The 87,071-nt window shown below is 34.2% G+C and carries 75 protein-coding genes, 2 pseudogenes and 4 other annotated features (1 of these 81 running past the window's edge); of the genes and pseudogenes, 14 read left to right on the forward strand and 63 right to left on the reverse strand.

What is annotated here, in order from left to right:
• A protein-coding gene (gene asnB / locus F8162_RS23700) for an asparagine synthase (glutamine-hydrolyzing) (protein ID WP_151630568.1) crosses the window boundary here: on the reverse strand, positions 1-896 show its beginning. 1,006 nt of this gene lie to the left of the window's left edge; 896 of the gene's 1,902 nt are visible here — the first part of the coding sequence; its start codon is at positions 894-896; its stop codon lies off the left edge, out of view.
• A gap of 217 nt (positions 897-1,113) precedes the next feature.
• Here asnB and F8162_RS23705 point away from each other — a divergent pair, with 217 nt between their 5' ends.
• On the forward strand, positions 1,114-1,578 hold the full coding sequence (locus F8162_RS23705) for an Hsp20/alpha crystallin family protein (protein WP_001288089.1): 465 nt from the start codon (positions 1,114-1,116) through the stop codon (positions 1,576-1,578).
• Positions 1,579-1,612: 34 nt separating this feature from the next.
• Here the strand turns inward: F8162_RS23705 and F8162_RS23710 are convergent, their stop codons facing one another.
• Positions 1,613-2,200 (reverse strand): SCO family protein, encoded by a 588-nt coding sequence (locus F8162_RS23710; RefSeq protein WP_151630569.1) that lies wholly within the window; start codon positions 2,198-2,200, stop codon positions 1,613-1,615.
• Between the two features lie 335 nt (positions 2,201-2,535).
• Here F8162_RS23710 and F8162_RS23715 point away from each other — a divergent pair, with 335 nt between their 5' ends.
• On the forward strand, positions 2,536-3,510 hold the full coding sequence (locus F8162_RS23715) for an MBL fold metallo-hydrolase (protein ID WP_151630570.1): 975 nt from the start codon (positions 2,536-2,538) through the stop codon (positions 3,508-3,510).
• 199 nt (positions 3,511-3,709) lie between these two features.
• On the opposite strand, the gene F8162_RS23720 is transcribed toward F8162_RS23715, so the two are convergent.
• The 4 genes from F8162_RS23720 to F8162_RS23735 all read right to left on the reverse strand — a co-directional run bounded on the left by F8162_RS23720 (position 3,710) and on the right by F8162_RS23735 (position 6,271).
• A complete protein-coding gene (locus F8162_RS23720; protein WP_151630571.1) occupies positions 3,710-4,552 on the reverse strand; it encodes a DegV family protein in 843 nt (280 codons plus the stop codon).
• A 152-nt stretch (positions 4,553-4,704) separates the two neighbouring features.
• A complete protein-coding gene (locus tag F8162_RS23725; protein WP_000629012.1) occupies positions 4,705-4,956 on the reverse strand; it encodes a DUF2535 family protein in 252 nt (83 codons plus the stop codon).
• Between the two features lie 343 nt (positions 4,957-5,299).
• Positions 5,300-6,043 (reverse strand): twin-arginine translocase subunit TatC, encoded by a 744-nt coding sequence (tatC, locus tag F8162_RS23730; protein WP_151630572.1) that lies wholly within the window; start codon positions 6,041-6,043, stop codon positions 5,300-5,302.
• A 42-nt stretch (positions 6,044-6,085) separates the two neighbouring features.
• Entirely contained in the window at positions 6,086-6,271 is a 186-nt protein-coding gene (locus F8162_RS23735) for a twin-arginine translocase TatA/TatE family subunit (protein WP_000492443.1), read from the reverse strand.
• A 213-nt stretch (positions 6,272-6,484) separates the two neighbouring features.
• On the opposite strand from F8162_RS23735, the gene trhA reads away from it, so the two are divergent.
• Positions 6,485-7,141, forward strand: a complete 657-nt coding sequence (gene trhA, locus F8162_RS23740) for a PAQR family membrane homeostasis protein TrhA (RefSeq protein WP_000136877.1) — start codon at positions 6,485-6,487, stop codon at positions 7,139-7,141.
• Between the two features lie 35 nt (positions 7,142-7,176).
• Here trhA and F8162_RS23745 read toward each other — a convergent pair whose 3' ends face one another.
• The 6 genes from F8162_RS23745 to F8162_RS23770 form a co-directional block, all read right to left on the reverse strand.
• Complete coding sequence (locus tag F8162_RS23745) at positions 7,177-7,899, reverse strand: lysophospholipid acyltransferase family protein (protein ID WP_151630573.1); 723 nt, start codon at positions 7,897-7,899, stop codon at positions 7,177-7,179.
• A gap of 111 nt (positions 7,900-8,010) precedes the next feature.
• Positions 8,011-8,646: an FMN-dependent NADH-azoreductase gene (locus F8162_RS23750; RefSeq protein ID WP_151630574.1), complete on the reverse strand. Its 636-nt coding sequence runs from the start codon at positions 8,644-8,646 to the stop codon at positions 8,011-8,013.
• A 219-nt stretch (positions 8,647-8,865) separates the two neighbouring features.
• On the reverse strand, positions 8,866-10,851 hold the full coding sequence (gene pbpC / locus F8162_RS23755) for a penicillin-binding protein 3 (RefSeq protein ID WP_151630575.1): 1,986 nt from the start codon (positions 10,849-10,851) through the stop codon (positions 8,866-8,868).
• A 155-nt stretch (positions 10,852-11,006) separates the two neighbouring features.
• Entirely contained in the window at positions 11,007-11,495 is a 489-nt protein-coding gene (locus F8162_RS23760) for a dihydrofolate reductase (RefSeq protein WP_151630576.1), read from the reverse strand.
• A gap of 19 nt (positions 11,496-11,514) precedes the next feature.
• On the reverse strand, positions 11,515-12,471 hold the full coding sequence (locus tag F8162_RS23765) for a thymidylate synthase (protein WP_002085878.1): 957 nt from the start codon (positions 12,469-12,471) through the stop codon (positions 11,515-11,517).
• Between the two features lie 106 nt (positions 12,472-12,577).
• Positions 12,578-15,160 carry an alpha-L-rhamnosidase gene (locus tag F8162_RS23770; protein WP_151630577.1) on the reverse strand — a complete coding sequence of 861 codons (2,583 nt, stop codon included), beginning with the start codon at positions 15,158-15,160 and terminating at the stop codon, positions 12,578-12,580.
• A 184-nt stretch (positions 15,161-15,344) separates the two neighbouring features.
• Between F8162_RS23770 and F8162_RS23775 the strand changes: the two genes are divergently transcribed.
• Entirely contained in the window at positions 15,345-16,802 is a 1,458-nt protein-coding gene (locus tag F8162_RS23775; protein WP_151630578.1) for a serine hydrolase, read from the forward strand.
• A gap of 127 nt (positions 16,803-16,929) precedes the next feature.
• On the forward strand, positions 16,930-18,213 hold the full coding sequence (locus tag F8162_RS23780) for a S41 family peptidase (RefSeq protein ID WP_151630579.1): 1,284 nt from the start codon (positions 16,930-16,932) through the stop codon (positions 18,211-18,213).
• Between the two features lie 36 nt (positions 18,214-18,249).
• On the opposite strand, the gene F8162_RS23785 is transcribed toward F8162_RS23780, so the two are convergent.
• The 6 genes from F8162_RS23785 to F8162_RS23810 form a co-directional block, all read right to left on the reverse strand.
• The gene (locus tag F8162_RS23785) at positions 18,250-19,182 is read right to left on the reverse strand and encodes an aminoglycoside phosphotransferase family protein (protein WP_151630580.1); all 933 of its coding nucleotides are present in this window, start codon (positions 19,180-19,182) and stop codon (positions 18,250-18,252) included.
• Between the two features lie 11 nt (positions 19,183-19,193).
• The gene (locus F8162_RS23790) at positions 19,194-19,580 is read right to left on the reverse strand and encodes a VOC family protein (RefSeq protein ID WP_151630581.1); all 387 of its coding nucleotides are present in this window, start codon (positions 19,578-19,580) and stop codon (positions 19,194-19,196) included.
• A gap of 1 nt (position 19,581) precedes the next feature.
• On the reverse strand, positions 19,582-20,217 hold the full coding sequence (locus F8162_RS23795) for an HAD family hydrolase (RefSeq protein WP_151630582.1): 636 nt from the start codon (positions 20,215-20,217) through the stop codon (positions 19,582-19,584).
• A 106-nt stretch (positions 20,218-20,323) separates the two neighbouring features.
• Positions 20,324-20,911, reverse strand: coding sequence for a YpjP family protein (locus F8162_RS23800; protein ID WP_001134411.1), 588 nt, complete (start codon positions 20,909-20,911; stop codon positions 20,324-20,326).
• A 282-nt stretch (positions 20,912-21,193) separates the two neighbouring features.
• Positions 21,194-22,393 (reverse strand): ABC transporter permease, encoded by a 1,200-nt coding sequence (locus F8162_RS23805; protein ID WP_151630583.1) that lies wholly within the window; start codon positions 22,391-22,393, stop codon positions 21,194-21,196.
• Entirely contained in the window at positions 22,386-23,096 is a 711-nt protein-coding gene (locus F8162_RS23810; protein ID WP_151630584.1) for an ABC transporter ATP-binding protein, read from the reverse strand. The genes F8162_RS23805 and F8162_RS23810 overlap by 8 nt, the downstream gene beginning before the upstream one ends.
• Positions 23,097-23,257: 161 nt before the next feature.
• On the opposite strand from F8162_RS23810, the gene F8162_RS23815 reads away from it, so the two are divergent.
• On the forward strand, positions 23,258-23,785 hold the full coding sequence (locus F8162_RS23815; RefSeq protein ID WP_151630585.1) for an HAD-IIIA family hydrolase: 528 nt from the start codon (positions 23,258-23,260) through the stop codon (positions 23,783-23,785).
• Positions 23,786-23,841: 56 nt separating this feature from the next.
• Here F8162_RS23815 and F8162_RS23820 read toward each other — a convergent pair whose 3' ends face one another.
• From F8162_RS23820 to F8162_RS23845, 6 genes are all read right to left on the reverse strand, one after another.
• Positions 23,842-24,282, reverse strand: a complete 441-nt coding sequence (locus F8162_RS23820; protein WP_151630586.1) for a GNAT family N-acetyltransferase — start codon at positions 24,280-24,282, stop codon at positions 23,842-23,844.
• On the reverse strand, positions 24,279-24,758 hold the full coding sequence (gene tsaA / locus F8162_RS23825; RefSeq protein WP_192797661.1) for a tRNA (N6-threonylcarbamoyladenosine(37)-N6)-methyltransferase TrmO: 480 nt from the start codon (positions 24,756-24,758) through the stop codon (positions 24,279-24,281). Before tsaA ends, F8162_RS23820 begins: the two co-directional genes overlap by 4 nt.
• A gap of 81 nt (positions 24,759-24,839) precedes the next feature.
• Positions 24,840-25,538, reverse strand: coding sequence for an aspartate/glutamate racemase family protein (locus F8162_RS23830; RefSeq protein ID WP_151630588.1), 699 nt, complete (start codon positions 25,536-25,538; stop codon positions 24,840-24,842).
• Between the two features lie 145 nt (positions 25,539-25,683).
• The gene (eutG, locus tag F8162_RS23835) at positions 25,684-26,886 is read right to left on the reverse strand and encodes an alcohol dehydrogenase EutG (RefSeq protein WP_151631738.1); all 1,203 of its coding nucleotides are present in this window, start codon (positions 26,884-26,886) and stop codon (positions 25,684-25,686) included.
• A 52-nt stretch (positions 26,887-26,938) separates the two neighbouring features.
• Positions 26,939-28,384: a GntP family permease gene (locus tag F8162_RS23840; RefSeq protein ID WP_151630589.1), complete on the reverse strand. Its 1,446-nt coding sequence runs from the start codon at positions 28,382-28,384 to the stop codon at positions 26,939-26,941.
• Between the two features lie 205 nt (positions 28,385-28,589).
• The gene (locus F8162_RS23845) at positions 28,590-29,255 is read right to left on the reverse strand and encodes an HAD family hydrolase (RefSeq protein WP_151630590.1); all 666 of its coding nucleotides are present in this window, start codon (positions 29,253-29,255) and stop codon (positions 28,590-28,592) included.
• A gap of 193 nt (positions 29,256-29,448) precedes the next feature.
• On the opposite strand from F8162_RS23845, the gene F8162_RS23850 reads away from it, so the two are divergent.
• Both F8162_RS23850 and F8162_RS23855 read left to right on the forward strand, forming a co-directional pair.
• Positions 29,449-30,246 (forward strand): lipid II flippase Amj family protein, encoded by a 798-nt coding sequence (locus tag F8162_RS23850; RefSeq protein WP_151630591.1) that lies wholly within the window; start codon positions 29,449-29,451, stop codon positions 30,244-30,246.
• A gap of 30 nt (positions 30,247-30,276) precedes the next feature.
• Positions 30,277-30,852, forward strand: coding sequence for a nucleotidyltransferase family protein (locus tag F8162_RS23855; protein ID WP_151630592.1), 576 nt, complete (start codon positions 30,277-30,279; stop codon positions 30,850-30,852).
• Between the two features lie 38 nt (positions 30,853-30,890).
• On the opposite strand, the gene F8162_RS23860 is transcribed toward F8162_RS23855, so the two are convergent.
• The 19 genes from F8162_RS23860 to F8162_RS23950 form a co-directional block, all read right to left on the reverse strand.
• Positions 30,891-31,805 (reverse strand): alpha/beta fold hydrolase, encoded by a 915-nt coding sequence (locus F8162_RS23860; RefSeq protein ID WP_151630593.1) that lies wholly within the window; start codon positions 31,803-31,805, stop codon positions 30,891-30,893.
• A gap of 36 nt (positions 31,806-31,841) precedes the next feature.
• Positions 31,842-33,182, reverse strand: a complete 1,341-nt coding sequence (locus tag F8162_RS23865) for a sodium-dependent transporter (RefSeq protein ID WP_151630594.1) — start codon at positions 33,180-33,182, stop codon at positions 31,842-31,844.
• A gap of 115 nt (positions 33,183-33,297) precedes the next feature.
• Positions 33,298-33,546, reverse strand: a binding site (T-box leader).
• Positions 33,547-33,676: 130 nt separating this feature from the next.
• Positions 33,677-34,057: a PepSY domain-containing protein gene (locus F8162_RS23870; RefSeq protein WP_151630595.1), complete on the reverse strand. Its 381-nt coding sequence runs from the start codon at positions 34,055-34,057 to the stop codon at positions 33,677-33,679.
• Between the two features lie 108 nt (positions 34,058-34,165).
• On the reverse strand, positions 34,166-35,125 hold the full coding sequence (locus F8162_RS23875) for a PepSY domain-containing protein (RefSeq protein WP_151630596.1): 960 nt from the start codon (positions 35,123-35,125) through the stop codon (positions 34,166-34,168).
• A gap of 19 nt (positions 35,126-35,144) precedes the next feature.
• Positions 35,145-36,503: an ATP-binding protein gene (locus tag F8162_RS23880; RefSeq protein WP_151630597.1), complete on the reverse strand. Its 1,359-nt coding sequence runs from the start codon at positions 36,501-36,503 to the stop codon at positions 35,145-35,147.
• A gap of 3 nt (positions 36,504-36,506) precedes the next feature.
• On the reverse strand, positions 36,507-37,190 hold the full coding sequence (locus F8162_RS23885) for a response regulator transcription factor (protein ID WP_151630598.1): 684 nt from the start codon (positions 37,188-37,190) through the stop codon (positions 36,507-36,509).
• Between the two features lie 128 nt (positions 37,191-37,318).
• Positions 37,319-38,749 carry an SLC13 family permease gene (locus F8162_RS23890; protein WP_151630599.1) on the reverse strand — a complete coding sequence of 477 codons (1,431 nt, stop codon included), beginning with the start codon at positions 38,747-38,749 and terminating at the stop codon, positions 37,319-37,321.
• Positions 38,746-39,930 carry a glycerate kinase gene (locus F8162_RS23895; protein WP_151630600.1) on the reverse strand — a complete coding sequence of 395 codons (1,185 nt, stop codon included), beginning with the start codon at positions 39,928-39,930 and terminating at the stop codon, positions 38,746-38,748. The genes F8162_RS23890 and F8162_RS23895 overlap by 4 nt, the downstream gene beginning before the upstream one ends.
• A gap of 713 nt (positions 39,931-40,643) precedes the next feature.
• Positions 40,644-40,988 (reverse strand): SMI1/KNR4 family protein, encoded by a 345-nt coding sequence (locus F8162_RS23900; RefSeq protein ID WP_151630601.1) that lies wholly within the window; start codon positions 40,986-40,988, stop codon positions 40,644-40,646.
• Between the two features lie 69 nt (positions 40,989-41,057).
• On the reverse strand, positions 41,058-41,813 hold the full coding sequence (locus F8162_RS23905) for a DUF975 family protein (RefSeq protein ID WP_151630602.1): 756 nt from the start codon (positions 41,811-41,813) through the stop codon (positions 41,058-41,060).
• A gap of 164 nt (positions 41,814-41,977) precedes the next feature.
• Positions 41,978-44,743 (reverse strand): hypothetical protein, encoded by a 2,766-nt coding sequence (locus F8162_RS23910; RefSeq protein WP_151630603.1) that lies wholly within the window; start codon positions 44,741-44,743, stop codon positions 41,978-41,980.
• Positions 44,744-44,766: 23 nt separating this feature from the next.
• Positions 44,767-47,442 (reverse strand): tetratricopeptide repeat protein, encoded by a 2,676-nt coding sequence (locus F8162_RS23915; RefSeq protein ID WP_151630604.1) that lies wholly within the window; start codon positions 47,440-47,442, stop codon positions 44,767-44,769.
• 83 nt (positions 47,443-47,525) lie between these two features.
• The gene (locus F8162_RS23920; protein WP_000136048.1) at positions 47,526-47,798 is read right to left on the reverse strand and encodes a WXG100 family type VII secretion target; all 273 of its coding nucleotides are present in this window, start codon (positions 47,796-47,798) and stop codon (positions 47,526-47,528) included.
• Positions 47,799-47,925: 127 nt separating this feature from the next.
• Positions 47,926-51,933: a type VII secretion protein EssC gene (gene essC / locus F8162_RS23925; RefSeq protein WP_151630605.1), complete on the reverse strand. Its 4,008-nt coding sequence runs from the start codon at positions 51,931-51,933 to the stop codon at positions 47,926-47,928.
• Positions 51,934-51,964: 31 nt separating this feature from the next.
• On the reverse strand, positions 51,965-52,327 hold the full coding sequence (locus F8162_RS23930; protein ID WP_064473937.1) for a hypothetical protein: 363 nt from the start codon (positions 52,325-52,327) through the stop codon (positions 51,965-51,967).
• 29 nt (positions 52,328-52,356) lie between these two features.
• A complete protein-coding gene (locus F8162_RS23935) occupies positions 52,357-53,130 on the reverse strand; it encodes a hypothetical protein (RefSeq protein WP_151630606.1) in 774 nt (257 codons plus the stop codon).
• 9 nt (positions 53,131-53,139) lie between these two features.
• Positions 53,140-53,904, reverse strand: a complete 765-nt coding sequence (locus F8162_RS23940; protein ID WP_151630607.1) for a vWA domain-containing protein — start codon at positions 53,902-53,904, stop codon at positions 53,140-53,142.
• Between the two features lie 196 nt (positions 53,905-54,100).
• Positions 54,101-55,399 carry an aspartate--tRNA(Asn) ligase gene (gene aspS / locus F8162_RS23945; RefSeq protein WP_151630608.1) on the reverse strand — a complete coding sequence of 433 codons (1,299 nt, stop codon included), beginning with the start codon at positions 55,397-55,399 and terminating at the stop codon, positions 54,101-54,103.
• A gap of 105 nt (positions 55,400-55,504) precedes the next feature.
• Positions 55,505-55,716 (reverse strand) — a binding site (T-box leader).
• 66 nt (positions 55,717-55,782) lie between these two features.
• Complete coding sequence (locus tag F8162_RS23950) at positions 55,783-57,165, reverse strand: UDP-N-acetylmuramoyl-tripeptide--D-alanyl-D-alanine ligase (protein ID WP_151630609.1); 1,383 nt, start codon at positions 57,163-57,165, stop codon at positions 55,783-55,785.
• Between the two features lie 64 nt (positions 57,166-57,229).
• On the opposite strand from F8162_RS23950, the gene F8162_RS23955 reads away from it, so the two are divergent.
• Positions 57,230-57,712 carry a hypothetical protein gene (locus F8162_RS23955; RefSeq protein ID WP_151630610.1) on the forward strand — a complete coding sequence of 161 codons (483 nt, stop codon included), beginning with the start codon at positions 57,230-57,232 and terminating at the stop codon, positions 57,710-57,712.
• A gap of 103 nt (positions 57,713-57,815) precedes the next feature.
• Here the strand turns inward: F8162_RS23955 and F8162_RS23960 are convergent, their stop codons facing one another.
• The 9 genes from F8162_RS23960 to F8162_RS24000 form a co-directional block, all read right to left on the reverse strand.
• Complete coding sequence (locus tag F8162_RS23960; RefSeq protein WP_151630611.1) at positions 57,816-59,327, reverse strand: M36 family metallopeptidase; 1,512 nt, start codon at positions 59,325-59,327, stop codon at positions 57,816-57,818.
• A 331-nt stretch (positions 59,328-59,658) separates the two neighbouring features.
• Complete coding sequence (ileS, locus tag F8162_RS23965; protein ID WP_151630612.1) at positions 59,659-62,760, reverse strand: isoleucine--tRNA ligase; 3,102 nt, start codon at positions 62,758-62,760, stop codon at positions 59,659-59,661.
• A gap of 54 nt (positions 62,761-62,814) precedes the next feature.
• Positions 62,815-63,054 (reverse strand) — a binding site (T-box leader).
• Between the two features lie 99 nt (positions 63,055-63,153).
• Positions 63,154-67,356, reverse strand: coding sequence for a bacteriocin-processing peptidase family protein (locus F8162_RS23970; protein ID WP_151630613.1), 4,203 nt, complete (start codon positions 67,354-67,356; stop codon positions 63,154-63,156).
• Between the two features lie 318 nt (positions 67,357-67,674).
• Positions 67,675-68,595, reverse strand: a complete 921-nt coding sequence (locus F8162_RS23975; RefSeq protein ID WP_192797662.1) for a class I SAM-dependent methyltransferase — start codon at positions 68,593-68,595, stop codon at positions 67,675-67,677.
• A gap of 133 nt (positions 68,596-68,728) precedes the next feature.
• A complete protein-coding gene (gene argS / locus F8162_RS23980) occupies positions 68,729-70,417 on the reverse strand; it encodes an arginine--tRNA ligase (protein ID WP_151630615.1) in 1,689 nt (562 codons plus the stop codon).
• A gap of 45 nt (positions 70,418-70,462) precedes the next feature.
• Positions 70,463-70,677: a binding site (T-box leader), on the reverse strand.
• Between the two features lie 40 nt (positions 70,678-70,717).
• Positions 70,718-71,494: a class I SAM-dependent methyltransferase gene (locus F8162_RS23985; protein ID WP_151630616.1), complete on the reverse strand. Its 777-nt coding sequence runs from the start codon at positions 71,492-71,494 to the stop codon at positions 70,718-70,720.
• 49 nt (positions 71,495-71,543) lie between these two features.
• On the reverse strand, positions 71,544-71,978 hold the full coding sequence (locus F8162_RS23990; RefSeq protein ID WP_000063705.1) for a BrxA/BrxB family bacilliredoxin: 435 nt from the start codon (positions 71,976-71,978) through the stop codon (positions 71,544-71,546).
• Between the two features lie 83 nt (positions 71,979-72,061).
• Positions 72,062-72,445, reverse strand: coding sequence for a thiol-disulfide oxidoreductase DCC family protein (locus F8162_RS23995; protein WP_000634876.1), 384 nt, complete (start codon positions 72,443-72,445; stop codon positions 72,062-72,064).
• Positions 72,446-72,448: 3 nt separating this feature from the next.
• The gene (locus F8162_RS24000; RefSeq protein WP_151630617.1) at positions 72,449-73,576 is read right to left on the reverse strand and encodes a conserved virulence factor C family protein; all 1,128 of its coding nucleotides are present in this window, start codon (positions 73,574-73,576) and stop codon (positions 72,449-72,451) included.
• A gap of 258 nt (positions 73,577-73,834) precedes the next feature.
• Between F8162_RS24000 and F8162_RS24005 the strand changes: the two genes are divergently transcribed.
• A complete protein-coding gene (locus F8162_RS24005; RefSeq protein ID WP_151630618.1) occupies positions 73,835-74,968 on the forward strand; it encodes an FAD-dependent monooxygenase in 1,134 nt (377 codons plus the stop codon).
• Positions 74,969-75,107: 139 nt separating this feature from the next.
• Positions 75,108-75,698, forward strand: a complete 591-nt coding sequence (locus F8162_RS24010) for a TetR/AcrR family transcriptional regulator (RefSeq protein WP_151630619.1) — start codon at positions 75,108-75,110, stop codon at positions 75,696-75,698.
• Between the two features lie 25 nt (positions 75,699-75,723).
• Here the strand turns inward: F8162_RS24010 and F8162_RS24015 are convergent, their stop codons facing one another.
• The 5 genes from F8162_RS24015 to F8162_RS24035 form a co-directional block, all read right to left on the reverse strand.
• Positions 75,724-76,062, reverse strand: coding sequence for a single-stranded DNA-binding protein (locus F8162_RS24015; RefSeq protein WP_048540931.1), 339 nt, complete (start codon positions 76,060-76,062; stop codon positions 75,724-75,726).
• A 310-nt stretch (positions 76,063-76,372) separates the two neighbouring features.
• Positions 76,373-76,627 carry a DUF4318 domain-containing protein gene (locus tag F8162_RS24020; protein WP_151630620.1) on the reverse strand — a complete coding sequence of 85 codons (255 nt, stop codon included), beginning with the start codon at positions 76,625-76,627 and terminating at the stop codon, positions 76,373-76,375.
• 154 nt (positions 76,628-76,781) lie between these two features.
• Positions 76,782-77,513 (reverse strand): Bax inhibitor-1/YccA family membrane protein, encoded by a 732-nt coding sequence (locus F8162_RS24025; RefSeq protein ID WP_001260642.1) that lies wholly within the window; start codon positions 77,511-77,513, stop codon positions 76,782-76,784.
• A gap of 75 nt (positions 77,514-77,588) precedes the next feature.
• A complete protein-coding gene (locus F8162_RS24030; RefSeq protein WP_061679547.1) occupies positions 77,589-79,484 on the reverse strand; it encodes an ABC-F family ATP-binding cassette domain-containing protein in 1,896 nt (631 codons plus the stop codon).
• On the reverse strand, positions 79,481-80,128 hold the full coding sequence (locus F8162_RS24035; protein WP_151630621.1) for an HD domain-containing protein: 648 nt from the start codon (positions 80,126-80,128) through the stop codon (positions 79,481-79,483). Before F8162_RS24035 ends, F8162_RS24030 begins: the two co-directional genes overlap by 4 nt.
• Positions 80,129-80,237: 109 nt before the next feature.
• On the opposite strand from F8162_RS24035, the gene F8162_RS24040 reads away from it, so the two are divergent.
• Entirely contained in the window at positions 80,238-81,044 is an 807-nt protein-coding gene (locus F8162_RS24040; protein ID WP_151630622.1) for a hypothetical protein, read from the forward strand.
• A 118-nt stretch (positions 81,045-81,162) separates the two neighbouring features.
• Here F8162_RS24040 and spoVS read toward each other — a convergent pair whose 3' ends face one another.
• Positions 81,163-81,435 (reverse strand): stage V sporulation protein SpoVS, encoded by a 273-nt coding sequence (gene spoVS, locus F8162_RS24045; protein ID WP_088096245.1) that lies wholly within the window; start codon positions 81,433-81,435, stop codon positions 81,163-81,165.
• A 429-nt stretch (positions 81,436-81,864) separates the two neighbouring features.
• Here spoVS and F8162_RS24050 point away from each other — a divergent pair, with 429 nt between their 5' ends.
• Positions 81,865-82,413: a preprotein translocase gene (locus F8162_RS24050; protein WP_151630623.1), complete on the forward strand. Its 549-nt coding sequence runs from the start codon at positions 81,865-81,867 to the stop codon at positions 82,411-82,413.
• Between the two features lie 154 nt (positions 82,414-82,567).
• On the opposite strand, the gene F8162_RS24055 is transcribed toward F8162_RS24050, so the two are convergent.
• From F8162_RS24055 to exsG, 3 genes are all read right to left on the reverse strand, one after another.
• The gene (locus tag F8162_RS24055; protein ID WP_413226536.1) at positions 82,568-84,151 is read right to left on the reverse strand and encodes an esterase/lipase family protein; all 1,584 of its coding nucleotides are present in this window, start codon (positions 84,149-84,151) and stop codon (positions 82,568-82,570) included.
• Between the two features lie 248 nt (positions 84,152-84,399).
• On the reverse strand, positions 84,400-84,609 hold the full coding sequence (locus tag F8162_RS24060) for a hypothetical protein (protein ID WP_151630625.1): 210 nt from the start codon (positions 84,607-84,609) through the stop codon (positions 84,400-84,402).
• Between the two features lie 162 nt (positions 84,610-84,771).
• A complete protein-coding gene (gene exsG / locus F8162_RS24065) occupies positions 84,772-84,924 on the reverse strand; it encodes an exosporium protein ExsG (RefSeq protein ID WP_000395678.1) in 153 nt (50 codons plus the stop codon).
• Positions 84,925-85,132: 208 nt separating this feature from the next.
• On the opposite strand from exsG, the gene F8162_RS24070 reads away from it, so the two are divergent.
• Positions 85,133-86,050, forward strand: coding sequence for an excalibur calcium-binding domain-containing protein (locus F8162_RS24070; RefSeq protein ID WP_151630626.1), 918 nt, complete (start codon positions 85,133-85,135; stop codon positions 86,048-86,050).
• A 127-nt stretch (positions 86,051-86,177) separates the two neighbouring features.
• On the opposite strand, the pseudogene F8162_RS24075 reads toward F8162_RS24070, so the two are convergent.
• A pseudogene (locus tag F8162_RS24075) lies at positions 86,178-86,525 on the reverse strand (group-specific protein); the annotation flags it as partial.
• Positions 86,526-86,769: 244 nt separating this feature from the next.
• Positions 86,770-87,071: pseudogene (locus F8162_RS29165) on the reverse strand (RNA-guided endonuclease TnpB family protein); the annotation flags it as partial.

The raw sequence follows: 87,071 nt of genomic DNA on the forward strand, positions 1-87,071 counted from the left end.
TCAACTTCACTGAAACCACGTTGTTCAAAACCAATAGAGAATGTTAAAAGATTTGGATTCATTTCTCTTGCGATAGAAGCGATAATAGATGAATCGATACCACCAGATAAGAATGAACCTACTGGTACATCACTGCGCATATGCACTTTTACTGAATCATATAACACATCACGAATTGCTTGGATATGCTCCTCTTTCGTTGCGCTTGAAGCATTGAAATAAGGTTTCCAGTAGCGATGGATTTCCATCTCTTTACCGACTTCTTTTACGAAATAATGACCAGGCTCGATTTTATTAACATCAATTGTTAATGTTTCTGGCTCTGGACCATATTGGTACGTAAAGTAATGTTGTAGTGACGTTGGATTAACGCCTTTATCTTCCATCACATGCATAATACTTTTCTTCTCAGATGCGAAGAATGTAGTATCACCTTGTTGTGCGATGTATAAAGGTTTAATACCGAAGTGGTCACGTGCACCGAAAAGTTTCTTCTCTTCACGATCCCAAATCATAAATGCAAACATACCACGAAGATAGTCTACACATTTTTCTTTCATATGTGCATACAATGCAATGATAACTTCTGTATCAGATTGTGTTGCAAACGTTGCACCTTTTTCAAGTAACATTTCACGTAATTCTACATAGTTGTAAATTTCACCATTAAAAATAATTACATATCGATCATTTTCATAAGTTAGCGGCTGATGTCCTGCCTCTAAGTCAATGATGCTTAAACGGCGGAAGCCAAATTGTACATGTTCATCACGAAAATATCCTTCGTCATCTGGACCGCGGTGGAAAATCATCGTGTTCATATTTTCAAATTGATGTTTTTCTGTTTCTGAAAACTCTCTAGGGTTTTCACATAAACATCCTACAAAACCACACATACTTCTTACCCTCTTTCAGTTTTCATTCTGTCTATATACTACTATATCAACCCTATTTATACTAGCATAATCAATTGAATATGGCGACCAAAAACTATAAAAAAATCACTCCATTTCACATTTTTAACAATTTTTTATGAAAACATGAAAACTAGGCAATCACCTTTCTCCGCTTTTGTCATATGATATTGCAAATTGATTTCTAGGAGGGAATTCCATGAGTGAAGAAAAAAAAGACTCTTCTCGCCCACCGGTTCGCAATTATTTAAAACAAATTGATGATTTCTTTGAGCAAACACCACTTCGCAATGTAATCGCTGATTTAAATCATTTTTTCCAAAAAGGAAACCGTTTATTAACATTCCCTGTAGATTTATATGAAGTTGGTGAAGAGCTTGTAGTTACAGCTGAACTGCCGGGTATCCAAAAAGAACAAATTCAAATTGAAATACAAACTGAATACTTAAAGGTCTCTGTAAAAGAAGAGATACTAGAAGAAGCAGATGAAGAAACATCTCATAACTATTATCGCCGAGAACGTTCCATTTCAGAAGCATCAAGATTGATTAAATTACCGTACTCAATTAATAAAAAAGCAGCGAAAGCTTCGTATCAAAACGGCGTGTTAGAAATTCGGGCACCAAAACTTCCGCAACAACATGACATTTTATCCATCGACTAATGTAAAAAAAGAAGGGTGCTGTGCACCCTTCTTTTTAATCCGCTAATCGCTTCATATCACGTATAATGTCTTCGTACGGTGTATTACTAATACCATTATACTTTTTCATTACTTTTCCGTTTTGATCAATTAAATAAAATGATGTACCATGCATAACTTGACCATTTTCCGGTTTATCTACAAGTGATTGGAAATTATCTTTTGAAAACTTTGTAATATCTTCTAACGAATAACCCGTTAATAAATTCCAGTTACTAGTATCCTCTGTAAACTTTTGAATGAAAGCCTTCAGATTCTCAGGCTTATCAAGGTCTGGATCTACACTAAACGAAACAAACTGAACGTCTAATTTCTCTTCTTTTGCCATCTTTTGCAGTTTTGCCATATTAGCAGTCATTGGCGGACAAACTGTTTGGCAATTTGTGAACATAAAATCTGCAACCCAAACTTTCCCTTTTAAATCTTTTGTACCAAATGGCTTTCCATCTTGATTTGTAAATTGGAACGTTTCTAAATCCCAATTTAATGGTTTACGAAGCTTTGAACCTGATCCACTACATCCAGCAAGTACAAAGAGACAAAATACAACCATAAGACCAATTATTTTTTGATAACGCTTCATTTATAAACCTCTTTTCTCTATCCTAAATTTAAATAGGTTATGTTTATCATAACAAAAGTTAACACTACGAGAAAATTGTTTACTACATTTGTTCACGAAATCGTACGAATTTATGTATGTTACTTCTTAATTTCAAGCGAATTACTAGACAAAATATATTTTTTTACTATTATTTCTCTAAATAAAAGGTGCAAAACTAATTTTATTGTTACTTTTGTAAACGCATCCCCCTATTTTTTAACAATTCCTTAAACATTCATCCATGTTATACACTGTATTCCTTAACAACATTTCGGTACAATACAATTACAACGATTTTAAATGAGGTGATGTTCATGACAAAACGTTATGAAAACATGGATAATGTGAGCACAAAAAAATCAATTCGTTCCTTTATACGTTGGCGAAAAGAACGAAAACAAAATAAAAAGGATTTTTCTTTTTTAGTAGAACAATCACCTGTTAAACAAAGTAAATTCCTACAAAACAACTTTGAAAAGACGACTGTAACTTGGATTGGTCATTCCTCATTCCTTATTCAAACGAATGGGCTAAATATATTAACAGATCCAGTATGGGCTACTAAATTAAAATTAGTTCCAAGACTTACTGAACCTGGTCTTTCAATACAAGAACTACCTAAAATTGATATTGTCCTCATTTCGCACGGTCATTATGATCATTTAGATTTTTCAACGCTTCGCCAGCTAGATGATGATGTTTTATACCTTGTACCTATTGGACTGAAAAAATTATTTACTCGCAAAAAATTTACTCATGTAGAAGAATATAATTGGTGGGAAAATACAATCATTAATGATGTTTCCTTTCACTTCGTACCTGCTCAGCACTGGACGAGAAGATCATTATTTGATATGAATACATCTCACTGGGGTGGATGGATTATTAATAATGAAACAACGAAAGAAACCATTTATTTTTGTGGTGACAGTGGTTACTTCCAAGGTTTCAAAGAAATTGGCAAACGCTTTTCAATTGATATTGCCCTTATGCCAATTGGCGCTTATGAACCAGAATGGTTTATGAAAGTATCTCATGTTTCACCTGAAGAGGCAGTGCAAGCTTATTTAGATTTAAACGCTACACACTTTATACCGATGCATTACGGAGCTTTTGCCCTCGCTGATGAAACACCCCGCGAGGCAGTAACAAGGCTTCGAAATAATTGGAATTTACGTATGTTACCGTGGGAACAACTGCATGTACTCTTTTTAGGCCAAACTTTTACTTATAATAGTGCAACAAACGGTAAGCAAGTAAATGAAAAAATTGAAACATTACACGTATAACGTAACTACTTATTTTCTATATCTAACATATACTATAGAAAATCATAAAGTGAAACTTTAATCAGTGGGTGTTTTCTATGAATGAATATTTACAGACTCGCTATATCATTAGCGGGAGTGCCTGTATAACGCTTCTTATTTCTTACTTTCTATTCACATAAAAAAGCTACTTGAAAATATATTTCAAGTAGCTTTTTTATTACTCTGCTAAATACATAAATCCGATTGCACCCGGGCCTGTATGAGTACTAATAATAGGCGTTGTAAAGAAAATTTCTGATTGAGCAAATCCACTTACTTTTTCAACAGCCGCTTTTACATTTTCAGCTAAAGGAATTGCTTTTGCATGTGGAATTGCTACAGCTTTTACAACTTTTCCAGCTGTATCTTCCTCAAATAACTTAGCTAATGTTTTTACAATTTGACCTTGGCTACGCACTTTCGTTACAGGGTTATAAACACCATCTTCAAGGCTAGCAATTGGTTTTATATTAAGTAGCGAACCGATAAACGCTTTTCCTTTACCGATACGCCCACCCTTCACTAAGTTTTCTAATGTATCTACTACTACATATAAACGAGTATTCTTTCTCACTTCATCTACACGTTTTAAAATTTCTTCTAGTGAGCGTCCTTCATTTGCCATTTTCGCAGCTTCTATTACTTGATATGCTAAAGCATGTGTAATAAATTGAGAATCAACAACTGTTACTTTTGTATCGGTCATTGATGCAGCACTATTGGCAGTTGCCACAGTACCACTCATTCCACTTGTCATATGAATGGAAAGTACTTCACTTCCATCTTCACCTAACTTGTCATACATTTCTACAAATGTACCCATTGCCGGTTGTGATGTTTTTGGTAATTCCTCTGATTTGATCATTTCTTCAATAAATTCATCAGGTTGTAAATCAACACGATCTAAATATGTTTGTCCATTTACAGAGATTGATAATGGTAGCACATGAATGCCATACTTATCAATTACCTCTTGTGATAAATCTGCAGTTGAATCTGTTACAATTTTAATTTTTTGCATATTATATTCTTCCCTTTCCAATACGCTCTCCTTGTTATTATACTAGCATTCCCTGTGCTTTCAACAATTTCGAACAAATTTCACCAAATTAATTATATTTTTATACCTAAAATGAAAAAGACAGAGTTTACTAACCCTGTCCATACTCCGTATCATGCATTTTTTTCAAGGGTATTTGTTTTATATACATTTAAATAATCATTCCACTTCAAACAATTTTGCAAATATTCACGGAAAGAATACGAAAATCTTGGGTGCTTTTGTTTTTGAATTTTTGCAATAAATAATTGAAGACGAGACTGAATTAGAAACGATAATGGATGCTGTGCCTGTAGGACAGGGATTTCGAATATTTTAATACAATCCCCTGTTGAATGAGTGAAATAAAAACTTTTCGTAATCACAATATCAATCCTCTTTTTCATTGGATTTTTGAACTTCCTCAACTTTACGCTGTAACACGTTGTTTAAAGTGGAGACTTCTATGAATACAAAAGTACTCTTAGTCAATCCCTGTAGTCCTTTTGGTTAGAAGATTTATACTCTATTCATCTCCACCTAATCCATCCTCCGTCCTACATATCCGATAAGACAGGAATCTCGTTATCCGTATATCGCTTACTGATTTTAGTATAAACTTAGTAAAGCGCAAAGTTTGTCTAAATTTTGGAGATTCTATAATTTTTTTCTTCTTTATATTGTATACGTTTATAGCTATAGTATAACAACTAAATAAAAAAAGTGCCTTTATAACGAGGCACTTTTCGACTGTATTTCTTCATCTCTTTTCTTTTTTCGCTTACTAACAATCTTTGATAAAACGATACTAATTTCATAAATACAAATAAGCGGTACCGCTACTAAACTATGTGATAAAAAATCAGGCGGTGATATACATGATGCAATGATAATCAATGCTACGTAAGCGTACCTTCTTATTTTCATTAGAAATTCCGCCGTCAATAGTCCAATACTCGTTAAAAACATGACAACTACAGGCAATTCAAAAATTACAGCAAATGGAACTGTTAAATTAAGAACAAAATGAAAATACTTTTCTGTCGTAAACATTGTATTAAACATTTCATTACCTATCGTAGTTAAAAAATGAAATAAAAACGGCATTACAACGAAATATCCAAAACATAAACCTGCAATAAATAATATAGACAATACCGGTATATACATGACTGTCATTTTTTGTTCATTTGGATGTAAACCCGGTTTTACAAATAACCAAATTTGTATAGCAGCAAAAGGAATTGTACAAACGATAGCAAATACTGTAGCAATCGAGAAAAAAATCCACAATACATCACTTGGACCGAGAACAGTTAATTTCATTGGTAAGTCTTTTACAAGCCAAAAATAAATATCCTTCGTAAATGTAAATCCGATAATTAAAAATAGTACAAAGGATAGCACTGTATATATTACTCGTTTGCGAAGCTCAACAATATGTTCTACTACGCTCATTTCCCGATCTTCCATCTCGTTCACCACACTTTATTTATCCATTTCGAAGAAAATTCATTACATTTTTTCTTTCTTTTCCTTCTCTTGAAATGCATCATCAGTCAATTCTTTCGTTGATTTTTTGAATTCTTTTAACGTTTCCCCTAAAGCCTTTCCTATTTCCGGCAATTTTTTCGGCCCAAACAATATGAGTACAGCTACTAAAATTAAAATTAATCCTGGAAAGCCAATATTTGAAAACATTTCTCCATCCCCTTTATTAGTAGATTCCTTGTCCTACTATTGCATAATTTTATTTTGTCAAAAAAGTTTGAAAACGTCAACAAATCCATTGCCTTTTGTCAAAAAAATTCAAAAATATAATCAATTATACAAATTTCATTTTCTATTGCCCTTGTGTATGATATGGTAAGGGAAACGACATATTATTTTATGATAGTAGAAAGGATTTGCATTATGACTGAAAAAATGACACGAATGACACATTTTGTGAAAGAAGAAATTGCAAATGCAATTACACATGGTATCGGTGCCATTTTAAGCATCCCTGCCTTAATCATATTGATTATTCATGCCTCTAAGCATGGTACCGCATCTGCTGTAGTTGCATTTACGGTTTATGGTGTAAGCATGTTCTTACTGTACTTGTTTTCGACATTGTTACATAGCATTCACCATCCAAAAGTAGAAAAATTATTTACTATACTAGATCACTCAGCCATTTATTTATTAATCGCTGGCACATATACTCCTTTTTTACTGATTACGCTTCGTGGACCATTAGGCTGGACGTTACTCGCTATTATATGGACACTAGCAATCGGGGGTATCATCTTCAAAATTTTCTTTGTACGTCGCTTTATTAAAGCATCAACGTTATGTTATATCATTATGGGATGGCTTATAATCGTTGCTATTAAACCACTTTATGAAAATCTAACTGGACATGGTTTTTCACTACTTTTAGCGGGCGGAATTTTATATTCTGTAGGGGCTATATTCTTTCTTTGGGAAAAGTTGCCTTTCAATCATGCCATTTGGCATCTTTTCGTTTTAGGTGGTAGTGCAATGATGTTTTTCTGCGTACTCTTTTATGTCTTACCTACAGCATAAAAAAAGGTTTCAGCTTATATAAGCTGAAACCTTTTTTATTGCTTATGTAATTGTGATGCGATAACATCCTGTGTATGCTTCGTTAACTCTTTAATATCCATATTCGCATACTCTTCAGGTGTAATCGGCTTAGAAATTGTTACAGTTGCATGAGCTCGTTTCATGCGGTTTCCATTTGCTTCAAACATTTTATACGTCCCATCTAATGTTACAGGTAAGATTGCTACACCAGATTTTACTGCAAGGTGAAAACTCCCAGCCTTAAACTCTCCAATTTCGCCACCCTTACTTCTCGTCCCTTCTGGGAAGATTACGATAGAATGTCCATTCTTTAACAGCTCAATACCATCTTTAATCGCTTGAAGTGATTGACGACGATCATTACGATTCATAAATACACAATTCATAAGTTCCATCCAGGTTGGTACAACTGGAAACTTCTTAATCTCTGCTTTTGAAACGAATCCAATTGGTTTATTTAAGTAACCTAGTAAAACAGGAATATCCATATTACTCTGATGATTACTTACAACTAGTACCGGCTTATCTTTTGGAACATTTTCCAGTCCCTTTACTTCAACTGCCCCACCAGCTACACGTACCATTTTCTTACCAAACCAATTTGTCGTTTTATACACAACATTATCTTTTTCTTGTGGCGACATCTTAGTTACTTGTCTTTTCAGACGCCACATTCTCGGTGTAATCGCAATTACGATTAAAATTAAATAAAAGATTTTAAAAAACGTTTGAATCATACAGAACCCCCACCTATTATCATTCCGACCTTCATTATACTAGACAAACGAAGGAAAAAGAAGAAAAAATGTCCAAACAACAAGTGCTTGGACATTTTTAAGTATTCTATATTAGAAACGTTTTGCTAATTCACGAGCATTAGCAATTGCTGCTTCTTTAATTTCTGGTGCTTTTTCAGGGTTGGCATTCATACCTTCAACTGCAATATATTCAGTATCATTTACACCGATGAATCCTAATACTGTTTTTAAGTGATTGCGGCCGAAGTCTACAGCTGCGTATGCTCCTTCAGAATAAACGCCACCTGTCGCTTGAATGTGAAGTGCTTTTTTGCCTTCTAATAAGCCAACTGGACCATTTTCAGTATACTTGAATGTTTTACCTGCGATTGCTAAGTTATCTAAGTATGCTTTTACTACTGGTGGATAGCTAAAGTTCCACATTGGAGTTACGAATACATAACGATCTGCATGCATAAATGTTTCTAAGTTTGTGTTCATTGCTGCTACTTTTTGTTGTTGAACTTCAGTTAAAGTTTCAAATCCTTCACCTGCTGCAAATTTACCCCAAGCAGCAAATACATCTGCATCAATTGCTGGTACTGTAGTGTTGAATAAATCAATTGTTACCACTTCATCTTGTGGATGTTCATTTTTGTAAGCTTCGATGAAAGCTTCCCCTACTGCCATTCCGAAAGAACCTTCTGCTGAATTTGGATTTGCTGTAATAAATAGTACTTTTGTCATTGTATTCTCTCCCTTTTATACATTTTATCTTTAATTTGAGATTTATAATTCGGAAGTAAATAACTTACCTTATGTAAGTATAATACAAAAAGTCATAATTAATGTCAATAAAAAATAGCTACTTTTTTTTCGTAAGTTAATAAATTAATATCTTCAATACATTTTTCGTAAAACAAAAAAACTACCTCCACATTTCATGGAGATAGTTTTCCTCAATTTCTATTTTTGAAAAACATGTTTCACTTTTTCAGCAGGAATGTTACTTCCGCCTCTACCTTTTACATCTTCAATCATCATCGTAATGACCATATCTGGTGAATTTAAATCAAATGCAGCGAACCAGCCTAGTTCTTTTCCTTCGGCCTCTTTTGATACTTTTAATTCGGCTGTACCTGTTTTTCCAGCAAGAGTCATTCCATCAATCTTAGCAATTTTCCCAGTACCATCTGGATCATTAATTACTTTCGTCATAGCAGTTTTTAATATATCCTGATTGCCTTTTGAAATTACATTCTCTTTCCAAACTTTTGGTTGCTTATCTGTTTTAATAATATATGGAGAAGGTATATTTCCATCATTAACAATTGGTGCGTACGTTAATGCTAGATGGATTGGAGTCATTAATACTTGCCCTTGTCCATAACCTGTGTCTGCCATTTGAATATCATTTTTAATACCATCATTTGCGATTTTAGAAGCTGGGAATCCATATTCAATTGGTAATTTCTCATCGAATCCGAACTTTTTCGCTTCACTCATAAATTTATCTTTCCCGATTTTCAAAGCTTCTTGTGCGAAATAAATATTATCCGAGTATTTCATCGCCTTATCAAAATCAATCGGATTTGCATCTTTTACACGCGTTACATAATAATTACCCCAAGAAGAATCTTTTGTCCATTTTAATCCTTCAATTTTCAACTCTTCTTTTGGATCAATTGTTTTCGTTTCAAGACCGATTGCAGCTGTAATCGGCTTAAATACAGATCCTGGAACTGATAATTGTGTAAATCGATTCGTCATCGGTTTTTTCGGATCATTATTCCACGCTTCACGTTGTGCTTTTGATGTACCTCTTGCAATTATGTTGGGATCATATGCTGGGCTACTTACAAGTGCAAGTGTTTCTCCACTTTTCGGATTAATTGCCGCACTTGAACCCGCCTCGCCTTTCATTTCATTATAAGTTTTTTCTTGAACAGCACTATCAATCGTTAAAGTTACATTTTCTCCATCAACAGCATCTGTTTTTGCTAAATTTTTAATTTCTTTTCCTTGTGCATCTTCTACGAAGACACGACCACCTTTTTTACCGCGTAGCTTTTCTTCCAGTACTTGCTCTAAACCAGCTTTACCTACTGGATCATCTGCTTGATAGCCTTTCTTTTGTAGCGTTTTTAAATCTTCAGCATTCACTTTTCCAATATAACCAGTAAGATGTGCTGCAGCTTCCCCTAACGGATATGTACGAACATTTACTGGTTTTGTTGCAATACCCGGTAAATCTATGTACATATTTTGTGTTGCTCCTTCAGGCAATATTCCCATTGGTACAAGGTAATTTGGTTTTACCCATTTAGCTGCTAGTTTTTGATCAATTTCTTCTACAGACATATTTAGCAACTTCGCTACCGTTTCTTTCGTTTGCGGAGCAGCATCCCCTAACTGTTCAGGAATCATTCCGATTTCAGAGGCTTTACCATTTACCGCAAGATATTTACCGTTACGGTCATATATTTCTCCGCGCTTCGGTTGTGTCGTTTGCATACGCACTTTACTATCTTTCGTCATACCTGGGAATATAAAATCAGGAGTCCAATCTACTTTCCAAGATTCTTTATCTCCATCTTTTTCTTTCACCATTTTTGCTTCATGGCCAAAAGTGATTTTTCCACCCACTGTATCCATGCTTACTTTAAAAGGAACAGGACCTTCATCTTTTTTATCTTCTTTTACTTCCCCTGTTTCTACTTTTAAATCTTTCACTTCAATGCCAGCATAAATTTTTTCATATTTCTCAGTGAATTCTTTCTTTGAAATATCTTTTTTTGCCTTTTCTGATAATTGATCATACATTTCTGCAAATTTTTGTTTATTCCATGATTTTGCATATGTATCAAACGCTTCTTGTGGTTTTTCTTCTTTACCACATCCAACTAACATGAATGTTAAGCAAAGAAAAAGAATCCCCCATATCTTTCTCAATCGATTCTCCTCCTCTTTCTACACAAATACTTTAGAAAATTTTAGCATTTTTACATGCTACCATTCATTATAGCACTATCGAATCTCATCTATAAACCTATATTGATGGATACAAATAAAAAGATTGATGCGAATATTCACATCAACCTCTATTATTATTGTCGCTTTTCATATACATGATAATAGTACATATACGGATTTTTTTCATCCGTTAAACCTTTTTCAACAAAAATTTCTTTCCAATTTGTCATATCCATTTCTGGGAAGAATGTATCTCCTTCAAATGCATGATGGATTTTTGTAATATATAACTTGTCTACGTAAGGTAAAAAGAGATCATAAATTTGCGCTCCGCCAAAAATAAAAATTTCCTCTTCATTTTTGCATAGTTCAAACACTTCTTCTACAGAATGTGCTACTTCACAGCCTTCAACATGATACCCTTCATTACGAGTTACAATGATATTACGTCTTCCAGGCAGTGGTCTACCAATCGCTTCATAGTTTTTTCTTCCCATAATAAGCGAATGACCCATTGTTGTTTTCTTTACATATTGTAATTCACTCGGTAAACGCCAAGGTAAATTATTATCTTTACCAATTACTCTATTCTCGTCCATTGCAACCATAAATGAAACAATCATCTTTTCATCTCCTCTACAATTATACTGCAACCGGTGCTTTAATTGCTGGGTGTGGATCATATCCTTCAATCGTTAAATCTTCCATTTCAAAATCAAACACAGATTTCACATCTGGATTTAATGTAAGTTTCGGGAACGGACGCGGTTCACGTGCCAATTGCTTTTCTACTTGCTCAAAATGATTCGTATAAATGTGTGCATCTCCAATTGTATGAACAAATTCTCCAACTTCAAGTCCGCATTCATGTGCAATTAAATGTGTTAGTAGGGAGTAACTTGCAATGTTAAATGGTATTCCAAGGAATATATCCCCACTTCTTTGATATAGCTGACAAGATAGTTTACCGTCTGCTACATAAAACTGGAATAGCGTATGACAAGGTGGTAATGCCATACTTGGTACATCTTCAGGATTCCAAGCAGATACAATGAGGCGACGTGAGTCTGGTGTTTTTTTAATCATTTCAATTACATCTTTTAATTGATCAAGCGTCTCACCAGCTGTCGTTTTCCAAGCACGCCACTGCTTACCGTATACGTCTCCTAAATAACCATATTTATTTGAGAAATCATCATCTTCTAAAACGTTCTTTTTAAACAATTCCATTTGCTCATCGTACTGTACTTTAAATTCCTCATCTTGTTGTGAGCGAAGACCGAAATCAGTCATATCAGGACCAGTATACTCATCGCTTTCTACCCAGCTCTTAAATGCCCATTCATTCCAAATGTTATTATTATGCTGCAATAAATAGCGAATATTTGTATCACCTTTCATAAACCAAAGCAGCTCACTTGCTACAAGGCGAAACGGCACTCTCTTTGTCGTTAATAAAGGAAAACCTTTACTTAGATCAAAACGCATTTGATATCCAAATACAGATACAGTGCCTGTCCCTGTACGATCTTCTTTCTTCGTACCATGCTCCATTACATGGCGGCATAAATTTAAGTATTCATATTCAGCATGTTTCATATGTAGTAAACCCTTCTTTCAATCTTATATGGAATTTATCATAACATGAAAAACAGTGAATTTAATAATCCAAATCAATAAAAAATATTTCTATATAAACAGAATTCTACTTCAATATATTTTTAAAAAATGTAAATGTATAATCCCCTGATCCTAAAGCCCTTTCAATGTTATGTTCCGATTTCCAACTTGTTTCGTCCATCCTTAATGTAGCACTCGTATTAGGTGGTATAGAAATATGTAAAAAGGCTTGTTCCTTTTCTAAACGCCACTCAATCTTAATTTCTCCATAAACTGTTTCACGTTTTACTTTAACCCATTCTAAATTCGAATCAAAATGTGGTTGTACATAAAAATGTTTATATGCAGGTTTAGCTTCATCCACTTCTAATCCAACAATATATCGGTATATCCATTCAACGATAGAGCCATATGCGTAATGATTGTACGAATTCATACTATCATTCCAAAGTGTTCCATCCTCTTTCATGCCATCCCAATGTTCCCAAATCGTTGTGGCACCTTGTTTCACTTGATATAACCATGATGGATAATCTTCATGAAATAGAAGCTTACAAGCAAGGTCATGACGGTTAAACTTGCTTAATATTAAATTTAAATACGGTGTTCCTATAAAACCAGTTGTTAAATGATTTTTACTTTCTTTTAAAAGCTCAATTAAGCGATTAAATACTTTCTCCTTCACATTATCTTTCACTAGTTCAAAAAGAAGTACTAGTATGTGGGCTGTTTGTGTATTCGAAATTAACCTACCATTTGGTGTAACGAATTCATTTTGAAACGCTTGAACAATATTTCCATGTAATTCTTTATAAAACGTAGCATCTGTTTTTTCACCTAAAATCTCAGCAATTTTTTGTACAAGCGATGTTGAATATGCATAAAAAGCCGTCGCAATAAAATACTTATCTGTTCCGCCTTCATATACATCGGGTTTCGTATCTAATGCAAGCCAATCCCCTAAATGATAGCCTGTATGCCATAAATACTCGTTCTCACCTTGTGAACGTATGTAATCTATATACTTCTTCATACTGTCATATTGTTCTTTTAAAATTGATACATCTCCGTAATGCAAATAATGAACCCATGGACATATAATTGCTGCATCGCCCCAACCACCAGAAGTATGTAAATCAAAATCCTCTCTTTTCCCAAAAGCATCTGGAATAACTAAAGGCACAGCTCCGTTTTTATTTTGGTCTAATGATAAATCTTGGAGCCACTTTTTAAAGAACAATTGTACATTCATAATTTGCGCAGCTGTTCCAATGAACATTTGTGCATCTCCTGTCCATCCAAGTCGATCATCTCGCTGCGGACAATCGGTTGGCACATCAAAAAAGTTCCCTCTTTGAGACCATTCCACATTTTGATGAAGTTGATTGATTAATGGATTAGACGTTTCAAATCCAGTCGCTTTTTCCATATCTGTATGCAATACAATCCCTTCGAAATCTGCTATTTGAGGCGGCTGGGTTAATCCACTTACCTTCACATACCTAAAGCCTTGATATGTAAAATGAGGTTCAAACGTTTCCTCCTCTTCTCCTTTTGCTATATACACTATTTTTTGTTTTGCCTTGCGGAGATTTCCAGCGTAAAAACTACCGTCTTTATCCAATATTTCAGCGTGATTCAATTCTATCTTTTGGCCACTATAAACATGACGGACTATAAATTGAACCCAACCCACCATATTTTGCCCCATATCAATAAGCCATTCATGATTTGGTAGTTTTGAAATAGAGATAGGTTTTATAATTAACATTTTACGAATTGATTCATTTTTTTGCGAAACAATTATTTGTTTGGAATGCTCAATTATTTCAACATCTTCTAGCACTTGTTCACTTTCTTCTAGCCTAGCATCATAAACTTCTCCTTCATAAATTTCTGAGTACAAAATTGGGCTTGAAGTTACCTTCCATGTTTCATCCGTTACAATTTTTTCTTTCGTTCCATCTTCATAGGTTATATGTAATTGAGCAATTATTGCTCGTCTTTTCCCATAATAATTACGTACATGATGCACGGTAATCGGCCCCTTATACCAGCCATTACCTACCAGTACAGAAATATCATTTTGCCCAATTTTTAATACATGCGTTATATCATATGTTTGATACAATACCCTTTTATCATAACTTGTCCATCCGGGAGTAAAATAGCAATCTCCAATACGTTCTCCATTTATAGAAGCCTTGTATAATCCTAAACTAGTAATATATAAACGTGCTTTTTTAACTAATTTTTTAATAGAAAATCTTTTTTTAAAGGACATAACTTGCGTGCACTCTTTTTTCGCAGCAATCCAATTTCCGCTCCAGTTATCTTGCCCTTGTAATCCAGTCTCCCAAAATGCAACTTTAGACCAAGATGATTCTTCTCCGTAATTATCCCATACCTTTACCCGGTAAAAATAACGCGTCTCTGCTTTATATGAAAATGAATTGACTGGTACATGTATACTTTGATCTGTTTCTACTTTTTGCGAATCAAACATTATAATCTCAAAATCTCTATCCTTCGCAACCTGCAATTGATAAGCAATTTGTTTTACATTTCGGTTCCTCGACTCAAGCTGCCAACTCGTTTTCACAACTTTTGAATCCATACCTATCGGATTTTTTTTATTATCGCAAAGCACTCTCTTTATTGTTAGCACACTTCTTCACCATCTCTTCTAAATCTTAATTTAAATTAATTATAATAAAAATAAAATTCTAAATAAATAATAATTTCATTCATTCTTACAAAATTATTAACTTTCCATATTTAAAAAGGTTTTTATTTTCTATTACCGAAAGTATAGTGCGGTAGAACAAAATTTATATTTGGAGGTTAGAAGTATGTCTAAAATTGAAACTCCTGTTATGACTTCTTTACAAACAACGGTTGAAAAAATGATGAAGGATTTACATGTTCCTGGTGCTGCTGTAGCTATTATAAAAGACGGTGAAGTTATTATTTCAGAAGGTTTCGGCTATCGTAATATAGAGACAAAAGAGGCTGTTACACCGAATACTCGGTTCGCAATTGGTTCCTCAACGAAAGCTTTTGGCACTCTTTCATTAAGTTTATTAGCACAGCAACAAAAATTTAATTGGGATAGTCCTGTCCAGACTTATATACCTAACTTCTCTTTATCTGAACTACTTGCTAGCTCACAAGTTACAGGACGAGACTTAGCTTCTCATCGCACTGGGGTAAGTCGTCATGATGCTCTTTGGTACAGCTCTTCTTTAACTCGAAAAGATTTAGTAGAAAAAATTAAACATTTATCACTTGATGCTCCGTTCCGTACAGCATTCCTTTATAACAACTTAATGTATGCAACAATGAGTTATATTGTAGAAAACATTACGAATCAAACGTGGGAACAATACGTTACAGAGCATATTTTAGATCCTTTAAATATGGATCAAACAAACTTCTCTGTTACAGATTCACAAACTACAGATGATTACGCTTTACCTTACGTTGAAAAGGAAGGTGAAATTAAAGAAGTTCCATTCCGTAACATCGATACAGTTGGCGCTGCTGGGTGTATTAATTCTACAATTAAAGATATGGCAAATTGGGTACTTCTTCACTTAAACAAAGGGAAATTTGGAGATCACGAGCTAATCTCTCCTGAATTATTACAACAATTGTTTACACCACATAATTCCATTCCAGATCAACCAGTTTTATCACTTCCTGAATCTCCATTAAATAGTTACGGTCTTGGTTGGTTTATAAGCGCTTATCGTGGTAAAAAGGTGATTCATCATGGCGGTAATATTGATGGATTTTCAGCGCTTGTTTCATTCATGCCAAATGAAAATGTGGGTCTTGTTATATTAACGAATGCTGGAGGTACATTACTTCCTACTTATCTCGCTAATCAAATTTATGACGAACTACTTGAATTAGAATCCATTGATTGGCATAAACGTGCCGTAGAAGATACTGAAAAAATGAAGGAAATGATGAAAGAAGCGACTGAATCACTTCCTGAACAAATTCAAGGAACTACACCTTCTCACAAGGTAGAAGATTATACTGGTACTTTTGAACATCCTGCTTATGGGACATTACAAGTATACAAACGAGATGATTCGTTATATGTACAATTTATGGAGATGGATATTCAATTAGCGCATCATCATTACGACATCTTCTCTGCTAAAGTTGACTTATTCCAAATGAAAATGAATTTATTATTCGCTTATGAAATGAATGTGAATGGTGAATTCCCATCTCTTCAGTTACATGTGCCAACTATGTTAAGTACGCAGCCACTTGCATTTAAGAAAATTAAATAAATTTTTAATAGAGGGATGATAACACATCCCTCTATTTCCCTTTAAATTATCCATCTCAAAAAAGGATAATACGTAAAAGATACAGAATTCTATTATTCAGCTAATTAAATTATCAGGAGGAAAAGCTGTGTACACAGAAATTTTTAAAGAAATTGTTTCGATTACTCATCACGATTATTCAGGCTGTTTAGATAAGGAAGGATGGGACGATCCTGTTACTTATTTACAGACAGTTGAGAAACTAGAGAAACTTGGAGAACTAACACCCGTACAATTTACTGAAATTGTATGGGATTACTTACTAGACTTTAAAGATAATCATATGTTTTTCAAAATGTACTCTAACAATCAACCTCTTAACAGTGTTGGATTCCAAGTGAAAAGATACGAAGACCGCCTATATATTACATCCACTTCACATGAAGTAAGAGTGAAAAAAGGACAGTCTATTCTTGCAATAGATCATATGAAAATTCCTGAGCTATTAATAAAATATAAAAAGTATTTAAACGAAACTTCATATGAACGCGAAAAATGGGATTATGTTTTATTAAAATCATCCAATTGTACACTTATAGATGAAGATGGATTGACGCAAACAATTACTTTACAAAAGTATAAACAAAATGAATACACGCCTATTTATTCATTTAAACAGCATAATAAAGATACACTTTTAATTACTTTGACGGACTTCACAAATGCTGAAGCTATTAATAAATTATTAGACTCACATAAAGATGAGCTTAATACTTTTCCAAACTTAATAATAGATGTGCGTTTGAATCGTGGCGGGAGCGATGATGCATTTTTTAAATTACTTCCTTACATATTCGAAGACAAAGAGATTTCCCTTTTCGATTCTTCAGATACAATGCAATTAAATCATACAGAACGAAACTTTCAATTACGTATGAAAGACATCGAAATGGAAGATTATGATTCTTTAGACGAACTTTCCAAAATATATACAGATATATTTATTCAAGATTTAAAAAAGAATTATAAAAAAGGTTTCGTTACATTTAATCCTTCTGAATTACCAAAAGAACTCCAATCATTAACAATACACGGAAGAAAATCACCTACTAGAGTAGTGATATTAACAGATGTTACATGCGGAAGTTCTGGTGATTCTTTTGTAGAAGTTGTAAAAAAATCATTGAAAGTAAAAGTAATAGGTCGTCCTACTGCTGGCTTAAATGATTATTCTAATTTAGCGGTAATGGAATGGGCAGATACATTCGCTCTTTACTACCCTACTTCACGGCTTTCTATTATAGATAAAGGCGAAGGAATGTCCGGAATTGGCATACAACCGCATATACATATCCCGTGGACTCCGGAACATATACAAGAAGATGTAGATTTAAAGTTAGCATTACAACTACTTCAAAACGAAGAATGGTAAATAAAAAAGGTAGATGTGAATCACACCTACCTTTTTTTATTTCATGTCAATCTTTTCTGGTTGAAACCAGATTGGCTTCGATAGCTCAAAGTCCTTATGATCCTCTAAAACGATAGTAAGGCGTTCTAACGTATCATCTAACATGTGCGGTGCTGCTCGTAATGACCAGACAACTGATGAGAAAACTGTCATGCCAACGTATACCGCGTATAATCTCCAAAACTCCTCTGGTATTCTCCCATTAAAGTATCCTTCTATTTGTCCGATTGAATACGGAATACTAATATCCCTTGCAAATAGTGCAATTTTTACGAAATCATGAAGTGGGTCGCCCCAGTCGTAGCCATTGAAATCAACTACACCTACATATTTCGCATCACGTACAATTATATTCTCTAAATGAAAATCATCGTGTTGAAATCGATTTGGGCGGTTCTTTACATATATTTCATTTTCATCTATAAACTTAATGATTTTATCATCATTTTTTATTTTTATTCCACATGTTTTATATGCCTCTACATATTTTTGATGTTTTTTCATTGCTCTTTCATACCAAGGAAGTATATCCTTAGGAGCTTCATATGTATGCATTTTCGCTAAATCTTTTCCTGCCTCTATACCAATTGCATATTGTTCTTTTGGTGAATACGTAGGCAATAGCTTCTTCGCATCTTCTCCTTCTATATATGAAAAAATACCATAGCATAAATCTTCTTCTTCCAATAAACCCATCTCAATTGGTTTTTGAGCTTGCACACTACGGTTTTGCATTTCATTTAAAATTTGAAACTCTATTTTCTTTCTTTCGTACTCTTTTATATCGCCCGTCCGCAATAAATATTTTTCATTATTTGCATTCGTAATGATATATTTCTTATCAGGTGAGAAACCTTTAGAAATTTCTTCAATATTTGCTGCATCTTTGATTATTTGTATATTGTTTTGCCATGTTGTAATTGTTTTCATGTATATTCCCCTTACATTTCTACATTTGGTGTATACGCTACTTCTATAATAAATCCATTCGGATCGTAAAAATCAATTGTATAATAACCTTCCGAATAATGATTCATTTCAATTGGACCACGTATTATCTTTATTTTCGTACTAGAAAGAAACTCTGCTACCTCATCAACTACTTCTCTTTTAATAGCTTGGTAACAAATATGTCTAGGACCTAACGTCCTTACGATTTCCTCGTCTACCTCCTTAAAATATATTTCACTTTCTCCCGTACTATATGATACTTCATTTAACTTTTTCCATCCAATTATGGAAAACAACATATCGTAAAAAGAAATGGATTCCTCTATATTCGCTACCCAAAATTCAATATGATGAATACCTGCTCGAAGTGTATTCATATTAAGAATATGCCCCTTGTACTACTTGCACAATTTCCATCGGTGTATGAACCATATAATTTGGTGCATCTTTTTTCACTGTTTCAATGACATCATACCCCCAAGATACCCAAATCACATTCACCCCAGCCTTTTTACACGCTGCTACGTCTCTCTGTTCGTCACCAACGTATAACATTTCTTTCTCTGTTATCTTTTTGGATTTTAAAAACCTCTTTATCATTTTATCTTTCCCAAACAAATTTTTTGAACAATACACTTCTTGAATATTTTCTATATCATTATTGTGTAAAAATGCTCGAATATGCTCTTCTGAGTTAGAAGATATAACGGCAATTCCGTAGCCTTTTTTATGTAGTTCATCTAATACATCCTTCATCCCATGGAACAAAACGAGATCTTTTATAGCAGGTTGATACAATTTATAAAATTCTAGTGCTAATATTGGTAGTTTATACAGTGGTACATCGAGTTGTTTACATCGCTCTGACATCGTTAATTTACGTAAATACTCAATTTCTTCTTCTCTTACCGTTTTATACCCGTGCTTTTCAGCAAGCTGATTATAAATTGGTACAAATATATTTTGTGAATCTACTAATGTGCTATCAAAGTCAAAAACAATATACTTTTTCATTCCCATACTCCCTTTGCTTCTTTTTTCTAAACCTATTTTATTCAACAATATAGTTGTCTTCCCCTTCTATAAGCATAAAAAAGAACAAGATTTTCTCTTGTTCTTTTTAAGAAAGCCACTTTGGCGGTACATTCGTATTCCAATAAATATTTCCTAACTCATGATGCCCTGAGTACCCATCATCAAAACGGTGATAGTGGAAATTAAAATAGTAACCATCTTGCGGTGGATGATCTCTTCTTACATGAAATCGTAATAAATCATTTCCTGATTTCGTGTCATAAACGTGAAAAATCTTTTCGTTATTTCCACCAGCTGGTCTTTGAGAAATCGCTAATGATTGCAGCGAATCTTCTGGTACATCATTGGCAAGCTCAGCAATTGCCTCTTCAATTTTCGGTAATATTACATCTTTAAACTCATCTTCAATTACTGGACCAATTTTAGTGCCAAACTTTTGCATCGACTGCTTCTCTGCTTCTAGCATTGCATAAGTAATAAAAGTATCGGTGGTTAACCTGTCATTCGTTTCTTCATATGTATAGGACGTACTCTCCAAATTTTGTTGCCCAGCTGTACTCGTAGGCTTGTCCGCAGCTTTGGCATTATCAAGCAATATGGAAGGAGGCGTCACTAAACCAAATGTAAATACGGTAATTAATGCAACTAAGGTTTTTCTAAACCAATTTGGCATTTATGTTCCCTCCCTTTCACTCATTATATTTTATATAACGGTTGTTTCTTCTATTATACAAAATGATTGTAATTTTTGCACTTTACAATTTTGTTAACGTTCACATATTTTTCACTTGAATATGAAATTGTAAGATTTCATACAATATAAGTACAACAACAATGAGGAGGCAATCAGATGACTTTAGATGTCATGTATTCCGCCGCAAGCATACTCGTTTTAGTATATTTTCTTTATCAATGTGTAGCAGATTAAAAAAAGAGCCATTTTTCGGCTCTTTTTCTATGGTAAAAATACAATCCAACTAATCCAAACTATAAAAAGAATCCCGGCAATTACAGCTGGTAATAAATAAAAATGAGAAAGTATAACTATTCCATACAAAAGTAGTACTGGAAGTAATAAATAGCGATCTGCCTTCCATCTTAACAGTAGTAATTTTCCTTCATCACAATATAAATGAAGAAACATTTTTTCCGAAAATTCATTCCAATAATCGCGCGCATAACGAGAAATTGCAACTAAAGCAAATACAAGAATAATAGCTGCAATCCATCTCGGACTCATGATAATACTGACTGTACTTATACATACAATTTGAATATAAAATATTCGTGCACTACTTGTACGGAAAAATTCTTTTAAAAAGGATTCAACAATACGAGAATCCTTTTTCTTTCCTAAAAACTTTTTAGAACGCGGAAACATCCACGGCTTTTTATTCGAACTACTTGGTTTAGCCGCATGGCCACCAACTTGCATAATTCCACTCGTCCAGCGCATACTTTCTTCTTTCTCTTTCTCAACTTCTTTAAAAAAGCAATTTTTATAATTTAGTTTTTCTTTTATCAATGCGATGATTAATAAAACTGCTAGACCGATACATAGTATAGAATAAAAGGGATTTTTATAAATAAGAAACAGACTCAATCCAAAAAAAGATAGACTTATAGAAAATATCACATTTCTTACAATCCATAGTAGCCATCGTTTTCCCACACGTATATGAATAAATCTCGTTAACAACGACAACATAAATCGAAATGCAGTAAAGAATAGCCAAAATAATACGATTTGTACCTTCGTCACTCCAATACTTTTCATCAACACTGGTAACATAGCAACTACTACCACTACATTCGTTATCGCTATTCGAATTAACGTATATGTCATGCCATACTGGATTAACTTTTGCATGTGAGCGGGATAAGAAATTAAAAATAAACTATCCGCTTGTTCAAAAAATGAGCGAACTCCTCTAGAATATGTAATCACATAAAATGCGAGTAGACCTAATCCGAAATAAACTGTCTCTCCCATCGATAATTCTTCCATCCATAGTGAACGATAATAAATCCCTATAAATATAAGTGCAGGAATAATAATATATAGTGCAACCGTCCAATCAGTTATAGAACGTATGGACTTCCATTTACGCCCCAGTTCATGACGCAATCTTTTATAAAATTGTTGTTTAATCATGCTGTTCACGCCTTACGATTATATCAAAACAATCTAATAATGAACTCCCTGGCATTTCTGCTAACGTTTGGATAGATTCTAAATGTCCATCTGCGACTAATGTACCTTGTGAAATGAGTAAAAATCTCTCACAAATTCTTTCAGCTGTATCTAATACGTGCGTACAAAGTAAAATACCTGCGCCACGTTCTTTTTCTTTATATAAATAACTTAAAAACTCTTTCGTAGCTACTGGATCTAAACCGATAAAAGGTTCATCAATGATATAAAAATCTGGTTCAGTTAAAAATGCCAAAATGAGCATCGATTTTTGTTTCATACCTTTTGAAAACTTTGATAAATACTCATGTTTATGTTTATCCATTCGAAACATATGTAATAACTCTTCTGCTTTTCTTTCCCAGCTTCCTACTTCGTTCTCGCGAGCAGTCATTAATAGTTCGATATGTTCCCAAAGCGTCAAATAATCATAATATGTCGGGTGTTCCGGCACGTATGCATAAGGATTTTTCTTTTCACCAAATGATATTTCACCATTCATATTTACAAGTAAACCTAGCATCGTTTTAATCGTCGTACTCTTCCCAGCACCATTTGCCCCAATAAGTGCAACTAATTCACCTTTTTCAATTGAAAAGGCAATATCATAAATTGTCTTTTCCCCTATATCATATCCGGCAGAGCGGATATTCACGTCTAACATACATTCCCCTTCTTTCCATTTTCAATACAATCAAGGAAAAGAATAACATATAACTATCTATATATCATTATAAAGTATTTATTTTCGTAGCAGGAATAAATATTTTATAACAGAATATTTAATGTTTGAAGTTATTAATTTAAATTGAAAGGACTATAACTATGACAAACATCGAAGCTATTTTTATTGATCGTGACGGTACAATTGGTGGTGACACTACAATACATTATCCAGGCTCTTTTACATTATTTCCTTTCACAAAAGCAGCTCTGCAAAAACTAAAAGCTCAAAATATAAAAATTTTCTCTTTCACAAATCAACCAGGTATCGCAGATGGGATAGCGACTGTAGCTGATTTTGTACAAGAATTAGAAAGTTTCGGTTTTGATGATATTTACGTATGTCCTCATAAACACGGTGATGGTTGTGAATGCCGTAAACCAAGTACAGGTATGCTGCTGCAAGCAGCCGAAAAACACGGGCTTGATTTAAAGAAATGCGCTGTAATTGGTGATCGCTGGACCGATATCGTTGCAGGAGCAACAGTATATGCGACAACGATATTAGTGCGAACAGGAGCTGGATATGATGCTTTACATACATACCGAGACAAATGGGCACATATTGAACCAAACTACATTGCAGAAAACTTTGAAGATGCTACAAATTGGATTTTAAATCAACTATAATACAAATGAAAAGAGACATTTTCACAATGGAAACGTCTCTTTTCATCTTATATTTTTTAAAATGTTAATTCATAATGGAAATAACGATTATCTCTCAAATAACCATTTTCAGCGTATAATCGCTGCGCTGATAAATTATCAATCTCTGTTTGTAATTTTACACCTTTTGCACCATTTTCTAAGGCGAATTCTTTAGCCGCTTCTAATAATTTTTTTCCTGTTCCTGCCCCGCGCTTAGTAGCTTGTACAAATAGATCATTTAAAATCCATAATTCTTTCATCGAAATAGAAGAAAATGATGGATATAATTGCGTGAATCCAATATATTCACCGTCTTCAATTGCTACGAAAATAACGGATTCCTTTCTCTCAATTCGATTTCGCAAAAATACTTTTGCTCCGTCTATATCGGAATCTTGTCTATAAAACATACGATAATTATTAAAAACTGATGCTAGTCCATCTAAATCTGCAATTGTTGCCTCATATATTCTCATTTTACTCCATTCCCCTTCCAATACTGTTTCATTATATCCGTTGCCCATTTAGGCTGTACAATTTCTTCTGTCGGCATAAACTCTTTCATTATCGGCTTTATATCCAATATAGGGGTGCCATCAATAGCATCTAACCCCTCAACAATAATTGATTTACCTTCTCTTTTGATCATCTTTACAATTGTTGCTCCTATGCGATTCGGACGATTTTTCCCGCGCTGTGCAAAAATGCCTACTTTAGGATAATCATTATTATTTCTAGGATGTCTAGCAAAATATTGAATTTGTTCATCTGTTAACTTATGAAAATAAAAAACAACTTCAATATGAGAAAAATCTTCAATCCCTTGTATACTTTCTTCTGTATACATTTCAGTTAAAGTAATATAGGATCTTACTTCTCCCCATTCATCATCTTTTATTTCCTTTCTTTCATTATGTACAAATGCGATTGGTTGAATTGAAAACATACGCATTCCCCCTTAAATGTAACCACTTACATTATAAAATATTTTCTGAATGTTTTCCACACACACGAACTAGGTTACATAATATAATTATAATCTATTTTGTAAAGCGAAATTAACTGCTTCAACTGCATGTATATGAGTTGTGTCAAATATTGGAACTAGTACGTCTTCCTGCTTTATTAATAATCCTATTTCGGTACAACCTAATATGATCCCTTGGGCTCCTTCTTGTACTAGATCTTCTATTACTCTTTTATAATAATCCCTAGATTGAGTTGTTATCTTTCCTAAACACAATTCTGTATATATTACTTCGTTTATCTTTTCTCTATCCTTTTTTGATGGAACCATTACTTTTATATCATTTTCTTCTATGCGTAATTTATAAAAGTCTTGCTCCATTGTATATTTAGTTCCAAATAAACCAACCTTTTGAATATCTTTCCTTTTAATTTCTTTTGCAGTCGCATCAGCGATATGTAAGACTGGAATATGAATATTCTCCTTTATTTTCTCAACTACTTTATGCATTGTATTTGTGCAAATAATTATAAAATCGGCTCCTCCCTTTTGTAATGAATATGCTGCATTCCCTAATACTTCTCCTGCTCCATTCCAATCTCCGTTAGACTGGAATCGTTCAATCTCTTCAAAGTCCACACTATTAATCATACATTTTGCTGAATGTAACCCTCCTAATCTCTCTTTTATTTCTTCATTTATGATTCGATAATATTCAGAAGTTGATTCCCAACTCATACCACCAATTAAACCTATTGTTTTCATTACAACAACCACCTTATACTGTTTTTTAAAACTAATCACAACATTTTATTATGTATATTATACATAATAAAACAAGAATTTACGTTTTTAATATAAAGTCTTGTTTTAACTATTTCCAAGGAAATTTTATAAGAATATTCTGAAATTAATTATCTAATGTTATTATAGAATCTTCATATTGATAATGAAAACACTCTCGATACAACTGTTTAATTTCATCATATGATGGCACACGCGGATTATTTGCTGGACTTCCACTTTCAATTGCATCTGATGCCATTTTAGAAATAGCTTTTTCAAATTCAACCTCACCAATTCCGTATTCTTTTAAATTTGGAATACGAAGATCAAAACAAAGTTTTTTTATTTCCCTCAGCGTGTAGTCGGCTACTTCTTCATCACAATAGGAATACATATCTTTATTTAAACAACGTCCTATTTCCGCTAGTCTTTTTACTGCACTAACCTTTGTATATTCTAAAACTGTAGGTAATAGTATTGCATTGGATATACCATGTGGTACGTGAAATAATGCCCCTACCGGCCTGGACATTCCATGAACTAGCGTAACAGATGCATTTGAAAATGCGATTCCAGCTTGTAAGGACGCAATCATCATCGCTTCTCTTGCCTCCATATTCTCTCCATCTTCATATGCAATACGTAAATATTTCATAATACTTTCAATTGCGGAAAGTGCAAGTACATCGGTAAGTGATTGTGAAACTTTAGAAATATATGCTTCGACTGCATGACATAATGCATCTATCCCTGTTGCTGCTGTAATATGAGGTGGCACCGAACGTGTTAAAATTGGGTCAATAATCGCTACTTGTGGGGTAAAACTCGGATGTTTCATCATCATTTTTACATCTGTTCTTTTATTCGTAATTACTGCTACACTTGTTACTTCAGATCCAGTACCAGAAGTTGTTGGGATTGCAATTAGTGGTAGCGGATCATTGTCTATTTCTATATCCTTTTGGACATAATCTTCCACTTCTCCACCATTTGTATATAACACCGCAACTGCTTTCGCTGCATCAATACAACTTCCACCGCCAATACCAATAATAAAATCACACTTTCCTTCTTTACAAAGTGTTAACGCTTCTAACACGTGTATATTTGTAGGCTCAGCATTTACTTTATTATATGTAATAACAGTAATACCTTTCGTATTTAATTGTTGTATACACGTCTCAACATATCCTAAATTCTCCATAATTGTATCAGTAACTATAAACGCTTTTTTCCCCAACTTCTTAGATTGTTCCCCCAGCTTTTCAAGCGAATTTCTTCCATATAATACGGACTTCGGCATACGAAACTCAGCAACTTCTTGCAAGTATTCCACCCCTTCTTACCCTAATTAATGTTTTAGTTTATAAAATATCGACTTAATAAATTCCTGTTACAGTATAGAATGCAATAACTAAAAACACAGCAACCGTTTTCAAAATTGTAATAGCAAATATATCTTTGTATGACTGTTTATGTGTTAAACCTGTTACTGTAAGAATAGTAATAATCGCTCCGTTATGTGGTAATGTATCCATTCCTCCTGATGCCATTGATACGATGCGGTGCATTACTTCTAGTGGAATATCAAATTGATTGGCCGCTGCAATAAACTTGTCTCCCATTGCACTTAAAACGATCCCCATTCCTCCTGATGCAGAGCCTGTAATACCGGCTAAAATATTTGTCGTTACTGCTCCATTCACTAGAGGATTTGTAAATGTGGCAGAAATACCATCTCTCATAATCGCGAATCCTGGAAGTGCTGCGATGACACCACCGAATCCAAACTCAGCTCCTGTATTCATCGTTGCAAGTAACGCTCCACCAATACTTGTATTCAATCCAGCTTGAAACCCTGTTACTACTCGTTTCCAATATAATAATAACGTTGTTACAATACCTATAATAAGTGCCAATTCTACTGACCAAATTCCAACTACTGCACTTAATTCTACTTTTCCAAATGCTTTCATACCAATTGCAGAAAAATCAAAACCATTCGGATACCACTTCGGTATCATAATAGTGAAAACTTTATTCATTACACCTACTAAAATAAGTGGTATAAAAGCAATCACTTGCTGAACTCTTGTAATTTCAATGCTTTTCAGTAATGGCATATCTTTTTGATCCACTTGCACTTGCAAAGAAGCTGCCATTTCAGTATCCCCATCGTTAAAACCAAAATACCCTTCTCCTGCTGCCTTCGCCTTCTTACGTCTACTCTCTAAATATAGTAAACCTAACGTCAGTACAAAAATTGCCCCTACAATACCAAGTATCGGCGCAGCATAAATATCTGTTTTAAAAAACGTTGTAGGTATTACGTTTTGAATTTGTGGTGATCCAGGTAGCGCATCCATAGTAAACGTGACCGCTCCAAGTACAATCGTTCCAGGGATTAAACGCTTCGGAATATTCGCTTGTCGAAACAGCTTAGCTGCAAACGGATATACAGCAAACACTACTACATACACACTAACACCACTATACGTTAAGATAGCACCCATTAATACAATCGCTAAAATCGTACGCTTTTCACCAACTAGCTCTATAATTGTCTTTGCAATCGAGTCTGCGATTCCTGACATTTCTACTACTTTCCCAAATATTGCTCCAAGTAAAAATACAGGAAAATATAGTTTAATAAAACCTACCATTTTCTCCATAAAGATATTTGAAAAGAAAGGTAATACAAAACTAGGCTCTGTCAAAAATACCGCAAATAATGCAAATATCGGTGCAAATAAAATAACAGAAAACCCTCTATATGCTACAAACATTAGTAAACTAAGTGCTAATAATATAATAATTAGCTCCAATTATACCCCTCCATTAAACTGAAAATTCAAACTTTTATAGATAAACTTCTACTAATCTTTTGATTCTGACATCCCTCCTCTTATTCATACAAATTTTTTATGCTAAAAATGTCTAATTATAAGTATTCGATTACATATGAAAAATCCCTTTAAACATAAACGATTTCATCTTCATACGTTATAAAGGGATTTTCAGTCTCTATATTTACTTCTCTATCAAACTACTGTCTACACAAAAATGATGTAGTTCTTTTACATCATTTACTATATGAGTCGCACCAACTTCAGTCAATTCTCTTTCACTACCATAGCCATATAATATACCGATTGAAGCAATTCCATTATAATTTGCTCCTATTATATCGTGTTTTCTATCTCCAATCATAACAATTTCTTCTTTATTAAGGGCTTCATTTGTTTGTAAAATGTGAGCAATGATTTCTTCCTTTTTTATTCTCGTACCATCTAAATTACTTCCAACGATACCTTCGAAATAATTTGTTAATTGAAAATGCTCTATAACTTGTTCAGCAAATACAGTAGGCTTTGAAGTTGCTATAAATAAACGATTTCCAGTATCTTTTAATTGTTTCAAAAGATTTGGGATACCATCGTAAACATTATTTTCTAACAATCCACGTTGCTTTAAATACTCTCTGAAATAAAAAACAGCTCGTTCAACTTCTCCTTCATTCATATTATACCTCTCTACGAATGATTGCTGAATGGGCGGACCAATAAATGAGTCAAATTCACTTACATGTAATTCTTCAATTCCAACCTTTTGTAATGCATACAATACTGAATTTATAATTCCTTCTTTCGGATCCGTCAATGTTCCATCTAAATCAAATAGAAATGTTGTATACATGTTTTCTTCCCCCCATTCATTTTACTGTATAAGTATCCTATAACATCTTTTCCCACTTTTCCTTCTATTATACTATCATTATCTTTTTTTCTTAAAAATTACTTTCCCTATGTCACATACTTTCAGTTACAAAAAACGATACATATGATAAAGTAAAAAAGTTACAATTATTTTAATAGAAACGGTGAATCTAATGTCAATTACCTTAATTGTTATAATGGCTTTCACAATTGTTATTCACGCGGTTGAAACGAGCTCTTATAGCATTCGATTAGCTGGTGTACGTTTAAAGAAAATCGCTGTTGCATTATCCGTTGTAGGAATTGTATTACTCATTTCTAGAACGTCAAATTTACTACAAGCCTTTTTACTCGGCGGCATTGTTGACGAAGCTAAACGAGATGCTTCTATTCATTTAGAGCATATAATACGTCTTGTACTATTATCAGCTTCTTTTGGTACATTACTTGCGATTATACTGTATCCAACTTTGACCAAACTATTTGGATATGTCATTCAAAACTTTGAAACAGATGGTTCTTTCATTCGAATGTTGAAAACAAATAACATTCAAAAATTAAAGTACACAAAAAAATATGTACGCTTTCCAAAATTAGAAATGATTCATAGGCTACGCATAGGTGGTATTCCAAAACGTATTATGCTTATTAACATGTTTGCTACTGCTATTTATACAGCTGGTGTTCTTTCAGCCCTATACGCTTCTTTTTTACTTCCAACTTACGCGACAAAGGCTAGTACAGCCTCTGGTCTTATTAATGGTTTTGCTACTATTTTATTAACAGTGCTACTTGATCCACGTATCGCTTTGTTAACAGAGCGAGCACTTCAATCAGAAGAAGGTGCAGAAGCAATGAGTAAAATGTATGGTTGGCTAATGATTTCTAGACTTTTCGGTACGTTATTAGCACAACTATTATTCATACCAGGTGCTTACTGGATCACTTGGATTATTAAATTGATGAATTAGTCATCTATAAAAAAGTAGGTGGGATAACAAATGACTATACAAACAGAGCAAGATATAATTCGCTTAATAGAAAATGACGAATGGATGATGAACGTATTACAAATGGCAGAATCGCTAGAGCTACCTGATTGGTGGATTTGCGCCGGGTTTGTTCGCTCTAAAATTTGGGATACCTTACATGACTACGAAATACGAACGGCTACACCAGATATTGATGTCATTTATTTTGATCAATTACATACAGATGAGGCATATGAGCAATCACTAGAGAAAGCACTGATAAATATGGATGCTTCTATACCTTGGTCGGTAAAAAATCAAGCTCGTATGCATGTAGTGAATAATATGCCACCGTATTCTTCTTCTGTTGATGCTATTTCTAAATTCCCTGAAACAGCAACGGCTATAGGAGTTACACTTGATGAGCTAAACAACGTCATATTAACGGCTCCATGTGGTATTGAAGATGTGATTGCCTTACAAGTGAGACCGACAGCCCATTTTCTTGAAACAAAAGAACGATCACATATGTACAATGCTAGAGTTACTAAAAAGAACTGGCAAAACAAATGGCCTAACATAAAAATTACTTATCCAAAAATATAAAAAGGGAGCTTCGCATTATACGAAGCTCCCTTTCTACATTATTTCAAAAACTGAATGACTAATTCTGCATATCGATCTGCTTCCTCATAATACGGTGTATGACTACTCTCTTCGAATACAATATACTTCCCATTTTGAGCATCTTTATTAAACGTTTCAATTTGTTTTTCACACGTTACGACATCATATTTCCCTACAATTAATAACATTGGATTTTGTAAATCTTTTATTTTAGGTAATAATGAAGTACGAACTGCTCCCTCAAATTTTAATCTATCAAAATGAATTTTAGAGCGATTTGAAAATACTTCCCATTCTTCATCACTATATAAACTCTCGTCTGTCACATCTTCCTTATTATTGTAAATCTCCATTCTTTTTTCTTCTAGTTCATCACTTAGTCTTATATAAGCTTCTAACAGCTCTTCTGAACTAGCATTGCTAGATGAATAAGCAAGAGACTCTTCCGCTACTTCTTCTTTTCCATACTTTTTTAATAAATGCCCTGTCTTTTGTAACAAAGCTCTACTTGTTAATGCAAAATCGAAAGTCGGCCCTTCAAATATTATTTTCTCTATTGAACTTGGATATACCGATGCATACAACAATGCTACATATCCACCGAAAGAATGTCCAATTACAGACCACTTCTCAATTTGCAATACTTTTCTTAGTTCCTCACAATCTTCAATCAAATCATTTAATCCAAAAGCTTCGTCCTCAGTAATTTCCTCTGAGCGACAAACTCCTCTTTGATCTATCATAATTACAAATAAAGAATCTTGTAAACGTTCTGCTTGATGAAATGAAAAATCATAGCAACTTTCTCCTGGTCCACCATGCAAGTATAATACTGGTTTATTTTTAGGATTTCCATGCGTTTCAACGTATAGCTTTTTCCCTCTAATATTCATGTATTTCCCTGCTTCTATCAAATTCGCCTTTATGATCATCACCTTCCTTTTCACTGAATATTATAACATTTAATGTTAAATAATCCCTATTACATTTAAAAAGACGATGATGATTGCAAGTGGCGCTATAAATCGAAGTAAAAACGCCCAGCAAGTAAATACTTTCTTACCATAATTCCCACCTACAAAAAACTCTGCTTCTAGTACCTTCTTTTCCATTTTGAATGAAACGAAAATACTAATAAATAGTGCTCCAAGCGGCATTAGTATATTACTAGATAGGAAGTCTACTGCATCAAAAATATTCTTTCCGAAAATCGTAATATCACTCCATACTCCAAATGATAACGCTGATGGTATACCTACTAAGAAAATGCCGAAACCAATCATCCATGATAATTTCGTTCTTCTTTCTTGTTCACCATTCGCTAATGCTGATACAACTGTCTCTAGTAGAGAAAATGCAGAAGTTAATGTCGCAAATGTAAATAGTGCAAGAAATACAGTTAAGAAAAAACCACCAAATGGAATTTGACTAAATACTGATGGCAATACGATAAATAATAATCCAGGCCCTTCTGTTGGCTCCATTCCTAATGAAAATACGGCCGGAAAAATAGCAAGACCTGCAAATAATGAAACAAATAAATTCAATCCAACAATTGTTATTGCTGATTTTGGTAAACTTTCTTTTTTATTTAAATAGGAACTATACGTGACCATAATCGAAATTCCGATACTAATCGCAAAGAATGATTGACCCATTGCGAACAAAATACTTTCTGAAGTAATCTTTGAAAAATCTGGTTGTAAGAAAAACTTTACACCTTTCATTGCGTTATCAAGTGTTAGTGAGCGAACAATAAGAGCGACAAATAAAACGAATAATGCTGGCAACATATATTTACTTGCTTTTTCAATTCCATTTTGTACACCTTTTGATACAACCCAAATTGTAATGAACATAAAAGCGCAATGGCCCATAATCGCCCAAGCGGGATTTCCAATTGTTTCAGTAAATAACGCTCCGTAATTTTGTCCTGGAGTAATAAGTTGTCCAGTTACTCCTCTAAATAAATAAATGAGTACCCAACCACCTACAACACTATAAAACGAAAGTAGTATAAAACACGTTCCAACGCCAAGGCGTCCAATCCAGTGCCATCCAGTATTTGGTGCAATACTTTTAAATGCTCCAACTGCTTGTTTCTGCGTACTGCGTCCAATCATAAATTCAGCTATAAGTAACGGTAGCCCTATTAATACAGTAAATAATATAAAGATTAAAAAGAATGCTCCTCCCCCGCTCTTACCAGCGATATAAGGAAACTTCCATATTGCACCAAGTCCAATTGCCGATCCTGCTGCAGCCATTATAAATCCTAATTTCGAAGTCCATTGCTCCGTCTGTTTCATTTTGTTTTCCTCCTACTTAAATCTTTTTATATAGATAAATAAATTTTATAGACCAATCCGAATAAACCCTCCATTTCTTTTTCTATAAAATAAAAAATGGCTTAGCGTCTCTATATAAAGAGACGCTAAGCCATTTACTTAACGCGGTACCACCCTTATTGATTCCATTATGAATCCACCTTAGTAGTAATCGTCTGATTACAAACCTAATATCGAAGGTTAACCGTTAAGATTTACTAAGAATGTGATTCCGTTCTACCTTACTGCTCCTAGGCGAGTTCAGGATGTCATTTGACTATGTCACACCAACCCATAGCTCTCTGTACAAATATACGACCTTACTACTCCTATTCAACACATTTAAATATTTAGAATATATTTTCTTTTGAAATTAATATGAAGTATATCGGTTATATTTGTAACTGTCAAGGGATATATTATTTTTTTGTCGAAAAGAATGTTTCATTGTAACTTTGTACAATAGGACAATGTTATTAATAATCTAGATCATCATGATCCATATCGTCTTCATCTTGGTCTTCATCATCTTCATTTTTTATAAATTCAAATTCCTTTTCCGCTATAATATTCTCGTTTTTCTTATTAATATATATTTCTTCCTCACCTACATTTGTTTCTACCTCTATTTCATATACACCATTATCGTCCATACGTTCTACATCAATTTCCTCTACAACTCCATTTACCTTTTCAACTGCAATTTGTTTAGCTGTTTCAGGACTAAGCTTTTTACTTTCGTACGTTTTTCCTTTAGACTCTTCATATCCCGTTTCTTCATGTTCCATTGCATTTACACCATATGCTGTCCCTCCAGCAATTAAAAGCACCATGACGATCCCAATCCATAATTTCATTTCATGTTCCTCCTCTTCATTTCTTTCTTACTTACATACTAAAATGTTAAAATGAAAGAAAACTGTGAGAAACATTAAAATTTGATGAGAATCCGTTTATTGTTGTGGTTATCCTTCGTCATCATCATCTTGATCATCCTTGCCCTCTTCTTGATCATCGTCATCTTGTGGCTGTGATGACTCCTTTTGCTGAATAGCGTTATTTACCGATGTAGTGGATATAATTTCTCCTGTTATTGTATGTACTCTTACATCAACCGTTTCTGTTTGTTTTTTTATTATAATTTGGTAGGTAGCCATACCATTTATATCAACTACATTTACCTTCTCGATAAATCCACCTGGTACTTTTTGTAGCGCCACTTCTTTTGCCTGCTCTTCTGTTATAACTTTTTGTATTTGTGAAGTACCAATAAAAGCGCCTGTATTTTCTTCAATTTCTACTATTACATTCTCATTTGCACTTTTCTCTATTTCTATTACATATATATTTTTTTCGTTTTTTTGCTCAAGCTTAATTCCCTTTATATTCCCTGGCACTTGCTGCACTGCAATTGCTTTTGCCTGCTCTTCTGTAACTTTTATCATCGGTTTCTCTAACAATTGAATTTTACCAGTTGTTTTTTCAATCTCAACTGCCTTACTTTGCTTATCATTTGTTTCTACCGTAATTACGAACACTTCTATCTCATTTCTTTTTTCTAATATAGTATGTTTAATTACACCTTGTACTTTCTGTAGCGCCATTTCTTCTGCTTTCTCTTTCGTTATTGTATTACTTTTTAATGATATTTCTTTTGCACGTTTTATCTCTCCATTTTTGGCATCTACTATTATTTCATATAAGCCTTGTTCATTTGAAAGGTTTACCTTATAAAAATCTTGTTCCCCTTTATTTACTAATTTCATACTTTTAATTTTTCCAGGATACTGTTCAGATACAATACTTTGAATTTGCTTCTCAGATAATATTGTTTCTCCTTGCTTTGAAACAATACGTTGTGATACAAACGCTACACTTACAACCGCAAAGCAAACTAACAATGCAATTTTCCATTTCTTTTTCATTTTTAAAGCTCCTATCCCTTTATGAAAAATGAGGTAAATTTACTGTAACTTTCGTCCATTTTCCTTCTTCACTTTCAAGTTGTATATCTCCTTCATGAGCATCAATAATTTGTTTGGCAATCGATAAACCTAAACCGGTACCCCCTGTTTCCCTACTCCTCGCTTTATCAACTCGAAAGAAACGATCAAACACTTTCTGTATATCTTCCTTAGGAATTCCCATACCGTAATCTTGAATGGAAAAAAAGACTTTTTCTTTTTGTATTCCTACTATAATATCTATAGAATCTCTACTGTATTTCATTGCATTATCTAATAAAACTACTAATACTTGTTTTATTTTTTGTTCGTCAATATTTACAACAATCTTTTCTTCCTCTGTTATAACACGAAAAGTCCGAGCATATGTTTTTTCTAACTGCTCAGCAGTCACCTGACATAATCGGACCAAATCTGATTCGTTAGTCTCCAAATTCCACTCAGCACTACTGTTTGCAAGAAGTAGCATTTGATTCGTCATACCTTTCATTCTTACTGCCTCAGAATAAATCGCTTCTACAGATTCTTCCAAAACATCTTGTTTTTTCATTCCCCATCTTTTTAATAATTTCGCATAACTTTCAATAACAGTTAACGGTGTTCTCAATTCATGTGAAGCATCTGAAACGAACTGTTGCTGCTTTTCAAAGTTCTGATGTAATAAATCAATCATTTTATTAAATGTCGTTCCCATTTTGTACAATTCATCTTTTGATTTTTTCTCAAGCGGTATTTTTTTGAATATCCCTCTATCTTGTATATGCTCCATTGTTTGTATTAAAGAATTTACAGGTTTTAAAATGAGTTTACTTAACATTCTTCCCGCAAAAAAAGACGGAATTAAAACGAAAAGTGATGCAATAACTAATACATTTTTTAACATATTTAAATTCTCTTGCAAACTATCTAAACGTTCTGTCATTTCTAACGAAACGATTTTCCCATCATTCCAAATGATTGGAATTTTTATATAAGCGAATTTCCCACCATTTTTCTCATAAATTCCAGCTGATTCTTTTCTTTCAAATTTCGTATTTACTGCTGGAATTGGTTTTGTACTATCCACTTCTTGCCTAATCATTACCTTTGAATTTTCATTAATAATTCTAATCATACCGTTTGAAGGCAAGTATGGTTGCAATAGATTTATTGCATCTACTTTCTTTGCTGAATCTGCGTTCATTCCATCAATGATATGTATTGCCTCACGTTTCAATCGTTCTAACTCTCCGTTCGTAGTCACTTTATAAAACAAAAAATATATTGAACTATTAATAATTAATAAAATAAGTAGTAACCATACTGTAGAGAATAAATATATTTTATTTTTAATTTTCATATATTACACCTTTAAGACATACCCAACACCTCTAACAGTGTGAATAAGTGGTACGTCCACATTACAATCTACTTTTTTACGCAAGTATCGAATATATACGTCAACAACATTTGTATCGCCATAATAATCAAATCCCCAAACATTCGTTACAATTTGCTCACGGTTTAACACTTGATTTTCATGCTTCATTAAAAAGAGTAATAAATCAAATTCACGTGGTGTTAAGTCGACTAGATTATTACCTCTTTTCACTTCTCTCGTTTTCTCATCTAAATATAAATCTGCAATTTGATAACTACTATTTTCCTCTTCTTTTACTACATTTGAAATTCTTAAACAAGCACGAATTCTCGCTAAAAGTTCTTCTATTTGAAAAGGCTTTGTGATATAGTCACTTGCTCCTTGATCTAAACCACTAACCTTGTCAACAACTGAGTCACGAGCAGTTAATAAAATAATAGGTATTACTGCATTTTTCAAACGTATTCTTCGAAGAACTTCTAACCCACTTATATTTGGAAGCATTACATCAAGTAATATTAAATCCCAGTTACCATTGCCGAACTTTTCCATTGCCTCTGTACCTGTTTTTGCAATTTCACTTTCATATCCTTCAAACTCTAATTCCAACTGCACGACACGAGCAATTTTTTCTTCATCCTCGACGATTAAAATCCTTTCTCCCATAAAAGCCTCCTATAATATATATTTGCACCATTTTAGTATAACAAGTAATACTTTCCTTCAAAAGAAAAAATACCCAATATGTTTTATCCTTATTGAAAAAAATCAGGAATGAAATATATTCCTGATTTTTAAAGTGACAATCCAACCCATTGCCAATATGCATAGTAAAATATAACCATTACAAATATATAAATAACATTTAAATAACTACTTAACTTTAACAAATCTTGCGGCTGAAACGTTTCTCTATCACTTTCTTGAAATAATAGTAATGCTTTAGAACTGACCGGAAAGGTTAAACAATAATTCATTCCAACAATACCTAAAAATAAGACAGCTACTTCATTTAATTGCAGACTACTTGCAAAGTATAGTAATGGCGGAATAAAAATTACTGCTCTCGTTGTGTGAGATGTAATATATAAATGTGATGTGACTGAAAGAATAACAATTACGAGTAACACGATAAAAATGGACTGCTTATTAATTAATTCAGTTACTAAAAATAACTTCTGCATAATCCATTGCGCTGCACCACTCTCCATTAATGATTTCCCTAATGCAATTGCTGCTCCAACAAATAAAATTAAATTCCAAGAGACACCTTTTAAACTTTCTTTCCACTGCATCACACCGAGTTTTGGTAAAGTTAATAAAAATACTCCTATTATAGTTACGGTTGCAATTTCCAAACCGTGTAACCATTCCGTTAGCCAAAATGCTACCATCGCTATTAAAATACTGATTGTATACTTTTCATTTCGCGATAATTCAAACTTAACTTTTTTCTGTTGCAGTTTCGTTTTTACTTCCTCTTTGTCTAAAAATAATACTAATATTACGCGACAACTTATAAAGCTCATTATGATTCCAAATGGTAATCCCCATATTAACCACTCTACAAATGTGATGTTTTTATTATTAAATTCCTTTAACATATCTAGGGCGATTAAATGTGAGCCTGCCCCAATAATTGTAGAACTTGTTGAAACTAAAATAACTGTAGGCATTAAAATTGCTAATGCTTTCGTAATTCTTCTACTCCCAATTTCTTTTGATATAGCTTGAAAAACAGGTAATACAACCGCTGCGCGTCCAGATGTTGATGGAATAAAAAAGGCAAGTATTTGAATCATCATTGTTAAAATCCCGCACAAGCCTGAAATATTTCGAGCACGATTCACAACAAAGTACGTCATTTTCTCAGCTAAACCGGTAACTTGAAGTGCCCTTCCTAAAATAAAAGAACCTATCATAAGCCAAATCACATCTGAAGCTAACGAATCAAATAAAAGATCTTGCTTTGCTGTTCCTGAAACAATTAGAAATAAGACAGAACCGAGTGCAATATAGGCCGAATTTATCGTTGTTGTTGTCCATAATATAATGGCACAGCAAAATCCAAACAAACTCCATTTTGCTTCCATCGTTAATGATGATGGAAGCAAAAGAACTATTTCTACAATTAATATAAGTGCTACGGGCAGAACCCAGGATGACTTAACTTTCGGAGTATCATTATTATTCACATGTAATTCCACTACATTTTTTTCAATCATGATACGTACCCACTTTTATTTAAACGAGAAGCGATTTGATATCCAACTAAAACTGTACGCATCGTACTTTCTGTACAATCACGAAGCCATTTCTCCGCATTAAAAAATGCATTTTCTAACGAAGATGGCATTGGTAATATGCTTGTATATGCATCAATTCCGTAATCGTAATTAATACGTGCACCTTTACCAACTGTCCCTACTAACGCTATTACTGGTAATCCATATTTTTTTGCACATTTAGCCACTTCAGCTGGAATTTTCCCACGTGGTGTTTGAAAATCAATACTTCCTTCCGCGGTAAATACAAGATCACACTTTAACAATAGTTTATTTAAATCCATATACTTCATAATAATGTCGTATCTCGGATGAAGCGTTGCCCCAATTAAAGCTTGCAGTCCAGCACCAAGACCGCCAGATGCACCACTTCCTGGTGTATGATGTACATCTATACCTATATCTTTTTTTATAATAGTAGCATAGCGCTCCAATGCTTTTTCTAGTTCTATTACTTGTGCTTCGTTAGCACCTTTTTGCGGACCGAACACTCTAGCTACTCCCTGTTCGCCGCATAATTGATTAAACCAATTACAAGCAACGTCGATTTGAACATGCCTTAATCTAGGATCTACTTGTGACGTATCTATTTTTGAAACTTGTAATAAAGAGGTACCACCTTGAATTTGTATTTCCTTTTCATCTTCATTTAAAAACTTTACACCTAACGCTTCAGCCATACCAGCACCTCCATCAGACGTACCTGAATCACCACATCCTATTAATATACGATCTACTCCTTTACTTAAAGCTAATTCTATTAACTGTCCAACACCATGAGTAGTCGTTTTTCTTGGATCACGTAAATCTCTCGGTACAAGGCGTAGCCCAGCCGCCGCAGCCATTTCAATAACAGCTGTACGCTCACCATTTCTCGTTTCAAAAACACCAAAATAAGATTGTATCTCATCTCCAATAGGTCCCGTTACTTGTACTTTATACATTTTTCCACCAGTAATATTTATAATTGCCTCTGTAAACCCTTCCCCACCATCAACCATTGGTAAAGTCTCTACAGTAGCAAGTGGCATAACTTTTAAAATCCCTTCTTTCATTACATCAGCAGCTTCCTTCGCCCCTAAACTTTCTTTAAATCCTGATGGTACAACTAAAATACGCATGTAATATTTCTCCCTTCACCTTATATATCTTTCGTATCTACGGCTTATATTAAAGGTGAAAAAAGAGAGCACAATTAAGCTTACATTAAAATTTGGTGAGAAAGTGCTGAGTTTTATGATCTAAAAAATCCGTTGTACTATGAAATAGCACAACGGATATATTCCTTTACTCTTTATTCAATTTTATTTCTCTATTACGGGACAATACTTGTACGATTTCGCGTTTCCTGTACTCAACAAGCAATTGCTTTTAGGTTATCTTTTGTAAGTTTTGTAGTAACAGTATGACACCTTTTGTACATCATGACCAATACTATGTTAAAACTTACGAGTTTGTACAAGTTTGTTAGTTTCACATACAGTACATGTGTTTATATTTATCACCCGGTAAAATGTCATTTCGCCTAAGCTCGTACTTCGTTTTCTATTCTATCATTGCACACAGTACTCCATGATGGTACAACCCTCATGGGGTACTTACTTTCAAATAACATATATTTTTTCTATCCACATCAAAAACAAATTCGTTTTCCTTCTCTTTTCTTGTCTATCCATATATAAAACTTTAACTATTCTTATATATAAAGTGGGGAATGTACTAATAAAACTTATAACTTCTATTCCTCATAAACAATTAATCTTTTTATGATAAAAATGACCTTATTCAGCTTTAAGCTCAACAAGGTCATTTATCTATATTAAAACTCTTCTTCCTATGCTTCTTTTGCATCCAATAACCTTTGTGATAAAAACTCATAAAAATTCTTTGCTGTATTGTAGTCATCAAGTCCACCTTGTCTATCCCATGTTTTTACTGTGCACTCATTGTTTTCCATATTACTATTGTCTAAAAAATAAGCATATTCCCCAATATCTTCAATAACTACTAAATTCTCATTCATTCCTAAATCCCCATAACTCTCTGTTTCAATAACAACAGAAGCAACAACGTATAAATTTGATTTCTGTAATATCTCATAAAAACGAACTCTTTTTTCTTCATTCTGTAAAGCTACCACTAACGTCTCACCTAATGGACAAATTTCTAGTAAACTCATTGAACTACACTCTTTATTTAAAATAACTTCGCCACCTTACTTAAAGTAAGATGGCGAATGTTAAATCCGTTATTTTTGAATATTGATAACTGGTACTTCATTTGTATTATTAGTTCTATTTACTAGATTTAGGTAGAAATGCGATACTGTAGTAGTATAATATGGCGAAATCCAAAGATATGGGAGATTTAGTGTGAATATTCCCACCAATGAACCTAAAATAAACCAACCAATGAAACTTAACCAAGTGATAAATAAATCTAACTTATGTCCTTTCATCATCATTTTACTTTTTTTAATTGCTTCACTTGCTGTACATTCTGGATCCTCTAACATAATGTAGTAAGCCATAGAATAAGAGAAAAATTTAATAATACCTGGAACAATGAACAAAAGACTCCATAAGCTAATAAATATTGTTTGTAAGATACCTAATTTCATAGCTCTAAATATATTATTTGAATTGAAACCAGCAAATAGATCACCTATTGTGGTAGATTCATTTTTCGCTAAACGTAATGTGATTGTATAATAGCCGTAACTCATAACACTTTGTACAACAATATAAAGAATAAAAATAATAGCCCATACAATAATTTGAGATAAAATCAATCCAAAATTAATTTGAGGTTCACCATATGAATAATATACAAAGTTCTCAGGTCCTATAATATCTATAAACAAACCAAAAATTAGAAATACTACTATACCAATGATATACATACTTGCTACGGGGATGAGATAATTAAGAAACGTTGAACCTACCCCTAATCCCCATCGGCCTTTCAATGAGGCTAATGCTTCCCTTTTTAAATTGCTAATCATCTTTTTTCCACCTTTCAAATTCTGTATTATGCATAGTGTGGCTTTAATGAATAATTAATGAGTTTAGTAAAATTCAAATTTCTACTAAACTCATTAATATTTACTCCTTATGCGAAATAATTTCGCCATCTTACGTAAAGTAAGATGGCGAATGTTAAATCTAATTATTTTTTAACGTTCATAGATTTAATTTTTTCTACATTCTCTTTTGCTTGTTTCGTTATTTCTCCATTAATAGCATTTGCATATTTATCACGAGTTAAAAATTCAAAACATTTATACGCATTATTCGTATCAGTTGCAGACATATATCCTGCACCTTTATTAAACATTTTTAGAGCTACCGTATTCATCCATTCTTTTGCATCTGCTTCTGGATATCCTAGTTCCATAGAGTGGTAAGTTAATTCAATTGCTGAAGCTAAATCTTCAATCGTATCTTTATTCCCGCTTACCTTTGCAGCTTCAAATGTACTCAAATACTCAATTGCCGCTTTTACCCCATCTTTAATTCCTAATTCTTCAATACCTGGTGTTTTATATAAAATTTGATAGTTGTTTAACGCTGATTTATATTGCGTTTTTTCTAACTGTTTTGCTTCTTTAATTACAAGACCAGCTACATTAGAAAATCCTGTTTTGTCAACCACACCGCGTGAAGCTGCTTGACCATAATAATGTAAAGCATTATAAAGGCTCGTTTGTCCTTCTTTATTTGCTTCATCACCTGCTAATTGCACAAGTTGAATTCCCTCCATTTTTTTTGATGCATTATCAATCATATTCATACCACTAATTTGGCCAATCGTTTTATCAATATCTTTTAACTGTGCAAGTAATGTGTATGATGGTAATAATGTTTTACCTACTTCACTTTGCCATCCTGTCGTTCCATTCATTTTATTCCATTCATTTTCTGTATCTGTCCATAATTTATTCGCATAATTAACCATTTCTTCTCTTGAACGTTCCAATGGGTGCTTTGTACGAATTGCATTTGCAATATTTAATACTGCTGTATAATATTCTCCATTATTTGCAGCATCGTTTGCTTTTCTTTCAAACATTAGCGGCATTAATAACTTATGAGATTCATCTTGAACGGATTTTTCTACTTTTGTCGTATTTGCTAATAAATTCGCTTTATTTATAGCATCTTCGACTTTGAAATTAGAATCTTTAATTTGTCCACGAAGTCCTTCTACAGCCACACTAAATTGCTGTTCTAATTTTTCTTTTTGTTCTCCTGTTGCACCGTCAATATACTGATTTGCTAATAGTAAAGCATTTTCATATTGTGGATTCGCTGGATTTAAATATGTTTCTATTTGATCGATTTCTTGACTAAATGGTTCAGATTTTACTTGTGCTTTTTGAGTACTTGAATCGATATTATTTGTTTTCTCGTTATTTTTGGTACCTTCAGTCTTAGCACCTTTTTGGTTTTTCTCAGTTGTTGTACTTGTTGCCTCATTTTCTCCTGTAACTGCTTTTCCTTCATTACTGCTAGTATTTTCTTTTACAGGGCTTGCTTTTTCTTTTGTCTCAGTTGCAGACTGCACTACTGTTGTTTGGATATTAAGGTTCTGTAATTCTTCTTGTAATAGCTTGTTGAAAATATCTTCTACACCTTGATTCGCTTTTTCTACTAATGTAGGATCTACGCTTTCCAATACTGATGTAACTAAATAAAATTTACTTAATGCTTGTTCTAAAGATGCTACATCCCCTGTATCTGACCACTCTCTTTTTTCTTCTATTGCTGTTTGATAAACTTTTTCTGCTACAGATTTAATATAATCTTTCTTATTTTCACTCAAGTATCTTTGTAATTCTTCTTGTGTAGTAACCGATTCATTTAGTACATTCATTTGATTACGTAAATAGAATAGTGCTCTCTCATTTGAATATTCACCACTTGTAAGAATTTGTTCTACATTATCTAATGCTAACTTATGTTCAGCTATCGATTTTGATTTTGATGGTGTATTCAATTGGCTAACGAGCGTCCAGTCTTCTTTTTTGCTATAGTAGTTTGTTAAATTATTTAATGCATTTTCATCCAGTTCTTTTTGACTCGTATAAAAATCATTAAAGAAAACAGATGAATAGTATTTTCCATTTCCAGCGTACCACTCAACTAAAATGTCACCCGTTTTTGGCGATACTGTAATTGTTGGGTGTGTTGGTTCTGGATCTGGCTTTGGTTTGGGATTTGGTTCTGGATTTGGACCCGGATTTGGATTTGGCTCTGGATTTGGACCCGGGTTCGGACCCGGATTTGGCTCTGGATTTGGACCCGGGTTCGGGTTCGGATTCGGATTCGGTTCTGGGTTTGGACCCGGATTTGGGTTTGGGTTTGGGTTTGGGTTTGGGTTTGGGTTTGGGTTTGGGTTTGGGTTTGGGTTTGGCTCTGGATTTGTATCTGGTTTTTTCCCATCTCCTTCTAGCCCATTAAGTTGTTGTTTATTATCATTCACTTTTCCCGGTTCAGGTAAATTCCCCGTCGGTTCTGCAACAGGTCCAACCATATTAGTTGGTAAATCTAATTTTTGTGGAGTTGGTGCATCTGATAATTTGATTTGTGGATCTTTCTTTTCCACCGATACTTCATCAGGTTTATACGTTACTGGCGTAATTGGTGATTTATTATTTCCAATTAAGTCTGCTAAATTAATAGTTGGTTTTTCGCCGGGTTTTTCATCTTTTTTTGCAGGATCAGCGACTAAATTGGGGAACATAGACTGTAAATCGCCCCCTGTAATACGATCATCTTTTTTCTCTTCTGTATTACTTGCTAGTTTTACTTGTTCTTTTCCTGCTGTCTTAAAGCCTTTGTCATACACAAGATATCCTGACGTCCCAAATAAAGCTACTGACATTACTGATATAGCGACTTTTTTCCCTAAGTTATTATTGTTTTCCTCCATGTCCTTTTCCCCTTTTCCTATCTTTATTGAATCCAACCGTTTGTTTTCATTTCTGTTAGTTTTTCTTGCGCAGCTTTCACTTCGGATTCATTTTCATTTGCTTGCACTGTTTTTCTTAAGAAACGACTTGCTTCCTCGTATTTTTTCTGTTTAATTTTAAACATCCCGAATGCAAAATTCACATGTGGATTTTCATCGTTTTGTGAGTATGCTTCTGTGAAAAGCTTCTCTGCTTCATTCCCTTGTCCCACTTTATCGTATAAAATCCCTATATTTACAAGCGTATTTATGTCGCGTGTCCCACTGCTGACAACTCTATTGTAAGCTTCTAACGCTTGCTGATATGCAGCAGTACTCTTTGCACCATCTCGCGTTTCATAAAATTGACCCGCTTCGTAATACACAATTCCTAGTTGATTTAACAACTCAATATTTTTCATATCTTTTTGAATCGCTACTTGTAAAATGTGAGATGCTTGTTGATAATTTATTTCTTTCTTTGCACTATCAATTAGATTTGTTTTATTCCAAAGCACATATAAATTTGAAAGTTCAATTGTATATATGGCATTCTTTGAATCTTGCATAATAGCTTCTTTAAAGAAAGATTCTGCTTTGTCTAACTGTACCGTTGCGGTTGATAATTGACCTTTTAAATAAGAAACAATTGCCTTATCCTCATTTGTCTTCGTGCTCATTTTGACAATAACATCTTCCGCTTTTTCAAATTCTTTCATTTTCATATGACTTACAGCTAAATCTCGCATCGCATCTTTTTTGTATGGTTCAATTCCTTTTGCATTATTCGCTAACGCTTGTTCAAAATTTTGCACTGCTTCTTGATATTTTCCAATTCGGAAATTCGCTGAAGCCAATAGATAAGCAGCTTCATTATTTTCTTTATCAATTTCTCTATCTTTTATTAGTTTTGTAATATAATCGATTGCAATTTTATTTTTTCCTTCAGCAACGTAAATCGTTGCTAATTGGAGATAAGCCTCGTCCTTACCCTTTACAGCAATTGCCTGTCCAACAGCTTCTTCAGCTTTTGTATATTTTTTATCATCATAAGCTTGTCGTGCTTGTTCCATAAACTTTTGATATTTAGCGTTTGTTGTGTAGAAATAAAACAACGTCGAACCACCTATTACAACCACTACAGTTGAACCAATAATCAAAATCCGTTTTTTATTCTTTTTCCACCATGTAGAAAAAGGTGATGGTTCACTTTGTTCATGCGCTACTGTAAGTGGTTGATTCGATGCTTTTGCATTTAAAATTTCATCATCTATATCATATTCCACTTGTTTTTTCGTTTGTTTTCGGCTCTGTAGAATGCTATTTGGCACTGTAATTGTAGCTGCTACTTCTTGCTGCGACTGTGTTCCTTGCTCTTCTTTTATCTCTTCAATAATGCTTTCAATTTCCTGTTTTAACGCCTGGTCAATGTTTGGAAATTGTACGATTCGTGAATAGACGAAACAAGCAAATGCTGCATTGTTTTCTCGTTCCAATTCAGTAGCTAATTCCAAATAATGTTGTAGGACCATTTTATTATTTATTTCAGGCTCTTGACTCTCCATAGTTTGAATGATATATGTGAGTTCTTTTTGTAGAGCTTTTGATGGATTGAGTGAATTGAAAATTATTTTATACTCATATAATGCCGCTTGTTTAAATCCTCTCTCTTCTAATAATCTTGCAATTTCCAAACATTTTGATACAAAAAGAGAGTGTTCTTCTGCTGACTGCCTTTCCGCATCAATTTTTATTCTTTCTCTCGCACTATTAAATACATTGTACCACTGTGCAAAGCTTGGGCATTCTGCGAAAGATTTACTGCTCCATGCCTGCTTAAATAATTTTGCAATTTCCCCGTTCCATTCATCATGTAATACTTGCTGAAGTAACGTATACCTTTCACATTCTGTCTGCATTTCTTCCGTTTTAAAGTAACTTGCATCCGTCCATTTTTTATTTCGAACTTCTTCACTACACCAACTCAATATTTCTCCCAATAAAATAGCACCAGCAAATCGATCGGCTTCTTTTTGCCATACTCCACTTTTTAAATACATCGGTGCGTAACCCGCTGAACCTGCTGGCAATAACGAAGGTCTTTTCGTTTTTGGGCCATACATTTGCTCAACATCAACAAGTTCGATATAGTGTTGACCTTTAATTGGATTTTCACTTAAGAAAGGTACGAGTATGTTGCTAGACGATAAATCATTATGAGCAACTTCATTTTCTTCCATCATTTTAAGTGTTGTAAGAAATGCTTCTGCAATAAAGAAACATTGTTCTTTTGATAACATTCGTTGCTCTTGTAAAATATCAGCCCAAGTTGGACCTTCAATCCAAGGCATTACAATACTGTTAGCAAGATCTTCTGATTTTTCGATAGCAGATATATGTTCTTCTTTAGTAACAATATAGCGTGAACATACTTTAAGACCCGCTAAGGAAGAAAGTGGTTTCAAAAATGCTAGTTGATGTTTTTCCTCGCGATAGCGTTCCTTAAAGACTTTTAATGCAATTCGTTCCATACCATTTTCATGTTGTAGTTGATAGACTGTTCCTTGTCTACCTTCTTGCCCATATGGCATTTCAATCCCAACTACTGCTGGATGTTTCTCAAACCGATAAACATCTTTATTAAGACTAATCTCTTCTCCTACTTCCGGTCGGAATCCCATTTTATCCCCTTACTCTCATATGACAATTTTTCATACAAAAGACCAGGAACAATAGCTCCTGGTCTTTTGCAATTGTTCTATTCTTAGTATGTGTTATCTGTACTACGGAATTTCTCAGCAATACGTTTTAGGTCTCTCGAAATTCCTTCTAAAATAGGAATGTATTGTTGCATTTTTTGTTTAGAATTTTCAAATTCCCCTCTGAATTTTGCTTGTGTTGACCCAGCCCATTGTCCATCTAAGCTTTTAATATCGCCTTCAAGTCTATTAACTTGACTTTGTGCTTCCGCAGCTGCGTTATTAAAGTTATTAGAAATTCTTTCAAGGTCTTCTGGTCTAATTTTAATTTCTGTCATTTTATTAATTTCCCCTTTCAAACCATAAATGATACAACAATTAGATTATAAACTATATTCATACAATTTTAAAAGAGTTAAATTACAAAAAAATTCTATTTTATAGTAATTTAACCCTATTTTAATATTATTTCACTTTTAATTCAGACCATTTCACACTAATTTTGTCTGTCATCGTGCGAAGTAAATGTAATGGTGTATATGCACATTTTATTTTTATTGGCTTTCTACGTATGCAATATCCATCCCCACTTAATAATTCTTGATCGATTTCAGCATGTGGAAGTTTCATATTAAAGAAATATACATCGTTATTGTGGGTCGTTCCTAATAAATAACCTATACTTCTCTTTCTAATTTCTCCAAACCATTTTTCATGTGAAAAGCTATTTACACTAGATGTTGTAGCCGCCGTTAAAAAATGAACCCCTTTATTTTTACAATTTTGAACTATTAGTTCCATTTTATTTTTCGCCTCATAATCAGTTGATAATACCGTTAACATTTGATCAATATCATCAATTGCAATGATTATTTTCTTATATGGAAACTCCACTGTTATGTTTGGATCTATAGAAGGTACTACTGCTTCTCTATTATTTATTAGCTCTAACAATTCATCTAACATTTCTTTTAATTGCATATCATCTGTAACTCTCTTCTTCACATGAGGTAAATCTCCAAGAGCTAATATGCCAGTAGGTCTTTCACCAAGGTCTACTAAGTATAGCTCAATCTTTTCTGGAGAGTACTGGTATGTAGTAGTGAAAAGAAGTGTTTGTAATAATGATGTTTTCCCGCCTTCTATTCTTCCACCAATAAATATATGATTCATTTCGTCCAATGAAAAATTTTGCAAACGGATATCGTCTGTTTCAACTCCTGCAGAAATTTGAGTTGGTTCTAATTGCTCAACTATATCTTCTACAAATATTTCTTTAGGAACCATTGGAATCTCTTTTGCTTTTTCACCATTCCATTCACTGCCCATTTTTTGAATAATCGTTTTTAATTGCTGTGAGTATTCTAATTCACTTTCACCTATAAACGGCAGTGCTGCTTGGAACAATTCAGGTGGTTGTCCTTTCATTAACCCACGGCCAGTAGGAACTTCAATTAACGGGAAATTCGGTCTACCAACTAAACTAGGATATTCAGCTCTATCTTGCAATTCAAATGTAATTGCCATCGGTATATTATTACGAACACGATCAAACATATCAATTGTTTGATTAAGTGAGAAATAGAAGTACACGCCATATGTGCTTGATTCGCGTAATAACATTTCTAATACTTCATTCTCTTTTTCGAATTCATTTTTAAATCTTATATAACCATCTACCATTACAACGATAGCAGGAATTTTCTTTGCAACCATTCGATTATACATAGAGAATGACTTTGCACCGATATTAGAAAAACTCTCTTTTCTATACGTGATTTCCTTCTTTAAAAATCCGAATAGACGTTTCATTTTTTCATTTTCGTCCTCTTGTACAACCCCGCCTACATGAGGTAAATCTCTAAAATCTAAGAACATACGACCAAAATCAATAATATAAAAATTCACTTCTTCTGGTGTATGAGATACTGCTAGAGACATAATAATTGTTTGTAACATCGTTGTTTTTCCTGTTCCTGGCATACCATAAATATTTAAGTGTCCTTCTTGTAAATCTAACTTCAGCGGAAATTGCGCTTGATTTGCAACATCATCAATTAATCCTACTGTTACTTGTAAATATTCTTTTGATTTATTCCACTCAGCAATTGTCCAATCTTCCATAGCATAAAATTCTTTTAACAATAATTTTTCTGGTAATGGATCCAGCCAAGGTCCTGGTAATGCTTTAATATTTTCTTTTTCTGATACGCTCTGTACATATTGAATAAAAGCTTGTAGTTGTTTCGGACTATTTGTCATTGGTTTTGGACGCTTTTTCACTTTTATTCTTTCACCCGAGAGCTTAACTTCTGTAAAATCAACAATATCAAGAACTTTCTCTTCATCTGGATTATAAGGTGCTCCACTCCATGCAGACTGGAATAATTCCAATACTTCATTGCTACCAACTTGGAGATACCCTCGTCCTGGTACATTAATTTTAGATGCATCTGGAATCTTTAACATTTCACGACTATCCGCATCATCTTGTACACGTAAACAAATTCGAAAACGCGAGTTACTCCAAATCTTGTCATTTACAACCCCTGAAGGTTTTTGAGTTGCTAATAATAAATGAACTCCTAACGTTCTTCCTATTGCAGCGACACTAATTAGCTCGTCCATAAAGTCTGGTTGTTCCTTTTTCATTTGAGCAAACTCATCAATAACAATAAATAAATGTGGTAAAGGTTCTTTTTCACGCCAGCTTGTTTCATAATATTCATCTAGATGCTGAACATTTCCAGCCTGAATGAATAATTTTTGTCTCCGCTCTAATTCTGCCTTTAATGAAATTCTGGCACGCTCAATTAAGTTTGGATCTTCTAAGTTCGTAATAGATGCAATAATATGCGGTAATCCCGCAAATGTGTTTGACATTCCACCACCTTTATAGTCGATAAGCATAAATGCCATCTCATGAGGATGATAGGTTGCCGCTAACGCGGCTATTATAGACTGAATCACTTCACTTTTTCCTGATCCAGTTGTACCAGCCATTAGACCGTGCGGGCCATGCCCTTTTTTCTCTATTTTATCGTGAATATTTAGAAAAACAGGTTTACTTCCTTCTCTTACACCAATTGGAACCGGTAATGAAGTCGGATACCGATTTTCTTTCCATCTCTCTAGCACTTGTAACTCTTCCATGTTTTTAGCTTGAAACAAATCTAAAAATGTTAATACTTTCGGAATGTTGGCTGCTGTAGAACTTTTCATTCGAATTGGAGCAATGTTTCGCGCTCCTAGCTCACATCGTTCGAATGAAAGTCGATCTACTTTAAAACTCGCACGCGTTGTTCCATTGTTTTCAGCTGAACTTGAAAACGTTTCTACTAACTCTCCATTTTCTCCATTTAAGCTTATTACAAGATCACATTCCATCGGTAACCTTTCCCTTTGTTCTGCAAAAATAAATGTAGAAGCTCCTACACTTTCACCTTCTCTAAGTAACATTGGAGTTAAAGGATCATCCTCTAAAAATTCTCTCGCTGATAAGAAAAAGACATACATCGGAATTAAAGGAACTTTTGCATCCGCTTGCGCAGAAGAATTATATATTCTGCGCATATTAAGTGGAGTAAATAATACTTCTGCTAGTTTCTGTGCATCTTGTTGATTTTCAGATAAAAAGCGCATACTTCTCTGTTCATCCCATACGTGAGGAAGCCACCTCATCCAATCCCATTGTTTTTTTTCCTTTTCATGATAAAATGCTGCTATTTTCACTTCATTTGGTGCATGATGCGTCATAATTTGTGTCGTTACAATTCGAATAAAGTTTAGTCTATCTTCTTTATTTCCAACTACACCAATTACATCGTTTTTTTTCAAAGAAATTGAAATGTGTCCATTTGGTATCGTATTGAAATCCCTTTTCACATTTTGCGCTTCTGTAACTAATGGATTTTCTTCATAACCTTTCTGCTCAGGCACCTTCAATTCTACAAGGAATGGTCTTTCTCCTGTACCAATACGAATATCTAAAAAGTCTGGACTTTCAGGTGTACGCTCCCATAAATTACTTTCCCGATTTTCAATTCTTTGTACACTTTTTAATGGGCTTGGGTTTTGTGTAATTAAATATTTTGCTTGTTCAACCTTTAACGTATCTAATTCCACTCGATGCTTTTGAATTTGCTCTAAGTACCTTGTTTGTAATTGTTCAACCATTTGACGATGTTCTTTCTTTTTACGGAAATGCCCCATCGTTGTAATTATATATGATCCCAACATCGGAATACTTGAAACCATCATTAATGGCATATAACTTGCATTCATCTTCATAAATTTCATCATTACAAAATATAATACCAATGTTAAAACCGTCATCATTGCAGGCAGTAACATTGTTTCAATTGAAAATTTCGGCTCCTCTGGTATATTTGGTGGATCATGAATAATAACATCCCCTGTCGGTATATCTACTTTCACACGCGGAGAGCGTTGAAAATACGGTGATTTTTGCACAAAACATTTCTCCTTCCCCATCCAAAAACTATTACTCAATGATTTTCCATACATAATCTTCTTCACTAGAAGACATACCTTGTTTAACAGGTTCATTATAAACTTCTTCTGCCGGCATCATTTCAAAAGAAGGGATAATTGTCCCTTTTTTATGTAGTATTACATATTGTCCATCCCACACATCATTATCGCGCAACGTTTCATCATTTCGAATAGAATGCCATTCTTCTTTATCTTTTGCCACTCTAATTTCATAAATCCCGCTTAATGCTTCATCTATTTTTTCATGATGTAAAATTGCTTCAATAATTTGTACCGCTTTCACGTCATTTGGAATTGCAATATCAATTTCTTCATTTGACTGTTTTATGTATGTCACAATAATCTCTTCCACGTTTATTCACCTTTTTTCCATCATGTTTGTTACCAAGAAACATCTAAAAATGAAATATCATCGCTTGTCGGAGAGTTCTGTGCCCTCTCAATTTCTTTTAACACTTCCTCAAAGTTATACTGCTTAAGCGGTACAAGTCCGTCTGAGTGAATAACTATCCGATTAGCTTCTTGTCTTGATAATGTCTTTGAAAAAACCGCCAATTCCCCACCAATAATGCCTCGCTGTGTAGACCATCTTTTCTCTATATTTCTCTTAAACTTCATTACATTCGAACAATTCTCCTTATCTTGAAACAATTGTACAAATGAATCGCCATGTGTAACTATCGTTATATTTGCTTTATCTTGATTTGGAATGCGTTCTATTTTCCCTCCAATAAACATCGTTTCACTACCTTGTTTTCGCTTTTCTTCCAAAACATCGCGTAGTAACCACGGTGTTTCTTCTGGCAATCGAAATGCACTCACTTCCTCTGAAGCTTCTTCTATCCAATTTTTTAACTGTTCATTTAATAATGTAGCAATATCCAGTCCACTTTCTTGACATGTTTCAAACAAGTTTACTAACTTCATACCAAGAAATTTTGCAGCAATTTCACCATGAAAAGACAGCCCTACACCATCACATAACGCAAATATGAAACTAGTTCCATTATCTAGAAATACTAGAAAGTCTTGTCCACTCTCGCTTAAATCCTGCGTTTCTTTTGCTCTTACATAGCTATATCGATAAGTAAAATGTTTAGTTTCCTCTTCTTGCAATACCGTTTCTTTCTCTTGAGATAGAATATATTTCATCATACTTCTCTCCTATCGAACCGGCGTTGCAGCAGACATTTGAAATCCAAGTGATACTAAGTCCGCATTCGTCCCAGGAAACATCATCACAGCACCATCTGCAATATGAAACCCATGTTCCATCATCATCTCACGATAGCTTTGAGGGATAGGCGATGAAAGTCTTTGCAACTTTGCACCATATTCATCTGTAATCTCTGTATTTGGCATAATTCCTTCCCACTTCTTTATATTAGAAATTTGGTCTTGCATAATTTCATCTGAAATAAAAATGTTTTCAATTAGTACGTTTCCATCAGGTACAGACATATTCATAATTCTTCGTACAATTAATTCTGGATCTTCACCAGTTGATGCCCCATCTGTCATATGACAGACAATAGGAGCTGGCCCGTCTTGTAAATTTGGTAGTTCCTTTTGCAATAACTTCTCCACTACAGAGAAAGCTTTTGCTGTATCAGTTAAACGATGCGTTTGGATTTTTTCTAGTGGGCGAAGTCTTGCTACCTCGTCTATTGTTTTCACACCGCCCAATAAATCAAAAACATGATCGCTATAGGCTAAAATAGATAACTTATATCTCGGAAGCAAGCGACTACCTTTTGTTGAACGAAATACCATTTGGCGAATCGCTAAAGAAAGAGCATCCGTTACAATATCAATTCTTCTTTTTTCTTCTCCGCCTGCATCCATCATTTGGTTCATTGATGCGCTTACATCAAGAAGATAAATTATATAAGCTGGTGTTTGCTGTGTTGCTTGAGTTTGATATAACATGTTTCATACCCTTCCATACATTATTATATGAACTTTTTTTATATTCATATTTCATTATAACTTATGAATTTTCTTTTTCTCAATTCATTATAAAATGTTCTTAATATAATTTACATATTTTCACACAAAAAATTTATTCCTTTTAACATATGTTGAAAATAATACACCCCTTCTATACTATAGAAGGGGTGTATTATTACGGTATAAGACGTGTACAATCTCTCGGAAAAGCACTCGCCTCTCGTACATTTTTTAATTCTAATAGTTTGTATACAACTCTCTCTAATCCAATTCCAAAACCACCATGCGGGGGACAACCGTATCGGAATGTATTTAAATAAGATTGAAATTCATCTGGATGTAACCCTTTTTCTTTAAAAGAAGCAAGTAATATATCATAATTATGAATTCGTTGTGCCCCTGATGTTATTTCTAATCCCTTATATAATAAGTCGAATGAATCAGTAATAGATGAATTCTCTTTATTCGGCATCGTATACATCGGCCTAGCTTCTTTCGGATAATGCGTAATGAAAACTAACTCACTCTTATATGTTTCCTTCACGTATTTTCCTAGTAACTTTTCACCTTCTGTATCTAAATCCCCAATTGGCGATTCTTTCCGGTACTTATTTTTCAAAATTTCTTGCGCCTCTAACAATGTGATTTTAGGTATTTCTGTAATAACAGGTACTTCTATTTGTAAAAGTTGTAGTTCTTTTTCACAGTTTTTTGCTACTTGTTGAAACATATATCGTAAAACATCCGTTTCTAATTGCATCACTTCATAAAAATCATGAATAAATCCAAGTTCTACGTCTAACGATATATATTCATTCAAATGACGGGAAGAATTATGATGCTCCGCTCTGTAAACAGGAGCAACTTCAAAAACACGTTCTAACCCTCCAGCTACCATCATTTGTTTATAAAACTGTGGTGATTGTGCTAAATAAGCTTCTTTTTGAAAGTATGGAAGTTTAAAAACATTCGCTCCTCCTTCTGCCCCTTGCGAAACAATTTTCGGAGTAAATATACGTGTGAAATCTTTCTCTATAAGAAATTCACTAAAGCTCTGAACGAGTGTAGATTTCACTTTAAATATCACCGCGGTTCGCTCATGTCTTAATGATAATACCCGCTCATTCAGTAGTTGATCTAAACCAACTTGTAACTTCTTTTTATTTATTTCAAACGGAAGTGGTTCTGCGCCATTTAATATTTTCACTTCGTGAGCAAGCACTTCAACCCCTAATTCTGTTTTCGAAGTCTCTACTATTTGACCTACTACTTGAACAACACTTTCCACATCTACCTTATATCCAGCTAACTCATTTTCTAATACACATTGCATAACTCCCGATCGATCTCTTATTAATAAAAAACTAACATTACCTAGATGACGAATCTTTTTTACCCATCCTTGCAGTAATACAACCTTTCCGCTTTGCCCTGTACATTCTTTTGTGAGTGAACGCTTCATTATTGAAACCATTATATTTCCCTCCAGTAATTTTATATTTATTTACGTTATTGTTGTCATCGTCATCATCCACGGTCACTCACCTCCTTTCAAAGAATACAAAAATCCGCCCCTATAAATAGGGACGGATTTTTCCGCGGTACCACCCAAATTGTCATAATGACCATCTTAGCCCTGATAACGGTAGGTACCGTTTGCTTTTACTAATTATCACGTTCAAAGCAACACTCACAGGTGTCCTTCCATCATGCGGTATCGCAATCTTCTCAGCAACCGATTGCTCTCTGTAGACCTTTGCATCATGTACTTTTCCTGATCATCACTTTTTATATTTACAGAGTATTCTATCTCTTTGTTTTATAAAACGCAAGCCTTTTTACATATATTTTGATTTTTCACATCCACTTTTGTACAATCTCCTCTAAAGCCATTCCACGCGAGCCTTTTAGTAATACAACATCCTTTTTCGTTATAACTTTTAATACTTCCTCTGCTATTTTTGCTTTATTATTAAATGACTGTACTTTTCCTGTATCATATTTCTTTCTCGCTTCTTCCGCTACAATTTCAGCTAACTCTCCAAACGTGAATACATATTGAATGCTCTCTTTATTTAGCATTTTACCAATTTCTCTATGATATGTTTCAGCATTCTTACCTAACTCCAACATATCCCCAATTACTATCATTTTTTTCTCATAGGCATTTAATTCCTGTAACGTTTCAATTGCAGCCTTCATTGAAGAAGGACTGGCATTCCATGCATCGTTAATAATCGTAAAACCTGTTTTAGCAGTTATAAATTGAAAGCGCATATGAGTAATATCAACTTGCCGCAATGCCTCCTGTATTTTTAATGTAGGAACATTGTAAAATTGACCTACAGCGATTCCAACGATCGTATTTAATATATTATGCTTTCCGTGTAAGGGGACATCGTACTGTATATTTGAATCATTTACTTTAAAATGAACACCATATTCATCTAATTGCACGTTTGTTGGAAACAAATCATTTGTATACGTTTCACCAAATGTCTTACAATTTATACTCAATAGATTCTTATTTTTCAAAAGCAATGGTTCATCACCATTATATAAAAACAAACTATTTCCTATTAAACCGTCAATAATTTCTAATTTAGCCTTCGCAATTTCTTCTTTTGATCCAAGCTTTTCTAAGTGAGATTGGCCGATCATTGTAATGATTGCTACATCTGGCTGTGCTATTTTTGATAAGTTTCGAATTTGTCCTTTTTCACTCATCCCCATTTCAAGTATTAAAAACTCTGTATCTCTTTCCATTTCTAAAATTGTTAACGGCAAACCGATTTGACTATTAAAATTGCCCTTTGTTTTATGCACACGATAAGTTGTATTTAAAATTGTGTTTATTATATCTTTTACTGTTGTCTTACCATTACTACCAGTAATTCCGATTACTTTTACATTTAGCTCTTTTCGATAAAATTGTGCCAATTGTTGCAAAGCAAACAAAGTGTCATCTACAAATATAATTGCTACCCCTTTTGGCGGAGTGCCGTAAGACTTTTTCCATAAAGAAGCGACAGCTCCATTATCCATTGCCTCTTTCACATAATCATGTCCATCTTTCACTCTAATAATTGGGACAAACAAATTCCCTTTCTTAATTTTCTTGGAGTCAATACAGATACCTTGTATCTCCATATTGTGAAACGATTCTCGTAATCCTTCTCCATCTACTACCTCTTCAAGTTTTTTTAAATTCATTTGAATCAAATCATCACCTTTTTCCATTTTATTACATAAAAATTGTGTTTTTTACGCATATTAATTAACAAATTTAAAGCGAGGTGTGTATATGAAAAAAACAATAAGTTTCTTTCTCCTTTTGTTATGCCTAATCGTAGTAAATGAAACGTACGCCTATTCACCAAAATCTTTACCAATCTCCCAAAACTCTGATCAATGGCAAGTGAATATTGATGAACCAAAAAAAATAAGCAAAAAGATGCTTCAAACTAAAAAAGATGAAGTTCAAACATATCAATTTTCAGTAAAAAATGTCGGAAACAGTGAAGTATATAACGTACAAGTCGAAGTATTCCGCAACGAGCCAAAAACGAAAACAAAATATGAACTTTTCTCACGAAAGGAAAGTCGCTTAGCAAGTGGAAAAACTGGATTTGAGCATACTAATTTTCCAGTTTCTACAAAAGCAGATGAAGTTGATGTAATCATTACTTGGCAAGAACACCCTTTCCGCTCTATGAGAAACGGCCAAAAAGTTGAGTCTAGAAAATTTAAAGAGCATTTTGTTTTTAAAGATGAAAAAAATAACTAGAATGCAGATAAATTCACACTACCATTCCTATAGCTTACTTTACTAGTACCAGTTCATAAGCAAATTAAAAAGTCGTGGCTTATAAATGCCACGACTTTTTACATTAATTCGTACTAATTCCTCTCGCTGCCCAAATACGATCGATATCAGCAGCATGTTGTCCTCCATATAAAAGAGCATCCGCTTGCTTAATTGCTTTTGCTCCATCACTGAATTTAGAGTTTGGTGTTAATGACCAGTGCGATTGTAAAATAATTTTTGTTGCAACATCACGGCCAAAAGTTTGTGCCATCTCATATTGTCCTTGCGACCAAATTTCACCATCAGCATGTACTTGATTTTTTAAATCTTTCGGATACACTTTATTCGTATCTAATCGGCGCAGGCATGTTGGATCTGAACTAGAGTAAGCCGCCGCATCCCACTCTCCAACACATGCTTTTCCATATCCTGTAGTCGATACAGCATCTTCATACGTAGCACCTAAGAAGTCGCCAAACCCTTCTCCCATCGCTCCGCCTTCTGCTGAACTACCAAAACCAGGAACTTGATTATCTTGAATCGAATGCCCGTATTCATGTGCGATAATACCAGCATCTTCTGCATCATCTACTCCGCCAGTACCGAAAGTTAAAGCTTTCGTTGTCGGAGAATAAAATGAGTTATCAGCCGTCGTTCCATTCACATTCACTTTAATAGAGCGATTATTAATATTTTTAAAACCTAACCCTTGAATGTAACGCTGTAATGTATCAATATGATAATACGACATAACATCTTCAAAGCTATCATTTGCGCGTGTATAGTTGAATTGTAAATTTGCAGATTTCGTTTTTGCTTTGGAAGAAATCGTTACATACTCTCCAATTAAAAATCCTGTTCCATCTAAACCTTTTAACGTAACAGTCTTCAATTGGTTCGTTAGCGCAGTTGAATCTGCATCGTTATTATCTTTTAATCCTGCTAAACTCCCGCTTGATACGATAGGGTTAGGTAAAAATACTTTTCCTGTTCCTTCTACTTTTCGGTTTATATCAACCTTTTTAATTAACTTTCCATTTTCTGCATCAATAAATGTTTCCCATGCACCAAACGGGTTATTAGAATGGACTATAACTTTATATACTGGACGAGCAATTCCTTCTTCCACAATATATCCGAATTCTTTCTCTGTAGGAGCCCATAAGTTTTGCTCACTTGCTTCCCCAACATACGCCATTGATTTTTGAATTGCATCTTTTTCACTAATTTTTGTCGTTACTTCCTTCATACCTTTAACGGATTGATAATCAGAAACAGCAAGTACTCCTTTTCCCTCTCCGTTAAGAGTAACTGTAATTTGTTTTGAAAATACAGGTGCACCATTAACAACTTGTTGGAACCTAACATATGAAGCTACTGACGTTTCTGTTGTAGAAATATATTGTAAGTCTGAAAGGTCTGTTTTTAATCCATACTGCGCAGCATTTTCTTTTAAATATTCAGTTGCTTTTTTCTGCGGCGAATAAGCTTCTAGCTTTACTTGCTGCTGTTTTTCCAATGCCGAAGCCGTAGAAATCGTCCCCATTACTAACGGTACAGTCATTGCCATTGCCACCATTTTTTTATTAAACATAGAACCACTCCCCCTAATAAAGTAGCTCAACCTTATCCCATTACCACTAGGCAATCATTCCCCACAAAATGGGGGGATAAAAATTGAATCTAGGAGTAATTCTCTATAAATAATTCTATTACCTTTCCATTTAGGGTGAGTGAAATTTTCTCAATATTTATGTGTAAAATGAAAACAATACTTTAGAAATAAATTTTCACAGCATTTTAATTAGTGTGTTATAGAGAAATAAATTTTCTAGAGGTCCTATCGAATGGATTACGCGGAAAATAGCCGGATAAATGTTCATCATACAAAAAGGAAGTTGGAATCATTCCAACTTCCTTTTTCTTTATTGAGCCGCGCTTAATTTAATACGGACTTTCGTCTCACCTAATGATAGTTCATCGTCTTCATTCGTTAAGTGATCGTATGTAAATCTCTTAACGAGTAAATTTTCTTCCAATAAATCTTTATGGTTCGTTAATGTTCGCTTTAGTTCTTCCTCTGTATCAAGAATAACATCAACTCGTAAATTAACCGGTAAATTTAGTTGCTTACGATATTCTTGAACCGCTCGAATAAATTCACGCGCTACTCCTTCTTGTAATAATTCTTCCGTGACATTCGTATCTAACATAACTGTATATTGTCCGTTAGTCGTATTAGAGAATCCTGATTTTGCAACTTTCTCTACTACTACATCTTCAGCTGTTACCGCTACTTCTTCTCCTGGTGCAGCTTCGTAAACTGCCCTTCCTGTAGATACAAAGTTTTGTACTTCTTCTTGTGGCAGTTGTTTTAACCAACCATTTACTGCATTCACACTTTTACCAAACTTCGGCCCAGCCGTTTTGAAATTCAGCTTTAATTGATAGGATGTGTATTTCGTTTCATCGAGTTCAACATGGAACTCCTTCACATTTAACTCATCCATGACGATATCACGATAAGATTCCCAATCCATATCATTCTCATTATGTGCTAGTAATACAAGTTCTGCTAACGGCTGTTTTACTTTTAAGGAATGCTGATTACGATTACTTCTTCCAAGTTCAACAACTTGTAAAACTGCATCCATTTCCGCTTCTAGTTTCGGCTGAAGTAGTGATTCATTTACAACTGGGTAATCCTCTAAATGAACACTATTTCCAGTTAAATTTAAATGAATATCTTCAGCGACAAACGGTGTAAATGGTGCAATTAATTTACTAATTGTCACAAGTACTTCATGAAGTGTCTCATACGCAGCTGCTTTTTCAGCATTCATACCAGATTCCCAGAAACGATTACGTGAACGTCTTACGTACCAGTTACTTACTTCATCTACAAGCGACGCGATTTCACGAGCTGCATTCGTAAATTGATAATCATCAAGTACTGTTCTCACTTTTTTCGTTGTTCTATGCAATCTTGATAATACCCATTCATCCAATTTCGTCCGCTTTGCATCATATGTTTCTTTCGGATTGTACTCATCTAAATTTGCATATAAAACGTAGAAGCTATACACATTCACTAATGTATCTACAAATTTAGATTTTGCCTCCAGTACTGTTCTTTCAGAAAAACGCTTCGCATTCCACGGAGCACTATCAACGAGTAGCGCCCATCTTAAAGCATCTGCACCAAACTGATTTACTAAATCAACTGGATCTAGTGCATTCCCTTTACTTTTAGACATTTTCTGTCCTTCTTCATCTAATACATGCCCTAGTGATAACACTCGTTTATAAGGCACTTTTCCTGTATATAGTGCTGCTACTGCTAATAAACTATAAAACCATCCGCGTGTTTGATCAATGCCTTCTGCAATTACATCTGCTGGAAACTGTTCTTCAAACAACTCTTTATTTTCAAATGGATAATGATATTGCGCAAATGGCATGGAACCACTATCAAACCAAACATCAATTACTTCTGGTGTACGATTCATTGTACTTCCGCATTTTTCGCAGCAAACTTGCACTTCATCTACATATGGCTTATGCAATTCTAAATCTTCAGGTGTTTCTTTCGTACTATGCTTTCTTAAATCAGCAATGCTTTTCGGTGCGAATTGATGATCGCAACTTTCACATTCCCATACGTTTAATGGTGTTCCCCAATATCTATTTCGGCTAATATTCCAGTCCACCATATTTTCTAAAAACTTACCAAAGCGTCCATGTTTCATATGGTCTGGATACCAAGTAACAGAATCGTTATTTTGCAAAAATGTATCTTTAATTGCAGTTGTTCGGATTAACCAACTCTCTCCTGCATAATAAAGAAGTGGTGAATCACAACGCCAGCAATGTGGGTAGCTATGTTCATACTTTTCTTTATGATATAGTAAGCCTTCCTTCGCTAAATAACGAACAATATCCACGTCACAATCTTTTACAAATTTCCCTTTCAAAAATGGTACTGCTTCTGTATACTCACCTTTCTCATCTACAACATGCAAGAATGACAATCCTTCACTTTGAACGACTCTATAATCGTCCTCCCCATATGCTGGAGCGATATGAACGAGTCCTGTACCACTATCTGCCGTGACAAAATCTGCTGCGATAACGTGATAGCCATTTGTAACTTCTTTCATTGAAAATGGCGGTATATAAGATGTGTTTACTAATTCTTCACCTTTATGAACAGATAATACTTCATAGTCTTCTTTTAATACATCTTGTACACGTTCTTTCGCAACAATGTATACATGACTTTCCTGTTTCGCTTTCACGTATTCCATATTTGGATGTACAGCGAGCGCAACATTTGCTGGAAGTGTCCAAGGTGTCGTTGTCCAACCTAGGAAGTATTCATTTTCACTATCTTTCACTTGAAACTTAACTGTTGCACTTAAGTCTTTTACTGTTTTATACCCTTGTGCAACCTCATGTGAACTTAGTGAAGTTTGACAGCTTGGGCAGTATGGTGAGACTCTATGCCCTTTGTACAATAATCCTTTTTCATGAATCGTTCCTAAAATATGCCATACACTTTCGATATATGGATTCTTTAGCGTAACGTATGGATCATCCATATCTACCCAATAACCGATGCTTTCAGTAAATTCACGCCACTGCTTCTCATATGTGAATACACTCTCTTTACACTTCTGAATAAATGGCTCAATTCCATACTCTTCAATTTCATGTTTACCAGAAATACCGAGTTGCTTCTCAACACCTAATTCTACAGGTAAACCGTGTGTATCCCATCCCGCTTTTCGTAGCACTTTATAACCAGCCATCGTTTTATATCTCGCTACTACATCTTTAATTGTCCGTCCAAGTGCATGTCCGACGTGTGGTAAACCGTTCGCCGTTGGTGGTCCTTCATAAAATACGAAAGACTGTGCGCCTTCTCGATTCTGAATTGATTGCTCGAAAATACTTTGCTCGTTCCACTGCTTACGAATACGTGTTTCTCTCCCTACAGCTGACTCTTTTACATCTACTTTCTTCATCTACAATCACTCCTTTTGAATATTTTAAAGCACACAAAAAACCCGTCCCTATGAAGTAGGGACGGGTTTAACCGCGTTACCACCCTAATTCTATTAGCTCTTCGCTAATAGCACTTAGCAACGTACTATCATACGTGTTCTTTGTAACGGTAGACATCCGTCCGGGCTTACTTATTTTCAGCCTCGGCTCCTCGGAGATGATTTTCAAATAACGTCTGCACACCGGCTTTCAGCTATACACCGGCTCTCTGGGGAACAATTCATTATTTTACTCGTTCTCGTCTTCAGATTTGTATACTTTATTAAAAGCTATTTTATGCCATTGGGCAATAAATTGTCAACTAATTCGAAATATATATTTAATTATACCCTTTTTTCACAATTCCTATACAATTATTTCTTAAATTCTTGTATTCCAGCTAAATCTTCATCTCCTTCAATAAGCTCAGCAAAGAATCCTGATTCATCCTCACGAAGAACAATTTCAAGCTCTTGCTTCGCCTCTTCAATTCTATTTAACTGTGCTAAATAACAAGCGCGATCGTATCTTGCTAACAAATCACTCGCATCTATTGTTAATACATCATTTGTTATTTTTTCTGCCTTTAGTGTTTGTCCGGCACCATGATACGAAGATGCTAAAGAAAGAAGAATTGCTGCTTCATTTGGATGATGTATAGAAGCATTTTCTAATACATGAATTGCCTCTTCAAACCTTTCTTGACTTTGATACATTTCTCCTAAAGCAAGAAACGCTCTACTTACAAACGGTGTTTGCTCCATTAATTGTAAGGTAATCTTTTCTGCTTTTCTTTCTTCTCCTATTTTAAAGAATACTTGTGCTTGTAAAAGAAGCGTATCATAATCATCTGGTAACTCTCGAACCATTTGCTTCGTTAATTCTGAAGCATCCCGTAACATGTCTTCTTCCTCACACGCCATGAAAAGATTTACAAGTTGATTCGCTACATCGTAATCCCATTTATTTTCTAACGATATTTGCAATACATCTATCGCCTCTTTATACATCGCCACATTCTCGTAAAATAGTGAAAATCGCTGCGCTGCCATACTATTTTTTTGATTTAATTTTAACGAAATTTCATACAAATCAATGATTGTAGTAATAATCGAAATTTCTTTCGCACGGTTTTTCATACGATAAAAAGCTCTCGTAATTATGGATTTCTTCGGCTGTTCATTTTGTTGACGTTCAATCCATCTTTCCGTCACCGCAGATGCAGCATACATAAATGCCATACTTCTTTCTGCCTTCTTCACCTTTAATGTATGAAGAAAATCTCGTATGTTAGACAATTTCTTATGTTGTTCTATCGCTTTTACATACACATCAAATATTCGTTCATTATTTGCATCTTTTTGTATAACTTTCATTGCAATTTCAATTGCTTTTGCATTCCTTTTTTTCACTAACACTTTGGCATAATGATATAGAACTTCTATATGCTCACTATCTAATTGAAGTGCCTCTTCAATCTGTGCTTGTTCTTTATCTATTTCATCCATCGCTCCATACACATATGCAATCGCATCTAATCGCCATATTTCAGGTGCTTCGTCCGCTAATTGTTCTAGTTCTGTCAATAACTCTTCCTGAAGACTCATTTCTACTGAAAGCTGTGCCAAATATTCCATATTAATATGCATCGGCTCTTCTTTCATAGCCTGAACCATATGACTTTGTTCTTTAGAACGATTTTCTTCTTTTTCGTATATTTCTGCAAGCTGTAAATGTACACCTTCGAAATTCTCATCAAGCTCTAAACATGTTTCATACGCTTGTTTTGCTTCTGTCAATTGCCCTAATGCCATAAGTGTTTCACCAATTCGGTAATACGGTAATGCCGTTTCCTTTTGTTCTATCGCCTTATTATACCTTTTCATCGCTTGGCCGTACTGCCCAATAGATTCATATAAAATACCTGTATAACAGCCGTATTCACTTACTTCATTTCTTTCTTTCTGTAACGTTCTTAAGAATGCTATACCTCTTTGTACAAATACCGTTCCTTTAATTCGATTCACATATTCATCTAACGCACTTGCCACATTATATTCGCTCTGCTTTATACCACTCTCTAACTTAGACAAAGCTACTTTAAACCCTTCTTCATTTCCACCAAGTTCAACCTCAGCATCCCATAGAACCATTCCCGCATTCATAAGAAAATCTTGGCTCTTTTCAATTTGTTTTTCGATACCGAGAATATATTGTTTCGCTTCCTTGTATTGTTCTTTCGCCATATAAACTTGCGTAAGTCCAAAGTGAGAATAAACATCATCATGATTTTCTTCTAATGCACGATTATACAATGTTTCTGCTTCTTCCAGACTATCATTTTGAAAATGATAGTCACCGAGTTTTACATATAGAGGTGCCTTATCGTCACAATTCTCAATACCTTTTAATAAAATTTCTTTCGTACTTTCCTCATCCTTCAAATCAGACTCGTATATTTCCGAAAGTTTCGTATAGATGTAAGGTGCATTACTATCCAAATAAATCGCTACTTTAAGCCCTTTTATCGCTAAATGTAATTTCCCTAAATGATGCGCACATCTCGCGCGCTCATACCATACATGTGCCTCATTTTTATATTCTTTTAACAAATCATTAAAGATTTCATACGCTTCTTCATATCTTTCTAAATCTATTAATATTAACCCGTGATTCGTTAAAGTGAATCGTTCTGGACTACGCTCCAAGGCGACTTGAGAAAACTGCAATGCCTTTCCAGATTGGTCGATATACATATATGATAAAGCGAGAAAACTCCAAGCAATCGGCTGATCTGCGTCTAATTGTAACGAAGAACGAAAACTAGCAATCGCTTCTACATAACTTTCCTGCTCAAAAGCATACCTTCCGTTTATTAAATGATATAAGGCACGATTATTTTTCTTCTCAACACTCGCAAGCATTTGCCCAGCTTTTTCTAGTTCTTCAAGGCGAATAAAGCACTGTGCACCATGCAATTTAACAAAATCTGATTTCGGAAACTTCTCCATTAACTTTTCAATACAACATATAATAAACTCATTATCTACTTCAACATCTAAATGCTTAACCGTATATAACCACGTATTCGGATTATCACTCGTCTCTTTTAAAAATTGTACTAAGTTATGAATCCCCTCTTTATCATGTTCATCTAAATGATCCGTAAGAGAAAAAATGGATTTAAAATAATGATGTTCTTCTTCATCTAAAAATGATAGCTGTTCCTTCTTTTCTTTCGGAACAAACGTAATCGCTAAACACCCTGTATAACGATATTTTTCTTGTAACTTACTATATTCCACAATAACTGGTTCTATAAAGTTCGGATCTTGAACATAAAAAGCTTGTAACGTATCATCATATCCAGATAGCACTTGTACATGTGAAGCATGCTCAATATCTATACTTAATAAAACAGGAATCCCTTCATCCAGCAGTCTCTTATAATTTTCCTCATTACCTTTAAAATAACGATATTCATAACCTAATTCTTCTAAATAAGAAACAGTATCTGAAAACTTTGAGCCTGTCATATCAAAAATAAACTCTGCTATTTCATCTTGTGTACGTTTTTCTCCCCATAATTGCAACATCATTTCTAAACTTGTCGGAACACAATAATTATCCTTTTGTACAATCGGAACTATCGGTAAGTGCACCTTTTTTCCATCTGGATTTTTTTCTAAATTATGATATAAAGACTCTTTTAAACTTTTTTCTTCTTTTAATAACTGTTGTAAATCTACAAGTTTATTCATTTTGTAAAGCGCTTCTGCACGTAAATGTACAAAGTAAGCTTTATACGCATGATAAGGAAGCTGATTATTTATATTATCTATTACCGCTAACATTTCTTCATACTTCCTTAAATCTAATAAATATTTTACCTTTTCAAAATGAAAATATGGTACTTGCGGGAACTTTACAATCGCATCATCAATTAGCTGTAAAGCACGTTTTTGTTCTCCTTGATTCGCATATAACTGTGATAATAAATAGGTAGATAACTCTTCACAATCTTTATGCTGCATGCCAGCTATAAATTGTTCTTCTGCTTTCTCCCATTCACCTGTATGCATATAGACGTAGCCCCATTTATCAAATACGGCACGTGCACTGTACTCCTCTGCCTTTTGCATATAGATTAGGGCTTCTTCATTTCGTTTCATTTCTAACAAACATCGTACTAATGTAAAATATGTTTTCGCTAAAAGATCAGCTTCTATTTCTTCTTTATTTACCTCTTCTAATGAGTCTTTTAACAACTGTTCTACTTCAAGTATTTTCCGCTCATCAATTAACTCATCACAATATAAAGAGAGCGTTCTCATATTTGGGAATTTTTTGTAGGCGTAGCGAATGAGGAATGAACTGTATTGGTGCATAAGCCCTTCATCAGTAAGACGTATTAATATGTCAAACTCCTTATGCGAAGGAACACTAGCAAGCCAATTCTTCAAATAAGATAAAGCATTCTTTTCTTTTATATATGAAATTTCATTATTTATTTCCTGTAATCCATCTATAAATCTCTTGTCTTTCAAACAAGCATCTAACTGCTTAAAATCTAGCATGTATTCACCTCGAATATTTATTTATACTGCTACTTGCTTAGATTTTACACATCATATTGTAGGTATTCAACTAAAATCTCCTATAATGGATAGTATTATTTAATATTATTCGAATTTATAACAAAATATAGTAAATATGATTGTTTTTCTCCATATTTTGTTTAATTAAATGGAATAACATAACATGAGGATCTTATCTTTCGGAAACTGAAATGAGTACATAAAATTATATCGGCGATAATTCAAATATATCAGCAATTATACGGTGGATATCGACTTACCGATAAAAAATGACAATCCTCAATAAACCGCTATCTTTCAACATTCTATTTCACCAAATGTAATTTTCATATTCGGAGCATATACTAAAGAAGAATGCAATTGAAATGCTTTAAAAAATCGTAGTTCTGCTTCATACTGAACTAAAGCTTCATCATATGTTAACCCTCTAGCCATTAAACGTTCTATAAAATGCTGTTTATCACCCGGATCCCCTGCAATCCCTTCTTCTTTTAATGAATGATACAACCTTTGTTTATCATTATGGTGCATATTAGAATCTAAAAAGTTCACTTTATCACTTACTCTACATTCAATATTTTTTACGCCTAGTTCACTTAAAAACATTGGTATTTTCATACCAATATTTCCATCTTTTCCGATTCTCTGCATGTCACTTTCAAATAACTTCTGTAAAGCACCTAGCCTAATAATTTCCGATTGATTCTCTCCATCTAAAGAGTATGAAGACATATTTGATATCCAATGTGGTTCAAAACAGATTATTTTTCCGCCCTTTTTAATTGAATGTATCATTTTTTGTAGTATCGTTTTTGGCGAACTCATATGTAATAAGAAAGCATGACAAATTGCTATATCGTATGTATCGTTCAATTCAATTTCTGTAGCATCTACCTCAAGAAATTCTGTCTCATACGGAAGTAAACGAAACAACTCTCTCGCTTCAGCTAGTAATGTTTCTCCACTATCAATGCCTGTATACTTTGATCCTTCTGGAAGTAAAGGCATTAATACTAAGCCTAAATAACCATATCCACAACCATAATCAACGATATGTAATGGCTTAGTAATCTTCCAAACTGTATTTACTAAAAATCTTACATAATCGTCATTGTAATATAAACCTCTCGTGTTTTTTAAATATTTTAATTTACTGTTCCAATCGTATGTTTCCAAGTTTAACACCTCCTTTTTATATATGACATTACAATTCTCCATTTAATAAGGACATTCCTACACTTGAAACAATTCTAGAAAAATTTAGATTTAATAAAATAAAACTTCTGCTTTCACATTTTCTATAAAAACAAATAGGCATACATATCTACTATGATACGTATACCTATTTGTTTTACATCTCCTTAGGTGCCTCCACCCCAAGTAAACGTAATCCCTCTTTTAATACAACTGTCACAGCATACACTAATGCAAGTCTACTGTCTTTCTCTTCGCTCTCTTCCAATATACGAACATTTCCATAATATTTATTGAATGATTGTGCTACATCTAATACGTATTTCGAAATGATTGATGGCTCATTTTTGTTGAAGGCTGCTTCAATTACTTGTGGGAACTTATTAAGTAATTTTACGACGCTCCAGCTATGATTATCTTTTAATGCAAACGTACACGTTTCAAATTCTAAACTTTCTTTTCTTAAAATAGAGCAAGCACGTGCATGTGTGTACTGTACATACGGTCCTGTTTCACCTTCAAATTTCAGCATATTTTCTAATGAGAATTCAATATTATGCATACGCTCATTTTTCAAATCATGGAAAATAACTGCCCCTACACCGACTTGCTTTGCTACTTCTTCTTTTTGTTTTAAGTTTGGATTTTTTTCTTCAATATTTTGTATTGCAAGGTCTATTGCTTCTTCAAGTACTTCTTCAAGTAAAATAACTCTTCCTTTACGTGTCGACATTTTCTTACCGTCTTTTAAAATGAACCCAAACGGTACATGTTCCATACCCTCAACCCAATTGTAATCAAGCTTTTTTAATACAGTGAAAAATTGATTAAAATGTAAACTTTGTTCTGGGCCAACTACATATAACGCTTTATCAAATGCATATGTGTTTTGACGGTATACAGCTGCCGTTAAGTCACGTGTTGCGTAAATCGTCGCACCATCTGATTTTCTAATTAAGCAAGGCGGCATTCCCTCTTCTTCTAAATTAACGACTAACGCGCCTTCAGACCCTTCCAGCAAATCATGTTCTTCTAAAATTCCAATAAAATCTTCCATTAAGTTATTATAAAAAGCTTCTCCTTGAAAATTAGTAAATTCAACACCGAGAAGTTCATAAATACGAGAAAATTCTTTTAAGGATTCGTGACGGAACCAATTCCAAAGCTCAACGGCTTCTTCATCACCTTCTTCTAATTTCTTAAACCAGGCGCGTCCATCTTCTTCTAATTCTTCGTCGTTTTTTACCTCATCGTGAAATTGAACATATAACTTAAATAGTTCACGTATTGGATCCTCTTTAACTACTGCTTCATTTCCCCATTTTTTATAAGCAGTAATTAACTTTCCAAACTGTGTACCCCAGTCTCCAATATAATTAATTCCTACAACTTCATAGCCACATTTTTCAGCGATATGTTTCAATGAATTCCCTATCATTGTAGAACGTAAATGCCCCATTGAAAAAGGTTTCGCGATATTCGGAGAGGAATAGTCGATAACTACAGTCTTTTCACATCCAAAGTGATTTTGACCGTACTTTTCTTTCTCCGCTAAAATCGTTTTTAATACTGCATCACTTACAGTTTCACGATTAAAAAATACATTTACATAAGGGCCAACAGCCTCTACTTTCGTAAAGAACGGATCATGTAATTTCTCCGCAACTTCCTTTGCGATAATAGCTGGTGATTTTTTATATTGTTTCGCAAGTAAAAAACATGGAAATGCCGCATCTCCGAATTCATCTTGTTTCGGCGTTTCAATTGAATCTAAAATTTGGTTTTGCGTTAATTCATTCATGAAAATATTAGATAAACTTTCCGCAAACTGCGTTTTATAATCCATACTACAACCTCCTTAATTTTTAAAACACAAAAAACTCGTCTCTAAAAAAGAGACGAGTTTTAACCCGTGGTACCACCCTTGTTGTTCATTACGAACCACTTTCCCGTTTATAACGAGGACAGGGGTCCTCGGCTTACTCTACTATTCGTTCAAGAAGCATCTCCGAAGTGCGCTTCATCTTTTTCTTCCGCACTAGGCTCACACCATCCCTAGCTCGCTTTCCTTCGAAAAAAGACTACTCTCTTCATCACCGACAGTATATTTAATTAATTATTGCTTATTATACATCTTTTCAAACAATTAGCAAGGGTCAATTACACCAAAGTGAAACTTAGCACTTTTTCTTTTGTATACGTGAAAATTGTGTTTTTCAAATCTAGAACTACGGAAATGATCTTTCAAAACGACACGCTTTCTCGCCACACGCTTCGCTTCCGCAATTGTTTCGTCAGTAATATCATGATACAAAGCGAAGTGTTTTAATCCTTTTATTCCATCTGATTCTATAACAGTTTCTTCAAACATTGGATCAAGGTACACAACATCATAACTATTGTCTTCACATTGTTTTAAAAACGCGTAATGCTCCGTTTGCTTCACATCAATTCGTTGCATTGCCTCATCAATTTCAGAAACGGATGAAGACCATGTTTTCAAACCGTTTTCCATAATATAAGCCATATATTCATTACCTTCAAGTCCCGTTACGTTTCCGCTTTCACCAACAATATAACTAGCTACAATACTATCTGATGCCATGCCAAGCGTACAATCTAACACTGTCATTCCGCTCTCTAATTGCGTGGCTTGTACAAACGGATCATGTTCTCCGCGCATTAACCTTTTCACACGAAACATCGCTGAGTTTGGATGAAAGAAAAACGACTCTTCCGTTCCTCTCGGATAAATAGCTAATCGGTTTTTCCCTACAACCAGTACATCTTGTTCATACTGCTCATGCAGTTTATGTACTGGTACGTCATTACGTTTAACGAAAGAACGATTTAATTCTGCTGCTACCTTGTTTGCATAATCTGTCATTTCTTTGTTCGTTCTTCCTGCTGTTGTTACGATCATTGTTTCACCTCTATATAAAGAAAAGAGGGAGATTTACTCTCCCCCTTCTTTAGCAATTCTTTTCAAAAGCTTGTTCTAAGTTCGTAATAATTTCGTCCATAGTTGCACCTTCAATTTCATGACGGTGAATGAAGTGAACAACTTCTTTTCCTTTTAATAATGCCATAGATGGTGAAGATGGAGGAATTTCTCCGAAGTATTCACGCATTTTTGCAGTAGCATCTTTATCTTGGCCTGCGAATACAGTTACAAGATGATCAGGTTGTTTTTCAGCACGAACAACTGCTTGACCTGCTGATGGACGTGCTAAACCAGCTGCACAACCACAAACAGAGTTTACAACTACTAAAGTTGTACCTGCTGTGTTTTCCATAAATTCTGTTACAGCTTCTTCTGTAGTTAACTCTTCAAACCCAGAACGCACTAATTCTTGACGCATTGGGATTACCATTTGACGCATGTATTCTTCATAAGCATTTGACATCTTGTAATCTCTCCTTCAACTTTCATTCCAAATTCATCATATCACGCTCTATTACTAGGTGCAAAAGAAAGATTACGATGATTTCATTTTTTTGTAGGGATTTCACAAACCCCTTCACGGCAATGTCCAACTGGGACAAGTTTTCTATTATTAGCGATATAATCGTATACTTTACTTCCAAATCCAAGTACAATAGATAGTTTGATAAAAGGCACGGCAAACCAGTAAGATGGAACAGCCTTTGCTAATACATGTATGCTATGAATCCCGTCATACCACTTATTATTTTTTAAAATATACAATCTTTGTTCCATCTTGCTTTGTAGTTCTTGAGAGAGTTCATACTTCTCAACTACATCTTCATCTCGAAATGAAACAAATTTCATCTTACCCTTTTTATCTAATTTTTTCGTACGTTCTGCAACCGCCGTACACATCGGGCACCAACTATCATAGAAAACAATCATACATTATTCTCCTTTACGAGACTCCGTCATTTGTTTCCATACAGAACCTTTTGCTTCTTCTCCGCCTTCAATACGCTCTAATGCTAGACGCGCTTGCATCGCTACTTCAAACTCTGGATCATCCTGCGCTGCTGTTAATGCCGGAATCGCACTTTCATCTCCAAGTTCAAATAAGAACATCGCTGCACGCCAGCGTACTAATTTACTTGAATCTTTCAGAGATTTAATCATAACGAACATCGCTGCTGGATCACCTACGTCAGATAAGCAATCGCCCGCTGTACGGCGAACACTTACTGAACGATCTAATAACGCTTTATATAATAACGGCAATACTCCATCACCTTTTACCATACCTAAATACGCTGTTGCTAAACGGCGGATCGAAACTTTTTCATCATCTAACGCCATCTGTAACACTAGCATATCTTCTTCAGTAGGATCCATTTGTTCTAATGCCGCAAAACGGTTTTTCCAGTCAGCATCTTTCATCATCTCTTCTGTTACTTTATATGGCTCACGCTTTTGAATCGTTACTTCAACAGCACCTGCCTGGTTTAATAATTCTTTAACTGTTTCATTTACACGTTCTTCTGAATAAGCAGCAACAATCTCTTCCACTACTTCTTTCCCGATTTCTTCAAAATTACCGTAACGTGTACTTTGTTCCACCCATTTACGTTCTTTTACAACGTTTGGTGCAGACATTTGAACTTTCATAATTGATTCTTTAAAACGATCTGGTAAGCCAACACGTTCTTCTGTTGTTCCATCTGTTAACTTTACTTGCATTGGAATTGTAAAGAACATTTGAACAAACACTTTCACTTCTCCAAAATGAGCAAGTTGTTGTTCTTCACTCTCTTCTACTACCTGTTCGCCGAAAACAGCACGAACTTGTTGTAATAAAACTTTCCAATCAAACTTTGCATTTCGCTCTACTGCTAAAAAGTCAGCTACATGATATACACCTTTAATGCCTTCAATTTTCAAAATTTCTTGCACTTGCATTGGTGCTTGTTCTTTATTTTCATTTGTATAATTATTACGCGCTCCTGATGGTAATACTTCATTCAAAATAACTTTCATTGTATTTGGACTTGGCGTCGGTTCAATTGCTTTAATCTTCACGTAAAAAACTCTCCTTTATTGCATGTTCTTAGCTGTATTGTAACATGTTATCACTCTATACTCCTACTCGGATGCTTAATTTTGCTAATTCCTTTACTACATTTCTTAGAAGTTTCATTTATTCTGTTTTCACCTAAACGTTCTGAAACTATAGTTAAAAGTCTAATTGACAATACCAGAAAAAGGGATTAACCTTAACTCACAAAATGACCATAGTCATTTTGTGAACGAAGTCATTAGAAAGTGGAGGGATAACAAATGAATAATTTCATAATTATTGGTGGCGGTATTGCTGGTCTATGTGCAGCAATTTCCTTACAAAAAATAGGATTAGATGTAAAAGTATATGATAAAAACACTGAACCTACTGTTGCTGGTGCAGGGATTATCATTGCCCCGAATGCGATGCAAGCACTTGAACCGTATGGGATTTCTGAGAGAATTAAAAAATTCGGCAACGAAAGTGACGGCTTTAACCTTGTATCCGAAAAAGGAACTGTTTTCAATAAATTGATCATTCCAGCTTGTTATCCAAAAATGTACTCTATTCATAGAAAAGATTTACATCAATTACTACTTTCTGAACTACAAGAAGATACCGTCGAATGGGGAAAAGAATGCGTAAAAATAGAACAAAATGAAGAAAACGCCTTAAAAATAATATTTCAAGATGGTAGTGAAGCATTCGGCAATATACTGATTGCTGCTGATGGTATTCATTCTGTCGTTCGAAAACAAGTGACACAAAGCGATAATTACCGTTATGCAGGATATACGTGTTGGCGCGGTGTAACTCCTACTAATAACCTTTCCTTAACAAACGATTTCATTGAAACTTGGGGAACGAACGGTAGATTTGGTATCGTCCCTCTTCCTAACAACGAAGTATACTGGTATGCGCTCATAAATGCGAAAGCTAGAGATCCAAAATTCAAGGCTTACACAACAGTAGATTTATATAATCATTTCAAAACTTACCACAATCCCATCCCATCTATTTTAAATAATGCATCGGACGTTACTATGATTAAACGTGACATTGTAGACATTACACCAATGAAACAGTTTTTTGAAAAACGCATCGTCTTTATTGGGGATGCCGCCCATGCACTTACTCCTAATTTAGGCCAAGGCGCTTGTCAGGCAATTGAAGATGCGATTATTCTTGCTGAATGTATCAAAAATAATACCCACTATCGTCAAGCATTTATAGAATACGAACAAAAAAGACGAGATAGAATTGAGAAAATCTCAAACACTGCATGGAACGTTGGAAAAATGGCGCAAATGGAAAGTAAACCTTTAACTATAGTAAGAAACGAAGTAATGAAACGTATTCCGAAATGGGTTGCTAATAGGCAAGCACACGAACTATACAACTTTCATTTATAACAAAAAGGAGTAACGGCATTCTCTACCCTTCTTTCAATTACATTAAACTTTATAAAACAATAAACTTAATCATGAAGTAAGTTTTTATTTGAGATTATCTATTAAACAGATATAATTGTTTGTGTTAGGAGTAGATAAAATGCTTAGAGAAACGAGAAAAAAAGAATTAAAAGAACTTATATTCCTAAAAGCAGTACAGCTCTTCCAAGAACGCGGGTACGAAAATGTAACGGTTCAAGATATTACTACTGCATGCGGGATTGCAAAAGGAACTTTCTTCAACTACTTTCCGAAAAAAGAAAACATATTATTATTTTTAGGTGATTCACAAATTGAGCTATGGAATGAAAGTTTAAAAGCATATGAAAATGTGGAACATCCAAAAGAAAGAATCAAACTTGTTCTAGGTGACTTACTAGACCGATTTACTGGACATGGTGATTTAATGAATCATGCCGTCTTTGAGATTATAAAATCTAACTTCTTAGTAGAAAATGAATTAAAAAGTATACAACAGCTACAAGATGGTTTGTCTTCAATTATTGCAGAAGCAAAAGAGACAGGAAAATTAAACAGTCAATGGGATATACATATTATCACTTCTACTATTATGAGTACTTATTTTTATACACTAATGTCCCATTCACTATTACATGCTAATGAAATAAACGCGAAAAATATACTCAATCAACAATTAGATGTTGTTTGGGAAGGTATCAATCAAAAGTGATAGAGGGCTATACTACTAAGCCCTCTTATTGTGATGCACCCTCCCGCCTTTTCTCCAAAAATGTAATACTCTCAATCAGAACTTCCGTTATATAAATTCTCTTTCCTTGATCATCCTCGTAATTCCTCGTATGAATACGTCCGGTAATTCCTACAAGTGACCCCTTCTTACAATATTCAGTTACATTCTCAGCCGATTTTCTCCAAACGACACAATTAATAAAATCTACTTGTTGCTCACCTAAACTATTTCGAAAACCTCTATTCACCGCAACACATACTCGTGCATAAGCGACGCCTTGCTTTGTGTAGTATAATTCTGGCTCCTTTGTCAATCTACCGATTAATACAACTCGATTCATCATAAGTTATACCACCTCACATATTTTTCTTCATTGTAAAGAAAAATGTGTGAAGCGTAAAAAGCATAAAATAATATATTTTAAAGTAAAAAATATTATTTTATATCTTATAAAAATCAAAAAGAAACCTTACATATTTAAAACATGTAAGGTTTCAAAATTTATCCCGCTTTAATGGGCAGTAAGACCCCCACCTCACAATTCAGCGAAAGCAAAGAATTTAGGTGGGGGATCAACTGCCCATAAAAGTCCGATTGGTTCAACTAATAATCAGTGGGGGATGAAGAAAACCCCCACTGATTAAAGTTTCACTTTATACTTCACTGCAGGATATGTAATATCCACCGCGAGCCATCTTTATTTCAACGCGGTACATTACATTTTCTAAGTAAAAAGTAATCGGTTTAACTTTACTCTCGAATTTTAGTCTTTCATTACATTCAGCCGCATATCTTTCTATTGCTGAAGTAATAACTTCTGCTGATGGATACGTTAAAGCATCATCTAGTTCTATGAAAAAACTTTTAGAAAATAGTTTTTTCATAATTCCTTTCTTCTCTTTCATCATATTCCATCCCCTTTCAACTTACGTTATCAACATCCATATTATACCACTACCTCTATTTATCCTGTAGTAACGGGCAGTAAAATCCTAACTGATTAAAATTTCACTTTATCTTTGAAAATAAAAAAATCCTGCATTTTTCATGCAGGATTTTTTATTAGTCATTTTTCGTAAAGTAAGAAACAAAACGAAGAATTTCTAAGTATAACCAAACTAATGTAAGCATTAGTCCCATTGCAGTGTACCACTCCATATATTTCGGAGCTTGACTACGTACACCATTTTCGATTAAATCGAAATCTAGTAATAAGTTTAATGCAGCAACTACGATAACAACTGCACTAATAATAATACCGATTGTACCGCCTTGGTGAATGTACGGAACCGTTACACCAAACATGTTTAGTAGAAATACGACTAAGTACATAACCATAATTCCAAGTGTCGCTGCCATCACGCCTGTACGGAATTTATCCGTTACCTTTACTACGCGTGTTGCATATAACACTAACATTGCAAACAGAATTGAGATTGTTAGTAATACAGCATTTAAAACGATAGAATCGCCAAACTTCATTGTATAAACAGCTGAAATACTACCTAATACAACCCCTTCTACCGCCGCATAGATTGGTGCACCAAAAGGTGAAATACGCGGGAAGAACATAGACGCAAATGCGATGATTGCCGCAACGATTAAAGCACCAATTAATACTGGCATTTTCATCGTACCCTCTATCATCTGTATGTATGAATAGACAGACGTTGCAAGTAGCAAGATAAGCATAATAAACGTTTTGCCTACTGTTCCGCCAATCGTCATCGCAGAAGCACTTGCTCCCTCTTTACGGAATGCCTCTTTTTTCAACATTGGATTAGATGTTCTCATTTTTTCCCTCCTAAAATAGGTTCTACCAACAGTGTAAAGTTTTTCTCTTTACTTTTCAATATATGCAGCTTGTTTTTATTTTAATCCTTCAACGATGTCTGATAGTTCACTCCATCTTTCCATCGTTTTTTCTAGCTCTTCTTCTGTTTTTTGCTGTGCTTCAGACAATTCTTGAGCTTTCGTAAAATCAGATCCAACTTTCGCAAGTTCTTCTCCAATTGACTCAATTTTCTCTTCTAGTTCGGCAATTGTATCTTCAATTGTTTCCCATTCACGCTGCTCATTGTATGAGAGTTTACGTTTACGTTGTTGTTTCGGCGCTTCTTCTACCACTTTTTTCTCTTTTTGAACTTCCGCCTTCTCAATAAGTTCTTTCGTCTTTTCCATTTCTAAAAAGTCCGTATAACTACCTAGGAATTCACGCACTTCGCCTCCGCCACTAAAGATGAACAATTCATCTACTACTTTATCTAAGAAGTAACGGTCATGCGATACAGTTAAAACGACACCTGGGAAATCTTCTAAATAATCTTCCAGTACTGTTAATGTTTGTGTATCTAAATCATTCGTAGGTTCATCCAGTAATAGTACATTCGGTTCGCCCATTAAAATACGTAATAAAAATAAACGTCTTCTTTCACCACCAGATAGTTTACCCAGCGGTGTACCATGTGAATGCGTCGGGAATAAGAAACGTTCTAGCATTTGAGATGCACCAATTACTTTTCCATCTGTCGTATGAATCACTTCTGCAATCTCTTTAATGTATTCAATCATACGCTGATTTAAATTCATCTCTTCATTTTCTTGCGTATAATAAGCAACTTTTACAGTTTGTCCTACTTCAACTTCACCACTATCAGGAGATAGCTTACCTGCAAGCATATTTAAAAGAGAAGATTTCCCGCTTCCATTCGCTCCGATAATCCCGATGCGATCGCCCGGCTTCACTATATGATTAAAGTTGTGTAATACCGTTTTATCACCGAATTTTTTCGTTACATCTTTTAACTCAAGTACTTTTTTTCCAAGGCGACTCCCGCTAAGCGCAATATCAACGGACTGTTTTGCAGCTGGTCCTTCTTGACCTTTTAACTCATCAAATCGTTGAATACGTGCTTTTTGCTTTGTCGAACGAGCTTTTGCACCGCGGCGGATCCATGCTAGTTCACGGCGATATAAGTTTTGACGTTTTGATTCTTGCGCAATTTCTTGTTCTTCACGAAGTGCTTTCGCTTCTAAAAATGTACTGTAATTCCCTTCATAACTATACAGTTTTCCATTATCTAATTCGAAAATACGATTCGTCACACGATCTAAGAAATAACGATCATGGGTTACAAGTAATACGGCACCATTATATCGTGCCAAATATTCCTCTAACCATTCCACTGTCTCATGGTCAAGATGGTTCGTAGGCTCATCTAAAATTAATAGATCCGGTGTTTCAATAAAACATTGCGCCATCGCAATACGTTTTTTCTGTCCACCAGATAAATTTCCAACAGTTGCTGTAAAATCAGTTATTCCTAATTTCGTTAATAACGATTTTGCATTTGCATTTGCTTCCCACGCACTCATCGCATCCATACGTTGTTGCACTGCAAATAATTGTTCCTGTACTTTTTCATTACTTGGATCTTTTTCGATATTTAATAACGATTGTTCATAATCACGAAGAAGACGAATTAAAGGTGTATCACCATGGAACACTTGCTCTAATACTGTTAGTTTTTCATCAAACTCTGGTTGCTGTGATAAATAACTAATTGTATAACCACGTGAATGCGTCATATCACCTGTATCAGGAGTTTCTAACCCTGCAATAATTTTTAATAATGTCGATTTACCAGTACCGTTTACACCAATAATTCCGACACGTTGTCCTTCTGTAATACTACATGATAATCCATCAAATAACGGTTTTTCTCCGTATGATTTCGATAAGTTTTCCACAGTTAACATTTTCATATTTGTGCATTCCACTCTTTCATAAATTGTTCAATAAACTGTTCCATATAACGATGACGAACTTCAGCCTCTTGTTTTGCTGCGTTCGTGTTCATTAAGTCTTTTAGTTTCAAAAGTTTTTCATAAAAATGATTTAAAGATGGATCGTTATTTTTTCTATATTCATCTTTCGTTATCACTTCACGTGGAGGAATAGTTGGATCATACATTAATCTCCCTTTCGCTCCACCATACGCAAATGTGCGAGCTATTCCAATTGCTCCAAGGGCGTCTAAGCGATCTGCATCTTGAACAATCTTCCCTTCAAGTGACTCCACTTTACCGCCATGACCACCTTTATAAGACATATTGGCGATGATATGTAGAACATGTTTACTTTCCTCTTCTTCCACATGTAACTCTTCTAACCAATCAGAAACTTTTTTCATTCCTGCTTCTTCACTTTCATTTAACTTCTCATCTGCCACATCATGAAGTAATGCTGCCATTTCAATTATAAAACGATTTCCTCCTTCTTGCTCGGATAAAGAAATCGCCAGTTTATGTACGCGTTCAATATGATACCAATCATGCCCACTCGCATCTTTTTCTAAAATATGTTTTACAAAAGTAATTGTTTTTTGAATCTTTTCTTGTTTTGTCATTTTATCTTCACCCAGTTACTTATTGTAACACGCCCGCATTTTTTCATCACATATTTTCTTGTCCGCCCATACACTGAGTGGTAAGCATCATCATGGAGGAGGAATAAATATGTTCTATAATAATCAACCGCCGTATCCACAACAACCATTTTACCCTCAGCAACAGGAACAACGGTATGAAGAACAATATGAGGAATATGAGGAATATGAGGAACAAGAACAACAATTCGAACAAAATCCATACACAACAACGCAAAACCAAGAAGCTAATTATCAACAAAACGCATACGACACACGTCCAAATTATGATTACCCTCAAAACCCATATGCAGCACCGCAAAGTCAAGAACAACAATATCAGCAAAATCCATATGTAGCACCACAAAATCAAGAACAACAATTTCAGCAAAACCCATATGCAACAACGCAAAATCAAGAAACTGAATATCAACAAAATCCATACGACTCACGTTCAAATTATGAATACCCTCAAAATCCATATGCAGCACCACAAAATCAAGAACAACAATTTCAACAAAATCCATACGCAACTCAGCCTCAACACCCACAATATCAACCACAAATGTATCAACCAAACTATGACGCACGTGTTTCACCACCGGCACCACAAACTATTGATCCGACACAACCACAAATCTTACCGCCTGGACCAATTACAGAACCAACACAACAACAAATTCAACAAGTTGTCGGTACACAGTTTTTACCTTTAAAAAAACCTGTACTAGATTTCGTTAAACCTTGGGTAGATTATGGTTTAAATGAAGCAAAACATACATCACACAAACATGCTTTAACAGAAGTTGCTGCGATTATGTTTTTAGTTGGGAAAGGATTCAATCCTACGATTGCACATTATATTGTTGAGTCTTGGGAGAAGAATGAGCAGTTTTAGGGTTGTTCATTTCATGTTAAATAAAACAAAAAAAGTGTCACAAATGCCTGGTTTATAAGCATTTGTGACACTTTTTATTTGTTATGTTAAATATCATTTCAATACTGAATTACTGCAACTACCTTTTCCTTCTAGGACCAATAATTAATTTAATCGCCGTTCTTTCTTGATCATTAATAGTAACCTCTTGAAATGCCGGAACAAAGGCCAAATCAATTCCACTTGGAGCGACAAATCCTCTTGCAATCGCAATTGCTTTAATTGCTTGATTTAAAGAACCCGCCCCAATCGCTTGGATTTCTACATTTCCACTTGTTCTTAGTACACCTGCAATTGCACCTGCCACTGAATTTGGTTTTGATTTTGAAGATACCTTTAATATATTTTCCATGTAAGTTGCTCCCTCTATTATTTAATCGCTCTTTTGTTACGGTTTAAAATATTTCAACGTATCTTTTACTACTATTCACACCAAAAGCAAACAATGCTACATATGTACATTCATTCGATACTTTTCGTCTTCTTCCTGCACCACAACGTAAATAAAGGGAAACAATCATAAACTCTAATATACAAACGTTTTAAAAAACAGACATTCGCTTAAAATATGCGTGCCTGCTTTACTTCAATCTTTCAAGATATCCCACTGATATTTTCACCAAATCATTAACCTTTTCTTCTTCAAAAATTGTTACAACTACTATTCTATTACTATATTTCATCGTATTAGCACTTTTATACTCCAAATCTATCACCTTTTATATAAGACAGGCATAAACTACTATGAGTATACACTTCATTCATAATAGGAGGTAATATATTGGGTTCATACTATCATTATTCAAACTCATATAAAAAATGCTCATGCAACTCCTCTTCTAGTTCATATAGAAAATGTTCATGCGACCATTCACATAAAAAAAGCTGTCCGGCATACGGTACTTTTTGGCAAACTGAGTTTATAACTGTTCCGTTTGGAGGTCCTTTTCCATTTAATCACGTTGGCCCTATAGCAGGAGGAGTTTCCTTACTAAATCCTACTACTATACAATTTAGTCAAGCGGGGGATTATAGAGTTTCTTTTATTTCTACTATAAACACTACTTTAAATCCTGTATTTCCACATATCCCAGTCATGACTATATTTTTAAATAATAATCCACTTGCTAATAGTCAAGGTGACTTTGCTTTTCAAACGAATACTTCATCAAATAACGAATGTCTTCAACTAGTAGGCGAAACGATTGTTACAGTTCCCGCTAATTCAACTCTTCAACTGAAAAATAATAGTGGTTTTAATCGTCAAAGTATTATAACTTGTGATAATGGTATCAATGCAGTTGAATTAACAGTTATAAAACTAAGTTAATAAGCATCTTTTTTATTGAATAATGTTCTTTAAATTCCCATCATCGAACATAAATTCCATTGTATCTTTCAGTTAATCTAATAAACATGAAAAAAGTACCGAACTCTTCTACAAAAGTTCGGTACTTTTCATATTAAAAACTTCTCATTCTTTCTTACTTCTCCACATAAACCGACTTAACAATTGTACGATTATACGGTTGCCCTTCTTTATTCATCCCTTTTATATCCATCGTAACGTTATATACTCCTGGTTGCTTTATGTCCTTCAAAGCACCAGTAAATGTATTGTTATTAACATTTTGTAGTTCATTGTATTCAGAGACTAGTTTCCCTTCTTTATTCACGACTCTTACTGTTATGGAAAGATCCCCTTTCATTTCAGGTGCCACAGGTGATTTTTTCAGTTTATACTCAGATTTATTCGCTTTAACTTTTGTAGGCATTTGGAGAACAAATGGTGCGTCACTCTTGTAATCGCTTACAACTAAATATGCATCTTTCGACTGCTTCGCCATCATTTTAACTTTCCATTCTCCTACATCCATTTTATCAAATTTAAAAGTTCTAATTGTCGCACCACCAAAGAAAGATTCACCTTCACCAGTAGTTATAACGCTATCCTTATTTGTATACATTTTTCCTTTTGGTGATATCATTTGTACGTCTACATCAGAAGAAGCAGTTAAGATAGAAACGATTCCTTCTGCCTTTTTATCAACTGTAACGGTTTGCTCTATCCACTGATTTTGTGGCAATTCTCCTCCTAAAATGTTTTGATTTGAAGTTGTATTTAATTGTTCTATATTTTCATTTGAACTAGTACTCGATGCTACTAAAGCTGGTACGGCTACATTTGATGTGCGTAAATATGGTTCAATGCGAGAGAAAACAGCAGATCCTTTTCGTATATTATCATGATCAAATTTGGAATCTGTAAATAAATGCGTTCCATACGGTAACTTAGCACTCCACTCATTTACTAATCCATCATTTGAACCGTATGATGACAAATATAACCCACCCATAGATAAAGCAGAAAATACTGGTCCCCAGCTAGTCCCAGTAGCCGTATAGTAACGGTTTAATTTAGCTGCTGGATTATTATCAATCATTGAACGAAACTTTGCCATTTCCCCCATTTGTAATGAATACGTACCATCATCTTTTTGACCTAATATAGAAGCAAGCCATCCTGCCCACCAACTATATGATAAATCCGCTAAGTTTGATCCATGATGTGGCGTCGCAAGTGTAATAACATTTCCGACAAATCGATTTGCACCATATCCTACTAATGCAGCCTGTGTATCAATACCGCCTTTACTATGTGCTACAATATTAACTTTTTTACCGAAATGATTATATATTTCTTCTAATTTTTGTGCTAACAATTTTCCGTTGTCCCACTGACTAGCTGACCCTTTTCCAGCAGCATCATATAATTGTATAAAAACTGTTTGATAGCCTGCTTTCAAAGCATAATCATACATATCATTTATATCATGATACACTGTCTTACCATACCAACTATCAGCATTCCCATTCCTTCCTTGTACAAAAAGAATTGGAGGCTTATTCTCATCATAATTTGCAGGTTTTTGACCTAAAAACCATTCTCCAGGTGCAAATACTTCTTTATCTGGAAATCCCGTTTTAATTTCTTTTACTTCCTCCGCCTTTACCGTCGTACTAACAGCCATCGGAGTCATAATAAAACATGCGAGAAGTAATAACATATACCTTTTCAAAATCCTCATTAACATTCCCCCTTTTTTTGAAAGGAAGCACTATTTTTACTCTAGTTTTTTCTTACTTATTTTATAGGTGAAAAATAGTAACTGTCCTTTCTTATGAAACGTTATTCTCTCAACATGTATCCATTCCTTTTCCTATTGGACTCATTAAAAATTTCTCAACACATTTCCAACTAAAAAAGCTGCGTATAAAAGGTCTATATTATAACCTTTTATACGCAGCTTCTTTCTTATAAATCAATGATATACTCATCATCATATTTATCGTATTGGAGCCCTGATCCTAATTTGGATTCCGTAACTTGATCTCTTAAAAACGGTGCAGATTCCATTTTGCTAGTTGCAATTTCAATTCCATATTTTTTCGTTAAATGTGCTAATTCTATTAAAAACCACTCTCTTCGTAATGTAACTGGAATATCAAATGTTCTTCTTTTCATATATAATAGCACCTCTTTTATTTTCATAACTTAAAAAACATTATAGTATATGCATGTCCATTTTAAATGTGCTATTACTAAAATAATATTTTAGTTTACATAAAATAATTATGTACTAGTAGAAAGAGGCTTGTCCTCCTCTTTCTACTGTAGAGATTTAAATTAAGAACATCTTGGTACACCTAAAGCTAAGAATAAACCTGCTACTCCCGCAGTAATCGGTACTTTTAACGTAATAACATCGTCTACTTTCGTTACTAAAAAGAAAGCATTACCTTCTTGTAATATACAAGTTACCAATAATTGAAATTCCATTTAAACCCCCTCCTTTCAATCGATATATTACACTTTATGAATTTTCTTTAAAAATGTAATAGGAAATACATCTATTTTTCCTTATATATTAAATTAATGTTTATAAATCTATTAAAAATACTAATTTTCTAAATTTATATAAATCGTGTAATATCCAATAAGTTCCTATATAATCAATAGTGAAAATCTTACAAATGGAGGTATAAAAATGGCCATTTTGAGTAATATTGGTGCAGCTTTATTTTTTATTGCTTTTATTCTTTTAATTCTATGTATCATTTCATTCTTTAAGAAAAATGGAAAAGCAAAACAATACGGTCGTCCTGCCGTTATTCTTTTTATGATTTCGATTGTATTAATAATAACTAGTGCTGAGACTTCTAATAACCCCATTGTTGAATTCTTTTCTATTTTAAGTTTTGTTTTATTTGTTTTCTTCCTTGTGCTAGCAATCTTATCTGTAATTAAAAAGACAGGTGTAGCAAAAAAACAATTTATTATCACTGCTATTTTATTTGTCATTTTTGGTGTGTTATCAAGTATTTCAAACCCTACTTCTGAAAAAACGACAGCAACTAGTAAAAAAGTTGCTTCTAACAATGCAGAACAAAAAGAGAACGAGAAGAAAAAAGAACTAGCAAAGAAAGAAGCAGACGAAAAAACCCAAAAGCAAGAAGATGAGAAGCGTCAAGCAGAAGAACAAGTTCGTAAGCAAGAGGATGAAAAACGTCAAGCAGAAGAGCAAGCTCGTAAACAACAAGAAGAACAAAAACGTCTAGCTGATGAACAAGCTCGTAAACAACAAAAAGAACAAAAACGTCTAGCTGGTGAACAGGCTCGTAAACAACAAGAAGAACAAAAACGTCTAGCTGATGAACAGGCTCGTAAACAACAAGAAGAGCAAAAACGACAAGCTGATGAACAAGCTCGTAAACAACAAGAAGAGCAAAAACGCCAGGCCGAAGAGCAAGCTCAAACAAAACCAGCTGCAAGTAACAATAATAATGTAACTTACAAAAATTGTACTGAAGTTAAAAAGGCTGGAAAAGCTCCTATTCATAAAGGACAACCAGGTTATAGCTCTAAACTTGATCGTGATGGCGATGGAGTTGCATGTGAAAAATAGTAATGAAAAAAGAAGCTTAGTAGAAGCTTCTTTTTTTACTGTTACGTATAAAATCTAATTACTCTACCATTCTTGTAAGCAATATATCAATTTAAAATAGCATCTTATTTTTTAAATACTTGTAATATTAATCATTAACGGGATCTATACTCCAATTAATGATTTCAATATGTTTCACCTCCACTTTCCCTTTGACAAGAACATGTGGAATTAGGTGAAACATCCCGAATCTTCTACCCTTTTCATATTCCTCTCTGTAATATTCTTTTGTGCAGATATTTAATTACTTTAATTCTCTATATTCATTAAAGTTGATGAGTTCTATTTCACATTCTTTTAATTCTCTATTTGGTCCACCCCAATTATGCTTTGAGTACTTGTATATTGCCATACATTGGCCATTCAGTGCGCTAATAGGAATTTTATAAAATAGTTTATTTGTACGAATGTTTACTCCTATTTCCAACAATACTTTGTCAACTACCCCCACTGAGATGAAACGTTTCAGTCGGGGCTTGAGTTAGAACGCTAGGTCTTTTCATCTATCGCTAGACAATTTGACGCTCTAGCATTCATGCCACCTTATGGTAACACCCCAAGTATATTTTTGGTTGGTACTTGAAACGAACAATCGTTTTCCCACTTGCACCACTCAGATGAATCCGGCGTGTGCTACAAGCCCCGACAAGTCGAGTACACATGGATGGTTGACACACCCACTAAGCTATGCGCAAAGCAACAGCCTTACGTTTTTGCACTTCTAATAGAATCGGCGTTTTCACTTTCAGATTGCCATCCAATTCTACAACTCTTGATTTTTGCAATGTATTCAGCGCACCATTAATATCAGCATGGATACATGTTCCTGCTTTACTTTGGTACAGACCACGAGTAATTCTTTTGCCACTAAAGTGATAATGCGCCTTATCATCCTTAGACCAAACTGGAACCGGATCTTTATCAAGAAAACTAGCTTTTGAAGTATAGCTTTCTTCTTGTTTGAAAAATCGTATACCTTCTT

Source organism: Bacillus sp. CH140a_4T (genome assembly GCF_008923725.1).
GTDB lineage: Bacteria > Bacillota > Bacilli > Bacillales > Bacillaceae_G > Bacillus_A.

Bases quoted from the DNA above. Each gene is read 5' to 3' on its own strand.
- F8162_RS23705 (WP_001288089.1), top strand. From the start codon at position 1,114: ATGAGTGAAGAAAAAAAAGACTCTTCTCGCCCACCGGTTCGCAATTAT.
- F8162_RS23710 (WP_151630569.1), bottom strand. From the start codon at position 2,200: ATGAAGCGTTATCAAAAAATAATTGGTCTTATGGTTGTATTTTGTCTC.
- F8162_RS23715 (WP_151630570.1), top strand. From the start codon at position 2,536: ATGACAAAACGTTATGAAAACATGGATAATGTGAGCACAAAAAAATCA.
- F8162_RS23720 (WP_151630571.1), bottom strand. From the start codon at position 4,552: ATGCAAAAAATTAAAATTGTAACAGATTCAACTGCAGATTTATCACAA.
- tatC (WP_151630572.1), bottom strand. From the start codon at position 6,043: ATGGAAGATCGGGAAATGAGCGTAGTAGAACATATTGTTGAGCTTCGC.
- F8162_RS23735 (WP_000492443.1), bottom strand. From the start codon at position 6,271: ATGTTTTCAAATATTGGCTTTCCAGGATTAATTTTAATTTTAGTAGCT.
- trhA (WP_000136877.1), top strand. From the start codon at position 6,485: ATGACTGAAAAAATGACACGAATGACACATTTTGTGAAAGAAGAAATT.
- F8162_RS23745 (WP_151630573.1), bottom strand. From the start codon at position 7,899: ATGATTCAAACGTTTTTTAAAATCTTTTATTTAATTTTAATCGTAATT.
- F8162_RS23750 (WP_151630574.1), bottom strand. From the start codon at position 8,646: ATGACAAAAGTACTATTTATTACAGCAAATCCAAATTCAGCAGAAGGT.
- F8162_RS23760 (WP_151630576.1), bottom strand. From the start codon at position 11,495: ATGATTGTTTCATTTATGGTTGCAATGGACGAGAATAGAGTAATTGGT.
- F8162_RS23765 (WP_002085878.1), bottom strand. From the start codon at position 12,471: ATGAAACATGCTGAATATGAATACTTAAATTTATGCCGCCATGTAATG.
- F8162_RS23775 (WP_151630578.1), top strand. From the start codon at position 15,345: ATGTCTAAAATTGAAACTCCTGTTATGACTTCTTTACAAACAACGGTT.
- F8162_RS23785 (WP_151630580.1), bottom strand. From the start codon at position 19,182: ATGAAAACAATTACAACATGGCAAAACAATATACAAATAATCAAAGAT.
- F8162_RS23790 (WP_151630581.1), bottom strand. From the start codon at position 19,580: ATGAATACACTTCGAGCAGGTATTCATCATATTGAATTTTGGGTAGCG.
- F8162_RS23795 (WP_151630582.1), bottom strand. From the start codon at position 20,217: ATGAAAAAGTATATTGTTTTTGACTTTGATAGCACATTAGTAGATTCA.
- F8162_RS23800 (WP_001134411.1), bottom strand. From the start codon at position 20,911: ATGCCAAATTGGTTTAGAAAAACCTTAGTTGCATTAATTACCGTATTT.
- F8162_RS23805 (WP_151630583.1), bottom strand. From the start codon at position 22,393: ATGATTAAACAACAATTTTATAAAAGATTGCGTCATGAACTGGGGCGT.
- F8162_RS23810 (WP_151630584.1), bottom strand. From the start codon at position 23,096: ATGTTAGACGTGAATATCCGCTCTGCCGGATATGATATAGGGGAAAAG.
- F8162_RS23815 (WP_151630585.1), top strand. From the start codon at position 23,258: ATGACAAACATCGAAGCTATTTTTATTGATCGTGACGGTACAATTGGT.
- F8162_RS23820 (WP_151630586.1), bottom strand. From the start codon at position 24,282: ATGAGAATATATGAGGCAACAATTGCAGATTTAGATGGACTAGCATCA.
- tsaA (WP_192797661.1), bottom strand. From the start codon at position 24,758: ATGCGTATGTTTTCAATTCAACCAATCGCATTTGTACATAATGAAAGA.
- F8162_RS23830 (WP_151630588.1), bottom strand. From the start codon at position 25,538: ATGAAAACAATAGGTTTAATTGGTGGTATGAGTTGGGAATCAACTTCT.
- F8162_RS23845 (WP_151630590.1), bottom strand. From the start codon at position 29,255: ATGTATACAACATTTCTATTTGATTTAGATGGAACATTGACGGATCCG.
- F8162_RS23850 (WP_151630591.1), top strand. From the start codon at position 29,449: ATGTCAATTACCTTAATTGTTATAATGGCTTTCACAATTGTTATTCAC.
- F8162_RS23855 (WP_151630592.1), top strand. From the start codon at position 30,277: ATGACTATACAAACAGAGCAAGATATAATTCGCTTAATAGAAAATGAC.
- F8162_RS23860 (WP_151630593.1), bottom strand. From the start codon at position 31,805: ATGATCATAAAGGCGAATTTGATAGAAGCAGGGAAATACATGAATATT.
- F8162_RS23865 (WP_151630594.1), bottom strand. From the start codon at position 33,182: ATGAAACAGACGGAGCAATGGACTTCGAAATTAGGATTTATAATGGCT.
- F8162_RS23870 (WP_151630595.1), bottom strand. From the start codon at position 34,057: ATGAAATTATGGATTGGGATCGTCATGGTGCTTTTAATTGCTGGAGGG.
- F8162_RS23875 (WP_151630596.1), bottom strand. From the start codon at position 35,125: ATGAAAAAGAAATGGAAAATTGCATTGTTAGTTTGCTTTGCGGTTGTA.
- F8162_RS23880 (WP_151630597.1), bottom strand. From the start codon at position 36,503: ATGAAAATTAAAAATAAAATATATTTATTCTCTACAGTATGGTTACTA.
- F8162_RS23885 (WP_151630598.1), bottom strand. From the start codon at position 37,190: ATGGGAGAAAGGATTTTAATCGTCGAGGATGAAGAAAAAATTGCTCGT.
- F8162_RS23890 (WP_151630599.1), bottom strand. From the start codon at position 38,749: ATGATTGAAAAAAATGTAGTGGAATTACATGTGAATAATAATGATACT.
- F8162_RS23895 (WP_151630600.1), bottom strand. From the start codon at position 39,930: ATGCGTATTTTAGTTGTACCATCAGGATTTAAAGAAAGTTTAGGGGCG.
- F8162_RS23900 (WP_151630601.1), bottom strand. From the start codon at position 40,988: ATGAGTTTACTAGAAATTTGTCCATTAGGTGAGACGTTAGTGGTAGCT.
- F8162_RS23905 (WP_151630602.1), bottom strand. From the start codon at position 41,813: ATGATTAGCAATTTAAAAAGGGAAGCATTAGCCTCATTGAAAGGCCGA.
- F8162_RS23910 (WP_151630603.1), bottom strand. From the start codon at position 44,743: ATGGAGGAAAACAATAATAACTTAGGGAAAAAAGTCGCTATATCAGTA.
- F8162_RS23915 (WP_151630604.1), bottom strand. From the start codon at position 47,442: ATGGGATTCCGACCGGAAGTAGGAGAAGAGATTAGTCTTAATAAAGAT.
- F8162_RS23920 (WP_000136048.1), bottom strand. From the start codon at position 47,798: ATGACAGAAATTAAAATTAGACCAGAAGACCTTGAAAGAATTTCTAAT.
- F8162_RS23935 (WP_151630606.1), bottom strand. From the start codon at position 53,130: ATGATGAAATATATTCTATCTCAAGAGAAAGAAACGGTATTGCAAGAA.
- F8162_RS23940 (WP_151630607.1), bottom strand. From the start codon at position 53,904: ATGTTATATCAAACTCAAGCAACACAGCAAACACCAGCTTATATAATT.
- aspS (WP_151630608.1), bottom strand. From the start codon at position 55,399: ATGGTTTCAATAATGAAGCGTTCACTCACAAAAGAATGTACAGGGCAA.
- F8162_RS23950 (WP_151630609.1), bottom strand. From the start codon at position 57,165: ATGGAAAAAGGTGATGATTTGATTCAAATGAATTTAAAAAAACTTGAA.
- F8162_RS23955 (WP_151630610.1), top strand. From the start codon at position 57,230: ATGAAAAAAACAATAAGTTTCTTTCTCCTTTTGTTATGCCTAATCGTA.
- F8162_RS23960 (WP_151630611.1), bottom strand. From the start codon at position 59,327: ATGTTTAATAAAAAAATGGTGGCAATGGCAATGACTGTACCGTTAGTA.
- ileS (WP_151630612.1), bottom strand. From the start codon at position 62,760: ATGAAGAAAGTAGATGTAAAAGAGTCAGCTGTAGGGAGAGAAACACGT.
- F8162_RS23970 (WP_151630613.1), bottom strand. From the start codon at position 67,356: ATGCTAGATTTTAAGCAGTTAGATGCTTGTTTGAAAGACAAGAGATTT.
- F8162_RS23975 (WP_192797662.1), bottom strand. From the start codon at position 68,595: ATGGAGAATTGTAATGTCATATATAAAAAGGAGGTGTTAAACTTGGAA.
- argS (WP_151630615.1), bottom strand. From the start codon at position 70,417: ATGGATTATAAAACGCAGTTTGCGGAAAGTTTATCTAATATTTTCATG.
- F8162_RS23985 (WP_151630616.1), bottom strand. From the start codon at position 71,494: ATGATCGTAACAACAGCAGGAAGAACGAACAAAGAAATGACAGATTAT.
- F8162_RS23990 (WP_000063705.1), bottom strand. From the start codon at position 71,978: ATGTCAAATGCTTATGAAGAATACATGCGTCAAATGGTAATCCCAATG.
- F8162_RS23995 (WP_000634876.1), bottom strand. From the start codon at position 72,445: ATGATTGTTTTCTATGATAGTTGGTGCCCGATGTGTACGGCGGTTGCA.
- F8162_RS24005 (WP_151630618.1), top strand. From the start codon at position 73,835: ATGAATAATTTCATAATTATTGGTGGCGGTATTGCTGGTCTATGTGCA.
- F8162_RS24010 (WP_151630619.1), top strand. From the start codon at position 75,108: ATGCTTAGAGAAACGAGAAAAAAAGAATTAAAAGAACTTATATTCCTA.
- F8162_RS24015 (WP_048540931.1), bottom strand. From the start codon at position 76,062: ATGATGAATCGAGTTGTATTAATCGGTAGATTGACAAAGGAGCCAGAA.
- F8162_RS24020 (WP_151630620.1), bottom strand. From the start codon at position 76,627: ATGATGAAAGAGAAGAAAGGAATTATGAAAAAACTATTTTCTAAAAGT.
- F8162_RS24025 (WP_001260642.1), bottom strand. From the start codon at position 77,513: ATGAGAACATCTAATCCAATGTTGAAAAAAGAGGCATTCCGTAAAGAG.
- F8162_RS24030 (WP_061679547.1), bottom strand. From the start codon at position 79,484: ATGAAAATGTTAACTGTGGAAAACTTATCGAAATCATACGGAGAAAAA.
- F8162_RS24035 (WP_151630621.1), bottom strand. From the start codon at position 80,128: ATGACAAAACAAGAAAAGATTCAAAAAACAATTACTTTTGTAAAACAT.
- F8162_RS24040 (WP_151630622.1), top strand. From the start codon at position 80,238: ATGTTCTATAATAATCAACCGCCGTATCCACAACAACCATTTTACCCT.
- spoVS (WP_088096245.1), bottom strand. From the start codon at position 81,435: ATGGAAAATATATTAAAGGTATCTTCAAAATCAAAACCAAATTCAGTG.
- F8162_RS24055 (WP_413226536.1), bottom strand. From the start codon at position 84,151: ATGTTATTACTTCTCGCATGTTTTATTATGACTCCGATGGCTGTTAGT.
- F8162_RS24060 (WP_151630625.1), bottom strand. From the start codon at position 84,609: ATGAAAAGAAGAACATTTGATATTCCAGTTACATTACGAAGAGAGTGG.
- exsG (WP_000395678.1), bottom strand. From the start codon at position 84,924: ATGGAATTTCAATTATTGGTAACTTGTATATTACAAGAAGGTAATGCT.
- F8162_RS24070 (WP_151630626.1), top strand. From the start codon at position 85,133: ATGGCCATTTTGAGTAATATTGGTGCAGCTTTATTTTTTATTGCTTTT.